Genomic DNA, 87,409 nt, shown 5'->3' with positions numbered 1-87,409 from the left:
CATGACCTACATCCTGTAGGCCCGCGACAGGCATAAGTCGATCCAGCGACGTGGCGCTCTTTGCCACATAGCTGGATTGCTTTCAAGGAACCCAACCTAAGTACGCCGCGTCCTGCGGCAACGGCTACATAACCCACATCCTGTGGGCCTCCGATCGGCTGGCGCCTGAAGCTAGACACAATTCTAAGTCAATAAACTTATACTTTCTTATCTTTAGTTAAAGAGCAGGTTATCCCTGCTCTTTTTTTGTTATCTTAACTGCAGTGCCTAGCCCCTCTGTTGCTTGCGCTTTTGTTCTACCACTAGAGGTGATTCAAGCATCCTTCTCATACCACGAAAGTAACTTCTCGGCTTCCGACTCTTCCATATGATGTACTTGTGCACTAAAAGTACTCATACCCGATTTGATGTTCGTCGCTATTGTTGCTACATTTTTGCGTTTATGGAAGTAACTTTGTTTCATTTCCATCGATTGAATTCTTTTTTTCATCAAGAATGCGGTCTGAAGGCTAAAGTTCCTAAATCGCATTGTCAGCTGATTACCTGAAATTCCGTACGCAGCTGAGCGGTGTTGCCATAATCCGAAGAGGATGATGATCGGTACGATAAGGAGTGACAATAATCCGTATGGAAAGAAAAAGTATATCAATGCGCCAATTGCAGGAATCATCCATAGAAAATCGATTCGATAGAAAAAGTGCTTGCCCCGTGCCGGCAGTTTTTTCGACGGCTCTTCAAGAATAAGATCCGGGAATATCTCTTTCAACGGTCCATAGATATCCGCTTTTTTTACCAAAGGAAATAAATTGATTTTCGCTCCTTCAACCCCGCCTCCCCCCGCACTATCAATTGCGACAGCCGCATAACCAAATAGTTGTCTAAAAGGATTCTCAATAATACGCACACTTTGAACCCTGTTCAATGGAACCGTCATCCGTTTTTTCTCAAGTAGACCACGCGTAATGACGATGTCTTCTTTTTCAAGCGATACATTAAAACCGTAATACGCCAGGAATGTCATAGCGACCGATATACCCCAAACGAGAACAAACCCTAAAAATACAGCAATCGTAACGATAAGTAGGCCGAATTTGATGAATCCCGAAATCTCTTCATACATCCATTCAAACGGAATCATTTCAGCGAATTGCGATAAGAAGATACCCACACCCGAAAAAATAATCCCAATTCCGCCCGATGTAGTAGCCAGGATAAGCAGACCTTTCGACGACATTGTAAAGACTGATTTCCTTTGCGGTTCTTCCACTGCTTGAATTACTTCTCTCAGCTCTCCATCTTCCTGCAAAACTGCCCTTTTCCCACTTTTAGCCGACTTTATTTCCTTTTCAATTCTACTTGCCGCCTCTTTCGTAATAGCGGTCAATTCCGCCTCAGACTTCTTCGAAGAGGAGCTGCCCGCTGTCTCCACTTTCACTTTGACAAGTTTGAAAGGTCGGTGCAAAATCCCTTCCGTATAATCAAGGCTTTGAATTCGGTCAAACGGAATATAGCGTTTCTTTTTCACAAACAACCCATACTCAATTCGGAGTTCATTGTCCTCGAACCAGTATTCGAAACGTTTCCACTTAATAATACCTGTTATGAAAAAAGCGATAGTGAGTACACCAAAAATAATGAAGGATAAATAATCCAAATACCATTTCCCAGACCCCACATCATTCAGTCCATTCGCAAACACGAGGACAATAATCGGTAGTATCGCTTCTTTTGCTGTTTTCAACACTTCAATAATCGCTGTGATCCAGTGTAATTTATAGCGCGTCTCAGACATCTTCTTCCGCCACCCTTGCAAGCGCTGATATCCTGCTCCGAAGTTCATCCGCCTCTTCCATCACAAGAGCAGGAATAGTATGATTCGTCGCTGCCGTGGAAATAGTGATTTCTGCCAAGTTATATTTTCGTAAAATCGGCCCTTGCGCAGTGTCTACGTGCTGAACACGCACCATTGGAATCAATGTCCGTTTGACGATAAAAATTCCATGTTGTAGCTCAATTTCTGATTCACGCACTTCATAACGCCATCGCATCCATCTAATTTTCGGAAATAAATAAATGAAAAAGTATGCAAATAGGATAACGACTACCGTAGCCACCGCGTATATCCAAAATTGACCTTCAAATATATAAGCCAATACCCCCGCACCAATTGCTACAAGTAAAAGGAATCCTGTTTCCATAATGCCGTATAATCTCCACACCTTTAATCCTTTTTCTGATATACGATTCATCGGTTGTTCCCTCATATGAACACCTCTTCCCTTCTACTTATTCTATACGATTAAGAACGTGAAATGTTTCAATTTTATGGATTGTTATTAACGTAGCTGAGAGTACGCTGTTTATTTTTCGTATGGTGTCGTTTTGTTTAGGGATTATGTTGCATACTATCAGCTTTACGTTGTCTAGTCCTCAAATTCCCTTAAGATTTTATGGCATACAAAAAAATCCGGGTAAGCGCTAATTGCGCTACCCGGATTTTGTAAGAATTCGTTATTAACGATCTGATTTAGTAGTACGTGAACGACTGCTGCTTTCTCTTCTAGCTCCGTCACGGCTACCACTTGGTGCGTTTCCGCCACTTCCACCACTACGACGAGCTCCGCCGCCGCCATAACCACGACCGCCGCCACCGCTTGATGGACGACCGCCACTACGGTTGCCTTTATAGCCACCGCCACCGCCGCCGCGAGAATTTCCGCGTGATGGCAATGGACGCTCTTCCGAAATCGATACAGGTACATCATTCGGTTCGCGCGTTAATGAACGAATTGCTGCTGCAACTAATTCTGTAGCGTCATACTTCTCAAGCATTTCAGCTGCAAGTTGCTTATAATCACTTAATCCGTTTTTGTTAACGATTTCTGTAAGTTGTTCTACAGCCACACGTTGCTGACCAACAATTGCTTCGTCAGAAGACGGTGGATTTAAAGGTGTCATTTGTTTTTTAGTTGTTTCTTCAACGATCCGTAGGTAACCCATTTCACGTGGTGTTACAAACGTAACTGCTACGCCACTTTTCCCTGCGCGTCCTGTACGACCGATACGGTGAACATAGCTTTCAGGATCTTGTGGAATGTCAAAGTTATAAACATGCGTTACTCCAGAAATATCGAGTCCACGTGCCGCAACGTCAGTTGCAACTAGGATATCAACTTTACCTTCTTTGAACTGCTTAAGGACTGACATTCGTTTAGCTTGCGTCAAGTCGCCGTGAATTCCTTCAGCAATGTATCCGCGGATACTTAGTGCATGTGAAAGTTCATCTACGCGACGTTTCGTACGTCCGAAGATAATTGCAAGTTCAGGTTGTTGAACGTTTAGCAAACGTGAAAGGATGTCGAATTTCTCGCGTTCTTGTGATTTCACGAAGAACTGTTCGATATTTTCAACAGTCATTTCTTTAGACTTGATTTTAACCATTTCCGGATTTTTCATGAACGTTTCTGCAATTTTGCGGATTGGTCCAGGCATTGTAGCCGAGAATAGAAGTGTTTGACGCTCAGACGGTACACTTGCAAGAATTGTGTTGATGTCTTCGATGAAGCCCATGTTCAACATTTCATCTGCTTCGTCAAGTACAAGTGTTTGTACACCATCTAATTTCAATGTTTTACGTTTGATATGGTCAAGAATACGTCCTGGCGTACCAACGATAATTTGTGGGTTATTGCGCAATGCACGGATCTGACGTCCGATTTCCTGTCCACCGTAAACAGAAAGAATGCGTACACGTTTGTCAGCACCAATTCTGTAGATTTCTTCAGAAACCTGAATAGCCAATTCGCGTGTTGGAGCAATTACAAGTGCTTGTACTGCAGTGTTTCTGATATCAACCTTTTCGATGATTGGAATACCAAATGCAGCTGTTTTACCAGTACCAGTTTGTGCCTGGCCGATAACGTCGCGACCTTCCATACCAAAACGGACAGTACCTTCTTGGATTGGTGTTGCTTCTTCAAACCCCATTTTAGATAGTGCGCGTTGTGTTGATTCACTGATGTTTAATTCTGAAAAATTAGTCAAACTTATCAATCTCCTTTGTTTTTTCATTTGACAATTGGTTACATTTGCAAATGAAGGCACGGCAAATTCGAGCCTGTTAAAAGGGAACGTTTCCGATATTTTGCATTCTCTATAGTATAAGTAGAGGTTATGGTTGAAAAGGAAAGCCCGGTCTTTGCCGAGCGGTTCGATCAACGGACTAATCGTCCAACTTATATGAGCAAACCGTTATATTCAAAAAAAAGTACCCTTCACTTACTGAAGAGTGCTACGTAAATGTATCCAATGTTCATCATAGTATACCACGGAAAAAAGCACTTCGCAATCAATCCGCTTAAGTAGTAATAATCAGATTACTCAAGGAAAAGCGGAAGCGGCCGCCTAGACGCGACAGGCATAAGTTGGACCTGCGAAGCGGCGTTCTTTGCCGCATAGCTGGTTCCACTTATGACCCGAGCGTCTGGCCGCTGGAGCTAGACATCGACGAAAAGCGGAAGCTTCACGTACCCGTGGTCAGTCCTCTCTCATAAACCGCAGCACTTCATTAAACCAATTGTCACAGTCATCGCTGTAACAGATATGATGCTTCCCAACAGGTGATTTTATGAATTCCTTTTTTTCGGAGCCAAGTTTTTTTAGTAAGTGTTCTGCGGCAGTAATTGGAACAATTCCGTCTTTCTCGCCCTGAACAATACATACAGGTGTTTTAATCAAACCATAATAAGGTTTGACGATGCTCACAATGCGTAAAAACTCGAACACGGCCCGCAGCGGCGTGTGCGTCATCTTGTACTCGTACAGATGATAAAATGAATTTGGTGGATATTTTGTCAGAAGCGGTTTTGCCAACATGATTCTCATTTCTTTCAGAAGAATGCGCGGACTTATATATTTTGCAGCCGCACTTAACAGTACAAGTTTATCGATTTTATACCGCAGCGAAAGATACATCGCAATCAGTCCACCCATCGAAAAGCCGACCACGATTACACGGTCGACTTCTTTCTGTAGCCTTTTAAGTGCAAGTTCAGCTTCCATCAGCCAAGAATCAGCGGACCCTTTTTGAAGATTGAGCGTGATGCCATGGCCCGGCAATGTCGGTATAGCTAACTGCCAGTTCGTTCTCACTTTCAGGAAATTCACAAGCGGTCTTACTTCTAGTGGACCTCCTGTAAAGCCGTGTATGAACAGCACGCCAGTTTTCATTTCCCGGCTCCTTTACCCATCAGATCTTCTAGAATATGTTCCAGTGCCATTCCGCGCGACCCTTTTAATAAGACAATTGAATCTTTACTTGTATATTCCCTAAGTGTGTCCACAATTGGCGTATAATCTTTTTCTGACCATAAAAGCCGCGTTTCCATGCCGCCATTTTCCAATTTATCATGTAGCCATTTCATGCGCGGCCCATAGAGCAGAATGCCTTCTAGCTTCATATTAGAAAGTTCATCGGCTAGATTTTCATGATAAACCTGTTCTTCATTACCCAGTTCTAACATATCAGCAAGTACAACCCATTTTTCTTTACGTAATCCTGTGTCCTCCATGAAAGCAAGCGCTGCACGCATTGATGTCGGTGCTGCATTATATGCATCATTAATGAACAGGGCACCAGTATCGACTTTAACCGGCTGCATACGCATATCCGTTAAGGACGCTTGGCGAAGTGATCCACGGATGTCATCGTCACTGATAGCTACTTCATTCGCAATAAGAATCGCAGCCAATGCGTTTTTCACTTGATGTGCGCCGTATACAGGGATTGTGAATTCTCCGTCTAGTAAGCCCGTGACCGTAAAGCGACTTCCTTCATCGCCAGATTCAATCTTTTCGAGTGACAACACCGTTTCTTTTTCGTAGCCAAATGAAATAGCTTGAACGGCAGATAGCTGATCCACAAGTCCTTGCAGAAGCGGTTCATCGCCGTCATAAAACAGTTTTCCGCCCTCTTGCAGTCCGTCGATTATTTCGAATTTTGCTTTGGCGATACCTGCACGTGATCCAAGATCCTGCATATGCGCTTCCCCGATATTCGTAATAACAGCAAAGTGCGGTTTCGCTAATTTCGATAAAAAGGAAATTTCTCCGAACCCGCTCATACCCATTTCCAAGATGGCGAACTCGGTATCTTCCTCAAGCGACAATATCGTGAGCGGTAATCCAAGTTCGTTATTATAATTGCCTTCCGTTTTTCGCACGTTAAAATACGGCGCCAAAACACTTGCAATTAAATCCTTTGTTGACGTTTTGCCATTCGAGCCTGTTATTCCAACGACTTTACAATGAAGCATCCCTCGGTAAACACGCGCCATTTCCTGAAGCGCCAACTCGGGATCCTCGACAAAAATTAGCGGTAAATTTGCAGGTGGATTCGGTTCATCTTTCATCCATAAAGATGCGACCGCGCCCTGTTTAATCGCTTGTTCTACATAAGCGTGACCGTTCACTTGTTCTCCGCGGAAAGGAATAAATAAATCTCCAGCTGATGCAGTTCGCGAATCAATGGACACACCCGTTGCGAATATGTCTTCTAAATTTTGGCCGGCCGCCTGTATCCAATCAGCGATTTCGGTTAACTTCCGTTTCACTTCAAATCACACTCAATCCATCGTATATTGTAATGTTTGCTTTTCTGCATGTCGTTCTAGCGCAAGTTCGATTAGCCTGTTGATTAATTCAGGATACGCTACACCTGTTTTCTGCCACAATAGCGGGAACATGCTTGTAGGCGTGAAACCTGGCATTGTATTCACTTCATTGATCAGCACTTCATTGTCCGCCGTAACAAAGAAGTCTGCACGGACAAGACCCGAACAGTCGAGCACTTTAAACGCACGGACAGCCATGTCTTCCATTGTCTTTTTAACTTCCTCAGTTACGGCTGCAGGAATGGCCAGCGTTGTGTTGCCATCTGTATATTTCGCTTCATAATCGTAAAATGCGGCGACAGGTTTGATTTCCCCCGACACTGAGCATAACGGTTCATCGTTGCCCATGACACTCATTTCGATTTCACGTGCAGTGACGCCTTGTTCAACGATGATTTTCCGGTCGAACTTCAGTGCTACATCCACTGCTTCGATTAAACCTTCACGGTCCGTCGCCATGCTGATGCCCACACTGGAACCAAGATTCGCAGGTTTTACGAACATCGGCCAGCCGAGCTCAGCTTCCATTTTGTCGATTAACTGTTGTTTACCTTTAACCCATCCAGTACGGATAAAATGGACATAAGGTACTTGTTTCAATCCAGCTTGCGCAAATAATTGCTTCATCACGACTTTGTCCATTCCTGCCGACGATGCAAGGACACCGTTACCAACGTACGGAACATTCATTACTTCAAAAAGCCCTTGAACCGTTCCATCTTCACCATTCGTTCCATGTAGAAGCGGGAAAACAACGTCCAAATCTCCTGTTTCTCCGTTCAAGAAATCATGGATACTATCTGACTTATTGCTGCCATCTCCATCAAGACGAAGCTCTTCAATCGTTTTCGCAGGGCATTCAAGTGATTCCCCTTTTCGCCACTCACCATCATACGTAATATAAACTGGAACTACTTCGTATTTATCAAAGTCAATCGCTTGCGTTACTGCCCTTGCAGTCGACAACGACACCTCATGTTCCGCTGACTTTCCGCCGTAGACCAATCCTAGTTTTTTCTTCATATTTTCCCCTCGCTATCTATTAGTTTCATTCCTTCAGTTTAACATGAACAGCTCACATTCATGATGAATTTATGTAAGTTATTCAACCAAACAACTTAAGTCCCGTAACTCCCGCAATGATGAAGGATAAAAACAGGAACTTTAGCGCACTTCGCTTTTCACGAAAAAAAACCATGCCAATTAGGACACTGCCCGCCGCACCGATTCCTGCCCAAACGGCATACCCTGTTCCGACGGGTAATTCTTTCATAGCGACTGACAATAAAAAGAAACTAAGTGCTGCTGTTAAAACAGTCAATGCAGTATATTTTTTATTTCGAAATCCTTCCGATAATTTCATCGTAATGACGAATGCCACTTCGAAAAGCCCTGCAATGATTAAAATTATCCAAGACATTATTCAGTCTCCCCCTGTCCATCAGCAAGTTTTAGTCCGACGATACCGACTAGCAGAAGGATTAGAAAAAACAGTTTACCAACACTGGCTCCTTCATTAAATAGGGCAATACCAACAATTGCTGTTCCAGCCGCACCTATCCCCGTAAAAATAGCATATGCAGTGCCAATGGGTATTGTCTCCATTGCTTTCGCGAACAGGAAAAAGCTAACTATGATGAAAACAAGCGTTACTATTGAAGGGAGAAGGACCGTGAAGCCCTGCGCTTCTTTTAATCCAATCGCCCAAATGATTTCAGTCATGCCTGCTATCAGTAAATAAACCCATGCCACAAAGAAAATCCTCTCTCATAACAATGTTAATAGCCCATAATTTTAGCACGTTCATCTTTCTAGGGGCAACTTCACAGCAGTCAAGGCGTCCAATATGAGGAAATGCATCCTCGACTCGGATGAGCTATACTTAAGAATGCTAGATTAGATGAAGATAAGGTGACATAAAATGAAATTAACAAACAAGAAAGTTGATTACTTCGACTGGACACTTGCCTTTATTTTATTGCTATTTTGCATTATAAGCACATTTACAATCGCTTCCGCTCAGACATCCGGGCAGTATTCGATTAACTTTGTACCTCTGCAAATTAGATGGTATGTCGTAGGCGCATTCATTATTGCTATGGCTATGCATCTGGAACCTGAACAATATAAAAAGATGGCATGGTACTTATATGGACTCGGAGTTTTCCTTCTTGTCTTTCTCTTTTTAGCTCCTGGAGGAGATGGACAAATTGCTGAAATACGGCTCGGCGCGAAGAGATGGCTTCACCTTCCAGTTATCGGAACAATCCAGCCCTCTGAATTCATAAAAACGTTCTTCATCCTGGGAATGGCGCGTATGGTAAGTACTCATAATGAAAAGTTTGGGGAAAGAACAATAAAAACAGATTTTTTCCTTCTTGGAAAAATTATGGTTGTCCTTCTTCTGCCACTTGCCTTTATTGTGAAACAACCGGACCTAGGCACTTCTTTAGTATTTATGGCAATCACGGCCGCTATCATTATCGTGGCAGGAATTTCATGGAGAATTCTGTTGCCACTTTTCGCTGTGACCGCTACAATCGGCGGGGGTTTATTATGGATGGCCCTTTATGCGCAAGACTTCATGGAAGACACACTTGGCTTTTCCCGTTATCAGTTCAAAAGAGTTTATTCATGGCTCGACCCGTATTCTTACCCTTCTGATGAGGGCTATAATCTTTTAACATCAATGACAGCTATCGGTTCCGGTGGAATCAATGGAAAAGGTTTTCAAAGTCGCGAAGTGTATATTCCTGAAAATCATACCGATTTCATATTCGCTGTTATCGGAGAGGAATATGGATTCATAGGCGCCAGTCTCGTAATTATATTGTTTTTCATCCTTATTTATCATTTAACACGCGTGGCACTTGAATTAAAAGATCCATTTAGTGTGTATGTTTGTACAGGAATTATTGCCTTGATCACGTTCCATGTATTTGAAAACATAGGTATGACAATCCAGTTACTCCCAATAACCGGAATACCTCTACCATTCATCAGTTATGGCGGTAGTTCACTTATGAGTAATATGCTCGCAATCGGTCTGGTTTTCAGTATGAAGTTCCACCATCGGACGTACATGTTCGACTCTGATGACGAAAGTTGATTGGGTGATTTCATTGAACAATAATAAAAAGAAACCATCGTCTCCTCTTTCCGTTATACTAGAAGTATAGAAAGTAATCCTATTTTAGTGGAATTAAGGTGACTATATATGAAAATACCTAATAAACCCGCAGATCGTTTTGACTGGACGCTCGCATTTATCCTGCTGCTATTTTTCCTTGTCAGTTTGTTTGCGATTGCTTCGGCTCAGACGACCGGCCAATACACCATAAACTTCGTCCCCTCACAAATTCAATGGTACTTCATTGGATGTGTCATTATCGCCATCACGATGTTTTTAGAACCTGAACAATATAAGAAAGCCGCCTGGATTATTTACGGCGGCGGCGTTTTCATTTTAGCACTTCTCTTCATACTTCCCGATGGTATGAAATTAGTTGAACCAAGGAATGGAGCGAAAAGCTGGTTCCATATTCCTGGCATTGGTAGCATTCAGCCCGCGGAGTTTATGAAAACATTTTTCATCATCGGTATGGCACGTATGATTACGGTGCATCACGAAAAGTTCGTTAAGAAAACATTGAAGACTGACTTTTTTTTACTTGGAAAAATAATTGCTATTCTATTCCTACCGTTTCTTTTCATTATGATGCAGACCGATTTAGGAACAGGACTCGTCTTCATCGCAATTACAGCAGTGTTCATTGTGGTCTCCGGCATGACATGGCGAATCATTTTGCCTGTATTCGCAGGTACCGCGACGATTGGGGCCCTATTGTTGTGGATGGCACTTTACGCGCAGGATTTTCTTCAGAACAAAATGGGCTTTAAACTTTACCAATTCGAACGAATTTATTCATGGATTGATCCTTATTCCTATTCTTCGAATGAAGGACGTCATCTAATTACGTCACTCAATGCAATTGGATCAGGAGAAATTTTCGGAAAAGGTTATAAAGGCCGCGAAGTGTACGTCGCAGAAAGCCATACCGATTTTATTTTTACAACAATTTCGGAAGATTGGGGATTCATCGGAGCGAGCTTGGTCATTTGCTTGTACTTTTTCCTCATTTATCATTTGACTAAAATTACACTTGAATTGAAAGATCCGTTCAGTACATATATATGTGCTGGTATCATCGCAATGATAACGTTCCACGTATTTGAAAACATTGGAATGACGATTCAACTACTCCCGATTACAGGCATCCCACTGCCATTCATCAGTTATGGCGGTAGTTCACTGATGGGGAATATGCTCGCGATTGGATTGGTATTCAGTATGAAATACCATCATAGGACGTATATGTTTAGTTCGGATGAAGATAAATAAAGAAATACGGCTGTCGCCTGGAGTTTAGACACCTACACAAGACAAAAAAGCTTTGACGGGAAAATCCGTCAAAGCTTTTTTGTCTACATACTATCACTTTCTTTATTGAGATTGAATTTGTGGGGCTTGTGCAAGTGGCGCAAGGGCTTTCAGCATTTCCAGACGGGATTTCGTCATCGTAGCCGAAACACCCAACTTCGCCAAGTTGGAGATGATCGTTTTCAAATCAACTTCTTTAGCCATCGTTTCCACCTCGACCTTTCTATTAGTTCTAGACGAATACGCATCAGTAAAGTTTCGTTCCATAGGTAAAGTTAATCTTCAATCAGAGGGGGGTTCTTTCTCCCCCACTGATTGTTTAAAGAACTTAGGCTAAGTGCGCCACGCCCAGTGGCAAAGCCTAAGTAACCAACAGGGAGGAATGAACTGCAATTCCTCCTGTTGACCCTAACCATTCGGGCTTTTACGGGCAGTTGATCCCCCACTTTTTCTTCTCGTGTCCTTAAAGACTTGAAGTGTGGGCTTACTGCCTGTTAATGCGGGATAAATGTCTTTCTATTTTTCTCATACTACAATCATACCACTCCTGTCCACTTTTTAATCTTTCATTATTGTTACAGTTGTTAACTTTTTGTAAATGTTTCATACATCGGTGGAGGTAATTTGATAAAAAATCTATTTTCGGTTGAGTTTTTGGGAAGAATGTAATTTTTTTAGGGGTGGTGTTGTTTACTTTCGGGATATCGTTGTATACTTTCCGCTTGTAGTTGTCTACTTCGAGCAATATGTCGTGAACTCCTAGTAGCGTTGTTTACTTCGTGCGATCCGTTGTGAACTTTCAAACGAACGTTGTTTTCTTCCCACTGAACGTTTTGAACTTACCACCTCCCCCCTTTTAATTGTCTGATTAGCATGCGTGGGGGTAGAATGAGTATATTGATTTAGTCGAAAGTGGGTTTAAATATGAAAAGAGCAATCCTTCTACTTATGTCCGTACAATTTTTCGTTTATCTTGGATTCGGTATCATAATTCCGATTCTTCCTGAGGTTATCTTGCAGCAAGGATTATCCGAGGTGCATGTTGGTGGATTGTTGACTGTTTACGCACTTGCATCCTTCTTTACTGCACCGCTGTGGGGGGCTTTGTCAGACCGAACCGGAAGAAAAAAACTCATTTTAATAGGACTTATTGGCTTCAGTCTTAGTTTCTTCCTATTTGCTTTGTTCATCGAGAACTTACCGCTCTTATATGCGTCACGCGTTGTGGGGGGAGTATTCTCCGGTGCACTTTACACCGCCGTTACTGGATTCGTTGCAGATATGACGGATGAAGAAAACCGCAATAAATATATGGGACTGCTTGGTATGTCGATTGGACTTGGTTTTATTTTTGGACCAGCAATCGGCGGTGTACTTGGTAATGTCAGTCTTCAATTACCATTCATTGCTTCTGGTACTTTAACAGTACTTCTTATGATTTATGCGGGAATTATTTTGAAAGAACCGGAACGACGCGGTGAGGCGAATAAACGTGCACTCCTTCCCAAAGGCGGGGCTATGCTTTGGCAATATCGTATTCGCTATCTATTTCTATTCTCGTTCATGGTGACATTTCTTCTTGCTGGGCTTGAATCGACGTTCCAACTGTTCCAAATCTCAAAAATCGAGATCACACCACTTCAGCTCGGTTACTTGTTTATGGCTAGTGGTTTTGTCGATGCTGCAATTCAAGGCGGTGTCGTCCGTCGTGTGAAAAACGGAACGGAAACGAAATGGATTATCGGGGCACAGATTGTTACAGCACTTGGACTTTTCCTTATTCCATTTTCATCAAGTCTCTTCTGGGCTGGCTTCGCGTTAAGCGTCTTCACTGCTGGTAATGCACTTTCACGAACAGTACTCGTTTCATTAACAACAAAAGAATCTGGCGGGAAATACGGAACGGCTGCCGGTATGACGTATTCCATGGACAATATGGGACGCATCATTGGTCCACTATTATTCACATGGATTTTCACGCAAGAAGCCGGCAATATGTATTTCATTTCCGCGATTCTTGCAGTTCTATCTATAGCGTTGATTTTCGCGTTTAGAAAGTCTGCTAAATCGTTGCGGAGTTTCGAAGCAGCCGCTAAATAATTATCGTCAATACAAAAGGCAACCTTTCTAAAATTGATGAAAGGTTGCCTTTACTATTTCACACAAAAAAGCAATGTGAATAATTATTCCGAAACAACCTCCGCCTTCACTACTTTTGAATCCCCTAGTTCAGGATGCGCCTTTCGTACAACAGAAGGTCTTGCAAGGAATAGAACTGCGCCAATTAACAATAGGCTTGATCCAATGAGAATCCACTGTGCCGGAAATATATCGTATAAGAATCCGTAAATAACTACTCCAAGGGGCATAAGCGCCATCGACATTGTTTCTAGGATTGAAAATACACGCCCTTTATAATCATCGTCAATCATTTTCTGCATCATCACTTGCATGGGCGTATTAACTATAATCATTATTGCTCCAAAGCTGAACATGATGAACACGTAAAAACCAAACATAAAACCATATTGCATAGGTATTAATAGGGGCAGTGCAACGCTTGCCATAATGGCACCCATTCCAAGAATGCCGCGCTTTGAGACAAGTAAGGGATACTTCACTTCTTTTCGCATTGATAAATAGATGGATAGCAGCAGCATTCCCACTGCGAATGCACCTTCCGTTAATCCGAAATGCGTAGAAACCATCTTCATTTTTTCAATAAGTATGAAGGAATAACCAACTAAGAATGCACCAAATAGGAAGTTGATGAACAAGGCAATCCAGATGAGCGTAATGAGAATCGGCTGTAGTTTTAAATAGACCAACCCCGCTTTCATACTTTGTAGCATCGATTCCTTCGGTTCCCCAACTATACCTTCTTTACGTTTCGCAAATAACTTGAAATTCATCGTTGATTCAAGAAAAACCCCAATAATCGAAGCAGTCATATACATTATGAGAAATACTGGCATTGAGACTGTTCCGTACAATAAACCGCCTACCGCAGGGCTTCCGATTGCCGCAAATGAAATAGACATCTGATTCAAAGACATCGCTTTTTGAATCCGTCCTTCATCAACTAGCCCCGTAATCGAAGAACTGAACGTCACGCCCGAAAATGTCGATGTAATTGATAAAACAACTGTTGTCGCATAGATTGCAACTAGGGATAAACCTGAACTCAGACTGACGAGCAAGAGCCCCCCTATCGCAAAAGTTGAAGCGATTTGTGCTGTAATAACGATTGTCTTTCTTGAATACTTATCTGCCGCATAGCCCGCAAAAGGAGCAATAAGCGTCCTCGGTAATAGGCTACATATGAGGTTCATCGCAAAACTTGTCGCTGATCCAGTCACTTGTAAAATATAAAAACTAATTGCAAAAGCGTAAACTTGTGAGCCAAATGAAGAAATAAGCTTGCTGATCGTGAACGTCCATAGATGGTAGGTCGCCTTTTTAAGCTTCAAAACGTCTTCCATAAAAACACCCCATTCCACATTGTTTAATTTGATTAAACAAATAATAACACGCTACCCCTTCCATTACAAGTGGAAGTTTAATATAATTAAACTTTATGATGAAAGTAATGGAGGTGTGTCTTATCGAAACGTTAGGTGAGCGAATACGTAAATTACGAAAACAACAGAAACTTACGTTGGAAGCGTTGGCGGGTAATGATCTGACAAAAGGTATGCTGAGCCTTATTGAGAACAATAAGGCCAATCCTTCGATGGAAAGCCTATCTTATATAGCGGAAAGACTTGGTGTGGAAGTGGTGGAGTTACTGGAAGAAGTGAGTACACAGGAATTAAGGGAAGTGTTGGACCAGGCCGAAAAACTGTATCATACCAAATTCGACGAAGTAACGGATGAATACGAACAGCTCATCGCCTTAGTTGAACCGTATGTTCCCAAGCTGTCGCAAGGCTATGAAGCGGCGCGTTTACTAGAAATGTACAGTCGTAGCCTATTTCGTGTAAAAAAAGAAGGTTGGCAAACCAATTCTGACAAGGCAGCCAGTATCTACGAAGAGATGAATATTATTCCACGCCGCGTCGACATCGGGATTTTTCGAGCGATGGTTAAATTTACAGCACATGATTATGCCGGCTCGCTAAAAATTATGCTACAGGAGCGTTCTGAAATCGAAATGAATCACGCATTCATTGATCCGATGACAAGAATCGACCTTGACTACCATGAAGCAATTCTTCATTATGCCGTGGGGGATACGGAATCGGCGAAACGGGTTATGGAAAATGCTATCGACTTTTCCAAGGAAAAGCGGGTTTTTTATAATATCGATAGTCTATATCGGCTCGCCGCTATCCATGCGATGATGTCATTTGACGAAGAGAAGACATGGTTTTACTCAAAAAAACTCGAGCTGTACGGCCAATTTGCTGAGGATGAAGAAGCTTTCTTCTTTACAAAGTTTCTGAAAGTCCATCATCTGAATTCCTACAAGCAGGCTTACGGTGAAGCTTTGCGTTTCCTAAAACCTTATATCAAAGAGCATGAAAAGGCCAAGGGTCACAGTCCATATCTTTGTTTGGAAAAAGGCAAAGCCCTTCATGGATTACAACGATACGATGAAGCTCTCGACTCCCTTGAAAAAGTAGTGATTGCAAACTATATTCACCACCCACTTGATCTGTCCATTTTCTATGAAGCTGATGCGTATATCGCTCGTTGCCACTTAGAATTAGGGAATAAAGAAGAGGCTATACGTTATGCTGAAAAAGCATTAGCCAATATTTCTGCTATGCCACATACCCCTTACAAAGATTTCATTACGGAAACATACAAAATGATTACAAAATAAAAATACCGCAGAAGACTAGGACGTCTTCCACGGTATTTTTTTATTATATGATTGGTCGTAGCGAAATATGATTGGTCAAGCAAGCTATATAATCGCTCCATCACATTTTATTGTCGCTTGACGACTTATACTTCCGCCGTCTGTTTTTCAAGTGGAGCATTGTACATATCTTTATCCAGTTCGCCTGTCACACGTGCAGTCGTAACACCGGCTGTCATAGAACCACTGACATTCAATGCAGTACGACCCATGTCAATTAGCGGTTCTACTGAAATCAGTAGTCCTGCTAATACAACCGGCAAGTTAAGTGCGGATAGAACAAGGATGGCAGCGAATGTTGCCCCTCCGCCAACTCCTGCAACTCCGAATGAGCTGATTGCCACAATAGCGATCAATGTAATGAGGAATGTTGGCTCAAGTGGGTTCTGCCCTACTGAAGGTGCAATCATCACTGCAAGCATCGCAGGGTAGATTCCAGCGCAACCATTTTGACCGATTGATAAGCCGAATGAGCCTGCAAAGTTGGCAATACCATCAGGCACACCGAGACGATTCGTCTGTGTATCGATGTTTAGCGGAAGTGTTCCTGCACTTGAACGTGATGAGAAGGCGAACAGTAAAGCTTCCCCTGCTTTTTTCACGTAAGTTATTGGGTTTAATCCCGACAGCGTAATAATGATTAAATGAATACCGAACATGACCAAGATAGCTACATAGGAAGCAAGTACGAACTTACCTAAACTATAGATAGCGCCAAAGTCAGACGTCGCTACGGTGGTCGCAATAATTGCTAAAATACCGTATGGAGTCAAGCGCAAGACAATCTTTACAACTCCCATGATTAAAGAATATACCGCATCGATTCCTTTTTTCACTGTAGCCGCATTTTTTTCATCTCTTCTCGTAAGTGTCAAATAGGCAAATCCAAGAAATGCAGCAAAGATAACTACACCAATCGTTGATGTCGGACGTGCACCAGTGAAATCAAGGAACGGGTTTGCAGGTAACAAGTCAATCAACTGATCCGGTAACGTACGGTCTGCAATTCCTGCCGAACGTTCTTCTATGGAAGCGCCGCGTGCAAGTTCAGCTTCGCCTTGCACAATTTCAGATGCATCAAGACCGAAGAGAAGTGTAACAGAAATCCCGATAACTGCAGCGATTGCTGTTGTTCCGATAAGAAGACCTAATATCAATCCGGCCATCTTACCAAAGTTCTTGCCAATCGTTATTTTCGTGAATGCCCCAAGGATTGAAATGAAAACGAGTGGCATAACTATCATTTGAAGTAATTTAACATAACCTGTTCCTATTAAGTTAAACCACGGTATAGATTCCTTCAATACTGCTGAATCCGTACCATATGCAAAGTGTAAAATAAGTCCGTATGCAATCCCAAGCCCCAGCCCGGTAAATACACGTTTTGAAAACGAAACCTTTTTGCGGTGCATAGTATATAGTATACCAACGAGCAAGAGCAACCCGGCAATGTTCAGAATAAGTAATAATGTATTCACTTTTTTTCCTCCTACGTTTTTAGATAAGTGTATAGCTTTAATTACACTTTAAACCACCAATGTCTATCAGTCAAGTAGGTTTTATCTTAACTACCACTGTTACCTTCTTTTTTCTAAGTCTTCCGTTATACTAGTAAGATAAGCATTATATGTAAAGGAGGCCGCTTATGACTCAACTAATCAGCATTTCGGTGACGGCAGTTTTTATCTTAAATATATTTCTCGCGATTGCCCTTATCTTTCTCGAAAGAAGAGATCCCACATCGACCTGGGCATGGCTCCTCGTCATATTTTTCATCCCATTTTTCGGTTTCTTCATCTATCTTTTACTCGGCAGACAATTGAGAGAAAAACATCTTTTCCGATGGGAAGGACGCAGTAAAATTGGTATCGATCAATTGATCGATTATCAAATTGAAGCAATAGAAGAAGATACCCTCGAATTCAGGCTAGATGATACAGCTCACTACAAGGACATGATTTACCTTCACCTCAGGAATAACCACGCTGTCTTGACGCAAGACAATGATGTTCAGGTTTTCAACGATGGCGCAGCTAAATTTGACGCACTTATTCATGACCTCGAGCAAGCAAAAGATCATATACATTTTCAGACTTACATTTTCAAATTGGATACCCTTGGAACTAGGATACTAAACGTATTAATCCAAAAAGCGAAGCAAGGTGTAAAAGTACGTTTGCTGTTCGATGATATCGGTTCGCGAGGACTTCGCAAGAGGCATTTAAAAGAACTAATCGCTAACGGAGGGGATGTTGAAGCATTTTTTCCAGCTACCATGCCACTTATCAATCCCCGTATGAATTTCAGGAATCACCGGAAGATTGTTGTTATCGACGGTCGGATTGGTTATGTCGGCGGCTTCAATGTCGGCGATGAATATTTGGGACTGAACAAGAAGTTTGGCTATTGGCGCGATACACATCTGCGGATTGAAGGCAGTGCAGTGCACCCGCTACAGACAAGGTTTATATTGGACTGGAACCAAGCATCCGAGAAAAATGATATCGAATATGCAGAACGCTTTTTCCCTGCTATCCCACGAAAAGGTTCAGTAGGTATGCAAATCGTTACAAGTGGACCTGACTCTGAATGGGAACAGATTAAAGATGGATATTTGAAAATGATTTTCATTGCGAAAAAGTATATTTATATTCAAACGCCTTATTTTATCCCTGACGTTAGTTTCCTGGACGCTCTGCGCATTGCCTGCCTTTCAGGGGTCGATGTACGAATAATGATTCCAAACAAGCCTGACCACATGTTTGTTTACTGGGCAACGTACTCGAATGTTGGTAAATTGTTAAAGGCAGGTGCAAAAGTTTATATTTATGAAAACGGCTTCTTGCATACAAAGCAAATTGTCGTCGATGATGAACTGTCAACTGTCGGAACTGCCAATATCGATGTACGCAGCTTCAAATTAAATTTCGAAGTCAATGCCTTCATTTATGACCGTGAAAAATCACATGAATTAGCAGAACTGTTCGAACATGATATGCAATTATCGACCGAATTAACCTATGAAATGTACTTGGCACGTTCACAAACCATTAAAATAAAAGAATCGATTTCACGATTGCTTTCGCCGATACTATGAAAAACTAAAGCGCAAGCGCCTGTCACAAATGAATGCAGCCAAAGTACGCTGCGTCCTGCGGCAACGGCTGCGGGCCTCCAAAACTTAGGTGACGGAGTCTAGATGTAAACAAAAGGGACGCACCGCTAATACGGTACGTCCCTTTTGTATATGGAAATTCAAGTCGTCTATGCGTTTATTGAACCCCTAAATATTCTTCTAACGTTAGATTTCGTTTGAAGATTTCATCTGCAACTTCAATACCAACATAACGAAAATGCCAAGACTCATGCATATACCCCGTAACCTGTTCTTTCCCCTTTGGATAGCGCATAACGAAACCGAATCGGTGAGCATTTGCTGCCACCCATTTTCCCGCTTCCGTTTCCCCAAATGATGATGAAGCATAATGCTGTTCAAAATTCACTTCTCCTATGTCGAACGCGAGCCCCGTTTGGTGTTCTGAATAGCCCGGGCGTGCACTGTACGTATCTGCCGCTTCTTTACCATCACGGGCAACATATCTTTCGTAAAGTGTCGTCTGGTATTCAAACGAACGATAGGTGCTAAATGCATAGAGATTAAAATCTGCAAGTTTCGCTTCCGCCGCCATTCTTTCAAATGCCCCACGCGCTTTTTTATCTTCTCCGGGTGCATAAGTCGTTGGAAGAGGATATTTTTTATTGGCAAGTAAAATCCCTTTTACAAACTTCGGTTCTATAGGGAGCACCTGACCTTCGATATATCCTCCGTTATCAATCGTTGGAGTCGGTTTCACCTCGGTGCTAGATCCTGCACCGTTGTTTTTAGCGGGTTTTGATGGCGGAGTTTTTTGCTCAGTTGGTTTCTGTTCAGGCATAACCTCCTGCACTTTCCCGGGTTCATCCTCTTCTTTCGTTACCTCAGCGTCCGGTTCTACTACTGATTCATCCGGTTGTTCTGCAATGCCTGGAAGTTCGATAGGCTCCGTTTCAGGGGTTGTATCCTCATTCGCAACAGACATACCAATGGCTTCCTGCCCTTTTTTAATACTTTTTTCTACGTCCCAGTCATTCATTCCGAGTCCAATTAGCAGACCCGTCATAATGACACCGGAAATAAGTAAAGTGATCGTTAAAGCTTTACCCTGTTTTTTCTTATTTTTTTTATTAGTATAGTTCCTTTTCTGTTTCATCAATAAGCCTACCTTCTCAATATATATCTATAGTCTACCATCATTTTTCTTTGTGGTCTGCGTATGCTATCATTTATGTATCATTTAATTTCACGATTATTGCAGAGTTTGTAAGGGAGCGATAGGATGAATAACCAAAGATGGCTTTCAATGAGTTTTTTCGCTTTTTTCTTTACTTGGGGCGTATTTCTTCCCTATTGGACCGGCTGGCTAACAATTGAAAAAGGTTTATCTGTAACAGCAGCAAGTTTCATTATGGGCGCTGGAATGATTGCTCGCTCATTGTCGACATTGCTGGTCTTTCCATACCTAACACGAAAAATGTCCATGATCCGTGTGATGAAATGGATGTCTCTTACAGCACTTATTTTAACGCTCCTCTACTTGCCAGATTCACCTTTCATCGTACTTCTCTTTATTACCATCTTATTTAGTGCAGTCTATCCGATGATATTGCCTGCCGTCGAAAGCAGCGCATCTGTTTTAATGCAGACAGAAGGAATTCATTATGGAAAGAGCCGTTCGTTCGGATCAATTGGTTACACTATCGCTTTGTTGTTAATCGGAGCAGCTACGGCTATCTGGACTGAGCAAGCAATCCTATACATAATGATTGTTGGATTAGCCATCGCAACGCTTTTTTTCATGCGACCAGCACCAGAAGCTTTGCGATTAAATTCAGTTAAGGACGACACTACGAAACGAGACATCAATTTCAAATCACTCTTCACCTCCAAAGGGTTCGCAATCGTCATGATACTCGCTATCCTTTTACAAGGTGCGCATGCGTCCTATTATAACTTTGGATTCATCTTCTTAGATAATCTTGGTGTTAATGGCATTTATATCGGAATTATCTTGAATATAGCAGTGTTATTTGAAATATTGTTTTTCACCCGCGCTGATCGATTGCTTGCAAATGTAAAAGTCTCTACGATGTTTCTTATTGCAGGAATCGGATCCACGGTAAGGTGGATACTAATTGCTTTATTTCCATACATATCTGTTTTCATCGGCACTCAACTACTCCATGCCTTGTCGTTCGGCGTAGCCCATTTCGCGTTCATAAAATTCATTTCTGAAAAACTACCCCATGACCAAATTGCTACAGCACAAGGAATGTATGTGGCATTCGCGATGAGCCTGAGCACTGCAATTCTGACATTTTTAGGCGGCTACTTATATGACATTTCCCCACGGCTCGCGTTTCTCGGCATGATTATTTGTTCTGTTCCAGCTATCATCATTGTGCTAATGACTAGAAAGAAATATGCTTATTAATATAAAAGACGCTTACCGGAAATTTCAGTTCCCGGTAAGCGTCTTTTCTTTACCAATATATGTTGAAATAAAGAATTCCATTGAATCCGCTTCAGCTACCCCCTGAAAAGCAGCTTCGCTGTTTATACAGTTATTCAGATGTTCAACTTACCTGACTACATTAAATATAAGTAACACTACAAAAGCGAATCCGAAAAACAGTGACATCCATAACATCCATTTCGACTCACGTAACATACCCTGCTCACGAAATGATTTTGCCCGAGCCCCATTCGTCAATGAAAACAAAGCTACCATCGCCAAAACAGCATTGTTCAAGTCGAGTTTGACGATGAAATAGACTGATGCCAATGCGGCTGCCACAATTCCGATTCCAAATAACCATTTAGTCTGCATATAGATAACCTCCCAAGGCTGTGTAATTCACACCAAGTGAGCCTAGTAGCTGATTGTTCTAATCCGGCTAGAAAAAAAGCCGAAGATTTCTCTTCAGCCTACTTGCGTTTTTTGTCTTTAGTGTTTGTTTTTTTCACTTCTTCTATTACTGTTTCTGTCACTTTTTCCTTTTCATCTGCAAGTATAACTTCTTCAGCACCTTCTACAACTGGTTCAGGATGCTTGTAATAGAACTTGCGGCCCAAATACGTTTGGAAGATAAGGAGTAGTCCCCCAACCGCCCAGTAAAGAGGTAATGCTGCCATCGCTTTGAATGAAATGAACATGATCATAATCGGCGATAAGTAAATAAATGCTTTCATCTGTTTCTTCTGCTGTTCCGGCATTGTCCATAGTGATACACGCGCTTGTACGAAGTAGACCGCACCAGCAAGTACCATCATAATCATATCGGGTTCTCCAAGATTGAACCAAAGAAACTCATGTGTTTGTACTTCTGTAGAATTGAGGATTGCAAAGTACAGACCCATGATGATTGGCATCTGGATGACTAACGGAAGACAACCAATATTAAGCGGATTGACACCATGCTTCGAATAGAGCCCCATCATTTCTTGCTGAAGCTTCGCTTGCTCCTCTTTTTGTTCTTTTTCTTTTGCTTCTTTCAAACGCTTTTGAATGTCTTCCATCTCGGGGCGAAGTCCATCCATTTTAACTTTCATATTCTGTTGCGACTTATAATTCTTCAGCATTAGCGGCATAAGGATCAACCGAATTAATACCGTGATGAGGATAATCGATAGACCGTAACTTCCATTGAAAAAATCACTGAAGAAATGCAGTAACCAATCCATAGGCTTAACAAAAATATTATAAAATGTGCCTTCTTTGTTCTCGATGCCTGCACAACCGCTTAGAAAAACAGCAGTGGTCATTAGCATCGTGACTAATCCAATTTTCTTCTTCATTAGATTCACCTTCACTATTTCAAACTATTAAAAATTATACCTTACCTAGCTCTCTAATTACAACGATTGACCATTCAAGAATTATTTTTCTTCCTGTGGAATCGAATAAAAAAACGCTTCCATGTTTGGAAGCGCCTTTTGTTTTGTGCAATCCCTCAACTTTATTTGTTGGATTGTTCCGAACTCGGATCATTCTTTTCTTTTTTATGGTAGAGTCCATCTGTTTCAGGGGTCATCTTCACATCATCTTCAACTTCTTGGTTATAATAATGGACGCTCGTTTGAGCACCTTCACTTACCATCTTGTTATCTTGAAGATCATATGGATCCGAATGACCGACTTTAGTTTCAGGACATCGATTCAGTTTTTGTGATCCAATAAATGAATCAACTTTTGTTTTCATGTTGTTAAAAGCCACTTGTGCCTTATCCCTATTTTCTTTTTTACTGAAGTAGGCATAAGCCCCCGCCGCCATCGTTGCAAGTAATAAATTATTATTTCGTTTACGAGCCATTAAAATCATTCCTCCCAGATTTAATGAAAATGCATTGTACAGAGAGTATACCCTCATCTGCCAGCTTAGAAACTTTCATTTTTATTTGATTGATAAAATCATATCCACGTGTGGAATTCCACCATCTTCATACGGCTCCGAGATTGCATTAAATCCATGCTTTTCATAAAACCCAACTAGATGGTGCTGGGCCTGCAGACGAATCTTTTCAGGTTTCCAATGGTTCTTCGTAAAGGCAACACTTTTCTCCATAAGGATATGCGCAAGCCCTGTGCCCCTTCTATTCTCTCTGATGATGACCCGGCCAATGGATGGCTCCATATACTTAACATTGGCCGGAAGAAGCCGTGCATAGGCGGCCAGTCCTTCCTCATCGCTACAGAATATATGAATTGCATCGTAATCATGACCATCAACTTCATGATACGCACAATTTTGCTCCACGATGAACACATCAACACGCAACTTCAACATTTCATATACTTCATGACCACTTAATTCCCTAAACTCGTGATAAGTCCACTTCATATAGCTTCTCTCCCATATATATCATTTACATTACATTGGTAGTTTTTAGCCTAGTTATTTGTTATGATAGCAAAAAGAAATGCAGAGGTGACAGTGCAATGATCCGACCAATGACTGCCATGGATAGTATGCACGTTCAACAAATTGTTTTTAAGACTTGGAGCGAAACCTATAAAGATAGTATTCCAGCAGAAATCCAAAAAGAGTTTATCAATCGCTCCTATTCAGAAGCGATGCTATTGAAACGTATGGAGAAAACGTATGTGTTAGTAGCAGAATGTGAAGGTATTCCTATTGGTTTTTCTAGTTTCACGAAAAAAGATGAAGATGGCGATTCTGAATTGACTGCTATGTACATTTTACCATCACACCAGAAAATGGGCTATGGTAAAAAGCTAGTTAAGTATGCTTTGTCGCTACTTTCGGAGGCACAGCAATTATTTGTTTATGTGGACGAACGCAATGCAATTGGACGAGCCTTTTATGAGAAACAGGGCTTCGAACTACTTGATGTCTTTGATGAATATTTCGAGGGCCATCCTGTGGTAACGGCCCAATATGTATTTTATATTCACTCCCCTGCACTTGCCTTGCAATAAGAATAGCGGAAAGCGCCGTTTAGACGCGAAAGGCATAAGTCGAGCCAGCGACGTGGCGCTCTTTTCCACATAGCTGGATTGCTTTCAAGGAACCTAGCCTAAGTACGCCGCGTCCTGCGGCAATGGCTACGTGACCCACATCCTGTGGTCCTCAGAGCGGCTGGCACCTGGAGCTAGACGCTATTCTATGTCAAAAAAACTTATACTTTCTTATCTTTTTTAAAAAACACTTTCCCCCAATTGGGAGGAAAGTGTTTTTTTTATTATAAAGGTCTCATCGTTCCATCATATTTATCATCCACGAGCTGCGATTCATCTGTTAACGCTGGTTTCTTTGTAAAACAAAGGATACCCACGATATAAAGAAGAATTGAAGTCAACGAAAGAATTCCGGCAGTCAAACCAGCAATAATGAACATAGTCCCGGCAAGCTTAGGATTTTTGTTCTTCCAAATGTTCACGATACCAATTATCGTCAAGATCAAACTAATGATTAAACTGATAATGATTAACCACATAAACCCACCTATGACTCCAAACGCTCCATACATTACTTCTATATGTTCAGGTGTTAATGTTGGATCCATCAACAGCATTTCCGTTTCGAACTCATCCTGAATCAACGGGTCCGATTTCAGATAGTTAAATAAAGCCAGTAATCCGAAACTAATAAAAATGCCTATTGTCGTCAATACGACGCTTATAATCGATAATACCTTTTCTGCCGTGCGACTCATGAAATACACCTCTCTCTTAATCTATATATGATTATACGTTCATCTGTAGAATAGGTTTCACTTTTCCCAAAAATACATGACTAAAATGTCACGTCTGTTGATTAACAAAATGTAACCAGCAAATAACTTGATCACACACCGAGTGCTACGTGTATAGATGACTTTGTATCGCTCTGGATTGAATGACTTCTATACGATTACCGGGATGTCTGAATATGTAGGGATGCGACAGGCAACTATTCGCAACAGAATTACTGAAAAGAGTGTGGCTAGAACCCCCATGTAAACCCGTCATGAATAGTTAGCCGTAAGCGGGCCGAAAATAGTCCAGTGAAAATGAAGGTCATCAAGCCCTTCTCACCAGTACTTTATGCAAATAAATGGTTAATCAACAGATGTGCAAAAATGTTTCAATAAAAAGTGAATGGGTATTCTGTATATACACAGGCATTATTGCCCGCAATAGGAAAGGGGACGATACAAATGGAGAAGAATCTAATTTTCAGTCAAGCCGACATGATGTATACTGTCGCCGGCGCTTTTGTGTTAACTAGCATAGTGTACTTCATTACTTTACTGTGAGGGATATGAATGAGTCGAACTTTACCTTGTGAAATTTAAAAGGCAATCCTTAGTTTTATAACTAAATGGATTGCCTTTTATTATTCTTTTTTCACACTTTTACGTCATCATATTCTTTGTAGCGTTCAAAAGCTGTTATAACATACGAACAAACAGGCTCCATTTTTAACTCCTGTTCACGCGCATAACTAGCCGCACGATCCAGTATTTTTTTTGCAACGCCTTGTCCTCGAAGCTCTGGTGAAACGAATGTATGATCCATCACCATGACATCCCCAAGAATAGTCCATGTAATTTCTGCAAGCATCGCTCCATCTTGTTCATAACGGAACGCGAATGCGTCCCCACCCAATTCAACAAATTCGAATTCCATCTAAACTACCCCTTTTCAATTAATTCTATTTTTCAAAACAACAATGTACTTCGCTGTCCACTTACTTAAACCAAGACTGAACGGATTCGAATAGGTTCGCAAAGAACTCTTTAACACTCGCCCAAAAACTAGGATCTATGTCGCCGAGCGTTTCTTTAATTTTCGATGTCATTTCCGATAGTTGCTCGGATAACTTATTGAAATCGATATCTAAATTCCGAATTCTATCCATTAAGTCTATGAGCAATTGGCGATCGGCATCACTTAAATTGATATTAAGATTTGTCAATTGCTCAGTCACAATTTTCTCTACTTCTTCTTTTGTCGCTGGGTTTTTCTCTGAGATTTGTTTTTTGATTTCCGTCAAAAGTTCGGCTACTTTTTCACTTTCTACACCGGATTCTTTTGCAAATTTTGTTGCAAGATTCAATTCATCATTTGCGACGTCTGTTCGTTTCGTATCAAGTTTTTCACCAGTCACTTCATATGCTTTGTAAATACCAACGAGTGCGGAATGACCTGTTACTCTTTTCGGCGCTGCCACTTCGACAACCGCGTCTTCGATTCCAGCAGTCAGCATAGCAGTCGCATATATTTCTGACGTTACTTCTGTAATATTATCTGGCGTAACAATCGTGATGACAAGCCCTTTGCCTTCTTCTTGCCTTGTGATTTTAGCAGAAGAATACATTCTTGCTTTACCATTGCCATTTTCAATATATTTCACAAGGTCACTGCCGTCAACGGATATTTCTTCAACTTCCGCTTCCTTTGCAACACCCAGGCTTATCTTCACACTTTCCTTCTCAGCATCCGATAAATCTGCGCCGTAAACGACGATTGGTACACCAAGCTTTTCATTGATGACTGGATCTTCTGCATGTACAGCAGTAGGAACCAAGATTCCGATAGCCAGTACAGCTACCATTATCATTGTAAGTAGACGTTTCATGTTGATTCCCCCTTCTTTCTAGGAATTAATACGATTCGAGGTTGATAAAGGTTCCCGAATTTCGGTATTATTTCAACAATGTCCATCCTTCACTCTGTTCAATTCTGCCTTCTTTCATGAGTTTACCAAGTGCGCGTTTGAACGACGCTTTACTCATTTTGAACATTTCTTTTATATCGTCAGGTGTTGATTTATCCGTGAACGGCATGCGTCCATTAACTTCATTCAAATAACGAAGAACTTTTTCAGCATCGTCTCCCTGACGCTCCTCCTTACGAGGCAACATTGATCCGTTCATTGTTCCATCTTCACGGACGCCAATAATACGCACAGTCATTTCCTGCCCTAAGCGTGGTTCCCGTTCTTGCTCCGTATTGTGGATAAAGATACGGTAATTTTCCGGAATACTGAGCATAAACGAACCAACTGGCAACAAGCGGTAAGCTCTTGCCTTCAAGTCCATGTTAAATGCAGATGCTGGCGCTTCGGAAATTTGTTCCAATACGCGTTCTTCTGTAGCAAGTCTGCCAAAAATAGTACCGCCCAAATCCATTCGAAGCGTCATGTACAGTGCATCGTCTACCTTCGGCCATAGAGCCCGTACTTTCGGCATGTCATTTTTATTCACAAGCACTTCAATTGAAGAACCGATATCTACGAAGACTCCTTCATGATCATCCACACGTATTACACGCGCCCAGCCAAATGTCTCAGCCGTCATATGTGGCATCTGCATCGTCGCTGAAAGCTCTCCACGTCTGTTCATATAAAGGAAAACGTTGACAATATCCCCTTCTTGAATATTTTCGTCTGCATCAGATGCGTTCAACATAATATGTTCTTGTTCGCCATCGCCACGCAATATCCATCTTGAACCGTCCTGCTCTAATACTTCTAACTCCACTGCATAGCCTGATTTAAGTTGTTCCATTATTTATCTACCTCTTTCTTATGATCCATTACACGTAATTTCCTAACAAATTCATCGTCTTGTCCCATCGCTTCAACAAGATCGGTTATTCGATCCATCGCATTCCAGCTTAGGTGATGTTCAATTCCTTCCACGTCTCCATAAATATTTTCTTCATCGACTCCAATAATGCGAAGAAACTGTTCAAGAAGATCATGACGACGCACAAGCTTTTTCCCGAATGAGAACCCTTTCCCTGTCAATTCAAGACCTTTGTAGCGCTCGTAAACAATATAGCCTTCCTTGTCAAGACGCTGTGCCATTTTTGTAACAGATGAAGGGAGAACCGCCAAGGATTCAGCAACGTCCGATACACGCGCAACGCCCTTTGCTTCTATATGCAAATAAATCTGTTCAAGATAATCTTCCATACCTGGTGTTGCCAACTGTACCGCCTCCAGTATGTATACCCAGTCTCTTTCCCAATAACTACTTTTCAATCGCCCCAAGTTTAACTTTAAATTGGCAGGGGTATATATTGAATACATCAGAAAAGGGGTGATTCACATGGGTCGAATTATATGGTTACTAATTGTAGCATTATTCGTGTTTTGGGTGTTAGGTCTCGTATTCAAGATTGGTGGAGGACTCATTCACATTCTTCTAGTTATCGCGATTATTGTATTTATCTTCAACCTCATAACCGGAAAACGAAGCGTCTAACGAAAGGGATGTCGACATTAGTCGGCATCCCTTTTTAGGCCTACACGATGTAGGTCAGGCAGCTGTTGCCACAGGACGCGGCGTACTAAGACTGCATTCCTTTTACTGTCTAACTCTAGCGGCCAGACGCTGGGCCCACACGAAGTGGGTCATGCAGTCGTTGCGACACGATGTCGCGACTTTAGACTACCTTCCTTTCAAGACCTCCAGCGCTTGTCGGGGCTGGACGGCGCCTTCCGCATTTCATTAGTCTATTTTCGCATAGATACATGTATTTCGTAAAACATTACCATCAGGTGATAAGGAATCTTGTTTCAAAATCCCTTCGAGATCGAACCCCGCACGTTCTGCTACACTTCGACTTTTCATGTTTTCTTCATCACAACGAATTTCTATTCTGCGCGCTCCAAGTTTTTCGAATGCGAATTTTTCAATACGTTTAACAGCCTCCGTCATATAGCCCTGACCTTCAAATTCTGTTGCCAGCCAGTAGCCAATCTCGAATTTCGGAATCGACCAATCGATTCGATGCAGTCCCGACGAACCAACAAACTTCCCAGTTTCTTTATGGTAAACATGGAAGCGCAGGTCTTGTCTTGTGATGAAATTTGCAACTGCCTTTCGCAAGCTTTCTTCTGTCATATGCAGCTCCGGTTCCGGTTGCGCCCATGGCATCCACTTGCGAAGCGCAGGTAACGAATTCCTAATCGCGTTCCAAGCATCTGTTGCATCGCCAAGTTCAGGAGCCCGAATGACAAGTCGTTCTGATTCGAATGAATCCGTGAAATCCGGGATACGAGGAGAAGCTGCAGAATCTCGTGATTTCTCTCCGTCTTCCCAAATCACTGGCGTTGTGGTTCCCGCCATGAAATCTTCCCGTGTAATACCATAAGTCACTGCATCATAGTAGGAATGCTCTTTGGGCGAAAACCAAGCTTTCCGAAGATGTGCTTCCTTGACAAAACCTGCACGTTCGAACGTTTTTCGCATCGCGAGATTATCTTGTCTCGTATGACCTTCAAGACGTATTTTCTTGCCTTGCAACCCGAATACATATTCCGCGACAAGGCGTAGAGCCTTCGGGCCATAGCCATATCCCCTCGACATATCTGCAATACGTAAATCGAACAACGGAATCTCATCTTGCAAGTCGTAAATTTTTACGATTCCTACTTTTTCTTCGGCGTCATTTTCCACCCAGAACGTTTTCACTTCGTCCGACTCATAGCCGCCCTCTTCAATCGTCTTTTCAATTAAATGACGTCCTGGATCAGAGTTGCCGTGGTAAGGCCACGTATTAGTTGTCATGAAATGAATAAGTTGCTCCTGCTCTTCCATTGTCCACTCTTTTAAATACATTAGAATTCGCCTCCGTATAGAACCTACTTACTTATGAACGCGCAGCAATCGCAACGAGTTCAGCACAACGAGTAGCGTGGCACCCATATCCGCGAAGATGGCAATCCATAATGTCAGCCAGCCGGGAATGATAAGAAGCAATGCTATAATTTTTAAGCCTAATGCAAACATAATGTTTTCCTTGATGATGCGCAATGTTTTTCGGCTTAATTTTATTGTATAAGGTAGTTTTCCTAAATCATCTGCCATCAGGGCAATATCTGCTGTTTCCAATGCAGCGTCTGTACCCGCTCCCCCCATTGCTATCCCAACGGAAGCTGCAGCTAAGGCAGGTGCGTCATTGATGCCGTCTCCAACCATGGCAACACGACCATATTGGTCACTCAATTGCTTAATCGCTATCAACTTATCTTCTGGCATCAACCCTGCGCGTACATCCGTAACGCCGAGCTCTGCAGCAATCGCCTCAGCCGTTACCTGATGATCACCTGTCAGCATGACTGTATGACGAATCCCTATACTTTTCAGTTGTTTAAGGACGTCACGACTTTCCGCGCGTATAGGATCCGCCACGGCTAGCAGGCCGCTAAATTTAGTACCTGTTACAATCGCCATGACAGACTTACCTTGACGTTGAAGAGTTGCCGCTTGCTGTAACATTGATTCTGGCAATGCAGAAAGTTCCTGTGCCCAGCTTATGCTGCCAATATAGGTCGTCATGCCATCAATTTCAGCATAGGCGCCTTTTCCGGTAACGGATTGGAAATTGGACACATCGACTTTCTGTGCGCCATGTTGATGCGCATAATCGACGACCGCTTTCGCAAGAGGATGTTGTGACATTGATTCAACTGCTGCGATTGCGCTTAACAATTGCTCTTGAGCAACTTCTTCACTTACGATAAAATCTGTTACTTCCGGATACCCTTTCGTTAATGTTCCGGTTTTATCGAACGCAATAACGTCAAGCCTTCCTGTTTCTTCGAGATGGATACCACCTTTAATCAGCACGCCTTGACGTGCTGCATTACCAATCGCAGTGACAATCGCAACTGGGGTAGAAACAACAAGTGCACACGGACAACCGACAACGAGTACTGCAAGACCTTGATAGATCCACACACTCCAATCCCCACCAAGCAATGGGGGTAGTATGGCTACGAGAATGGCAACCACGATGATTGCAGGTGTGTAGTATTTCGCAAATTTATCAACGAACTTTTGCGATGGCGCTTTTTCTGCCTGCGCATCCTCAACAAGATGGATGATTTTCGCAATTGTCGTATCACCAACAAGCTTCGTAACCGTTACTTCAAGTGCACCTTCTTCATTGAGCGTACCCGCGAATACATTATCACCGGATGTTTTCACAACCGGGATGGATTCCCCTGTAATCGCTGCTTGATTGACTGTAGATGAACCCGTTAGGACAGCACCATCCATAGCAATTTTCTGACCTGGTTTTACGATTAGAATATCGCCGACGATAATATCTTCTGTCTGAAGCTCCACAAACGCATTCCCGCGTTTTACTAAAGCGGAAGGCGGTGCTATATCCATCAATTGACGGATGGATTGCCGTGCTTTATTCATTGAATAGGCTTCCAACGCTTCACTTACAGCAAACAAGAAGACAACAACCGCACCTTCACGCCATTCACCAATGATTGCAGCCCCAATAATAGCAATCGTCATCAGGGTTTTCATATCGAATTCAAAACGGACCAGATTTCGCAGTCCCGTTTTAAAGATGCCCATTCCACCAATTACAATGGCGATTGCGAATAAAGTTATGGCCGCTGGATGCGTTTCTGTATAGCGAAACGAGACAACCATCCCTATTAATAAGAACAGCAGTGAAAAAAGCGTGACAAGATTTTCTTTCCGTTTAAAGATAGATGTTTTCGGCTCAATTTTCTTATTTTGAAGTGGGACAACTTTAATGCCATCAAATGCACCTGCAGCTTCGAGATCTTCAATCGTTGCGCTACCGCTGAACGCTAATTTTGATGCGCCAAAGTTCACTTGTGCATCCTCAATAGAAGGCAGACTTTTAACGTTTTTTTCAAACTTCATCGCACAACTGGCACATGTTAGATTCTCCAACCTGTATTCTTTCTTTTCAACCGTTGCCATGCCCAACACCCTCTATCGTATGCTCATGTGCGACTTTCACGAGTTGATGGACGTGATCGTCTGCGAGCGAATAGTAGACCATTTTTCCTTTTTTCCTTGATTTAGCAAGTGCTTGTTGGCGTAAATAACGTAAGTGATGGGAAGCAGTCGCGACGGAAGAACCAATCACTGCCGCAACATCGCATACACACATCTCTTCCTCCAGTGTCAACGAAAAAGCAATTTTTAATCTTGTTTCATCTGCCAATGCCTTAAATATTGCGACCGCCGCCCCCATGTCAGGGAGCGCCTTTTGCACACGACTCACAACTTCTTCATGAACCGTGGTCACTTCACAAACTTCTTTTACCGTCATATTCACACCTCATTCAAATGGTTGTTTGATTAACTTTAGTATATGCAATCCCTTTTGCAATTGCAAGGCTAATCAAACAGCGGTTTGAATATGTAGTTTCCCTTTTTGTTAATTCTGAAATAAAGGGTTTAAGCAGATAGATGTAGAACATTTATACTTACTAACAACGTAACTTTACATAATCAGGCACATGAAAGAAGGGATTCCGATGTATAAACGAATATTAGTCGCGGTCGACGGCTCAGTAAATTCGCACCGCGCAGCCAAACACGCCGCTCAACTTGCCTCGTTATGTCCAGAAGTGGCCGTTGAACTTCTCTATATCCTTGAGTTTGACCGAACACGTTCAGATGTAGTCGATAATGCCAGCAGTGATGATCTCCATATCGATCGCAAGCAGCGACTTATCCCTATTGAAGAGGCTTTTGAGCAGTTCAAAGTTCCCCATAAGCTAGTCATCAAACACGGTGACCCTGGCCCCATCATCGTTCATTTCGCCAATAGCGGTGAATTCGACCTAGTCGTTCTTGGTAGCCGGGGTCTGAATACATTTCAGGAAATGGTGCTTGGAAGTGTCAGTCATAAAGTCGCGAAGCGCGTGACAGCACCGGTTTTGATCGTTAAGTAAAGAAGCTTCTTGCAATGGTAAAAATAATGCCCGAGTTTACTAGAAATAGTAGAAATTTACCTGTGTTTTCAAAGTTTCAACACGTAAAAAGCGGGGCGCATTAGCGCTTCGCTTTTAATTTCAACGCATATCCATCTTTAGCGTCCCCATCCAAAACAGTTTCATGGTAATTCCCTGTCACCAAGGCACCTGGTTCACCCGCGTAAGCGTCGCGCAACATTTTGTCGGTAGTTGCCCCTTTCGCCGGTAGAAGCTTATAGACGTCCTCTGGCACCACTGCAATAAGTATTCCAATTAGCTAATTGTTCCAACAAAAAAGGACGGACCAGCCACTACTGGCCGGTCCCATCCTCTTCTATTTTATCTTTATGCAAAACCTCATACAATTCATCCTCAGTAGAAATATCCGCTAGCTTCACATTCGACCGATAAGCCGCTCGGACAATCAAATGCCCGGCAACAGGTGCCGTTAGAAAGACGAAAACAATTCCCAAAAGAAGGCGTACACTTACGAAATGTTGACTGAACAAAAAGTAAATAAAAGCACCTGACAAAGTTAACAAGACGGCAAGCGTCGAACTTTTCGTCGCTGCATGCGATCTAGTGTAAACATCAGGCAGCCGAAGCAATCCAAAGACACTAATTACGCTCGCAACTCCGCCTGTCAATATCAGAAATGCGCCTACGAATTCACCTATCGTGCTTACGTTCAACGATAACACCCCTCTCAATGAATTTTGAGAAGGCGATTGTACCGATGAACGATAGAATCCCTAGTATCAGAATGACTTCTAAAAATGCTTTCGTGTTCATCACTACTGAAATGACGGCTATCATAGCGATCAAGTTTACACCTATCATATCGAGCCCGATAACACGGTCCGGCATCGAAGGACCGAGAATGATTCGTATGACAGCTATTGCAATCGTTAACGAGAATAATACGAGCGAAGTCGTCAGCATTGCTTGAATCATCAGCGGGTCACCTCCATGATTGCTCTTTCAAAGTTATGCAGTTGCATCAAAAGTCCATCACGGGACTTTTCGACATCCATCGCGTGGATATAAAGAACATTCCCTTCAGGCGACACTTCCATGACGACAGATCCAGGGGTCAATGTCAGTAGCAGCGATAGCATTGTCACTTCTGAATCGCTCTCCAAAACGGTTTCATATTTGAATATGCCTGGTTTAATTTTTAATTTCGGGCTAAGAATTTGTTTCAACACGACGATGCTCGATTTAGTCAGCTCTGATATGAAAATGAACAGCAACTTGATTGTCGCGTATAAACGGCGCAAGTAAAACTGTGTTCCGAAGAACCGGTGCATGAAAAATATGATTCCAGTCCCGACCAGGAAGCCGGCAAAGAAAGTCGTAAATCTCAACTCATCTTCATCCATCAAAAGCATCCAAAGAAAAGCTATAAATAAATTTAACAGTAACTGGGCTGGCATTAACCTTCACCTCTTCTTTCCGGCCAATGAACGAGGACCTTCTCTTCAATCAACTATCACTATTCAAAACTGCGTCTATATAGATTTTAGGATTCATCAGCGTATGGGCAGCATCGGTTACATATGGCGCAAGCCCCTCTGCTCCAACTCCCAGTGCAATTGTCAATATCCCAAACAGGACCATTGGAATAAGCATCCCTTTTTTAAGTGGCACATCGTCATCTTCATTGATAATCGTTTCACCCCAAAAGCAATTCAGGAAAATACGCAGAAGTGAATACAAAACGAAAATACTTGATAGGAACGCAATTGCGAGCAAGACAAACGCACCCGCCTCAATCGCTCCTTGTCCAACGTACACCTTCCCTATGAACCCACTAAGCGGTGGAATTCCGGCGAGCGACAGCATAGTGATGAAAAACAGCCAACCAAGCAATGGATAGTTGCGAATCAACCCACTCATATTTTGAATCCTTGCCGTTCCAGTCAAGTAGATCATCGTCCCCGCGATAAGGAATAACAAAGCTTTAATGATCATGTCATGGATCAGATAATAAATAGACCCTTGAATCGCAACTTCTGTTGAAACAGCAAGGCCAACGAGTATAAACCCGACGGCAATGACGACGTTATAGGACACAATCTTCCGGATATCATTGTAGGCGATTGCACCAATACTTCCACCAATCATCGTGATTGCCGCCATAACGCCAATCATTAAATGCGTAACAGCCGGCTCGTGATAAAAGATGAGCGTGAACACGCGGAACATTGCATAGATACCGACTTTAGTAAGCAACGCGCCGAACAAAGCCGCAACTACTGTCGGTGGTGCACTGTATGACCCTGGCAACCAGAAGTATAGAAGAAGTCCGGATTTCAAACTAAATACAATAAGGAATATTATGCTAATCACCGTCAATAGTGGCCCTTGCCCGACTTCAGCAATACGTACCGATAGATGCGCCATATTAAGCGTCCCTACCGTACCGTACAAGTACGCGATTCCAACAAGGAAAAACCACGATGACAGTACATTGATAGCTATGTATTTAATTGATTCGACGAGTTGAACCTTCCTGCCCCCAAGTGTAATGAGCACATAAGAAGATAACAACATCACTTCAAAACAAACGAATAAGTTGAATAAGTCACCCGTTAGAAACGAACCATTAACACCTGCAATAAGGAAAAAGACGAACGGATAAAAGAACATATTCTCATGCGCTCGGCCAATTGACGAGAACGCATAGATCAAGAGGATTCCTGTTACAAGCACTGTCGTCAATACAAGTAGCATAGAGAATGAATCCGCCACAAATGATATTCCGTAGGGTGGCAACCAGCCCCCAAAATCGAGCCGTAAAATACCGTCCGACTGAATCAGGTTCAAAATAGTAACACTGACCGCTACGGTTGCTGCGATTGAAACAAGACTGAACACCCGCTGAACCAGCACATAAGGCCGGAGAAATACAAGTAAAATCCCTGTCAATAAAGGAATAATCATTGGCATAACTAGTATATTATTCATCTTTGAACCCTCTCAATGCATCGAGATTGTCCGAACCCGTTTCTTTGTATGTTCGATATGCAAGCACCAGTAAAAAGGATGTCACTGCGAAACTGATCACTATTGCAGTCAATATAAGTGCCTGTGGAAGAGCATCCGTATAACTTTCTGCATTTTCGCCTAGCAGTGGAACTGCCCCTTTTTTCAGCCCACCCATCGTCATCAATAACAAATGAACAGCATGCGACAGGATAGCCGTCCCTAAAATAACCCGAACCAAGCTTTTAGATAGCAGCAAGTAGACAGCGACCGTTACAAGCACTCCAACGAGTATCGTTATTAACGTTTCCATCAGCTACACATCCTCACTAATACTTAAAATAATCGTTACAACAACACCGACAACAGTCAGTGCAACCCCTGCCTCAAACAGCATAACCGTTGATAATTCTGTTGCCCCAAACACGGGCAGGTTGAAATAACTGGCCGTCTGTGTAAGAAATGATGCTCCAAATAGGACTGATCCTAAACCTGTTCCGACTGCAAGTAATACGCCAAACGCCGCGACCTTCTTGAAATCGAACGGGATGCCCTTATGGACCGTTTCGATATCGAACACCAAATAGAGAAGAACGAAAGCGGAAGAAAGGACGAGACCGCCAATGAATCCACCTCCCGGATTATAGTGACCCGAAAGGAACAATTCCACGCCGAACGTCAAAATGATGAAGACAACAATCTTCGTTACTGTCTGTAAAATGACATCATTAATCTTCAACGTCCTCGTCCCCCTTTCCAGCCTTCAGCTTGATCAATGTAAACACTCCGATACCGGCGATGAAAAGTACAACTACTTCAAGCATCGTATCGAATGCACGGAAGTCACCCAAGATCGTATTGACGATATTCTTTCCTCCCGCCAACTCATAAGCATTTTCAAAGTAGACGGAAATCGACTCAAACATCTTATTACCTTGTACGACAAGTGCAAGTACTGTGACAACCGTTCCGACTGAAATCGCAATGATACCTTTGAAGACTTTTAATGATCGAGTCGATTTCTCCTTGCTCCATTCTGGTAAGAAATAAAAGCATAATAGGAATAACGCAGTCGTCACAGTTTCTACGATAATTTGCGTCAATGCCAAATCCGGTGCTCGGAACACAACAAAAAGAATAGCAATCGAATAACCGAGAACACCATTTAGCAGGATCGCCGTCATACGAGATTTCGCGAAGATGATAGCAATACTGGCGCCCATCATTACGAAAATGATGATGTACTCGCTAATCGTGATGGGAGCATCATTAGATAAGTCGATTGAAAAACCGCCAGTCCATAACAGACCGCCACCAACAGTTAGGATGAAAAACACAAATATATAGACAAGATAATCCCTGAGATATCCCGTCATATAAGTCCGCGTCAAGAAAGATGAAGTTTTTTCGGTCTGCGTTAACAAGCCGTTATACATGGAATCGAGATTCCAGCGCATCGGTGCAAGCGAGTAAATCCCGCGCCAATAACGGAGGTAGATGTATAACAATGCGCCCACCGCGATAACACCAATTGTCATCATGATAGGTGCATTAAAACCGTGCCAAGCCGCTATATGTGGAACAAGACCTTCCGCACCTTCAAACGGAGGATAAACAGCTGTCATTGCAGGGCCCAACAAATAAGTGCCGACCACATTCGGGAAGAAGAAAATACCTACGACGAACAGGGCAAGGATCGACGGAGCAATAAGCATTCCAACTGGAGCTTCAAATGCTTTTCGATCAAGACGGTCCGGTTGATGTTTCCCAAGAAATGTTTGAAAAACAATAATCATGCTATAGACGAATGTCAACACGCTTGCAACCCAAGCAACGACAGGCAATAAGCTTCCCATCAGCGGCCCCATTGCGAAAATGTCGAGATTACGTACATTCAGTACGGATTCGAAAAACATTTCCTTACTAAGAAAACCATTAAACGGCGGTAATCCAGCCATCGAAAAACTGCCGATAACAGCGATTGTAAACGTCACAGGCATCAGTGTCATCAGTCCGCCTAGCCTTCGAATATCCCGCGTTCCGACTTGATGATCGACAATCCCAACAACCATAAAGAGAGCACCTTTGAAAGTAGAATGGTTAATAAGATGGAACAAAGCGGCGAATGTCGCCTGTGTATAAATAACCGAGTCCGCGCTGTAGCCCTCGTTAAGCGCCGCTGAACCTAGGCCGAAGAGGCTCATAATTAGACCAAGTTGGCTGATTGTCGAGTACGCGAGCAACGCCTTCAGATCTGTTTGCCGAACTGCATTGACGGATCCCCAGAACAACGTAAATATCCCCACGCCAGTGACTGTATAAAACCACACCGCCTCGCCGCCAAATACAGGTGTGAAGCGTGCGACAAGGTAAATCCCCGCCTTAACCATTGTAGCGGAATGTAAATAAGCACTGACCGGGGTCGGCGCTTCCATGGCATCCGGCAGCCAGATATGAAACGGAAACTGGGCTGACTTCGTAAATGCTCCAAGCAAAACGAGTAGCATCGCCGGCAAAAACAAACTTTCATTTGTATATTGACCAATCGTCGCGATAATTTCGCGCACACTGTATGAGCCTGTCATTGTATATAGCATGATGAAACCAGCAAGCATCCCGACGCCGCCAGAGACAGTGATGAGCATTGATTTTTGCGCACCGTATCTGGACTTTTTCCGGTGGTACCAAAATGCGATTAACAGAAACGATGAAATACTCGTCAATTCCCAAAAAACATATAGCACCATTATGTTGTCTGACAAGATAACACCAAGCATCGAGCCCATGAACATCAAAAGATAAACATAAAAACGCCCTAATGCTTCGCGTTCAGACAAATAGTATATGGAATAGAGAATTACGAGGCTCCCGACTCCGGTAATTAGAAGTCCAAAAATCATACTGAGACCATCTAGATAAGTCGTAAAATTGATCCCAGCAGAATCAATCCATTTAATCGTATGTATATATGTTTTACCTCCTGCAACGGCGGGAATGAAACTGGCAAGATAGATGAATAGGGCGAGTGGAACGGACATGACAAACCACCCGATACTGCGACTCCGAACCCTTTTATAAATGAACGGGACAAGTAGAGCAGCCAAAAACGGGATAAAAATAGCTATCGTTATCGCCAACAAATGCAAACCTCCAATACTAATCAATTAAAGTAGTCGTATTAAACCGCCTAAAAATATACAAACATACACAATCCATATTATGTTAGGTTTGTAAAACTTCATTATTATATAGGGCAAACTTGACCTTCATCGTGACTGACGGGATAATAGGGAGCTGTAGATAAAAGAAGTAGGGGAAACTCAATGAGTTTATACAGTAAATTATACACTATTACCATACTCTTAACACTTTGAAGCATTCGCACCTTGTCATATGTTGCGTTTTCATATATAATTGCTTGGTTTTCAAACAGTATTAAACTTCTATCATGAATTCGACTAAACAAAATATAGTTAAGAGGTGACTACCGTCATGGGCAAAGTAAAAGGTCGTATGGACGAGAGTATTCTCGTTTGTGTCTACTACGGTCCAAATGGTGAACGTCTCATTAGACGCGGACATAAAATTGCAACAATCATGGATTGTCCAATGTATATTTTAACAGTAGATCCGCTTCCTTATGATGAATTCGACGCAGAAAAATCCGAATATGTTGATCGCTGGAAAGAACTCGCTGAAGAGCTTGAAGTAGAAGATTTCATAATCCGAGATAATGAAAAACGGTCTTCCGCCAAAGTTATTAAGGAAGTAGCTCATACACATAACATTACCCAAATCGTTCTTGGGCAAACTGCTCAAAGTAGATGGGAAGAGATTACGAAAGGCTCGTTCATGAACGTATTGTTACGAGAAATCACTTTCGTTGACTTCCATGTCGTTTCTGTCGATCGTGCTATCAGAGACGAGATTGACGGCTTGTTCGAAAAAGGCGTACGTGCATACTTAGTCGAAGACAATAACGGTTTCCACGTCAACTTCACGCTGTCAAAAGAAGTTCGTTTTGAAGGTATTTTCTTCAAAGAAGTTGGGACTGACTTTAACAACGGAATCTTCAAATTCATGAACAACAACAAAATGTGCCAAGTTCATATTACAGATGACCAGGTGACCGACCCTTCCCTGCTTACTTGTAAAACTACTTAATTGTAAATAAAAAACAAAAGCGCAAGCACCTGTTCAGCCCCGATAAGCGCTGGAAGGCTTGAAGATAAAGGCGCTCTTTGCCTTTATCAGCAATACTGAAGCGACTCGAGGGGCTAGGCGCTGGAGCCTGGACGTAAAATCACTTCGTTATAACTTATCCACAGTTAGAGATTTTACAATTTCCTAGTTAGCAAAAAGCGGATGGCCCATTAAATGGGCCATCCGCTTTTTGTTAATCTGTTATTTCTTCGCCTACTATTTTCACTTCAAGTTCTAAGTCGACATCAAATCTTTTTTTCACTTCAGCTTTCACCATGTTAATTGTCTCGATGTAATCCGATGCTGTTGCATTGTTTTTATTGATGATGAAACCGGCATGCTTCAATGATACTTCTGCACCGCCATGCCCTTTTCCTTGAAGGCCACAATCTTGAATAAGTTTGCCTGCAAAATAACCCGGCGGTCGTTTGAATACACTTCCTGCTGAAGGATACTCAAGCGGTTGCTTTGATTCGCGCTGGAAGGTTAAGTCCGCCACTTTTTCATTAATGACATCTTGATCGCCTGGCACAAGTTGAAAATCTGCTGAAAGAACATAGTAGCCCTCTTGCGATATAATACTCTTCCTGTAACCAAGCTCTAGTTCTTCTTTCGAAAGAACTAACCGTTCGCCTGCTTTCGTCAATACTGTTGCCTGCACAATTATATCTTGTATCTCTCCGCCATACGCACCGGCATTCATTGCCATTGCGCCCCCGATGGAGCCCGGAATTCCACAGGCAAATTCGATACCTGACAGTGTAGTCGCTACCGCACGTTTTGAAACATCAATGATTAGTGCCCCCGCCTCGGCATGCACAAGTGATCCTTCGATCCTAATCGCATTGAGTCGTGACAAATGAAGGACAATCCCCCTCACACCGCCATCTCTGACGACCATATTCGATCCATTGCCAAGTAATAGTAGCGGAATTTCATTTTCATATGCATAACGAACCGTCGCTTCTGTTTCATCTATAGTTCCAGGAATAACAAGAAGGTCTGCAGTTCCTCCGAGTTTTGTCATCGTATATTTACAAAGTGGTTCGTCTATTAATAATGTACCTTGTGTTATTTTTTTCTGAAGTTCTTCAAACCATTGATGTTTCGACATCAACATTCAATCCTTTCACAATCAATTACATCTCGGCGTAATTGCGTCCCAATTTTGAATTTCGCTTATGCCTGCAGGACGCAGGTATGCAACCTTTCAAAATTTGTGACATCCGCCGGAGGCTTAACAAGGAGGAATTGAACTTCATTCCTTCCCAATCAGCAGTGAGTTTGCACCCCAACTGATTTAAACGTATTTTTGCATACATCCCACCACTTATAGTAGTGAGGGACTTCTGCTAAATCAAGATAAAGCTTTTCATCTTAATAGTATGCTTGCAAACTTTTATTTTGACAAGGTATTCTTATTAGAACGAAGGTCTTACTATTGCCTTTATTCAAATAAAGTATAATTAAATACCTTGACTTCGAGATACTTATCAAATATAGTAAGAACATAACTTATTTAGAGAGGATGTTTTTTCATTGACAAAATGGACAGTAGACGCATCACATACAGGCGTTGGTTTTTCAGTTAAGCATATGATGATTTCTAAAGTAAGAGGACGTTTTACAGGTGTAGAAGGTACAATCGAAGGGAATCCTGAAGATTTGACGGGCGCTAACATCAACTTCACAATCGATGCTTCAACAATTCATACAAACAGCGAAGATCGTGACAACCACCTTCGTTCTGCTGATTTCTTCGATACGGAAACATTCCCGACAATCACATTTGTTTCAACGGATATTGCTAAAAAAGGCGGCACTACATATGACGTTACTGGCGATATGACAGTGAAAGACGTAACTAAAAAAATCACATTCAATGCTGAGTATGAAGGTACAGGTAAAAACCCTTGGGGCGTAGACGTAGCTGGTTTCGAAGTCGAAGGGAAAATTTCAAGAAAAGAATTTGGTCTTACATGGAACCAAGCGCTTGAAGCAGGCGGCGTTCTTGTAGGCGACGATATTAAAATTACAATCGACTTACAAGCAAACCCAGCTCAATAAAGAAAAGCGATAGGCTCCGTTTACAAATGAACGCGGCCTACATCCTGCTGGCCCCCGATAGCCAATTCACTTATGATCAAGGGGTTGGTGACTGTAGTATAGACAGTAATAAGTGAATAACAAAATCGGCTACGCGATCATTATGATCACGTGGCCGATTTTTTATTTCTTTTGATTAAGCTTCTTCCGCAGCTTGTCGGAGTGCATTTGCAAATGCTTCCGCCGGCTGTGCTCCTGAAATCGCATATTTGCGATTAATAACAAAAAACGGAACACCTTTCACACCGATTTGCTGGGCTTCTGCGATATCCATTCTTACATCATCTGCAAACTCATCAGAATCGAGAACTGCTTTCGCACGGTCACGAGAAATCCCTGCTTCTTCGGCAATGCGAAGCAACACGTCTTCTGTACCAATCTTTTCACCGTCAATGAAATAAGCTTTCAGTAAACTTTCCGATACAGTCTTATCGAAACCTTCCTGTTCAGCAAGTTTTGCTAGACGATGTGCATTAAATGTATTTGCTGGTGTCATAACGTCAAAATTATAGTTCAGTCCAACAGTTTTTGCCTGGTCCACTACGTTATCAGTCATCTTTTTCGCTTCTTCCACACTCATGCCATATTTCTTCGCAAGACTATCTTTTATCAGCGTATCGGACACTGCTGGCGAATTCGGATCAAGCTCAAATGCTTTAAAAACCACTTCGGCCTTTTCTCCGAGGCCAGTCTGCTCTAACGCCTCTTCTAATCTACGCTTTCCAATATAACAAAACGGACAAACATAATCTGACCATATTTCAATTTTCACTATTTCCAACCACCTTCCGTATCTTTATTTTAAATTTAATCAAAGAAGGGAACAATGAATATGCTTACTACTATTTCAAGCAGACTTGACGGAGGTTATTTTATGTCCAATTCATTATGGCTTAGTACTGCATATCCACGTGAATCGTTTCCTCAACTTGATGGCGATATCCGATGCGACGTTTGCATCATCGGGGGAGGCCTTAGCGGAATTGCCAATGCCTATTTTTTAGCAAAGGAAGGGAAAGACGTTATCCTTCTTGAGAAAGATACTATTCTAGCGGGTGCGACGGGCAACTCAACTGGGAAACTGACTGCCCAACATGATTTTGTATACGCAAAATTACTGAAACAGTTTGGACGAGACAATGCAAAAATGTATTTTGATGTGAATGAAGAAGCTGTTCAGTTTGGGAAATCTATTGCAATAAAAGATGAATTAAGATCAGCAGATTCCATTCTTTATTCCCAATCTAAACTTGGTACTGATTTACTCCGTTATGAAATGAACGCATACAAGGAACTTGGCATCCCCGGTGAACTTGGACTGAATTCTGAATTACCGATTCAGATTGATGCAACGCTTACTTTGAATAACGAAAGTCAGATTCATCCTGTGCGATTCGGACAACATCTTGCGCAGCTTGCAGTTGAAGCCGGCGCACGGATTTACGAACAATCGGATGTAATCTTAATGGACTTGAAAAAGCGTCTCCTTTCCATGAAATCTGGACACGAAGTCCAATTCACTGAACTAGTACTATGTACACATTATCCAATTGAAGCACTACGCGGGCTCCAAATCGCAAAGTTGTCCGTCAATCGATCCTATATCGTCGCAGCAGACGGTGATATGCCACTCCGTGGACAATATATTGCAGTCGATGAACCAAATCGGTCAATGCGGACAGCACAAATTGATGGAAAAACATTTTTTCTGCTGTCCGGTGAAAATCATCGGGCAGGGACAGAAAGCGATACGCAGATACATTACAACCGACTCTACACCGATTTGCAAGAGATCTATAACCTTTCTACTTTGACACATGGCTGGTCCGCACAAGACCCGCAGACACCCGATTTGATTCCCTACGCGGGGGTTATTTCCTCTAGCATGCCATACGTCTATTTGAGTACGGGCTATCGAAAATGGGGATTATCGAACTCAATGGCGGGCGCACGGATTATCAGTGATTTAATTGTTAGAAAAGAAAACCGCGCTTCCCGACTTTATGCTCCTGATCGAACCGGATTTGGTTCATTTTTATTGCAAGCTATCAAAAGTACTGGACTTTTTTTAAAAGATTTCACTGACGGTCATCTTACTCGCACGGACTCCCCCATCTGTACGCATATGGGCTGCCGAACAAGGTGGAATGCCGGCGATGAAACTTGGGATTGCCCATGTCACGGCTCACGCTTTCGGAAAGATGGATCTGTCCTCGAAGGACCTGCGACGAAGCCGCTTAATTTGAAATAGTGTATGAAGAACCGAGACACCGTTCAATCCCGTCCGTAATAAAAACAAAAATAGGTCGCAATCCACCTCACTGGCGGACTGCAACCTTTTTCAATTCACTTCATTTCAATGCTTCAGTCAACACGGGGACTATTTGCATCTTGCGGGAAACGACACCTTTCAATGTTGCCGTGTTGTTCACAAGCGTAACATTGAATGCCGCGCTAGCACGTTCTGCTTCTTTACCAAGTGCCAAAACGATTGAGTCGTTGTTCAAAATATCCGTTACAACGAATAAGAACAGATCGAGTCCTTTTTCAGCAATGACACGGTATAAAAGATCTTCCAAATCTGCTTGACGATTCATAACATCATTGATATCAATTGCATTCACTTGTGCAATTTCAATCTTCACTTCATTGATGCCAAATTCTTTCGCATCAAGTTTCACAAGGTCTTCGAGCGTTTTACCACTCAAATCAGCACCAGCCTTCAACATAGCCAGTCCATATTTTTGTGCATCCACGCCTGTGATAGCAATCAATTCTTCAACTGCAGCACGGTCTTGGTCTGTATACGTTGGTGACTTGAACAATAGTGAATCCGAAATAAGTGCAGATAGCATTAGGCCAGCAATACTTTTCGGAATCTCAACACCGTTTTCCTTATATAGTTTGTTTAAAATCGTTGCCGTACACCCTACAGGCTCTGCACGATAATAAAGTGGATCGTTTGTTGCAAAGTTAGCAATTCTATGATGATCAACAACTTCGATTACTTGAACATCATCAATGTCATCCACGCTTTGCTGTTTTTCATTATGATCGACAAGAATGACTTTCGCTACTTCCGGCGCGGCTTTCTCGATTAGACGTGGTGCTTCGATACCAAAATAATCAAGCGCATAAGCCGTTTCATTCGTTATATCGCCTAGTCTTACTGCTTCAGCATTCATTCCTAATTGCTGCTTTAAATATGCGTAACTGATTGCCGATGAAATTGAATCGGTATCAGGATTTTTATGTCCTAAAACAAAAACTTTTTCCATGAAAAATAGCCCCCTGCTTTTTATATTCTTTTTCATTTTATCATAATGGCCGGTCAAACAAAATCGCTTTGAGCTCATCTTTATTAACGATAAAATCCGCCACTGTATAGTTATCCAAAACTGCTAAATAAGCATTCAACGCTTCGTGCAATGCACCTTTTAATCTGCAAACCGGGGAAAGTATACAACTATTCGATTCAGAATTAAAGCATTCAACAAGATGAAAATCATCTTCCGTCCTACGAACAAGTTCTCCGACATTGATGTTTTCAGGCTCTACTTTCATCCTGATACCACCGCCACGACCGCGTATCGTTTCGATTAAGCCCATCTTCCCAAGCTCGTGCACTACTTTCGTCAGATGGTTTTTCGAGATGCTATACGTATCTGAAATCTCCTGAACCGTCGATATTTCTCCAGTCTCTTTCGCTCCGAGATATATTAAAACACGCAAGGAAAAATCTGTATACATCGTAAGACGCATAATTTCACCGCTCTTTCAGATACTATTATAACGTTTGTGTCCATATCGTGAAAGAAATGTGACTAACTATCTAACACTTCTTAAAGATGTATTTTAAATATATCTTTAGGCATCGCTATGGTATATTCTTGTATTAACAACTATGAAAGGTCGTGCTACAACATGCTATCACAAGAAACCATTGCCATTATCAAATCAACAGTACCTGTATTGGAGCAACACGGCAAGACAATTACAACTGTGTTTTATAAAAATATGTTCAAAGCTCATCCTGAACTTCTGAACATCTTCAACCACGCCAATCAATCACAAGGGCGCCAGCAAAACGCACTAGCAGGTTTGGTTTACGCAGCAGCTGCAAACATTGATAACCTTGGAGCTGTTTTACCGGCTGTCGTTCAAGTTGCGCACAAACATAAATCACTCAACATTACACCAGAACAATATCCAATCGTCGGCTACCATCTATTAGGCGCTATTAAAGAAGTATTAGGCGATGCAGCAACTCCTGAAATTATTGGTGCATGGGGAGAAGCCTATGAAGTAATCGCAGGCGTCTTCATCGGTATCGAAAAAGAGATGTACGAAAAAGCCGAACAAATGGACGGCGGTTGGAAAACATTCAAAGACTTCGTTATTGCAGAAAAAGTAATCGAAAGTGATGTCATTACATCATTCTATTTAAAACCTGTTGATGGTCAAAAACTACCTTCTTATAAACCAGGACAATATATTACGTTACGTGTCACAATTCCCGGCGAAGACTATACCTTGAATCGCCAATACAGTTTGTCACAAGCGCCTACAGATGATTTATACCGAATTTCTGTTAAACGCGAAGATGAAGTCACGCCGAACGGGAAAATGTCCGTTAACCTTCATCGAGAAATGAATGTCGGCGACACGGTAGAAGTAAGTGTTCCTGCTGGTGTATTCCATCTTGATGTGGAAAGCAAAAATCCAGTGACACTTATCAGCGGTGGTGTTGGTATCACACCAATGATGAGCATGTTTGAGTCAATTGCCAAAAACACACCAGAACGGCCGGCCGCATTCTTGCATTCCGCACGTACACGTAAGCATCAAGCATTCGATGCAAAATTACGCTTGTTGAATGAATCCATGCCCGCTTCAACTTATGCTGTGCTGTATTCAGAAGAAGGGGATGGCTTCATCAACCGAGATTTCCTTGCTGCTAACGTCATTGAAGGCAGCGACATCTATGTTTGTGGACCAACGCCTTTCATGCAGGCCGTCATTAAAGATCTATATGCAATGGGTATTTCAGAAGAAAAAATAAAATTCGAATTCTTCGGTCCTGCAGAAGAGCTAGAACTTGTAAATGCATAATTTGTCACACCTGACTGAATTTAAGAAATGTAACCAGTGAATAACTTGATTAACCACTGGGCGCTACTTGTATAGTTGCGCTTTTGGATTGCTATAGATTGAATGACTTCTATACGATTACCGAGATGTCTGGATATGCAGGATGCGACTTCGTCGCATCCTGCATATTTTTTCGGTAATCGTATGGTGGTCCTTCATCCGTCGCGCTCCAAATGCATTAGTACACAGCGTGCTGATGCTTTTGGGGACGAAAGAATAGCATGCTTTTTACCTGGAGAAAAGCCGCCAAAGATGCAATTTTGGCGGCTGATACTTTCTTTATGGTTTTTCCTTTTTTATTTTAAAGATGTGTCGCTTTTATAAGGCATCACATGATTAGATGTATACTCTTTGCTAAAATAAGCAAGCCCTTCTCACCAGTATTTTATGCAAGTAAATAGTTAATCAACAGAAGTGCTAATTATCAATCTGCAAAAAAGCCGTCATCCCAGTTGGATGGCGGCTTTTCTTTGTTCGATTTTAGCTATATAATCAATGGCTAACTTGTTGAACATTTCTGGTTGGTCGATATTGCAGACATGTCCTGACTTTTCTATTTTTATGAATTCAAATCCTTTATTTTTACGGACAACTTCCTCAATCGGGGGGATGAAAAGATAATCTTCCTCACCCATCAAGAATAATGTTGGTATGTCCGTTGTCGAAGCTTGTAAGCGAGTCAAGTATGGATTGATTAGCTTAGTAAGAGAAAACCATCTAATGAATTCCTTCTGATATACCTTTTTAGCTTCGTTGACGAAAGCCATCCGCGATTCTTCATGCTGTTTACGCGGCATAATAATATAAGCGAATAATTTATAAAGGAGCATATAAGGGACAAAACGCTTTACTGCACGCCCTCCCAATAATAATAACTTTGTTCGAATATCAAAACGGATAATCGCCCCACCAAGAATAAGTGAGTTTACACGTTGTGGGAAATTATCTGCCATTGTTTGAGCGACGATCGTACCAAGTGACATGCCGATAACATGCGTGTCTTTTATGCCGACTTCGTCCAGCACTTCAATTACTTCCCTTGAGATATCCGTAAATGTATCCCCTTTTTTCCACATTCCACCGGCAGATTGTCCATGTCCTCGAAGGTCAATTAGGAGAACGTTATGCTGTTTCCTAAATTCCCGGATTTGCTTGAACCAGACGGAAGAACTACCGCCTGCGCCATGTATGAATGTCACCCAAGGTGTTGTCGGGCTAATTTCGTAAGTTCGATAGTGAAGCAAGCTGTTCACCCTTCCAAGTTAACTATGTCCATTAAACCATTTTTTATAGAATCAATTCAACCCAAATGCGTGTATATACGCCCTATTCCCTGAAGAATCGACTTCTTTTCGACACAAACTTTGCTAAAAAAAAGGGGCGGTCATCGAAGCTACACTTCGTGGCCGTCCCTATACTTGTTTTGAAATAGTCTTATCTGCTAGCCTTCGCAGGTAATTTGAATGATATGTAGATAAGCGCCGCGACAAGGAACAAACCTAGGTAACCAATGTACGGATAGAAATGGGCAACAAGATTTTTAAAGCCGAAAAAGCTCAAGCCAAATCCAATTATTAGTGTGATAAACACAAAACCTTTAAACCCTTTTGTACCTGCCGGGATGAAACGTGCGCCGAAAGCATAGTACATACTGACAGCCGTATTGAAAATCATACCGTACAAAATGAACGCCATGAAAGTAGCAAGTATAGGCGAAATATCGTTCATAATTGCTAACATCGGTAAATCAGCATCAGCAACAGTATCGATCCGTGAGAAGATTGCCAAGTGACTTAGCAAGATAAGTAGACCAAGACCAAGTCCGCCGACAAAACCGCCCCACGCTGCTGTTTTTTCATTTTTCTCCGCTCCACCCATGACAAGTGCCATGGAAGCACCTACTGCGATATTGAACGACACATAGTTTATTGCCGAGATGAACCAGTTCGGTAGCGTCGTCGGTACTAAAGTTGCGACTGAATCGAGCGCTGTAAATGTTGCATCCCCCATTGTCGCTATACAGTACACCGAGACACCAATGACTGAAATGATTAGAAATGGTGTAATACTGCCGATAACACCAACCACTTTATCGACATTAAGTAATATAGTTAAGAAAACCAGAACTACCATTAGTAAACTACCAACGAATGGCGGTAAACCAAACTGTTGGTTCAAATTGGAACCTGCCCCCGCTATCATAACGGCCCCAACGCCAAATAGTGTTAAAATAATTATGCAATCCACAACTATACCTAAATAACGACCACTTATTTTGTAAATAACTTCTTTATGTGATGTGGCCCGCATACGACTCCCAAGTCGAGTAAGCGTCATTCCCAGATAGGCAAACAGTGCTGTAGACACAATTGCCCCTACAATACCTAAAAGTCCGAAACTTGTAAAATATTGTAGAATTTCCTGGCCTGAAGCGAATCCTGCACCAACAATAATTCCGATGAAAGCGCTTCCCATTTTAAGTATGTTTTTCATGATGTCCCCCCAATATTTCACCACACTAAGAATTTTAACTCAACGAAATAGTCAGAAATATAACCTCGTGCGTTGTGGTACTGTTCTAACTTATCACTCTTGTGGAACCTTTTCAATAAAAAAAAGACCAGTTACCTGGACTCTTTTTTAAAAAACTATTTTCGCAACACAATTTGATAGTCAAAAGTCTTCAATTATTATCTATTAAACATTAGTTTATCAACAGTCCTTCGACATATCACAAACTATTTTTTGTACGAAATAACTTCTTCGTCCGCATATTTTGAACCCACCCATTTCAAGTCGATTTTTATCAAATTATCGCCTTTAGCATAGATTCACTTGTAGCAATAGCCGCACTTAAGGCCGATACTTTGAGACGTACGGATTATCTTTTTCATAAAAGCGCCAAGGATAATGAACGGCTTCCCCAGAATTCCCAATCCCCACCCGAGGACCCGCCATAATTTCTTCCGGTACAGCACCTTCTGCAATAAACAATGGCCCATCTGTCCAATGATGACCGTAATACTGCATTGTCACGCCAAGGGCTTTCGCTAATTTACCTGGCCCATTCGTCCAATCTTTCATTTTCAAATGAGGTCCCCTATTTGCCTGCATCAGTTCAAATCCTTCTACTGGTTCTCCAGCACGGATAAGTATTGCATGTGGTGTCCCTTCTGGTCCACCTACAACATTCATTAGGGTATGTGTGTGCATTTGATACGTATAGACGAGTCCAGCAGTTCCAAACATTACTTCTGTCCTCTTCGTTCGCCGATTGTCAAAACTATGTGCCGCCTGATCCTCAGGTCCGTGATACGCTTCCGTTTCCACAATACGAACCACAATAGTTCCTTCCGGTTGCTCGTGAACAATATATTGCCCCAGTAAATTTTTGGCCAGTTCAAGTACAGGTGCTTCAAAAAATGATTTATCTATAGGTGTATACATAGCAATCGCCCTCCACTTCAATCCTACTATGCCCTATAATTCCAATTCTAAATACCGTATACTCAAGAAAAACAGTCGATGGGATGAGATAAATATGGAAAAACTACAAACCGAAATACGTGAATTCACAAAAGCGCGCAATTGGGGTGAAAATCATGATGCTCGAAATCTTGCCATTTCAATTTCATTAGAAGCAAGCGAGCTGCTGGAACACTTCCAATGGAAATCTGGTGAGGAAGCAATCGCTCATAATAAGCAGGAAATCATGGATGAAGCGGCGGATGTGTTTATTTATCTATTGCAATTCGCTGATCTTCTCGGCATTGACTTAGAAGAAGCTGCGCGTGCGAAGATGAAGAAAAATGCCGAGAAATATCCTGTATGAATTAAGCAAACCGTTCCCAATCTTGCGGGAACGGTTTTTTGTTAAAAGGGTAAAGTATAAGGTTTTCAACCTGGAGCAGTGTCTAAGCTCCAGCGCTTTTCTCATTGTCCAGCTTCAGCGCCTAGCCCCTCGAGTCGCTTCAGTCATTAAGTTAAAGGCAAAGAAGGCCTTTATCTTAATGCCCTCCAGCGCTTTTCGGGTCTACCAAGGCGCTTGCGCTTTTCTTATTGTCCAGCTTCAGCGCCTAGCCCCTCGAGTCGCTTCAGTCATTAAGGTAAAGGCAAAGAACGCCTTTATCTTAATGCCTTCCAGCGCTTTTCGGGTCTACCAAGGCGCTTGCGCTTTTCTTATTTCTTGATTAATCCTTTTTCAATTAGGAAGTCCTTTGCAACATCTTCCGGTTTTTCTTTATCCAAATCGACGCGGGCATTCATTTTTAACATATCTTCTTCAGTGATTTTCCCTGCTAAACTGTTTAGTACTTTTTCAAGGTTGGGGAATTGCTTCAATGTTTCCTGACGGACAACTGGGGCTGCGTCATATTTCGGGAAAAAGCCCAAATCATCTTCCGTTGTTGCAAGATCGAACATCTGAATGCGGCTGTCCGTCGTGAACGCTGGAATAACATCAACATCCCCATTTTTCACTGCTTCATACATAACGTTCGGATCCAGGCTCTTTGTATCTTTAAATGTAAATGGATAAGAACTTACCATATCATCGAAACCGTCACCTTTCCGTTCATAGAAAGCATGTGGTGCGCCGAAAACCATATCTTCAGCTGCTGAAATCGCAGCCAAGTCGGAATAAGTGGATGCTTTGTATTCTTTATCCTTTGTGAAGGCCAGTGTATAACCGTTTTCAAAACCAAGCGGCTCAAGCCATGTGACTTCGAATTTATCTTCGTACCCTTTTTTCACACGGTCGAATACGCTTTCAGAACTCTCCCCCGCTTTCGATTCTTCCTTCAGGACGTCTTTCAAACCCGTCCCTGTATATTCCACGTAAAGATCGATGTCGCCTTTTTCAAGTGCTGGCGTCATGATTGCCACTTCACCTAGGCCATCTTTGTATTTCACTTTATAATCCGTTTCCGCTTCAATGTATTGACCCAAAATATGTGGCAGTATAAATTGCTCTGTCCACGGTTTTCCGCTAATAACAATTTCCTCTTTACCGCCGCATGCACCAAGTAGCAATGTCAACGAAAGCAACATAATTCCCAATCCTTTTTTCATCTTTTTTCCCCCTATCAATGTTGGACTCCTTTTGGTGTTACCTTCTTCTCTACCCATTTCAGGATAAAGTCAAAAGCGATGGCGAGTAATGCGACTGGCAGCGCCCCTGCAAGAACAAGCGCATTGTTATACGATTGTAACCCCCTGTAAATCACATCTCCCAGTCCACCTGCGCCGACGAACGTTGCAAGCGTAGCAATACCGACCGTCAGCACAGTAGCTGTCCGGATACCTGCCATGATGACAGGCAATGCAATCGGAAACTCGATTTTCTTCAAGATTTGGTTCGGGGTCATCCCCATTCCACGTCCGGCTTCGACAATCGCTTCATCGACACCTGTAAGACCTGCATATGTATTCCGTATGATTGGCAACAGCGCGTAAATAATAAGTGCAATCAGTGCGGTCTTTGAGCCAATTCCGATGAGCGGTACAAGAAAACCAAACAACGCAAGACTTGGTATCGTCTGTAAAATCGCTGCTACACCGATGATTGGCTCTGCAAAACGACGATGACGAGCAACCAGCATTCCAGCCGGTAAGGCAATGAGTATCCCTATGGCTAGTGCAACAAATGACAGGAAAATATGTTGAAGAAAAGCTTCTATAATCATGTCTGAACGACTGGTCAGCGTCTCGATAAAGTTCTTCATGACTTCACCCATTTTCCGTTATCCATTGAAGCTTGCAAGAGTGAATGATGACCAATATAACCAATCACAACTCCATCTTCCGCTATGGCAAGACGATTAGTAGGATAGGCATTCAGAACAGTAATTGCGTCATCGACTGTCAGCATCGAAGCTACTTCCCTTACTTCACCTGTCCATGTTTCATCAAAGAATTTGGCGAACTCTTTAATAGGCCTCTGACCGAAATTACGCTGCCTGTCTATCCGCTCAATTCCGATGAAGTCACGAACAAAATCGTTCGCTTGTTTTTCAATTAATTCAGCGGGTGAGGATATCTGCTCAATTTGGCCGTCCCGCATAATAACAATTACATCTGCAATGTCGAGCGCTTCGTCCATATCATGTGTTACAAATACAATTGTCTTTTTGATTTTCTTCTGTAACTTCTTCAATTCTTTCTGGAGCTGTTCTCGGCTGATAGGATCGAGTGCCGAAAAGGGCTCATCCATTAAAATAATGTTCGGGTCACTCGCAAGCGCTCGGCTAACACCGACACGCTGTTGTTGACCGCCTGATAGTTCAAAAGGATAACGTTTCTTAAATACAGCTGGATTGAGATCCACCATATCAAGTAGTTCATCGACACGTAGGGCAATTTTCTCTTTATCCCATTTTAGTAATTCAGGAACAAGTGCAATATTATCTTCAATTGTCATATGAGGAATGAGACCAATCCGTTGGATGACATAGCCGATTGAACGGCGTAGCTCCACTTCATCTCGTTCAGAAATTGGTAGCTCATCGATATAGACGGCACCTTCTGTCGGCACTTCCAGCCGATTAATCATCCGCATAAGCGTCGTTTTTCCACAGCCAGAAGGGCCAATAATGGCCGTTAACTTATGTGTAGGGATTGTTAAAGATACATTCTTCAATGCTTCCGTTCCATCCGTAAAACGTTTTGTTACATTCTCAAAGCGGATCATAGAACTCCTCCTTCTGTATTTCTTCTATCTGCTTCTCGTAATATGCGACCGATTTCCAACCAATCTGCATCTAGCGAAGGGCGATGCGATGGCCTGTAAAAGATAGATGCTGGATGAAATGTCGGCACAATCTTGTACAACTTTTTTGTCCAGTTAAATGTGGTATCTTCTAGCTCATTTAAATAGTGAATGGGTCGCTCCAACAGCTGACCGTGCAGTTCGGTTACTTTTGCCTCTTTGCCAAGTAACCGCTGCAATCCGACGTTACCAAGTGTGACGATGAGTTTCGGCTCAATGTTCGCTAATTCATAATCGAGCACTGGCGCATGTGCCAAAATTTCTTTAATTGTCGGTGGTCGGTTATATTTGCGTTCAGTTGTCGTCCCATCTCGATTATTTTTCGTCCCCCATTTATACGGTCTGCTTCGCACCGCACTTGAAATGTAGACGTCTTCACGTGTTAAACCGATCGTCGCAAGTGATTTCATCAGTTCCTTCCCCGCACGACCGATAAAGGGAATGCCATCAACCAATTCGAATTCACCAGGTGCTTCACCAATTAACATCAGCTTCGGTTTTTTGGGACCTTCTCCGTAAAGGAACCCCTCCACAGGAAAACCCGCTATCCGATCCCTGCCTAGATTCGCAATCGATTCAGGTATCCGGAACATCTGAGCACTCCCCTTCTTATATTTTCATTTTAACAAAATAAGCCTTTCCATCAAAAGGAAAGACTCTAGACTTTATTCTTATTGGCGTATTGTGTTGTTTATTTTTGGCCGGATGTTGTTTATTGGCCCAATCCTTCATTCTACCCCACTATATACGATCCCAATGCTGATTCCACACTGTTTGCAAAATTATTTCCCGCGCCCCAATCAAAGCGCATGAACATCCCCTCTGAACTGCCGGATGCGACCGCATGGACTTTCGTTTGTCCTTCTAAATTATCAATTGTCACAGTAAGAGACGCGCGGTTGCTGGACCGCATATAATACTTTTCCAACACAACGAATGTCTCAATAACATTCATTGCCGCCGCTGGTGAAATAGTTACAGTAAATTCGCGTACTGACATAATCTCATCCCCTTTATCCTTACCTCTTTTACGGATGAAGAGCGGTGGAAGTTTCATCTGGTAAAATAAAAAAGGCCTGCCCTCATTACTAAAGGCAGGCCCATCATTCATTCCAATTCCATTTGTTTTGTTTCTGTACCTAAGAAAACAACCGCTAACACACCGATTATAATTGCGCCGCAGAAGATGCTGAAAACCGTATCGAATCCATAGCCGGCAGCGAGAAGCGAACCAATGAGCAACGGTCCAAATATACCGCCAATACGACCAACCGCTGCCGCCATTCCTGATCCCGTTGCACGAATTGCAGTCGGATATTGTTCTGGTGAATACGCGTACAAAGCTCCCCAAGCACCTAAGTTAAAGAAGGATAACAGTGCACCCGAAATAAGGAGTAATTGAAGTGTTTCCGCGTTACCAAAGAACAACGCACTCGCTGCAGTTCCAAGAAGATACGTAGCAAGGACGAATTTCCGTCCTGCCCTTTCTATTAACCAAGCAGCCGTAAAATAGCCTGGCAATTGGGCGAACGTCATAATGAGTACGTATTCAAAGCTTTTGATCAAACTAAAACCTTTTAACACCATGACACTTGGCAACCATAGGAACATGCCATAGTACGAAAATACCACTGTGAACCAGACAATCCAAAGCATAAGTGTTCGTCGCGCATACTTTTTCGACCAGAGTGTTTTAATTTTTTCTATTGCTGACTGTTTAGGTTTTCCATCCAACTCAAACTTCGGTGAATCCGGTAATCTGCGTCGAAGGTAGATGGCATAAAATGCCGGCAACGCCGTAATAATTAATGCAAGTCTCCAGCCATAGTTTGGAATAACAAAGTAAGCGATTAAGGCTGCAAGCAGCCAACCTGCCGCCCAAAAGCTTTCAAGAAGAACGACAACCCGTCCCCGTTCATGCGCCGCAACACTTTCAGATACCAATGTCGACGCGACTGGCAGCTCGCCGCCAAGCCCTGCTCCGACAAAAAAGCGAAGGATTAGAAAAGCAGTAAGCGTCATCGTCAGCGCAGACAAACCGCTAGCCACAGAGAACAAGACAAGCGTCATCATAAATACGTTTTTCCTACCAATTTTATCCGCAAGCATTCCAAACCCTAATGCGCCGACTGCCATCCCAATCGAGTTGACACTACCTATCCAGCCCATCTGAGAAGGCGTCAACTGCCATTCTACTGCAAGTGCCGCGATAACGAATGACAGTATTCCGACGTCCATTGCATCGAACATCCAGCCCGTTCCTGCTAGCCCTAATAATTTATTTCTAGAAATTTCCTGTTTCGGTTTTTTCATAATTTGTCTACCCCTTGTAGTGTAGTGTGTAACTGGGTGTCTTTACACCTGTCAGTATACCTCACATATCAAATACACACAAAGGTTTTTTTACGCGACAAGCACGAGACTGACAGCCATGAAGACCATTCCAGCCATAAAACCGTAGACCGACAAATGTGCCTCACCGTATTCCCGAGCTGCCGGAAGTAATTCATCGATTGAAATGAACACCATAATGCCTGCAACAGCAGCAAAAATTACTCCGAACATAATGCCGTTCAAATAGGGCATTAAAATAAGATAAGCCACGATCGCGCCAACCGGCTCTGCCAATCCAGAAAGAAACGACAACTTGAATGCTTGCTTGCGATTACCCGTCGCAAAATAGATTGGTACAGCGACAGCTATCCCTTCTGGAATGTTATGTATTGCAACAGCGATAGCAATAGCGATTCCAAGTGTAGGGTCTTGTAATGCCGAAGTAAATGTTGCAATTCCCTCTGGAAAGTTGTGAATGGCAATAGCGAGGGCCGTAAACATGCCCATTTTTTTCAGCTTGGCATATTCAGCATCCGTCGGACCTGCATTCACGTGTTCGACACTCTTCACTTCATGCGGATTCCCAATCGCTGGTATCAGTCGATCGATAATTGCAATGAGCAGCATTCCGCCAAAAAAGCCAGCGATTGTCGCCCAATAACCATTGGTAAGGCCAAGGTCCAAAACAAGTGCATCTTTTGCTTTTACAAATATTTCGACCAGTGACACGTAGATCATAACGCCCGCTGAAAACCCAAGGGCCATCGAGAGGAACTTTGTATTCGTCCTTTTTGTAAAAAATGCAAGTAAGCTACCGATTCCCGTTGCTAGTCCCGCAAAAACAGTAAGGGCGAATGCAAACAGTACATTTCCATCCATGCATACATCTTCTTTCTATTTCTAGGTTAGCACTATTGTATGCTACGAGTTTACCTAACTTAACATCTAATCAAAAAAGAACCGATTCACTTTTCAGTGGACCGGCTCTACTTTTAGTTTACAATCCTGCTTCTACTTCTTTAATCATTTCTTTCATCGAGATAAGCCCGCCACCTGACAGGTACCAGTACTCAGCATTCAAGTAAACGATTTTATCATTCTTATAAGCATTTGTTTTCATTACTAACTCATTTTCAATCGAATCTTTTGCACTAGCGTCGCCGCCCACTGCTGCATCACGGTCTACGACGAAGAGAACATCTGGATTCGTTTCAAGGACATATTCAAATGTAATGTTTTGACCGTGTGTAGATACTTCAATTTTTTCATCCGCCGCTTTAAAACCGAATACATCATGGATCAGGCCAAAACGTGAACTTGGTCCGTAAGCACTTACTTTTCCTTCACTTCCAAGGAGAATCAATGCTTTTGAATCGTAACTTCCTGTTTTTTCTTTGATTGCAGCAATTTGCTCATCAACTTTAGCAAGCTCAGCTGTCATTTCAGTTTCTTTACCAAATATTTCTGCAATCAGTTCCATGTTATGTTTGAATGATTTCATGTAATCTGCTGTATCAATACCAACATAGACAGTTGGCGCAATTTCACTAAGTTCTTTAAATAATGGTGCTTGACGTCCAGAGATAAAGATAACATCTGGTTTTAGTGCATGAATCGCTTCAAAATCCGGCTCTTTCAAACTTCCAAGGTTCGCATACTTTTCATCCTTATATTTTGAAAGGTAAGATGGAACGTTCGATTGTGGAAGTCCTGCTACTTCAACTCCAAGTGCATCCAGTGTATCAAGAGTACCGAAGTCGAAAACGACAACTTTCTCAGGGTTTTTCTTAACTACTGCTTCACCATATTCGTGCTTGATGGTAATTGTTTCTTCTTTTCCAACTTCTACTGTTTCAGCCTCTTTATTGTCGCCAGTTGTTTTCTCTGAAGGTTTTTCTTCTTTCGTTCCGCAAGCTACTAGTAAAGCCATTAACGCAAACATCATCAATGTAATTGCAATTTTCTTCATCATAACCATCCTTTTTGTTGTAATATTTTTGTGTGATCTTTTTACTTAGGTCGCTGTCTAGACACCGGGTGCCCTTCGCTATTCTTAATTAAGAGTCGAAGTACACGCAAATGCGACAATTCGCCATTTGTTTAATCGGAATGTCCATATCATAGATTTCTTTTAATGCATCGGACGTGATAATTTCATCGGTAGGGCCATCTTTGACAACACGGCCTTCTTTCAGAGCAACAATTCTATCTGAATAAACAGAAGCAAAGTTAATATCGTGCAAAACGATGACAACGGTTTTACCGAGATCGTCAACTAGCCTTCTTAATATTTTCATGATCTGAACAGAATGCTTCATATCTAAGTTATTAAGTGGCTCATCCAATAGGATATAATCCGTGTCCTGGGCAATAACCATTGCGATGAATGCACGTTGACGTTGGCCACCCGATAATTCATCCAGGTAATCGTGCTGCATCCCCATTAAATCCATATACTCCATCGCCTGGTCGATAATTCCTACATCTTCTGCAGTCAATCTCCCTCTTGAATGTGGGAAACGGCCGAATGAGACAAGTTCACGGATTGTCAAACGAACGTTCATAAAGTTCGATTGTTTCAAAATCGAAACCCGTTTTGAAAACTCATTCGATTTCATTTGTTTAACATTGTCTTTATCGACAAGCACTTCACCCGTATCTGCATCTAACAGACGACTAACCATTGAAAGTAGCGTCGATTTACCCGCACCATTTGGCCCGATGAAAGATGTGATCTTACCACGGTGAATATTCACATTGACCTTTTCAACGACCACTTTTTTACCATAAAACTTCGATAGTTCACGGACTTGGATCATGTAGATCGACTCTCCTTTAATAGTAGGTAGATGAAGTAGACACCGCCGATAAAGTTGATAATGACACTGAGCGTCGTTGAAAACGTAAATACCCGTTCGACGACCCATTGTCCTCCAACAAGAGCAATGATACTCATAATGGATGCACCCGCAATAAGGACAGTGTGTTTATATGTTTTGAAAAACTGATAGGACAAATTCGCGACAATCAGGCCGAAAAATGTTATTGGCCCGACAAGTGCAGTCGAGACTGCGATTAGTACAGCTGATAGTATAAGCATTGTCTTGACGACTTTATCGTAGGATACACCCAAGTTAATGGCCGCGTCCCTACCAAGCGACAGCACATCGAGTTCGTTGAAGTATTTCCATCCGATAAAGAAACTGGCAATAACGATTCCCAGTGCCCACCAGACAAGTTCCCCGCTAACGTTGTTGAAGCTTGCATACATTTTATCTTGCACACGCATGAATTCATTGGGATCAATGAGTACTTGCAGGAATGTAGAGATACTCCCGAAAAATGTTCCAACGATAATTCCCACAAGCAACAGGAAGTAAATTGGCTGTTTGCCTCCCCGGAATAAAAACCGGTATAGGATAAGCGCGAATACAACCATTGTAGAGACAGATAATATGAAGTTCACATGTTTATTGACGATTGTTACATGCCCTGAACCGAGTATAAAAATGAGGCTGGTCTGTAACAACATATAGAGTGAATCCAACCCCATAATACTCGGTGTCAAAATCCGGTTATGTGTAATCGTCTGGAAGATCACTGTCGAATAGGCAATTGCGACGCCCGTAATGGCCATTGCCAATACTTTGATACCGCGGCGTGGTAACGCATAATCGTAACTTCCGTTTAAACCTTGGAAAAGATACAGAACACAGAAGAAAGCCGCCAATACAGTAAGAATAATGAGTTTCGTAGAGTTACGCATAGGCCTTCCTCCTAAACAATAAGTAAAGGAATATTCCACTGCCGATAACGCCTACCATCAAGCTAATTGAAATCTCGTACGGATAGATAAGCACCCTGCCTAAAATATCGCAAATAAGCAGGAATATCGCACCGAGCAGTGCTGTATGGGGCAATGTCTTCTGTAAATGATCCCCTTTATAAATAGAAACGATATTCGGAATGATTAATCCAAGGAAGGGAATCATTCCGACCGTCAAGACGACGGTGGTGGTAATAAGCGCAACAAGGACAAGTCCGATATTGACGATTTGCCTATAAGCAAGCCCAAGGTTTTTAGAGAAATCCTCACCCATTCCCGCAACCGTAAAACGATTTGCATACAAATAGGTGACAATCAGCACGGGAATACTTATGTATAGAAGTTCATAACGTCCTTTCATAATCATCGAAAAATCACCTTGCAACCACGCCGACATATTTTGAATGACATTCGCTTTGTAAGCGAAAAACGTCGTAATAGATGACAAAATATTACCGAACATTAATCCGACGAGTGGAATGAAGATCGCATCCTTGAATTTTATACGGTCAAGGATTTGCATAAACAGTAGCGTGCCGGCAAGCGCAAATACAAATGCGACAATCATTTTTTCAATCGTAGATGCGTTTGTGAAAAACAGCATCGAGACAAGAATCCCAAGCCTTGTCGCATCCAAAGTTCCTGCTGTTGTTGGAGAAACAAATTTATTCCGACTCAGCTGCTGCATAATTAGTCCTGCGATACTCATCCCCGCTCCTGCAAGGAGAATGGCAACAAGTCGCGGAACACGACTGATTAAGAAAATCTCGGTTTCTTCCGACTTAAAGTCAAGCAGAGCCATTGGCGTGATATTGCTCACTCCTACAAATAACGATAGGAATGATAGACTGACGAGTGCGATGAGTAAGTAACGTATCTTCATAGTAAGCCTCGATATCGATTATTTGAGACTAATTGAGAATCATCAAATGAAAACGATTATCAGTTAGGCGCAAATCCAATTATAGCATGTTGGAAGCTTGTGTCAATCAATAACTGAAAATCATTATCAATGAGAATGTGCAAAAAAAAAGACACCGAATGGTTATCCGATGTCCATTAATTCACTGAGCCATTGTTTCATTGATGTCTATTGCATTATCGATTACTTCTTGCGGTACTTTAATAGTCTTAATTTCATTAATTTTGCTTATATCAGCTTTTACCTTCTGGTCGATATGCATTTCTTCGCCTTCGACTTTCATCGTCATATCCATTTTCATATTAAATGCATTCGTGTAGAACGTCTTTTTATCAATAAAAATTTCGTACTCGAGTGATTTTACTTCCAAGTTTTCCAATACTTCCGCCTGCTGTTCGTCCACTTCTAAACCTGCGGGCATATTATCAGCTGCTACTTTCTTGAACAACTCGCTAAATTTATCCCCTGACGCGGAAAGCGTCAAGATATACTCATCATCCGTCTGCTCAAACTTAAAGTCTTCCGCAAACTCTTTAAACATATTCATATCGAGTGAAGGATTCGCACCGCCAGCCATTTGGCCGACCATTACCTCGTACATGTCGTTCGGTAATTTAATCCATCCCTCTAACTCAGGGTTACTCATGTAGAAGCCCGCTTCCGTCATATACATTTCCATGTCCATTTTGCCTTGCTCGCCCATATCCATGTTCATCTTCTGATACATTGATAGTGGTTCCATGACCATATCCATGTCCATCGTTATTTTGCTGTCAATTTCGAGCTCCTGGCTTGGCACTTTAATGAGCTGATCGATATCCATTGTTGCGTGCATACTCTTTTGCTCTTTAGAAACGTCCATTGATTTCTCATATACTTCTTGCGCTGTCATTTTACTTTTGTTATTAATCTCTTCTTTCTTGCCTGTATCGGAATCTGTTTTCGTCTCCGCCGTCATACTGCAAGCACTAAGTCCAAGGACGAGAATTCCAGCCGCAATACCTTTTATCCAGCTTTTCAATTCAACCGCTTCCTTCCAATTATTAATTTTATTCACATCTACTCATACGTCGAGAAATCCAAATAGTTCCACTAATTTTATGAATTGAATACTAATACTCACTTTATCAATCAAAACTATAGAACTACACAATCGACATTTCGGTTTCTGAATTTAATTATCGTCTTCTACCTTCATATCCGCTATACTAGCAACTATCAGATCAAAAGGAGATAAAACCAAATGCTTAAGCAATTCTTTTCGTATTATAAACCGCATAGACGGCTATTCATTATCGACTTTTCAAGCGCCATTTTCGTAGCTTTGCTCGACCTTGCATTCCCTGTCGCGGTTCAATGGTTCATCGACGATTTACTACCCATGGGGAATTGGGGACAAATCACATCAATAAGTATAATTTTGTTGCTCATTTATTTACTGAGTACATTCCTTCAATATATCGTCAGTTATCTTGGTCACAAACTCGGCATCAATATTGAAACCGATATGCGCCAGCAGCTGTTCAATCATGTACAGAAACAATCATTCCGATTTTTTGACAACACCAAAACCGGTCATATTATGAGCCGGATTACCAATGATCTTTTTGACATCGGGGAACTTGCCCATCATGGCCCAGAGGACATTTTCATCGCAGTCATGACGCTTATTGGCGCGTTCGCCATCATGTACAGCATCAACCCTGAACTTGCACTAATCGCAATTATTATGGTACCGTTTCTCATTATTCTTGTTACCATCTGTAACATCAAAATGAATGCAGCATGGCAAAACATGTACGGTAAAATCGCTGACGTCAATGCACGGGTAGAAGATTCCGTATCAGGTTCACGCGTCGTCAAATCATTCACGAACGAAGATTTCGAAATGGCCCGCTTCCGTATAGACAATGGCAATTTCAGAACGGCCAAACTTGTCGCCTATAAAGTGATGGCGTGGACCCATTCGAGTATGTATATGATGACCCGGCTTGTCACACTTATCGTGCTTGTTGTTGGAGCGTGGTTTACACTCAACAACAAATTATCGAGTGGTGAACTTGTGGCATTTGTACTATTTGTCAATGTGCTCATCAAACCTGTTGATAAAATCAGTGCCCTATTGGAACTGTATCCGAAAGGAATGGCGGGATTCCGTAGGTTCCGTGAATTAATTGAACAAGAGCCTGAAATAAAAGACCGTCCAGACGCAGTGGCTGTTGCCCATTTGAACGGAGATATTGTTTTCGATGATGTCCACTTCCACTATGACGACAATAAAGTGGTACTAGAAGGAATTAATTTGAACATCCGTGCAGGCCAAACAGTCGCATTTGTCGGTCCATCAGGTGCGGGAAAAACAACGATTTGTTCACTGATTCCGCGGTTTTACGATGTCACCGGAGGTACGATTTCTATTGACGGCATTGATATCCGCAATCTAACGCAGCACTCCTTGCGATCGCAAATCGGTATCGTCCAACAAGACGTCTTTTTATTCACGGGTACCATAAGAGAAAACATTGGCTACGGTAAATTGGATGCTACTGATAAAGAGATCATTGAAGCGGCGAAAAAAGCGCATCTTGAAGACTTCATCGCTGCACTTCCTTATGGGTATGATACGCAAATTGGAGAACGTGGTTTGAAATTGTCAGGCGGTCAGAAACAGCGTCTCGCTATTGCCCGCATGTTCTTGAAAAACCCGCCCATTCTTATTTTAGATGAAGCAACATCTGCCCTCGATACAGAAACAGAACGCATTATTCAGCAGTCGCTCGCTGAACTTGCTGAAAATCGTACAACCCTTGTTATCGCGCATCGATTGGCGACAATACGCGATGCCGATCGTGTTATTGTTGTCACAGAAAACGGGATTGCAGAAGATGGCAAGTACGATGAACTTGTGAAGAAAGGCGGAATTTTTGCCCGACTGCATAACAATCAATTTCAAGAGGTTTAACTTTTGAATAAGCGGGCATACTAGAACTATTCCACCCCCTTTCTCTTAGATAGAAAAAACAGCATTACATGACCTCCCTAGTCATGTAGTGCTGTTTTTTTGTTTTAAGAATAGTGTCTAGCTCCAGCGCCTAGTCCCTCGAGTCGCTTCAGTCCTTATAGATAAAGGCAAAATGCGCTTTTATCTATAAGGCCCTCCAGCGCTTTTCGGGTCTACCAAGGCGCCTTCCGCTTTTCTTAGTGGCTTACGATAAACTCTTCTACCTTGGCCCGCTCTGAAATATCCATTTCCACGGTCATCAGCGTTCCATCTTCTTCGTACTCCGTACTTTTGACGTTCGCTTTGTCATTCAAATAGGACACGATATCACCACGGTCGAATGGAATAAGTAGCTTGCATGTACTATATTGTTCAAAAATCTTTTTCTTGATCAACTCAATAAGTTCATCGAGTCCTTTTCCTTCACGTGCAGAAATCCACACGCTGTCATCGTTCACTACAGGATAGGGTATGTCCGCAAGATCCGCTTTATTGTAAATATTAAGCGTTGCCACATTCTCTACTCCTACAGCCTGCAATGTTTCATTTGTTACTTCCATCATATAGCCGTGTTCCGAATTCGACACATCCACTACATGTAAAAGGAGATCCGCGTCACGCGCTTCTTCCAATGTTGAACGGAATGCTTTTACAAGATGGTGTGGTAGTTTCGACACAAAACCAACCGTATCCGTCAAGATGAATTCTTTGTTATCCTCGAGTTTCACTTTTCGGATTGACGTATCGAGTGTCGCGAACAACATATCCTCTTCGAATACTTGCTTCGCATTGTCTACGTCCATCTTCAACAGCAATTTATTCATTATCGTCGACTTGCCCGCATTCGTATAGCCGACAATCGACACAACAGGGATACCGCTCTTTTTACGTTGCTTACGCTGAGTTTCACGTTGATCCTTCACATGATCAAGGTCACGCCCAAGTTTGGAAATCTGGTCTTCGATTTTCCGACGATCGAGTTCCAGTTTTGTTTCACCGGCCCCTTTATTTTGGACACCGCCGCCTGCGCCCCCGCCCTGTCTGCCGAGAGATGCACGTAAACCGACAAGTCTAGGAAGCATGTATTGTAGCTGAGCAAGTTCAACTTGCATCCGCGATTCGCTTGTTCTCGCACGCCGTACAAAAATATCAAGAATGAGCATTGTCCGGTCAATTACTTTACAGTCCAATTCCCTCTCCAAGTTACGAATTTGAGACGGCGACAATTCATCATTGAAAATGACGAGGTTCGCATCCAATTCTTCATAAAATAACTTAATTTCTTCCATTTTACCTTTTCCAACATAAGTAGATGGGTTGCGTTTTTCCATGTTTTGCGTCACTTCTCCGACGACTTCAACCTCTATTGCTTTAGCTAGGTTTTTCAATTCTTCCATTGCATATTCAAAGTGCTGATCCTTTTGCTCATGGACCCCTACAATTACCGCACGTTCAACTAAAAATTCCATAGAACTACCCCTTCCGGACCGACTATAAGTATATTCAGTCTACCATATCTGGCGAAACTGCATGTCACAGGATGAACTGGACGAACACTCCGTAACTGTTAGTCAGTTTGCCCAATGACAACATCCATCAATCTATTTTTGCCGCCGTCATGCTCAACAAATTTCAGCACAACATTCGGCAAGGCGATGTCATCAGTATTGCCAACTTTCTGCGACAGTAAAATCGCCCACTCCGCCGTTACACTTAAAGGATCATCGACACTGAAAACACACTCCGTAATTTCCAACTGTTCATTGTCCGAGTTAAGCGTTCCATCTTTACGTAACTTCTCCAAACGTGTTTCTTCCGTCTCTTCCCACTCTATGAAAAACGGATAAGGTAATTCATTCGACACGGATTGATCGACGAACAACATTTTCCACTTCCGCAATTGGCCATCAGCCGTTCTTCGCTCAGCATCGAGCACACCTGACGTTCGGAATCCTTTATTTTCAACTTCACCATTAAATTTCTCAATATTATCTACTGACAGGCAAATAGTCCCCCAACCACCGCCCCGTTCTAGGTCGTGTAGCAATAACTTTGTCAGCGGATGATCCACTTGTTGCGCAATTTCCATTTTCTCGACTGACAACCATTCAATATAAGCATTTTTCGTATAGAGCAGTGCATTATACGTACCCCATTGTTCATGGCGACCACCGACTACAGCGTGCCGTCCACTCGCTTGTTGTTCCACTACGATTTTCAACGGTTCTTTATTCGTGAAATAGACAACATGATCCAGTTTCATACGATTAACCTCACTCTCATAATTTTAACTAAATGAAAAGCCTGCAGTAGTAGAAACCGCAGGCCTTCAAATTACTTATCTTCGTTAAGAATCTTAAGTGCTGCCGAGAATTCTTTATCAATTTCGGCATTTGGTTTATATGTGATAGTACTAACGACAACTGCAACAATCAGACAAAGGAGGAAACCAGGAACGATTTCATAAAGAGTACCCGATAAAGCATCGACGTTCCCCCAGATCATAACTGTAATTGCTCCAACTATCATTCCCCATAGTGCGCCTTTTGTTGTAAGTTTGCGCCAGTAAAGAGATAGAAGGATAATCGGACCAAATGCAGCACCAAATCCAGCCCATGCAAACGATACGATACTTAAAATGGATTCATTGTTCGGCCAAGCAAGTACCATAGCAATTAGCGAAACGACAAGGACAGCCATTCTTCCTAAAAACACATAATGCTTATCCGTTGCATCTTTCTTCATGAACGTTTTGTACAAGTCTTCGACAAGTGCAGAAGACGATACAATCAGTTGTGAAGAAATTGTACTCATAACAGCAGCAAGAACAGCAGCAAGCATGATTCCCGCGATAAATGGATGGAAGATAATTTGCCCAAGGACAATGAATATGGTTTCATTATCAACAAGCTTTGCACCCGCATTCTGTTGGAAATAAGCAATCCCGACAAGCGCAGTCGCCACCGCACCGAATAAGCTCAAGAACATCCAGCCAATCCCGATACGACGTGCTTTTTTCGCTTCTTTATGCGAACTAAGCGCCATGAAGCGGACGATGATATGCGGCTGACCGAAATAACCCAATCCCCACGCAACCGCTGACAAAACACCAAGGAATGTTGCACCCGATACGAAATTCAGCAGTTGTGGATCAACAGCACGGATGCTTGCCGTAGTTTCTGTAAATCCTCCTGTGATGAAGATACCAACTATCGGCACTAGAAGAAGGGCTAAGAACATGACAACCCCTTGAACAACATCCGTATAACTGACCGCCAAAAACCCTCCGAATAATGTATAGAAAATAACGACAGCCGAAACAATCAATAAACCTGTGTGATAATCCAACCCGAATGAGCTAAGGAAGAACTTACCGCCTGCAACCATTCCTGAAGACACATAAAATGTGAAGAATATCAGAATGATGACACCTGAAGCAATACGCAAGAGACGTGATTTGTCTTTCAGACGGCTTTCCAAGTAACTCGGAATTGTAATCGAATCACTTGACACTTGTGTATAAACACGTAACCGTGGTGCAACAAACACCCAGTTCAAATATGCTCCAACTGTTAAACCGACTGCAATCCATGCTTCAACTAAACCGTTGAGATAGATTGCACCCGGCAATCCCATTAGCAACCAGCCCGACATGTCAGCAGCACCAGCACTGAGAGCGGTTACAGCCGGCCCAAGCGAACGTCCTCCTAACATGTAATCCGTCAGGTTGGATGTGCGTTTGAATGCATACCATCCGATGAAAATCATCGCCGCCATGTATATAATAATTGCAATTAATTGATACCCTTCATTTGACATGATGAATCCTCCTTTTTTAAGATCGTCCTTATCATATCACTTTTTCAATAAATAAAAATCTGTTTTTTAAAATAATCCTTAGTAAATAATGTATACGGAATAGACAGAATATGATACACATATTCTATTCACCCTACATTTCCCAGGAAATAATGTCGATTCGACAGAGAAGTTTTTATTAAACGCGAAAAAAAGTGTATTCCCCCATATTTAGAGGAATACACCTATTTTCACTGGTATGACTTTACTACAGACATTTCCCGTAGTTTGAACTTTTTTATTTTACCCGAAGCAGTCATTGGATATTCTTCTAGAAACTCGATGTACTTTGGAATCTTATGATGTGAAATACTTCCCTTACAAAATTCGCGTACTGATTCTTCATCGAGATGCACGTCTTTTTTCGGAATGATCCACGCCATTAGTTCCTCACCGTATTTCGCATCTGGCACGCCCACAACTTGTACGTCTGCGATTTTTGGGTGCGTATACAGGAATTCCTCGACCTCCTTTGGGTAAATATTTTCCCCGCCGCGGATGACCATGTCTTTGATGCGTCCCGTAATATCAATGTAGCCATCTGCATCCATCACTGCTATGTCGCCCGTATGGAGCCAACCATCTTCATCAATTGCTTCACGTGTCGCTTCCGCATTGTTGTAATACCCTTTCATTATGTTATAACCGCGCGTGCAAAGTTCCCCTGGCACACCAACAGGTAATTCTTCACCCGTTACAGGGTCAATAATTTTAACTTCAACGTTTGGATGCGGCTTGCCAACTGTTGACACGCGTTTTTCGATTGGATCATCTGTCTTCGTCTGCGTAATGACAGGGGATGCTTCTGTCTGGCCATAACAGATCGTAATTTCACTTGCTCCCATATCTTCAATAACACGTTTCATCACTTCAATCGGACAGACAGAACCTGCCATAATACCGGTGCGAAGTGTAGATGTATCATATTTCTTGAAATCTGGGTGGTTCAACTCAGCGATGAACATCGTTGGCACTCCATGAAGTGCTGTACATTTCTCATCCTGAACCGCTTGAAGAACGCGCAATGGATCGAACTGTTCAAGTAAAATCATTGCCGAAGCATGTGTAACCGCCGCAAGTGTACCAAGTACGCAACCGAAACAGTGGAAAAATGGAACTGGAATGCAGACGCGGTCCTGCTCTGTCAGTTTCATATAATCCCCAATTTGCTTACCGTTATTGACGACGTTATTATGTGTTAGCATGACCCCTTTAGGGAAGCCAGTCGTGCCGGAAGTATATTGAATATTAATGACATCATCGGGATCAAGCGATTTAAATTGTTCCTCCAACTGCTCATTCGTTACCTTATCAGCTTGCGCCATGAACTCCGACCATTTGTACATGCCTTGTTCTTGCCGTTCCGTCATCAGAATGATCCGTTTGAAATGAGGCAGTTTACCACTTGAGATAGACCCCCTCTCACCCAACGCCAGTTCAGGACAAATCGTACGGATGATATCTATGTAACTCGTTCCTTTAAAGCTTTCATCCAAAATAAGCGTAGTTGCATCAGATTGCTTCATTAGATATTCAAGTTCCGAAGCTTGGTAATTCGTATTTACCGTAACAAGGACTGCCCCCATCTTCCCCGTTGCGTATTGGCTAAGTAGCCATTCCCTTTTATTGTCTGACCAAATAGCAACGTTTTCCCCTTTTTCGATGCCCATGCCAATAAATGCTTTTGCAAGTTCGTCCGTTTCTTCATCAAATTCCTTATACGTTTTCCGAATTCCATGTTCCGGATAGACATACGCCTCCTGCGCGGGATAAAGTCGTGCCTGCTCCCTTACAATCTCCCCCACTGTTTTACGTAATAATGTCATTTCCATTCCCCTTTTCTGAAATAATCATTTACCGATAGGTTATCATAAAATTCTGTCATTTGGAAAATAATATTATATAGGAGTGAATTTATTAGTAGGCCCTAAATTGAGCTCGTTATGTCGTACTCGTGATACGTTGTTTTCTTTTGGGACTCATTTGTCATTGAATTACTTCCATCCAACTCATAACAACATCCCTTTGTTAAGCTTTATAGGTAGTTCACCACTATCCTAGTCTGTTAATCTTAATTCACAACACAAATTTTGGAGGGATCCCATGGTTATCGAATTATTGACTGCACACGCATCCGTGCGGAAATATAAAGACATTGTATTATCGAAAGAAGAAGTACACGAACTTATTCATGCGGGGCAACATGCAGCCACTTCCCATTTTGTACAAGCTTACTCCGTCATCTATGTTACGGATATTGAAAAACGGAAGAAACTAGCTGAGCTCACTAAAAACCCACGACAGATTTTATCGGCAGGTGCCGTCTTAGTATTTTGTGCGGACTATTGCAGATTGAAAAAGGCAGCAAATTTAGTGGGGAAAGATATTGATTTCTCCTCAGCCGAAAATCTCCTTGTCGGCTCAATTGACGTTGCTCTATTCGCCCAAAACGTTGCCATTGCAGCTGAATCAAAAGGCTTTGGCATCTGCTATATCGGAGGTGTCCGAAATGCACCAGAGGAAATAAGCAAATTACTATCGCTTCCTAAAGGCGTTGTTCCGATGTTCGCTATGACAATCGGTGTTCCTGATGAAGCGAATGAAGTAAAGCCACGCTTGCCAGTTGATGCAATTATTCACGAAAACGGTTATGATGCTGGTAAATACGATGAAATCATCCCGGCATATGATGAAACAATGAACGACTATTATTTAAGCCGTGGCTCAAACCGCAAAGACGCCGCCTGGTCCGATTCCATGGCAGACTTTTTGGGAGCTCCAAAACGGACACATATGAAAGACTTTTTGAAGAAGCAAGGATTTGAGTTTAACTAGGAGCGATGAAAATGCAATTTGAGGAATTAGTGGATGAACTGACACTCCGGATGACGGATGGGTCGTTTATCGGCGGGACAATCAGTCAATCCCGTACAAAAACAGATGAATTGAAACGAGTAAAATGTAAACCTGTGGAAATAAAAGGACAGTTGCACATTCAATTTGAGTATCAGTACGAACGGGTGTTGAACCATGAAAACGTCACACCTGATGCATTGCGACCGTATTTGCAGCAACTGCTTGAGCGTTTCAGACAACTACATGCCGAATTTTCGGATGAAAAAATTCAGGTTCAGCTGACGAAAAAGTTTAAAGTCATGTGGAAATCGGAAAAAGTGGCATCAGAAAAAATCGTTACCCTTTCACACAACCGCAAGAAAAATTATTTACTGGATGAAAATACGGCCTATCCATTTTTAGTCCGACTTGGTGTCCAAACGCCCGACGGCAAAGTGAAAAAGCAAAAGCACGACAAATTTAGGCAAATTAACCGGTTCGTCGAATTCATCGACGATTCGCTCGCCCACTTACCGAAAGATCGAACTGTGCGTATTCTTGATTTTGGTTCCGGTAAATCCTATTTAACGTTTGCGCTCTATCACTACTTACGTATCGAAAAAGGACTAGATATTAAAGTAACCGGGCTTGATTTGAAAAAAGAAGTGATTGAGGAATGCAGCACCATTGCGAAAGATCTTGGTTACGATAATCTAGAATTTCTTGTAGGTGATATTAATGACTATAATGACGAAACGTCAGTCGACATGGTCGTCACATTACATGCATGCGATGTTGCAACGGATATGGCGCTTGCTCGTGCGGTTAAATGGGGGGCGAAAGTCATTTTGAGCGTTCCTTGTTGCCAGCACGAACTGTTCTCGCAAGTCAATTCCCCCGCGCTTGACGTTATGCTTCAACACGGACTTATCAAAGAGCGGTTCTCAGCACTCGCTACTGATTCTATTCGTGCGGAGTTATTGTCACTTGTCGGTTATGAAGCACAACTGCTAGAGTTTATCGACATGGAGCATACGCCGAAAAACATTTTGATTCGGGCTTATAAAACCGGTCGGCAGGCTTCAGCTGATGAAGTAACGCGTTACACTGACTTCAGGAAGTTGTTGAATGCTGATCCGTTTTTGGAGAAAGAGCTGGGAGATTTATTGACTATTTGACTATAGCCATCCATGTTGCTAGATGCATATGTGGATGGCTTTTTCAATTCTATACGACACGACTATCTTCATTTCTTACTATTCCAACGTTACATCCAAAAACACATAGCCATCTCGTTCATGCTGCCCTGAAAAAACAACCGGGACACGCTCGCTAAAAATCGGTCCGTCTACAACAACTGTGTGAAATTCCCCAGATTCTCCGCACGAATCAATTCCAAGCGTATCGAGTTCATCCATTAGTTCTATAGTGAATTTACGTCCTATGAATTGTGCCGGCATCATTTTTGTATTGACGACAACGATGTACGCCTCGAATCCTGCTTCAATAAATTCTTCTAATATCTTGCGACGCTGCTCCATCCATAATGGATGTACTGCTTCCATGTCGACTTTTGCACATGTTTTTTGAACCCATTCCAAATGGTCCTCAAGATCGATATCCCCGAAAACTCCGTGGCTGATGCCAGATTCAACACATTCCTTCATCGCGTCTAAAAACCGCTCTTCATACCCTTTCCAGCCAGCTCCCCGTATCATCAAAGGGACGCCAATCCTCTTTGCCTGAGCTTCCACGACTTCAAAAGGCAGCGCGTGTGATTTTGACCGTTCTTCATCCTCTTCAAACATCGTCAATATCCGTTTCGGAATGCCACCCGCTTTCATTGCGCGGTAATAAGCCATGGCAGAATCTTTCCCGCCGCTCCATGATGCAACAAATGATATACCCTCCATCTTGTTCGCCCCCAACTTCATTTACTTCGACATTACTTTACCATAGTCTTACAATACAGTTCCAAAATGTTCAATCCACTTTTTCATGATAACCAATCAAACTTTTCTCGGATGTACCCCGTCAAATAACTATAACGTGTTCGCGACATGTTGGAAATTGGAGAAGGTGAATCTTTTGTCATGACAAAAAACGAGAAGTTCGAAATTGTTGAAAACTTTATAGTAGAAAACCGGGAAGCCCATTATCGCCTTGCGTACAGCTATGTAAGAAATAAAGAAAATGCACTCGATATTGTGCAGGATGCCATTTTAAAAGCGCTCAGCTCAATTGATCGACTTGAAGAAATTGCCTATTTGAAAACTTGGTTCTACCGAATCATCGTTAACACATCCATTGATTTCATCCGAAAACATCAGCGTATAACAGTGATGGACGACGACATTCTCGGCATTCATTTGCCACAATTAGAAGATGAAATTATCGATATGGACTTACAAGATGCCATTGACCAGTTACCTCACAAATACAGATCCCTTATTATTCTCCGATTTTTTGAGGATTTGAAAATTGATGAAATCGCTTTAGTGATGGATGAAAATGTGAATACGATTAAAACAAGATTGTATGCCGCATTGAAAAAGTTACGCATTGAAGTTGGGGAGGAATTTAGGTTATGAAAAAAATAAATAAGTTGAAAAAGAACTATGACGAGACTGTGATTCCGTCTGAATTGGAAGACGTAGTAAAAGCTTCGATTCTCCAAGCAAAAGCATCACAGAAGAAACGTCCATTTTTAAAACAATGGACGATAGGAGCCGCCGCAGCTGCTGCTCTATTTATCGGCAGCATCAATGTCAGCCCGTCTCTCGCACAGGCAATGGCAAACGTTCCTCTTCTTGGAGCGATTGTGGATGTATTTACCGCACAACAATTGACTGTTGATGAAAAAACGTACCAAGCAAATGTCGCCACACCAGCAATTGAAGGATTGGCGGATGAAGGACTGCAAGCTTCATTGAATGAGAAATACCTTGAGGAAAATAAAATGCTCTTCGAACAGTTTCAACAAGAGGCATCGGAATTGAAAAAGGCAGGTGGCGGTCATCTCGGCATCGACACTGGCTACGAGGTGAAAACGGATACATACCAGCTTCTATCGATTGCTCGCTATGAGGTGAATACGGTCGGATCCTCTTCAACTACAATGAAATACGACACACTTGATAAACAGAACAGTATTTTAATCACATTGCCAAGTCTTTTTAAAGATGACAAATACGTCGATGCCATTAGCTCTTACGTAGTAGGTGAAATGGAGCGACAAATGGATGCGGATGAAGACATCTCTTACTTTTTGAATAGCGAATTCTTTGAGGACTTCGAAACAATCCAAGCCGATCAGTCCTTCTATATTACAGATAACAATAAGCTTGTCATTTCATTCGATAAATATGAAGTTGCACCTGGTTATATGGGTGTCGTGACATTCGAGATCCCGTCAGAAATTTTGAGTGATTTGTTGGTTAGCGACACATACATTAACTAAAAACAAAAGCGCTGGAGTCTGGACGCGAACTCTCTATGTTGCAGCTTATCCACAGTACGTGATTTCATTGTTTCCTAAGCTATAAAAAAGCAGACACATTCGCGTGTCTGCTTTTTTTGCGATTCAATTATGCTGGCATCGGCGTATCTGTTGGTTCCGCGTAGCCTTCTTTGTAATTTTCATCGATGAATTCACGGATTTCTTTTAACGATTTACCGTCTTGCGTCATCATTACAGATTGCACAGCGATATCAAGACAAACTTGGCAGCGCGTGCCATGGTCATCCCAGACAACAGAACCATCTTCACGAACTTCGTCGATGAAGCAATTCAAGTTGCTGCCATGGCCTGCACTTTCGCCGCAACCGCAATAACAGGGCATCCATTCAATAATATCCGTTGCAGTGCCCGCCATTTGATAGACAAGCCGCATGTCTTCCGATTTGTCGTCTAGGAACGACGGCAGGATAGCAGCAGAAGCCGTTACTTCCTGCAAATCACCGTTTGGTACATGTTTCTGTTCCCCATGTGCCATGTCGTGTTCTTTATCACTTGGCTGCGCTTTTTCTCCGCATGCTGAAAGGACAAGAATCGCCGCCAGCAAGATGAACATTAATTTCTTTTTCATTTATTGCCATCTCCTTATTCGCGTAGTTGTCCTTTCATCATAACCGAGAACCCAACTTTCATTCAGTACAGTTCTGTGAACAATGGATACTGCTGATTACCTACCAATCATTTTCGACGGATCGACATACTCGTCAAACTGTTCTTCCGTCAGCAAGCCTGATTTGAGTGCTGCCTCTTTCAGCGTAGTGCCTTCCGCATGTGCAGTTTTCGCGATTTTTGCTGCATTTTCGTAACCGATATAAGGATTAAGTGCCGTCACGAGCATAAGTGAATTTTGAACTTTACGATCAATTTCTTCACGATTCGGTTCAATCCCAACTGCACAATTCTCGTTGAAACTGATCATTGCGTCACTCAACAACGTCACAGATTGAAGGAAGTTAAAAATAATAACTGGTTTGAAGACATTCAGTTCAAAGTTCCCCTGGCTCGCTGCGAAACCAATTGTGGCGTCGTTCCCCATTACTTGTGCGACAACCATTGTGAGTGCTTCACTTTGAGTCGGATTCACTTTTCCTGGCATGATGGAACTGCCTGGTTCATTTTCAGGAATCGTAATTTCACCAATACCTGAACGCGGTCCACTTGCCAGCCAGCGTACGTCATTGGCAATTTTCATCAGGTCTGCCGCAAGCGCTTTGATGGCGCCGTGTACGTAGACAATTTCGTCATAGCTCGTTAGTGAATGGAATTTATTTTTCGCGGATGTAAATTCAATGCCTACCGCTGCACTGATTTCAGTAGCAACACGGTCACCAAATCCAGCAGGTGCGTTAAGTCCTGTTCCAACAGCCGTTCCGCCGATTGCGAGTTCTTTCATTGAATCGACACTGTCTGTAATCATTTTTTCCGTTTTCTCGAGCATCCGGTGCCAACCGCTAATTTCCTGACCCAGCGTTAAAGGCGTCGCATCTTGCAAATGCGTACGACCGATTTTAATAATATCCATGAACTCTTCGGATTTCTTGCCGAGCGTTTCTTTTAATACACCAATTGCCGGTACGAGTTGCTGTTGGACTGCAACAACCCCCGCAACATGCAATGCTGTCGGGAATGTGTCGTTTGAGCTTTGTGATTTATTGACATCATCGTTTGGATGTAGACGCTCTTGTTCGCCCCACTCTTCAAGCAATTGATTGCCACGGCGTGCGAGCACTTCGTTCATATTCATGTTTGACTGCGTACCGCTTCCGGTTTGCCAAACGACAAGCGGAAAATGATCATCCAGCTTGCCAGAGACTACTTCATCCGCTGCTGCAGAGATTGCCTTCATTTTTGCTTCTGTTAGGGCACCATGTGCATGGCTCGCGATTGCGGCTGATTTTTTCAAATGGGCAAATGCACGAATAACACCAATCGGCATTTTTTCCTCACCGATTTTAAAGTTTTGTTTACTGCGCTGCGTCTGTGCACCCCATAGCTTGTCCGCAGGTACTTTAATTTCACCAAATGTGTCGAGTTCGATACGATAATCCATTCTTCATCCGCCTCTCGATTAGTAGTATTTCCATTATCTCATGATTCGCAACTTTTTTTCATGCGCCCAGTCTTGAATGAACGCTTTTTGCCTAGGGTTTAAGTTTTCCGGTAATTCATCTCTCCCAAAGAAACGATGTGCTTTGATTTCAGCCCCACCCTGTTGCAGTTCACCTGAATATGTCTTGGAATGGAAAATAACTTGCACACTGTATACCTGATCGCCATTCGGATACGTAACAAAACAGGACTCCCCAGAATAAAGACCGAACAGATGAAGATCTTCCACAATCAATCCTGTTTCTTCATAAGTCTCCCTTTTTGCTGTTTCTTCAAACGTTTCTCCCAGTTCCATTACGCCGCCCGGAATACACCAGTTATCCTCATCTGTACGTTGTTGGAGTAGGATTTTATCCAAATCAGTAATTATGACGCCGCAACCTACCGTAAGTAGTGATTCCTTACCAATCATTTGCCTCATTGTTTGAATATAGTCCATTTAACTTTCCCCTTTTGGCTTTTTTTATATAGAAAAGACCCGGTTTCCCGAGTCTATCTCCATTTTTCATTTCCAATTGAATTGGTTGTTCTTTAATGTTTTAATAAATGCATGAATAACCTATTCAATGGCCGATTCCAGTGCAATCTCACTGCCTTTATGACCGTATGGATAGCCTTTCCCATCGTGTCTTTCATGATGTTGTTCGACAATGAAAGCAGTATCTTCTAGCCATTCGACTGTATGCTCTCGCATAATCTTTGCACCTTCTGTCGTATGGGTCTTCATAATTCCCCACTCTTCAGCTGTTAGTTTCCCGGGTTAAGGCATGTGATCATCAATGATTACCTGAATATTAACATTATAACAAATCACACCAAATCTTCATACAGCTTTACCCGATTGATGCAAACAATGTCGATTAGAGTTCCTGTCTCAACGCATTGATGACATCAATTTTCGTCGCTTTACGCGCTGGGCGCCATCCTGAAATCATTGCGACGCCTATGCTGATTGTGGAAGCAATAACGACAAGTTGCCAGGGTATAACGGAGAACGTAACAGTCATATCTCCAAAATCCTCTTCACCGAGCGCCGCCGTAACAATGATTGGCAGCACGTAATTCGACACAATGCTCACCCCATAGGAAATAACAACTGCAAGAACCGTCCCAACAATACCAATCCACGCACTTTCCATTAGGAATAGTCGTTGGATTAATTTCGGATCCGCACCAATTGCTTTCATAACGCCAATTTCACGCGTCCGCTCTGTAACAGCCATTGTCATAGTATTGAAAATCCCGATAGATGAGATTAAGATTGCGATTGTCCCAACAAATACGAGCCCTGCTTTTAGTGCTAAGAAAAAGACATCTAATCGGTCCAGTTCATCGGATATGGAATACACACTATATCCATCGTCTTTTAATGCAGTAGAGATTGCTTTCACATTTTCTAATTTATCCGCATAGACGTTTACATTGCCATAAAATAATTGCTCTGCGTCTGAATGATCATCTGCCGGCTTGTCCACATGTGTATAATAGATTTTCTCTAACTCTGGAATGATAGATGCGTCAGCGTATATTTTTTGATCTTGCTCCCAATCTTTCGCTGGTTTCTTTCCGATTCCAACTATTGTTAGTGGCACTTTTTCTTCAATCATTTCACCTTCTGCATTACTAATTTGATAACTGAACTGTTCACCAATCAATTTTCCGTCATACGTAGTAAATTCACCATCTTCATTTTCATCTGGTTGGTTCATTAAGGCATCCGCGAAGTTGCTTCCGACGACGACTTCGTTCACTTTTTCAGGTAAACGTCCCTCCTTCAGCTCGAAATTCGCTTTTTTTTCTTCTGTAAAGTCCGTCACAATGAGCTGACTATTCCCTTTGAAATCGCCGATTAAAGACTGCTGTTCTGCCCCTATATTTTGGCGGAATACAACTGCTTTTACATGATCCCGTTTCTTAAGTTCTTCAACTTTCTCTTCGTCCATCTCACTTGAGTACACTTCAATTTGTGTCACAAGCCGGTTCGATAATATTTCTCCCCGAATCGTTTCGTGCAGGCCGAATCCAACTGACGCGAGCACAATTAAGAAAGCTGTTCCCATCGTGGCCGCAAGCACTGTCATAAAGACACGCATTTTATTTTTCTTGATATGTTGCCCTACGAAACTAATCTGGTCTTTAAATTGCATGCTGAGCACCGCCTTCCGTTAATACGCCGTCGTGCATTCTGTATACACGATTCGCTGTTTGTGCCACTTCATCGTCGTGTGTAATGATGACGAATGTGATTCCCCTTGTTTTATTGAGCGACTGGATAAGCAAAAGAACGTCCTGCTCTGTTTCCGAGTCCAGACTTCCCGTCGGTTCATCCGCGAAAATGATTGGTGGATCCGTTATAAGCGCACGCGCAATGCTGACACGCTGTTGCTGACCTCCCGATAATTCATTCGGATAATGGTCTTGTACATCCGTTAGTCCAACGCTCTGCATAAGGTCCTTTACTTTCTTCTGTCGCTCGCTTTTGTTGATGCCCTTCAACGTCAGTGGCAGCTCAACATTTTCAAACGCTGTCAATCCAGGCATTAGTTGGAAATTTTGAAAGACGAAACCAAAATGATCTAATCGAAACTTCGCACTTTCTACTTCGTTGAACAAAGATGTCTGTATGCCTTGCACGCTGATTTCTCCACTTTCCGGCTTCAGAAATCCTGCCATAATATGAAGAAGCGTTGATTTACCCGAACCACTTTTTCCGACTATCGATACGATTTCGCCATCTGCAACATCGAACGTCAAGCCTTTCAGTACTGGAACCTGCTTCTCTTTACCTTTCTTGCCGATTTTGAATGAATGATTTAAATTTCGTACACTAATCATGTGTTCCCCTCCAACTTTCTTTACTTCCTTCATTGTAAGGGAAGAATCTTAAGGGTTTGTGAGGATAATAATGAAGAATTTCTTAAGTTATTTGGGATGGATTAAGGGGTTATGATTGGTTCTAAATTTTATATGCTCGGTATGGCAGTGGATACGCTCGGTTCGCAACTTTTTATGCTCGGTCTGGCGGTGGATATGCTCGGTTCGCAACTTTTTATACTCGGTCTGGCAGTGGATATGCTCGGTTCGCAACCTTTTATACTCGGTCTGGCAGTGGATATGCTCGGTTCGCAACTTTTTATGCTCGGTTGCCCCCATTTTCGTACAAAAAATTCAACTACACACCAAATACTATCCATATAAAAAGAGCCCCAAACGCACTGCTGCGTCAGGACTCTCTTCTAGTTAAAAGTTATTTAGTTTCGTCGTCGGCTGCTGCTTGTTTTTCTGCAATCCGCTGTTGTGCGGGTTGCTTCGTATTTGCTGCTTTTATTTCATTTGTAAGCTGGTCAATACTTGGGCGGATATTGCCTTTGCCCGTGTAATTTTCAAGCATTTCCTTGACGTCGATGCCTGATGTTGCTTTCAATGATTCTTGCAATGTTGCCATTAGGTTAGTCGCGTACGACGTTATTTTATTGGCTCCGCCGCCTTCACCGCTGCCGCCTGTATCGACAACAGTGATCTTGTCGATATTAGCAAGTGGGCTTGCAATTTGCTTCGCATATTCTGGAATCATTTTAACAATCATATCAAGCATGGCAGCTTGCCCGTACTGCTCGAATGCTTCTGCAATTTTACGTTTCGCTTCTGCTTCTGCAAGACCTTTCAGACGGATAATGTCCGCTTCTGATTCCCCTTGTGCGCGCAGGGAATCGGCTTTGGCCTGCCCGTCGAGACGGACTTTTTCTGCATCCGCAGACGCTCTTGCTTCAATGCGATATTTTTCAGCATCAGCTTCCGTAATTTGTTTGGATTTTTGAGCTTCTGCATTTTGTTCAATTGCATAGCGATCCGCGTCAGCTTTCTTCTTAACTTCAGAGTCATATTGCTTCTCACGACGCAGAATCTCTTTCTCTTCAAGTTCAATTTGCTTTTGACGTTCAATAATGCGAACTTGCATTTCTTGTTCCATGACTTCCTGTTTTGAAACCGCCGTTTGAAGTTCGTATGCTTGGTCGGCACGTGCTTTCGCAACGTCCTGCTCACGGCGGTAATCCGCAACCTTCAAATGATTTTCTTTTTCAGCTTCTGCAATTTCAGTCGCACGTTCAATTTCTGCTTTTTGTGCTTCTTTAGATGCTTCTGCATTTTTTATACGCGTTTCTTTCTCTGCTTCAACTGTCGCGATATCCGCATCACGCTTCACTTGTGCGATACGTGGTTTCCCGAGTGAATCAAGATAGCCGTTTTTATCGCGTACATCTTTAATTGTAAATGAAACGATGATGAGTCCCATTTTTGAAAGATCCTGTGAAGCAACACGTTGCACTTCTTGAGAAAACATATCACGATTTTTATAAATTTCCTCTACTGTCATTGAACCAAGAATTGAGCGCAAATGACCTTCCAATACTTCTTTTGCTTCATTTTCACGATCAGCTTTTGATTTCCCCAAAAATTGTTCAGCAGCTGTTGCAATCTCTATGATTGAACCACCGATTTTAATGATTGCCGTTCCATCCGCCATAACAGGAACACCTTGCTCCGTGTAGACTTCCGGCGTTGTAACCTCAAGCTTACTTGACAATAAGCTTAGTGGTGCCGCTTGTTGGAACACTGGCAACAGAAACGTCCCGCCGCCACGGATGATCTTAATGCGATTTCCCGAATCATCCTTATGTACATTTTTAGAACCTAGATAACTTCCTGTTACGATTAGTGCTTCATCTGGCCCAACTGTGCGGTATTTTGTGATGAAGACGAGAACCAGTGCCAGTAAAACAAACGCGACTACTCCAAGTGCAATCCAAATTTCCATCTTTTTTTCCCCCTTTTTTAGTTGAAGCGGAATGGTTCATACTCTTTAACGATGAATGTCCCATCTTTCACTTCAATGATCAAGACTTCTTTTCCGTACTCAATTGCCGTGTTCTCGTACCCTACTGCCCTCTTAGAAATCATGCCATTCACCGATTCGATAACAATTTCACCGAATCCATCAACTGGAACAGGCACAATCACTTTCCCAACACGGCCCATCAGCGACTCATCCGTATACGCGAGCGACACTTCCGCCGATTTCAGTGGAAATAGGACGAATAAGTATAATAGAAGATCGAGTACAAAAGCAGTGACAAGTGCAATGACTAGAATAAGGCCACTGTTCCACGTTGTAACAAGCTCCAATATATAACCGCAAGCAGCTACAAATGTTATGAATGCAAGTACAACCGCTGGATCTAAGAATGGACTAACTTCGCCGATTCCTTCCGCCATATCACTAAATAAGATATACAATAACGTTGCTAGACCGGCGATGATCAGCGCAACTAAATATACTTGCACAATTGGCATCCCGAACAGTTCCATTTCAACACCCCCACTTCCACCTTTTTTGTCTCACCTATATATACGTCCCATCATCCCGAAAGTTTCAATTTACTGAAAATTAATTCCCAAATTCACTCAACATCAATCAAACCGTTTTTCCTGGCAATGTGAATTTCATTTTCTATCCTAGTGGTTTCCCGGGTAGTAATATTACCCTGCTTCAATTTCTAGATTGATACTATTTAGCCAAAGTTTCCGATTAACGCGTGCAGACAAATTTTCTAATTTCAAAATACCCTCACCTCTTACGTTAATTTTACTAAGTTTGAGGGTATGCTGTGGAGTATATTCCGTCACCTTTCACTCATGACAAATGTCACCTTATTTATACCGATTACCCCTTTGTAAAGATTGTGTAAATTCCGTGCGGATTTCGTCGAATTTTGTAGGTATCTTAAATTGTTTTTGCTATGATGGGATTATTAAAAATTATTTCCCCTATTGGGATGGAGGCACAACAATGTTTAGCCAACGCAAACCTGATCCTTTTTTCACAGCACTGTTAACGATTGCTGAAAATGTACAAGAAGCAGTCCATTACGCAAACGACTTTAAAGTAGTCAATGTAGCTGATTTGAAAGAAGTAAGCATTAAGCTCAAAAATTACGAGACAGAAGGCGATACGCTTATTCACGATCTCATTATAAAGCTTAATAAATCATTTATGACACCAATTGAACGAGAAGATATTATGAATTTGGCCATTAAAATGGACGATGTTCTCGATGGCATCGAAAGTTTTGCAGCTCATCTTGAAATGTTTTCGCTAACTGAAATAGATGAATATGTACAGATGTTCATGGAGAATATCGTTAAAAGTACAGACGAAATTGTTAATGCAATGAAATTACTCGCAAGAAAGAAACTTGAAGCGATGCATGATCATGCGGTTCTCATTAAAGAGTACGAACGAATTTGTGATGAAATTCACCGTACATCCGTCAAACAACTCTTCATTAACGAAAAAGATCCAATCCGCATCATCCAACTCAAAGACATTTACGAACAACTAGAAGATATCGCCGATTATTGCCAGAACGTTGCCAACACAATCGAAACAATTATTATGCGTAACGCATAAGGGGGAGCCGAATGGATACAATACTTCTCCTTACCATCCTAGTCGTTGTTTTCGCACTCGCTTTTGACTTTATCAATGGCTTCCACGACACGGCGAATGCAATAGCAACATCCGTTTCGACCCGCGCGCTGAAACCGCGTACCGCTATTTTAATGGCAGCTACAATGAATTTCATCGGGGCACTAACATTTACAGGTGTCGCAAAGACAATTTCTAAAGACATTGTCGATCCTTTTGTTCTTGAAAACGGTTCGCTTGTCATCTTGGCCGCATTGACTTCCGCTATTTTGTGGAATTTGATTACCTGGTATTTTGGAATCCCATCTAGTTCATCCCATGCATTAATTGGGTCAATCGCTGGTGCAGCTATTTCAGCGGCAGGTTTTGGCATTTTAAATTACAGTGGTTTCATAAAAATATTACAGGCGCTCCTCATTTCTCCATTCATCGCACTTGCTGGCGGCTTCCTTGTGATGTCCATATTCAAAGTGACTTTGAAGAATAGGAATTTATTCAAGACAAATAAACGAATTCGCTATATGCAAATCGGAACAGCGGCGCTTCAATCGTTCACACACGGTACGAACGATGCGCAAAAAGCGATGGGGATTATTACAATGGCACTTATCGCGGCAGAGATGCAGACTTCAGATGATATCCAACTTTGGGTCCGGATTGCTGCGGCAACTGCAATGGGTCTTGGAACTTCCATCGGTGGCTATAAAATCATAAAAACAGTCGGCGGTAAAATAATGAAGATTCGCCCCGTGAACGGAATTGCAGCTGATTTATCATCTGCTGCAATCATTTTCGGCGCAACGCTTATCCATTTACCTGTCAGTACAACACATGTTATTTCGTCTGCAATAATGGGTGTAGGCTCGGCCCAGCGTGTGAAAGGCGTCAATTGGGGCATGGCTAAAAAGATCGTTATCACATGGATTATTACATTACCGATTTCAGCATTAATCGCTGCGATTGTCTATCAGGTTCTTAACTTGTTTTTTTAATTCAAACATTTCCCTTGCAATGTCCTAATATCCCTGTTATGATAAAGAAGAATTATTTTTGTTCGGCATGATGGTCTCGAATAAATCTTGACCGCTTCAAGACTTGAGCAAGGATAGTAATACAATGTATGCACAAAGCATACGAGGAGGAAACACACATGGAACAAGGTAAAGTGAAATGGTTTAACGCAGAAAAAGGATTTGGCTTCATCGAACGCGAAGACGGAGACGACGTATTCGTACACTTCTCAGCTATTCAAGGAGAAGGCTTCAAGTCTCTTGAAGAAGGTCAAGATGTTACGTTTGAAATCGAGCAAGGCCAACGCGGTCTTCAAGCTACAAACGTTAACAAAAACTAATTTGAATTAACCATTCAAAAGCCATTCCCTTCGGGGGATGGCTTTTTTCTTTGTCCACTTTTGTCACAGTCGCATAGCGATTAACGCTTAGTAGATTGCTTTGTCATGACTAACTTCGACCGGGCCATGGATTTAACGCCTATTGCCATGACTAACTCCCCCATCTTCCTTCGATAAAAGACATTCCCATCATTTTCCGTTACTATAGAAGAATAGAGTCAATCTATACACAGAAAGGAATGATTGTATGCACACACTTGCGCGTTTTGTAACAAGCGCACATAAATATATCATCTTCACATGGATTGCAATCTTCGTAGTATTGACGTTTTTCGCGATTAAGTTGCCGGGACTTCTTGAAGGTGACGGCTTCAAAATCGATGGCGAGCACGCTGCCGTCATGGATATCGTGTCCGATGAATTCGGCATGCCTGCAGAAACCATGTTCATGGTTTTTGACAATGTTCCCGATGACAAAATTGAATCTGCTCTCATTAAAGTAGATAACCTTAAGGTTGCTTCAGAAATCGTATCACCACTAGACAACGACACACAATACAAAGAAGGCGCTTCTTATGCACTTCTTCATTTTGATAATCAAGACAAAGATATGTCTGCCATCGTCACGGATATCCGCGGGGCCGTCGGTAATGAAAAAGGAATTACACTTACAGGTGCTTCCGCTATTTCAAAGGATATTAACACTGCCAGCCAACGTGACTTGATGACCGCTGAGGCAATTGGGTTACCAATCGCGATTATTATACTTCTTTTCGCTTTCGGAACTGTCGTCGCTTCATTCGTACCGTTAATTATTGGTATTGTGACTGTCGTATCCTCATTCGGTGTATTGGCCATTCTTGGTGGAAAAATGGACCTGTCCATTTTTGTCTTGAATATCATACCGATGCTCGGGCTTGCGCTTAGTATCGACTTCGCTTTGTTGTTCATCAGCCGGTATCGTGAAGAACGCAAAAAGAGCGATATGAACGAAGCTATCTCCACTACGATTCGAACAGCAGGAAGATCCGTCATCTTTTCCGCCTTCTGTGTCTTCATCGGACTCGGCGCAATGATGCTTATCCAGGTCGAAATTTTCCAGAACATCGCAATCGGTGGAATGATTGTCGTCGCAATGGCTGTTCTCGCATCTATTACCCTGTTACCGTCTGTACTTATCGCTCTTGGTGATCGGATTAATAAATGGCAGCTATTGAAAGAAAAGTCGGGTGAAGCGAACGGATGGCGCAAATTCGCCCACGCTGTTATTAAGCGTCCCGTTATGATAACAATCGTTGCGTTTATCCTACTCGGTATCGCAATAATTCCTGTGAAAAATATGGATTTATCAATTCCAGCAATTGATTCATTGCCAAAGTCTTATGATACCCGTCAAGCTTTTGAATTGATTGATAAAGAGTTTGGTCTAGCTGACCAGGCGGCTGTCTATGTCATTGCAGAACGCGCGAATGGCTGGGAGGATGAAAAAGGTCTCCAATCCATGAAAGCACTTGAAAAAGAACTTTCAAACGATCCGCTAGTGGATCAAGTAACGACGATTTTCACCGCAAGTGACATTGATTCCGTAAAACAATGGGAGCAAGCGATACTGGTGCCTGATTTAGCTGCTGGGCTAACCCCTCTTATTGAAACGTTTGTTAAGGATGACAAGCTAATGATCCCCGTAACAATTGGGGCGAACGGCAGTTCAGACGCGGCACAAGATTGGGCGCGAGACTGGTCCGACAAGCAAACAGAGTGGAACTTATCCATCGGCGGTCAACCTAAGTTCAATCAGGAAATTTTCGATGAAATCTTCGATAAGGTTCTGTACGTTCTCCTGGTCATCGTCGTATCGACGTTCTTCATCCTAATGATTGCTTTCAAATCAATTTTAATTCCGATTAAAGCAATTCTTATGAACATCGTCGGATTAGCTGGGACATTCGGAATTCTCGTCTACATTTTCCAATATGGACATTTTGGATTAGAAGAGGGTACGATTGCACTCATCATTCCCGTCATCATCTTTAGTCTTGTCTTTGGACTAAGCATGGACTACGAAGTTTTCCTTATCTCTAGGATGCAGGAAGAGTATGCGAAGACGCTAGATAATGATCATTCAACAGTCGAAGGGCTTGCGTCAACAAGCAAAATCATCACTTCTGCAGCACTCATCATGATCGTCCTAACGGGGGCATTCGCCTTTACGGACGTTATGCCGGTGAAACAGATTGGTGTCGGTATCGCAATTGCAGTCGCCATCGACGCAACGATTATCCGACTGTTACTCGTTCCAAGCCTAATGAAACTGTTCGGCAAATGGAACTGGTGGCTACCGTTTAGAAAAGGACCCTATAAGCCTGGGAATTGGCACTAAGAAAAGCGGAAGGCGCCGTTTAGACGCGATGGGCATAAGTGATAAAGGAAGGCAGTCTAAGTTCGCGACTTCCTGTCGCAACGACTGCATGCCTGCATCCTTGCAGGCACGACGTGGCGCTCTTTGCCACATAGCTGGATTGCTTATGACCCAAGCGGCTGGCGCATGGAGCTAGACACTAAGAAAAGCGGAAGCGCCTGTTCAGCCCCGACAAGCGCTGGAGGGCCTTAAGAGAAAGGCGCCCTTTGCCTTTAACTTAAGGACTGAAGCGACTCGAGGGGCT

The 87,409-nt window shown here is 42.3% G+C and carries 87 protein-coding genes and 1 pseudogene; 24 read left to right on the top strand and 64 right to left on the bottom strand.

Translation table 11 applies throughout. The features are described 5' to 3' along the window. Positions 1-313: 313 nt before the first annotated feature. The 8 genes from I2483_RS10770 to I2483_RS10735 all read right to left on the bottom strand — a co-directional run bounded on the left by I2483_RS10770 (position 314) and on the right by I2483_RS10735 (position 8,423). Entirely contained in the window at positions 314-1,792 is a 1,479-nt protein-coding gene (locus tag I2483_RS10770; RefSeq protein WP_207175795.1) for a PH domain-containing protein, read from the bottom strand. Beyond that, on the bottom strand, positions 1,785-2,264 hold the full coding sequence (locus I2483_RS10765; protein WP_207175792.1) for a PH domain-containing protein: 480 nt from the start codon (positions 2,262-2,264) through the stop codon (positions 1,785-1,787). Before I2483_RS10765 ends, I2483_RS10770 begins: the two co-directional genes overlap by 8 nt. A gap of 250 nt (positions 2,265-2,514) precedes the next feature. Continuing rightward, the gene (gene cshA, locus I2483_RS10760; RefSeq protein ID WP_275956072.1) at positions 2,515-4,044 is read right to left on the bottom strand and encodes a degradosome RNA helicase CshA; all 1,530 of its coding nucleotides are present in this window, start codon (positions 4,042-4,044) and stop codon (positions 2,515-2,517) included. A gap of 492 nt (positions 4,045-4,536) precedes the next feature. Beyond that, the gene (locus I2483_RS10755; RefSeq protein WP_207175790.1) at positions 4,537-5,229 is read right to left on the bottom strand and encodes an alpha/beta hydrolase; all 693 of its coding nucleotides are present in this window, start codon (positions 5,227-5,229) and stop codon (positions 4,537-4,539) included. Then, the gene (locus I2483_RS10750) at positions 5,226-6,611 is read right to left on the bottom strand and encodes a UDP-N-acetylmuramoyl-tripeptide--D-alanyl-D-alanine ligase (RefSeq protein ID WP_207175787.1); all 1,386 of its coding nucleotides are present in this window, start codon (positions 6,609-6,611) and stop codon (positions 5,226-5,228) included. Before I2483_RS10750 ends, I2483_RS10755 begins: the two co-directional genes overlap by 4 nt. A 12-nt stretch (positions 6,612-6,623) precedes the next feature. Then, positions 6,624-7,694 (bottom strand): D-alanine--D-alanine ligase, encoded by a 1,071-nt coding sequence (locus I2483_RS10745; protein ID WP_207175785.1) that lies wholly within the window; start codon positions 7,692-7,694, stop codon positions 6,624-6,626. 82 nt (positions 7,695-7,776) lie between these two features. Further along, entirely contained in the window at positions 7,777-8,091 is a 315-nt protein-coding gene (locus I2483_RS10740; protein ID WP_207175783.1) for a DMT family transporter, read from the bottom strand. Continuing rightward, the gene (locus tag I2483_RS10735; RefSeq protein WP_207175781.1) at positions 8,091-8,423 is read right to left on the bottom strand and encodes an SMR family transporter; all 333 of its coding nucleotides are present in this window, start codon (positions 8,421-8,423) and stop codon (positions 8,091-8,093) included. The genes I2483_RS10740 and I2483_RS10735 overlap by 1 nt, the downstream gene beginning before the upstream one ends. Positions 8,424-8,592: 169 nt before the next feature. On the opposite strand from I2483_RS10735, the gene I2483_RS10730 reads away from it, so the two are divergent. Both I2483_RS10730 and I2483_RS10725 read left to right on the top strand, forming a co-directional pair. After that, entirely contained in the window at positions 8,593-9,780 is a 1,188-nt protein-coding gene (locus tag I2483_RS10730; RefSeq protein WP_207175779.1) for an FtsW/RodA/SpoVE family cell cycle protein, read from the top strand. Between the two features lie 108 nt (positions 9,781-9,888). Continuing rightward, positions 9,889-11,073 carry an FtsW/RodA/SpoVE family cell cycle protein gene (locus tag I2483_RS10725; RefSeq protein WP_207175777.1) on the top strand — a complete coding sequence of 395 codons (1,185 nt, stop codon included), beginning with the start codon at positions 9,889-9,891 and terminating at the stop codon, positions 11,071-11,073. Positions 11,074-11,175: 102 nt separating this feature from the next. Here I2483_RS10725 and I2483_RS10720 read toward each other — a convergent pair whose 3' ends face one another. Further along, complete coding sequence (locus I2483_RS10720; protein ID WP_186672238.1) at positions 11,176-11,316, bottom strand: Lmo0850 family protein; 141 nt, start codon at positions 11,314-11,316, stop codon at positions 11,176-11,178. Positions 11,317-12,036: 720 nt separating this feature from the next. Here I2483_RS10720 and I2483_RS10715 point away from each other — a divergent pair. After that, on the top strand, positions 12,037-13,212 hold the full coding sequence (locus I2483_RS10715) for an MFS transporter (protein WP_207175776.1): 1,176 nt from the start codon (positions 12,037-12,039) through the stop codon (positions 13,210-13,212). Between the two features lie 83 nt (positions 13,213-13,295). Here the strand turns inward: I2483_RS10715 and I2483_RS10710 are convergent, their stop codons facing one another. Further along, entirely contained in the window at positions 13,296-14,594 is a 1,299-nt protein-coding gene (locus I2483_RS10710; RefSeq protein WP_207175774.1) for an MFS transporter, read from the bottom strand. A 107-nt stretch (positions 14,595-14,701) separates the two neighbouring features. On the opposite strand from I2483_RS10710, the gene I2483_RS10705 reads away from it, so the two are divergent. After that, positions 14,702-15,940 (top strand): helix-turn-helix transcriptional regulator, encoded by a 1,239-nt coding sequence (locus tag I2483_RS10705; protein WP_207175772.1) that lies wholly within the window; start codon positions 14,702-14,704, stop codon positions 15,938-15,940. 125 nt (positions 15,941-16,065) lie between these two features. On the opposite strand, the gene I2483_RS10700 is transcribed toward I2483_RS10705, so the two are convergent. Beyond that, entirely contained in the window at positions 16,066-17,391 is a 1,326-nt protein-coding gene (locus I2483_RS10700; protein ID WP_207175801.1) for an L-cystine transporter, read from the bottom strand. 233 nt (positions 17,392-17,624) lie between these two features. On the opposite strand from I2483_RS10700, the gene cls reads away from it, so the two are divergent. Beyond that, entirely contained in the window at positions 17,625-19,076 is a 1,452-nt protein-coding gene (cls, locus tag I2483_RS10695) for a cardiolipin synthase (RefSeq protein ID WP_207175770.1), read from the top strand. A gap of 175 nt (positions 19,077-19,251) precedes the next feature. Here the strand turns inward: cls and I2483_RS10690 are convergent, their stop codons facing one another. Next, positions 19,252-20,229, bottom strand: coding sequence for a D-alanyl-D-alanine carboxypeptidase family protein (locus tag I2483_RS10690; RefSeq protein WP_255550396.1), 978 nt, complete (start codon positions 20,227-20,229; stop codon positions 19,252-19,254). Between the two features lie 126 nt (positions 20,230-20,355). Here I2483_RS10690 and I2483_RS10685 point away from each other — a divergent pair, with 126 nt between their 5' ends. Next, on the top strand, positions 20,356-21,510 hold the full coding sequence (locus I2483_RS10685) for a 3-phenylpropionate MFS transporter (RefSeq protein ID WP_207175768.1): 1,155 nt from the start codon (positions 20,356-20,358) through the stop codon (positions 21,508-21,510). 147 nt (positions 21,511-21,657) lie between these two features. On the opposite strand, the gene I2483_RS10680 is transcribed toward I2483_RS10685, so the two are convergent. The 4 genes from I2483_RS10680 to I2483_RS10665 form a co-directional block, all read right to left on the bottom strand. Next, positions 21,658-21,906 carry a hypothetical protein gene (locus I2483_RS10680; RefSeq protein WP_207175767.1) on the bottom strand — a complete coding sequence of 83 codons (249 nt, stop codon included), beginning with the start codon at positions 21,904-21,906 and terminating at the stop codon, positions 21,658-21,660. Positions 21,907-22,004: 98 nt separating this feature from the next. After that, entirely contained in the window at positions 22,005-22,874 is an 870-nt protein-coding gene (gene yidC, locus I2483_RS10675) for a membrane protein insertase YidC (RefSeq protein ID WP_207175766.1), read from the bottom strand. Positions 22,875-23,035: 161 nt separating this feature from the next. Continuing rightward, entirely contained in the window at positions 23,036-23,389 is a 354-nt protein-coding gene (locus I2483_RS10670) for a hypothetical protein (protein WP_186672252.1), read from the bottom strand. Positions 23,390-23,470: 81 nt separating this feature from the next. Next, complete coding sequence (locus tag I2483_RS10665) at positions 23,471-23,917, bottom strand: GNAT family N-acetyltransferase (RefSeq protein ID WP_186672253.1); 447 nt, start codon at positions 23,915-23,917, stop codon at positions 23,471-23,473. Positions 23,918-24,015: 98 nt separating this feature from the next. Here I2483_RS10665 and I2483_RS10660 point away from each other — a divergent pair, with 98 nt between their 5' ends. Continuing rightward, positions 24,016-24,516 carry a GNAT family N-acetyltransferase gene (locus tag I2483_RS10660; RefSeq protein WP_207175765.1) on the top strand — a complete coding sequence of 167 codons (501 nt, stop codon included), beginning with the start codon at positions 24,016-24,018 and terminating at the stop codon, positions 24,514-24,516. Between the two features lie 263 nt (positions 24,517-24,779). Here I2483_RS10660 and I2483_RS10655 read toward each other — a convergent pair whose 3' ends face one another. From I2483_RS10655 to mntR, 5 genes are all read right to left on the bottom strand, one after another. Then, complete coding sequence (locus I2483_RS10655; protein WP_207175764.1) at positions 24,780-25,253, bottom strand: DUF4064 domain-containing protein; 474 nt, start codon at positions 25,251-25,253, stop codon at positions 24,780-24,782. Positions 25,254-25,926: 673 nt separating this feature from the next. Beyond that, positions 25,927-26,208 carry a GNAT family N-acetyltransferase gene (locus tag I2483_RS10650; RefSeq protein ID WP_207175763.1) on the bottom strand — a complete coding sequence of 94 codons (282 nt, stop codon included), beginning with the start codon at positions 26,206-26,208 and terminating at the stop codon, positions 25,927-25,929. A 61-nt stretch (positions 26,209-26,269) separates the two neighbouring features. Beyond that, complete coding sequence (locus I2483_RS10645; protein ID WP_207175762.1) at positions 26,270-27,160, bottom strand: DUF1002 domain-containing protein; 891 nt, start codon at positions 27,158-27,160, stop codon at positions 26,270-26,272. Positions 27,161-27,227: 67 nt separating this feature from the next. Beyond that, positions 27,228-28,091 (bottom strand): CvfB family protein, encoded by an 864-nt coding sequence (locus I2483_RS10640; protein ID WP_207175760.1) that lies wholly within the window; start codon positions 28,089-28,091, stop codon positions 27,228-27,230. After that, positions 28,091-28,516, bottom strand: a complete 426-nt coding sequence (gene mntR / locus I2483_RS10635; RefSeq protein WP_207175758.1) for a transcriptional regulator MntR — start codon at positions 28,514-28,516, stop codon at positions 28,091-28,093. Before mntR ends, I2483_RS10640 begins: the two co-directional genes overlap by 1 nt. Positions 28,517-28,637: 121 nt before the next feature. Between mntR and I2483_RS10630 the strand changes: the two genes are divergently transcribed. Beyond that, the gene (locus I2483_RS10630) at positions 28,638-28,793 is read left to right on the top strand and encodes a lmo0937 family membrane protein (protein WP_186672265.1); all 156 of its coding nucleotides are present in this window, start codon (positions 28,638-28,640) and stop codon (positions 28,791-28,793) included. Positions 28,794-29,039: 246 nt separating this feature from the next. On the opposite strand, the gene I2483_RS10625 is transcribed toward I2483_RS10630, so the two are convergent. From I2483_RS10625 to I2483_RS10615, 3 genes are read right to left on the bottom strand one after another with little or no spacing between them, the layout of a single operon-like run. Further along, positions 29,040-30,152, bottom strand: a complete 1,113-nt coding sequence (locus I2483_RS10625) for a GNAT family N-acetyltransferase (protein ID WP_207175756.1) — start codon at positions 30,150-30,152, stop codon at positions 29,040-29,042. Positions 30,153-30,179: 27 nt separating this feature from the next. Beyond that, positions 30,180-32,288 (bottom strand): heavy metal translocating P-type ATPase, encoded by a 2,109-nt coding sequence (locus I2483_RS10620; RefSeq protein ID WP_207175754.1) that lies wholly within the window; start codon positions 32,286-32,288, stop codon positions 30,180-30,182. Beyond that, on the bottom strand, positions 32,275-32,643 hold the full coding sequence (locus I2483_RS10615) for an ArsR/SmtB family transcription factor (RefSeq protein ID WP_207175752.1): 369 nt from the start codon (positions 32,641-32,643) through the stop codon (positions 32,275-32,277). Before I2483_RS10615 ends, I2483_RS10620 begins: the two co-directional genes overlap by 14 nt. 208 nt (positions 32,644-32,851) lie before the next feature. On the opposite strand from I2483_RS10615, the gene I2483_RS10610 reads away from it, so the two are divergent. Continuing rightward, positions 32,852-33,271, top strand: coding sequence for a universal stress protein (locus I2483_RS10610; RefSeq protein WP_186672269.1), 420 nt, complete (start codon positions 32,852-32,854; stop codon positions 33,269-33,271). A 100-nt stretch (positions 33,272-33,371) separates the two neighbouring features. On the opposite strand, the gene I2483_RS10605 is transcribed toward I2483_RS10610, so the two are convergent. The 8 genes from I2483_RS10605 to I2483_RS10570 are packed head-to-tail and all read right to left on the bottom strand — an operon-like array spanning position 33,372 to position 39,420. Then, a complete protein-coding gene (locus I2483_RS10605) occupies positions 33,372-33,548 on the bottom strand; it encodes a hypothetical protein (RefSeq protein ID WP_207175751.1) in 177 nt (58 codons plus the stop codon). 55 nt (positions 33,549-33,603) lie between these two features. Continuing rightward, positions 33,604-33,984 (bottom strand): Na+/H+ antiporter subunit G, encoded by a 381-nt coding sequence (locus I2483_RS10600; RefSeq protein ID WP_207175749.1) that lies wholly within the window; start codon positions 33,982-33,984, stop codon positions 33,604-33,606. Then, the gene (locus I2483_RS10595) at positions 33,962-34,246 is read right to left on the bottom strand and encodes a Na(+)/H(+) antiporter subunit F1 (protein ID WP_207175747.1); all 285 of its coding nucleotides are present in this window, start codon (positions 34,244-34,246) and stop codon (positions 33,962-33,964) included. Before I2483_RS10595 ends, I2483_RS10600 begins: the two co-directional genes overlap by 23 nt. Further along, entirely contained in the window at positions 34,246-34,728 is a 483-nt protein-coding gene (locus tag I2483_RS10590) for a Na+/H+ antiporter subunit E (RefSeq protein ID WP_186672273.1), read from the bottom strand. Before I2483_RS10590 ends, I2483_RS10595 begins: the two co-directional genes overlap by 1 nt. Before the next feature lie 49 nt (positions 34,729-34,777). Then, positions 34,778-36,262, bottom strand: coding sequence for a Na+/H+ antiporter subunit D (locus I2483_RS10585; RefSeq protein WP_207175746.1), 1,485 nt, complete (start codon positions 36,260-36,262; stop codon positions 34,778-34,780). Continuing rightward, a complete protein-coding gene (locus I2483_RS10580) occupies positions 36,255-36,593 on the bottom strand; it encodes a Na(+)/H(+) antiporter subunit C (RefSeq protein WP_207175744.1) in 339 nt (112 codons plus the stop codon). The genes I2483_RS10585 and I2483_RS10580 overlap by 8 nt, the downstream gene beginning before the upstream one ends. A 3-nt stretch (positions 36,594-36,596) precedes the next feature. Then, positions 36,597-37,019, bottom strand: a complete 423-nt coding sequence (locus tag I2483_RS10575; RefSeq protein ID WP_186672279.1) for a Na(+)/H(+) antiporter subunit B — start codon at positions 37,017-37,019, stop codon at positions 36,597-36,599. Next, positions 37,009-39,420 carry a Na+/H+ antiporter subunit A gene (locus I2483_RS10570; RefSeq protein ID WP_207175742.1) on the bottom strand — a complete coding sequence of 804 codons (2,412 nt, stop codon included), beginning with the start codon at positions 39,418-39,420 and terminating at the stop codon, positions 37,009-37,011. The genes I2483_RS10575 and I2483_RS10570 overlap by 11 nt, the downstream gene beginning before the upstream one ends. Before the next feature lie 352 nt (positions 39,421-39,772). On the opposite strand from I2483_RS10570, the gene I2483_RS10565 reads away from it, so the two are divergent. Next, positions 39,773-40,444 carry an adenine nucleotide alpha hydrolase family protein gene (locus tag I2483_RS10565; RefSeq protein ID WP_207175741.1) on the top strand — a complete coding sequence of 224 codons (672 nt, stop codon included), beginning with the start codon at positions 39,773-39,775 and terminating at the stop codon, positions 40,442-40,444. 232 nt (positions 40,445-40,676) lie between these two features. Here I2483_RS10565 and murB read toward each other — a convergent pair whose 3' ends face one another. Then, the gene (gene murB / locus I2483_RS10560; protein WP_207175740.1) at positions 40,677-41,597 is read right to left on the bottom strand and encodes a UDP-N-acetylmuramate dehydrogenase; all 921 of its coding nucleotides are present in this window, start codon (positions 41,595-41,597) and stop codon (positions 40,677-40,679) included. 425 nt (positions 41,598-42,022) lie between these two features. On the opposite strand from murB, the gene I2483_RS10555 reads away from it, so the two are divergent. Further along, entirely contained in the window at positions 42,023-42,550 is a 528-nt protein-coding gene (locus I2483_RS10555) for a YceI family protein (protein ID WP_207175739.1), read from the top strand. Between the two features lie 175 nt (positions 42,551-42,725). Here I2483_RS10555 and I2483_RS10550 read toward each other — a convergent pair whose 3' ends face one another. After that, positions 42,726-43,361, bottom strand: a complete 636-nt coding sequence (locus tag I2483_RS10550) for a DsbA family protein (RefSeq protein ID WP_207175738.1) — start codon at positions 43,359-43,361, stop codon at positions 42,726-42,728. A gap of 102 nt (positions 43,362-43,463) precedes the next feature. Between I2483_RS10550 and I2483_RS10545 the strand changes: the two genes are divergently transcribed. Continuing rightward, positions 43,464-44,840 (top strand): FAD-dependent oxidoreductase, encoded by a 1,377-nt coding sequence (locus I2483_RS10545; protein WP_207175736.1) that lies wholly within the window; start codon positions 43,464-43,466, stop codon positions 44,838-44,840. A 100-nt stretch (positions 44,841-44,940) separates the two neighbouring features. Here I2483_RS10545 and I2483_RS10540 read toward each other — a convergent pair whose 3' ends face one another. Further along, entirely contained in the window at positions 44,941-45,867 is a 927-nt protein-coding gene (locus tag I2483_RS10540) for a manganese-dependent inorganic pyrophosphatase (protein ID WP_207175734.1), read from the bottom strand. A gap of 40 nt (positions 45,868-45,907) precedes the next feature. Beyond that, positions 45,908-46,351, bottom strand: coding sequence for an RrF2 family transcriptional regulator (locus I2483_RS10535; RefSeq protein ID WP_186672289.1), 444 nt, complete (start codon positions 46,349-46,351; stop codon positions 45,908-45,910). A 162-nt stretch (positions 46,352-46,513) separates the two neighbouring features. On the opposite strand from I2483_RS10535, the gene hmpA reads away from it, so the two are divergent. After that, complete coding sequence (gene hmpA, locus I2483_RS10530; RefSeq protein WP_207175732.1) at positions 46,514-47,701, top strand: NO-inducible flavohemoprotein; 1,188 nt, start codon at positions 46,514-46,516, stop codon at positions 47,699-47,701. A 482-nt stretch (positions 47,702-48,183) separates the two neighbouring features. On the opposite strand, the gene I2483_RS10525 is transcribed toward hmpA, so the two are convergent. From I2483_RS10525 to I2483_RS10515, 3 genes are all read right to left on the bottom strand, one after another. Continuing rightward, on the bottom strand, positions 48,184-48,984 hold the full coding sequence (locus tag I2483_RS10525; RefSeq protein ID WP_186672294.1) for an alpha/beta fold hydrolase: 801 nt from the start codon (positions 48,982-48,984) through the stop codon (positions 48,184-48,186). Between the two features lie 190 nt (positions 48,985-49,174). Beyond that, entirely contained in the window at positions 49,175-50,233 is a 1,059-nt protein-coding gene (locus I2483_RS10520) for a YkvI family membrane protein (protein WP_207175730.1), read from the bottom strand. Between the two features lie 360 nt (positions 50,234-50,593). Beyond that, positions 50,594-51,187, bottom strand: a complete 594-nt coding sequence (locus I2483_RS10515; protein ID WP_186672307.1) for a DNA-3-methyladenine glycosylase — start codon at positions 51,185-51,187, stop codon at positions 50,594-50,596. Positions 51,188-51,281: 94 nt separating this feature from the next. Between I2483_RS10515 and I2483_RS10510 the strand changes: the two genes are divergently transcribed. Then, positions 51,282-51,572: a nucleotide pyrophosphohydrolase gene (locus I2483_RS10510; protein ID WP_207175728.1), complete on the top strand. Its 291-nt coding sequence runs from the start codon at positions 51,282-51,284 to the stop codon at positions 51,570-51,572. Positions 51,573-51,919: 347 nt separating this feature from the next. On the opposite strand, the gene I2483_RS10505 is transcribed toward I2483_RS10510, so the two are convergent. From I2483_RS10505 to I2483_RS10450, 12 genes are all read right to left on the bottom strand, one after another. Next, positions 51,920-52,810: a glycine betaine ABC transporter substrate-binding protein gene (locus I2483_RS10505; RefSeq protein ID WP_207175726.1), complete on the bottom strand. Its 891-nt coding sequence runs from the start codon at positions 52,808-52,810 to the stop codon at positions 51,920-51,922. A gap of 14 nt (positions 52,811-52,824) precedes the next feature. Continuing rightward, positions 52,825-53,463: an ABC transporter permease gene (locus I2483_RS10500; protein WP_207175797.1), complete on the bottom strand. Its 639-nt coding sequence runs from the start codon at positions 53,461-53,463 to the stop codon at positions 52,825-52,827. Further along, positions 53,460-54,428 carry an ABC transporter ATP-binding protein gene (locus tag I2483_RS10495; protein WP_207175724.1) on the bottom strand — a complete coding sequence of 323 codons (969 nt, stop codon included), beginning with the start codon at positions 54,426-54,428 and terminating at the stop codon, positions 53,460-53,462. The genes I2483_RS10500 and I2483_RS10495 overlap by 4 nt, the downstream gene beginning before the upstream one ends. Beyond that, positions 54,425-55,099 (bottom strand): uracil-DNA glycosylase, encoded by a 675-nt coding sequence (locus I2483_RS10490; RefSeq protein WP_207175722.1) that lies wholly within the window; start codon positions 55,097-55,099, stop codon positions 54,425-54,427. Before I2483_RS10490 ends, I2483_RS10495 begins: the two co-directional genes overlap by 4 nt. Before the next feature lie 140 nt (positions 55,100-55,239). Continuing rightward, positions 55,240-55,506 carry a DUF6054 family protein gene (locus I2483_RS10485; protein ID WP_207175719.1) on the bottom strand — a complete coding sequence of 89 codons (267 nt, stop codon included), beginning with the start codon at positions 55,504-55,506 and terminating at the stop codon, positions 55,240-55,242. A gap of 107 nt (positions 55,507-55,613) precedes the next feature. Then, positions 55,614-56,819: an MFS transporter gene (locus I2483_RS10480; protein WP_207175718.1), complete on the bottom strand. Its 1,206-nt coding sequence runs from the start codon at positions 56,817-56,819 to the stop codon at positions 55,614-55,616. 90 nt (positions 56,820-56,909) lie between these two features. Further along, a complete protein-coding gene (zupT, locus tag I2483_RS10475) occupies positions 56,910-57,719 on the bottom strand; it encodes a zinc transporter ZupT (protein WP_186672320.1) in 810 nt (269 codons plus the stop codon). A gap of 118 nt (positions 57,720-57,837) precedes the next feature. Next, positions 57,838-58,809 carry a siderophore ABC transporter substrate-binding protein gene (locus I2483_RS10470; protein ID WP_207175716.1) on the bottom strand — a complete coding sequence of 324 codons (972 nt, stop codon included), beginning with the start codon at positions 58,807-58,809 and terminating at the stop codon, positions 57,838-57,840. 88 nt (positions 58,810-58,897) lie between these two features. Next, positions 58,898-59,659: an iron ABC transporter ATP-binding protein gene (locus tag I2483_RS10465; RefSeq protein WP_207175715.1), complete on the bottom strand. Its 762-nt coding sequence runs from the start codon at positions 59,657-59,659 to the stop codon at positions 58,898-58,900. Continuing rightward, the gene (locus I2483_RS10460) at positions 59,656-60,606 is read right to left on the bottom strand and encodes an iron chelate uptake ABC transporter family permease subunit (RefSeq protein WP_207175714.1); all 951 of its coding nucleotides are present in this window, start codon (positions 60,604-60,606) and stop codon (positions 59,656-59,658) included. The genes I2483_RS10465 and I2483_RS10460 overlap by 4 nt, the downstream gene beginning before the upstream one ends. Next, the gene (locus I2483_RS10455; protein WP_207175713.1) at positions 60,599-61,549 is read right to left on the bottom strand and encodes an ABC transporter permease; all 951 of its coding nucleotides are present in this window, start codon (positions 61,547-61,549) and stop codon (positions 60,599-60,601) included. The genes I2483_RS10460 and I2483_RS10455 overlap by 8 nt, the downstream gene beginning before the upstream one ends. 181 nt (positions 61,550-61,730) lie before the next feature. Beyond that, the gene (locus I2483_RS10450; RefSeq protein ID WP_207175712.1) at positions 61,731-62,609 is read right to left on the bottom strand and encodes a DUF6612 family protein; all 879 of its coding nucleotides are present in this window, start codon (positions 62,607-62,609) and stop codon (positions 61,731-61,733) included. A gap of 222 nt (positions 62,610-62,831) precedes the next feature. On the opposite strand from I2483_RS10450, the gene I2483_RS10445 reads away from it, so the two are divergent. Next, positions 62,832-64,550 (top strand): ABC transporter ATP-binding protein, encoded by a 1,719-nt coding sequence (locus tag I2483_RS10445; RefSeq protein WP_186672330.1) that lies wholly within the window; start codon positions 62,832-62,834, stop codon positions 64,548-64,550. A gap of 236 nt (positions 64,551-64,786) precedes the next feature. On the opposite strand, the gene hflX is transcribed toward I2483_RS10445, so the two are convergent. From hflX to I2483_RS10425, 4 genes are all read right to left on the bottom strand, one after another. After that, positions 64,787-66,058 carry a GTPase HflX gene (gene hflX, locus I2483_RS10440; RefSeq protein ID WP_207175711.1) on the bottom strand — a complete coding sequence of 424 codons (1,272 nt, stop codon included), beginning with the start codon at positions 66,056-66,058 and terminating at the stop codon, positions 64,787-64,789. A 98-nt stretch (positions 66,059-66,156) separates the two neighbouring features. Then, positions 66,157-66,852, bottom strand: a complete 696-nt coding sequence (locus I2483_RS10435; RefSeq protein WP_207175710.1) for a VOC family protein — start codon at positions 66,850-66,852, stop codon at positions 66,157-66,159. A gap of 71 nt (positions 66,853-66,923) precedes the next feature. After that, complete coding sequence (gene putP / locus I2483_RS10430) at positions 66,924-68,408, bottom strand: sodium/proline symporter PutP (RefSeq protein ID WP_207175708.1); 1,485 nt, start codon at positions 68,406-68,408, stop codon at positions 66,924-66,926. 230 nt (positions 68,409-68,638) lie between these two features. Then, positions 68,639-70,273: an AMP-binding protein gene (locus I2483_RS10425; RefSeq protein ID WP_207175706.1), complete on the bottom strand. Its 1,635-nt coding sequence runs from the start codon at positions 70,271-70,273 to the stop codon at positions 68,639-68,641. A 277-nt stretch (positions 70,274-70,550) separates the two neighbouring features. On the opposite strand from I2483_RS10425, the gene nfsA reads away from it, so the two are divergent. Together nfsA and I2483_RS10415 are read left to right on the top strand one after the other, a co-directional pair. Next, the gene (nfsA, locus tag I2483_RS10420) at positions 70,551-71,282 is read left to right on the top strand and encodes an oxygen-insensitive NADPH nitroreductase (RefSeq protein WP_186672341.1); all 732 of its coding nucleotides are present in this window, start codon (positions 70,551-70,553) and stop codon (positions 71,280-71,282) included. Positions 71,283-71,293: 11 nt separating this feature from the next. Then, on the top strand, positions 71,294-72,460 hold the full coding sequence (locus I2483_RS10415) for a class I SAM-dependent methyltransferase (protein WP_207175704.1): 1,167 nt from the start codon (positions 71,294-71,296) through the stop codon (positions 72,458-72,460). A gap of 78 nt (positions 72,461-72,538) precedes the next feature. Here I2483_RS10415 and I2483_RS10410 read toward each other — a convergent pair whose 3' ends face one another. Further along, complete coding sequence (locus tag I2483_RS10410; RefSeq protein WP_207175702.1) at positions 72,539-73,195, bottom strand: Dph6-related ATP pyrophosphatase; 657 nt, start codon at positions 73,193-73,195, stop codon at positions 72,539-72,541. Between the two features lie 180 nt (positions 73,196-73,375). Here I2483_RS10410 and I2483_RS10405 point away from each other — a divergent pair, with 180 nt between their 5' ends. Both I2483_RS10405 and rsiV read left to right on the top strand, forming a co-directional pair. Further along, positions 73,376-73,873: an RNA polymerase sigma factor gene (locus I2483_RS10405; protein WP_207175701.1), complete on the top strand. Its 498-nt coding sequence runs from the start codon at positions 73,376-73,378 to the stop codon at positions 73,871-73,873. Then, complete coding sequence (gene rsiV, locus I2483_RS10400) at positions 73,870-74,742, top strand: anti-sigma-V factor RsiV (RefSeq protein WP_207175700.1); 873 nt, start codon at positions 73,870-73,872, stop codon at positions 74,740-74,742. The genes I2483_RS10405 and rsiV overlap by 4 nt, the downstream gene beginning before the upstream one ends. 127 nt (positions 74,743-74,869) lie before the next feature. Here the strand turns inward: rsiV and I2483_RS10395 are convergent, their stop codons facing one another. The 6 genes and pseudogenes from I2483_RS10395 to I2483_RS10370 all read right to left on the bottom strand — a co-directional run bounded on the left by I2483_RS10395 (position 74,870) and on the right by I2483_RS10370 (position 79,743). After that, positions 74,870-75,370, bottom strand: coding sequence for a PCYCGC motif-containing (lipo)protein (locus I2483_RS10395; protein ID WP_207175699.1), 501 nt, complete (start codon positions 75,368-75,370; stop codon positions 74,870-74,872). 96 nt (positions 75,371-75,466) lie between these two features. Continuing rightward, entirely contained in the window at positions 75,467-76,849 is a 1,383-nt protein-coding gene (gene fumC / locus I2483_RS10390) for a class II fumarate hydratase (RefSeq protein WP_207175698.1), read from the bottom strand. Between the two features lie 33 nt (positions 76,850-76,882). After that, a complete protein-coding gene (locus tag I2483_RS10385) occupies positions 76,883-77,347 on the bottom strand; it encodes an NUDIX hydrolase (protein WP_207175697.1) in 465 nt (154 codons plus the stop codon). Positions 77,348-77,467: 120 nt separating this feature from the next. Next, positions 77,468-77,653 (bottom strand): annotated as a pseudogene (locus I2483_RS10380) (HD-GYP domain-containing protein); the annotation flags it as partial. Positions 77,654-77,768: 115 nt separating this feature from the next. Then, positions 77,769-79,055, bottom strand: coding sequence for an ABC transporter permease (locus I2483_RS10375; protein WP_207175695.1), 1,287 nt, complete (start codon positions 79,053-79,055; stop codon positions 77,769-77,771). Continuing rightward, complete coding sequence (locus I2483_RS10370; protein ID WP_207175694.1) at positions 79,045-79,743, bottom strand: ABC transporter ATP-binding protein; 699 nt, start codon at positions 79,741-79,743, stop codon at positions 79,045-79,047. The genes I2483_RS10375 and I2483_RS10370 overlap by 11 nt, the downstream gene beginning before the upstream one ends. Before the next feature lie 111 nt (positions 79,744-79,854). Between I2483_RS10370 and I2483_RS10365 the strand changes: the two genes are divergently transcribed. Next, the gene (locus I2483_RS10365) at positions 79,855-80,106 is read left to right on the top strand and encodes a hypothetical protein (RefSeq protein ID WP_207175693.1); all 252 of its coding nucleotides are present in this window, start codon (positions 79,855-79,857) and stop codon (positions 80,104-80,106) included. Between the two features lie 49 nt (positions 80,107-80,155). Here I2483_RS10365 and I2483_RS10360 read toward each other — a convergent pair whose 3' ends face one another. Both I2483_RS10360 and I2483_RS10355 read right to left on the bottom strand, forming a co-directional pair. Next, on the bottom strand, positions 80,156-81,724 hold the full coding sequence (locus I2483_RS10360) for a flotillin family protein (protein WP_207175692.1): 1,569 nt from the start codon (positions 81,722-81,724) through the stop codon (positions 80,156-80,158). Positions 81,725-81,741: 17 nt separating this feature from the next. Continuing rightward, positions 81,742-82,275 (bottom strand): NfeD family membrane protein, encoded by a 534-nt coding sequence (locus I2483_RS10355; RefSeq protein ID WP_207175690.1) that lies wholly within the window; start codon positions 82,273-82,275, stop codon positions 81,742-81,744. A gap of 481 nt (positions 82,276-82,756) precedes the next feature. Between I2483_RS10355 and I2483_RS10350 the strand changes: the two genes are divergently transcribed. The 4 genes from I2483_RS10350 (at position 82,757) to I2483_RS10335 (ending at position 87,126) form a co-directional block, all read left to right on the top strand. Further along, positions 82,757-83,377: a DUF47 domain-containing protein gene (locus I2483_RS10350; RefSeq protein WP_207175689.1), complete on the top strand. Its 621-nt coding sequence runs from the start codon at positions 82,757-82,759 to the stop codon at positions 83,375-83,377. A gap of 11 nt (positions 83,378-83,388) precedes the next feature. Next, complete coding sequence (locus I2483_RS10345; RefSeq protein ID WP_207175688.1) at positions 83,389-84,387, top strand: inorganic phosphate transporter; 999 nt, start codon at positions 83,389-83,391, stop codon at positions 84,385-84,387. Positions 84,388-84,545: 158 nt separating this feature from the next. Continuing rightward, positions 84,546-84,746, top strand: coding sequence for a cold-shock protein (locus tag I2483_RS10340; protein WP_067205063.1), 201 nt, complete (start codon positions 84,546-84,548; stop codon positions 84,744-84,746). A 247-nt stretch (positions 84,747-84,993) separates the two neighbouring features. After that, positions 84,994-87,126 (top strand): MMPL family transporter, encoded by a 2,133-nt coding sequence (locus I2483_RS10335; protein WP_207175687.1) that lies wholly within the window; start codon positions 84,994-84,996, stop codon positions 87,124-87,126. Positions 87,127-87,409: the final 283 nt, after the last annotated feature.

Origin of the sequence: Sporosarcina sp. E16_3, assembly GCF_017347125.1 — a bacterium.
GTDB lineage: Bacteria > Bacillota > Bacilli > Bacillales_A > Planococcaceae > Sporosarcina.
This window is presented reverse-complemented; position numbering and strand designations above follow the sequence as displayed.

Coding starts and splice junctions, on each gene's coding strand:
- I2483_RS10580 (WP_207175744.1), bottom strand. CDS start 36,593: ATGGAAACGTTAATAACGATACTCGTTGGAGTGCTTGTAACGGTCGCT.
- I2483_RS10495 (WP_207175724.1), bottom strand. CDS start 54,428: ATGATCCGCTTTGAGAATGTAACAAAACGTTTTACGGATGGAACGGAA.
- I2483_RS10625 (WP_207175756.1), bottom strand. CDS start 30,152: ATGTATTTAAAAGAGTGGACAATGGAAGAGCAGGAGCAACTTATTCAT.
- I2483_RS10725 (WP_207175777.1), top strand. CDS start 9,889: ATGAAAATACCTAATAAACCCGCAGATCGTTTTGACTGGACGCTCGCA.
- fumC (WP_207175698.1), bottom strand. CDS start 76,849: ATGGATTATCGTATCGAACTCGACACATTTGGTGAAATTAAAGTACCT.
- I2483_RS10690 (WP_255550396.1), bottom strand. CDS start 20,229: ATGAAACAGAAAAGGAACTATACTAATAAAAAAAATAAGAAAAAACAG.
- I2483_RS10720 (WP_186672238.1), bottom strand. CDS start 11,316: ATGGCTAAAGAAGTTGATTTGAAAACGATCATCTCCAACTTGGCGAAG.
- I2483_RS10535 (WP_186672289.1), bottom strand. CDS start 46,351: ATGCGTCTTACGATGTATACAGATTTTTCCTTGCGTGTTTTAATATAT.
- I2483_RS10510 (WP_207175728.1), top strand. CDS start 51,282: ATGGAAAAACTACAAACCGAAATACGTGAATTCACAAAAGCGCGCAAT.
- I2483_RS10515 (WP_186672307.1), bottom strand. CDS start 51,187: ATGTATACACCTATAGATAAATCATTTTTTGAAGCACCTGTACTTGAA.
- I2483_RS10590 (WP_186672273.1), bottom strand. CDS start 34,728: ATGCCAGCCCAGTTACTGTTAAATTTATTTATAGCTTTTCTTTGGATG.
- I2483_RS10620 (WP_207175754.1), bottom strand. CDS start 32,288: ATGGCAACGGTTGAAAAGAAAGAATACAGGTTGGAGAATCTAACATGT.
- I2483_RS10715 (WP_207175776.1), top strand. CDS start 12,037: ATGAAAAGAGCAATCCTTCTACTTATGTCCGTACAATTTTTCGTTTAT.
- I2483_RS10460 (WP_207175714.1), bottom strand. CDS start 60,606: ATGCGTAACTCTACGAAACTCATTATTCTTACTGTATTGGCGGCTTTC.
- I2483_RS10410 (WP_207175702.1), bottom strand. CDS start 73,195: ATGGAGGGTATATCATTTGTTGCATCATGGAGCGGCGGGAAAGATTCT.
- I2483_RS10405 (WP_207175701.1), top strand. CDS start 73,376: ATGACAAAAAACGAGAAGTTCGAAATTGTTGAAAACTTTATAGTAGAA.
- I2483_RS10650 (WP_207175763.1), bottom strand. CDS start 26,208: ATGGAATTCGAATTTGTTGAATTGGGTGGGGACGCATTCGCGTTCCGT.
- putP (WP_207175708.1), bottom strand. CDS start 68,408: ATGTCAAATGAAGGGTATCAATTAATTGCAATTATTATATACATGGCG.
- I2483_RS10705 (WP_207175772.1), top strand. CDS start 14,702: ATGGAGGTGTGTCTTATCGAAACGTTAGGTGAGCGAATACGTAAATTA.
- hflX (WP_207175711.1), bottom strand. CDS start 66,058: ATGGAATTTTTAGTTGAACGTGCGGTAATTGTAGGGGTCCATGAGCAA.
- I2483_RS10490 (WP_207175722.1), bottom strand. CDS start 55,099: ATGTTCCGGATACCTGAATCGATTGCGAATCTAGGCAGGGATCGGATA.
- I2483_RS10485 (WP_207175719.1), bottom strand. CDS start 55,506: ATGTCAGTACGCGAATTTACTGTAACTATTTCACCAGCGGCGGCAATG.
- I2483_RS10685 (WP_207175768.1), top strand. CDS start 20,356: ATGAATAACCAAAGATGGCTTTCAATGAGTTTTTTCGCTTTTTTCTTT.
- yidC (WP_207175766.1), bottom strand. CDS start 22,874: ATGAAGAAGAAAATTGGATTAGTCACGATGCTAATGACCACTGCTGTT.
- I2483_RS10435 (WP_207175710.1), bottom strand. CDS start 66,852: ATGAAACTGGATCATGTTGTCTATTTCACGAATAAAGAACCGTTGAAA.
- I2483_RS10740 (WP_207175783.1), bottom strand. CDS start 8,091: ATGTCTTGGATAATTTTAATCATTGCAGGGCTTTTCGAAGTGGCATTC.
- I2483_RS10630 (WP_186672265.1), top strand. CDS start 28,638: ATGGGTCGAATTATATGGTTACTAATTGTAGCATTATTCGTGTTTTGG.
- I2483_RS10455 (WP_207175713.1), bottom strand. CDS start 61,549: ATGAAGATACGTTACTTACTCATCGCACTCGTCAGTCTATCATTCCTA.
- I2483_RS10375 (WP_207175695.1), bottom strand. CDS start 79,055: ATGCAATTTAAAGACCAGATTAGTTTCGTAGGGCAACATATCAAGAAA.
- I2483_RS10415 (WP_207175704.1), top strand. CDS start 71,294: ATGCAATTTGAGGAATTAGTGGATGAACTGACACTCCGGATGACGGAT.
- I2483_RS10545 (WP_207175736.1), top strand. CDS start 43,464: ATGTCCAATTCATTATGGCTTAGTACTGCATATCCACGTGAATCGTTT.
- I2483_RS10465 (WP_207175715.1), bottom strand. CDS start 59,659: ATGATCCAAGTCCGTGAACTATCGAAGTTTTATGGTAAAAAAGTGGTC.
- rsiV (WP_207175700.1), top strand. CDS start 73,870: ATGAAAAAAATAAATAAGTTGAAAAAGAACTATGACGAGACTGTGATT.
- I2483_RS10710 (WP_207175774.1), bottom strand. CDS start 14,594: ATGGAAGACGTTTTGAAGCTTAAAAAGGCGACCTACCATCTATGGACG.
- I2483_RS10520 (WP_207175730.1), bottom strand. CDS start 50,233: ATGAAAAACATACTTAAAATGGGAAGCGCTTTCATCGGAATTATTGTT.
- I2483_RS10335 (WP_207175687.1), top strand. CDS start 84,994: ATGCACACACTTGCGCGTTTTGTAACAAGCGCACATAAATATATCATC.
- I2483_RS10370 (WP_207175694.1), bottom strand. CDS start 79,743: ATGATTAGTGTACGAAATTTAAATCATTCATTCAAAATCGGCAAGAAA.
- I2483_RS10565 (WP_207175741.1), top strand. CDS start 39,773: ATGGGCAAAGTAAAAGGTCGTATGGACGAGAGTATTCTCGTTTGTGTC.
- I2483_RS10365 (WP_207175693.1), top strand. CDS start 79,855: ATGATTGGTTCTAAATTTTATATGCTCGGTATGGCAGTGGATACGCTC.
- I2483_RS10500 (WP_207175797.1), bottom strand. CDS start 53,463: ATGAAGAACTTTATCGAGACGCTGACCAGTCGTTCAGACATGATTATA.
- I2483_RS10480 (WP_207175718.1), bottom strand. CDS start 56,819: ATGAAAAAACCGAAACAGGAAATTTCTAGAAATAAATTATTAGGGCTA.
- I2483_RS10645 (WP_207175762.1), bottom strand. CDS start 27,160: ATGAAACGTCTACTTACAATGATAATGGTAGCTGTACTGGCTATCGGA.
- hmpA (WP_207175732.1), top strand. CDS start 46,514: ATGCTATCACAAGAAACCATTGCCATTATCAAATCAACAGTACCTGTA.
- I2483_RS10360 (WP_207175692.1), bottom strand. CDS start 81,724: ATGGAAATTTGGATTGCACTTGGAGTAGTCGCGTTTGTTTTACTGGCA.
- nfsA (WP_186672341.1), top strand. CDS start 70,551: ATGGTTATCGAATTATTGACTGCACACGCATCCGTGCGGAAATATAAA.
- murB (WP_207175740.1), bottom strand. CDS start 41,597: ATGTCGAAACATCAATGGTTTGAAGAACTTCAGAAAAAAATAACACAA.
- I2483_RS10745 (WP_207175785.1), bottom strand. CDS start 7,694: ATGAAGAAAAAACTAGGATTGGTCTACGGCGGAAAGTCAGCGGAACAT.
- I2483_RS10730 (WP_207175779.1), top strand. CDS start 8,593: ATGAAATTAACAAACAAGAAAGTTGATTACTTCGACTGGACACTTGCC.
- I2483_RS10345 (WP_207175688.1), top strand. CDS start 83,389: ATGGATACAATACTTCTCCTTACCATCCTAGTCGTTGTTTTCGCACTC.
- I2483_RS10385 (WP_207175697.1), bottom strand. CDS start 77,347: ATGGACTATATTCAAACAATGAGGCAAATGATTGGTAAGGAATCACTA.
- I2483_RS10665 (WP_186672253.1), bottom strand. CDS start 23,917: ATGAAGTGGACTTATCACGAGTTTAGGGAATTAAGTGGTCATGAAGTA.
- I2483_RS10585 (WP_207175746.1), bottom strand. CDS start 36,262: ATGAATAATATACTAGTTATGCCAATGATTATTCCTTTATTGACAGGG.
- I2483_RS10765 (WP_207175792.1), bottom strand. CDS start 2,264: ATGAGGGAACAACCGATGAATCGTATATCAGAAAAAGGATTAAAGGTG.
- I2483_RS10540 (WP_207175734.1), bottom strand. CDS start 45,867: ATGGAAAAAGTTTTTGTTTTAGGACATAAAAATCCTGATACCGATTCA.
- I2483_RS10445 (WP_186672330.1), top strand. CDS start 62,832: ATGCTTAAGCAATTCTTTTCGTATTATAAACCGCATAGACGGCTATTC.
- I2483_RS10755 (WP_207175790.1), bottom strand. CDS start 5,229: ATGAAAACTGGCGTGCTGTTCATACACGGCTTTACAGGAGGTCCACTA.
- I2483_RS10470 (WP_207175716.1), bottom strand. CDS start 58,809: ATGAAGAAAATTGCAATTACATTGATGATGTTTGCGTTAATGGCTTTA.
- I2483_RS10670 (WP_186672252.1), bottom strand. CDS start 23,389: ATGGCTCGTAAACGAAATAATAATTTATTACTTGCAACGATGGCGGCG.
- I2483_RS10615 (WP_207175752.1), bottom strand. CDS start 32,643: ATGACGGTAAAAGAAGTTTGTGAAGTGACCACGGTTCATGAAGAAGTT.
- cls (WP_207175770.1), top strand. CDS start 17,625: ATGACTCAACTAATCAGCATTTCGGTGACGGCAGTTTTTATCTTAAAT.
- zupT (WP_186672320.1), bottom strand. CDS start 57,719: ATGGATGGAAATGTACTGTTTGCATTCGCCCTTACTGTTTTTGCGGGA.
- I2483_RS10395 (WP_207175699.1), bottom strand. CDS start 75,370: ATGAAAAAGAAATTAATGTTCATCTTGCTGGCGGCGATTCTTGTCCTT.
- I2483_RS10700 (WP_207175801.1), bottom strand. CDS start 17,391: ATGCACCGCAAAAAGGTTTCGTTTTCAAAACGTGTATTTACCGGGCTG.
- I2483_RS10770 (WP_207175795.1), bottom strand. CDS start 1,792: ATGTCTGAGACGCGCTATAAATTACACTGGATCACAGCGATTATTGAA.
- I2483_RS10505 (WP_207175726.1), bottom strand. CDS start 52,810: ATGAAAAAAGGATTGGGAATTATGTTGCTTTCGTTGACATTGCTACTT.
- I2483_RS10425 (WP_207175706.1), bottom strand. CDS start 70,273: ATGACATTATTACGTAAAACAGTGGGGGAGATTGTAAGGGAGCAGGCA.
- I2483_RS10610 (WP_186672269.1), top strand. CDS start 32,852: ATGTATAAACGAATATTAGTCGCGGTCGACGGCTCAGTAAATTCGCAC.
- I2483_RS10355 (WP_207175690.1), bottom strand. CDS start 82,275: ATGGAACTGTTCGGGATGCCAATTGTGCAAGTATATTTAGTTGCGCTG.
- I2483_RS10680 (WP_207175767.1), bottom strand. CDS start 21,906: ATGCAGACTAAATGGTTATTTGGAATCGGAATTGTGGCAGCCGCATTG.
- I2483_RS10340 (WP_067205063.1), top strand. CDS start 84,546: ATGGAACAAGGTAAAGTGAAATGGTTTAACGCAGAAAAAGGATTTGGC.
- I2483_RS10640 (WP_207175760.1), bottom strand. CDS start 28,091: ATGGAACAACTTAAATCAGGCTATGCAGTGGAGTTAGAAGTATTAGAG.
- I2483_RS10660 (WP_207175765.1), top strand. CDS start 24,016: ATGATCCGACCAATGACTGCCATGGATAGTATGCACGTTCAACAAATT.
- I2483_RS10350 (WP_207175689.1), top strand. CDS start 82,757: ATGTTTAGCCAACGCAAACCTGATCCTTTTTTCACAGCACTGTTAACG.
- I2483_RS10655 (WP_207175764.1), bottom strand. CDS start 25,253: ATGAGTCGCACGGCAGAAAAGGTATTATCGATTATAAGCGTCGTATTG.
- I2483_RS10595 (WP_207175747.1), bottom strand. CDS start 34,246: ATGATTCAAGCAATGCTGACGACTTCGCTCGTATTATTCTCGTTAACG.